Here is a 114,439-nt window from a genome sequence, read left to right on the forward strand (position 1 = left end):
TGATATAATAAGACAAGTAAGCCAATCACCTCCGGCTTACACAGAAATCGTGACAGGCTCCCTGCCAGACCGCCGGATACCGGTCCAGGAGCAGGACCGCGTCCTGGACCCGATGCTGAGCGGTGATCTCAGCCAACCGCAGTGCCGGCGCGAATTCGGACGCGCACCATTTCGCGGCCCGGGCCTGGGCTTCCATGACAGCGCCTGAATAAGTCGGAGCCTGGTCAATCGGCAACGGCGTCGCCGCGGCCACCCGCCGCCGCACCAACTCCGCAAACGACGCCTGCTGCTGCGCATCCACAAAAGCACGGATCCGCTCCCACTCCACCGCGACACCCACCAGCGCGTCCTCGTCCAGATCCGCCACCACGGGCACATCCTGGACGGACCACTGCAGCTGGTAACTCACAACACCCATCGTACACCTGTTCGAACACCGACTTTTCGTTGGGGTTGCTAACTAAAACAGCCCCAAAAACTCCATCAACAACTCCATGAATAATGCGCAATCACGATTCGACAAAGGAGTCGCTTGGTTGGCGCGCTACTTGACAGATCATGTCAAGTAGCGGCTAGGGTAGCGGCCGTGAGTACGACACGGATGCACGTGGAGTTGGTGGACGACCTCGTCGAGCGGGTGACCGTACGGCTGCTCGATCCGTTGGTGGTGTTGCTGCAGGACGACGAAGTCGTGGAGGCGTTGCGACAACGAGTCCGGATGGATGCCGAAATGTGGGCCGTGCAACTGCTCGGCCGGGATGAGCGGCTGGTCAACAGTGCCGCAGCGAGGCTGTTGGCCGCGCTTTATCCGAGCGACGAGGTCTTCGATCCGCCGCCGGCCTGGTGGGCGTCGCCGTTCGGGCGGGTGGTGTTGCGGCGGATGGGCCATCCGGCGCGAGAGCGGGTCACCTACGCCCAGGCGGGCGCGATGCTGGGCATCACCCGACAGGGCGTGCATGACCTGTTGGCGCGCGGCAAGTTGCGGCCGCACCCGGACGGCGGCGTCACCACTTCCTCGGTCCGTGATCGATCGGTCAGCCGTACGTCCAAAGGAGCGGAAAATGCTTGACCTCGTAGTGAAATCTGGCGAAGTGCCGATTGCCGTACGCGACTACGGCGGGTCAGGGCAAGCGATCCTGCTGCTGCATGGTGCCGGCGGCAACCTGGCGTCGTGGGATGTCGTGGGTCCGTTGCTGGCGGCCGATCACCACGCGGTGGCCGTGGATTTGCGTGGGCATGGCGAGTCCGGTGACGGGCCGTGGAGCTGGGCCGCGGTCATCGCGGATTTGGAGGCCGTGGTTGAAGAACTCGATCTGCGTCAGCCAGCTGTCGTGGGTCACTCGCTCGGCGGTGGATTGGCCGCCCGATGGGCCCGCCAGCACCCGGACTGCCCTGCGGTGGTGAACCTCGACGGTCACCGATCACCAGTCACCAGCCCGGAAAACCTTGACGCCGCTGCGGCCGGGGTTCCGTTGGAAAAGCTGTGCGAGGACATGGCGCGCCTCGACGCACAGTTCGATGCACAGATGGCCGCGATGGCAGTGCCTTTCAGTGACGAGCAGGTCGAGGCGATGCTGGCGGCTCGCCGCGCGGTCGCCGTGCAGTGCGGAACGGATCCAGATCGTTGGGAGGTTGTCGCCCGCCGCGGCCTCGCCCGCCGCGACGGCGCAACGTACCTTCGGCCTGATTTGGCGACCACCCAAGCGCTTCGGGGCAGCGTCCAGTCCGACAGCCTGCCGGTTTTCGCCGAGGTCGAAGTGCCGGTCTTGTTGGTGGTGGCCACCCGCAGCCTGCCCGAGGTGCCGCCGGACCTGGAGCCGCTGATGGTCGCCTTCCGGGCCGGCCTGCGCCGCGACCTGGCCGCGTTGGTGGCGACTCGGCCTCATGTCGAGGTCCGGGAGATCGACGCGTCCCACGGCGTACTGTTCGAAAAACCCCAAGAGGTCACCGAAATCATCACCGGCTACCTGGATTTGCCCAGTCGGGCAAGGTGATCTGCCCGGGACACCATGCCCTCCCTCGGTTGGCTGGCCGACAATGGTTTGTTCCAGGACGGGGGAAGAAATGCAGCCCAATGCCGCAGAAATCGTGCAGATCGTACGGGAAGTCACCGCCGGAATGGCCCCGCGGCTCGAAGCGCATCTGGTGGCCACGTACGGACCGAGTTGGCTGACTCGCGTCAACGCGCATCTCGGGGAGCAGGGGCTGCCGCCCGGCGGAGCTCTCGTGGAGCGTTTCTGTCTGGCCGTTTTCGGCCATGAACCAGCGACCCAGGGCTGGGCCGATGGGAATTTACGCCAGCAGGCGGTGGATCTCTTCCTGATGTCCGGTCCTGCGTACGAAGACCAGTCGATCGCGATGGTCGAGGTCGTCCGCGCCCGTGAGATCGCCGGTTCCTTCTCTCGGAATGACCAACCGTGCTACCCGCAACTGCCTGCTACCCCGGATCAGTTCGCCGCGATGATAGATAAGGCGGCTTTTCGCGGTCCGGCGCAGGGAATGCGAGGGTACGACGAGGGAGACGTCGACACTTTTCTGAACTGGGTGTCGAATCGGTGCCTCACGGGCGTCTTCGTGTTGCCCGCCGAGATCCAGAACGTCTCCTTCTCCAAACCGCAGCTTGGACGGCGGGGCTACGCCGAGCAGGAAGTAGATGAGTTCCTGGACTGGATGCAGGCCGCCGTGACAGCACTCCAGTCTCGGTGATTGTTTCGACGTCGTCTAGCTGATCAGCGCCCCCGCCTTGCCTTACCGGCCCATAATGGTCTGGTCTAAGTCAAGACGGGGGAAGAAAATGCTGGCGAACGCCACCGAAATCGTACAGATCGTACGCGAAGTCACCGCTGTGATGGGTCCGAAGCTCGAACGGTATTTGGCGGCCACGTACGGGCCGACCTGGCTGGAGATCGTCAACGGGCACCTGGCGCAGCAAGGGCTGTCACCCGGCGCTGCTCTCGTGGAGCGCTTCTGCCTCGCCGTTTGCGCGTACGATCCGGCGACCTTTGGCTGGGCCGGCGCGGATCGACGCCAGTTGGCGGAGGACCTTTTCGCCCTGGCCGGCCCGGCGTACGACGACCAGCCCATTCCGACGGCCGACGTGGTCCGGGCCCGCGAGATCGCCAGCGCCATACACGGGGGCAGCGGTTCGGATCACCAAGACCTCCCGGCCACGCCGAAGCAGTTCGCCGCGTTAATAGCGGAAGCAACCTTTCGCAAGCCGCCGCTGGGAAAGCGGGGCTATGCCGAGGACGAGGTCGACGGTTTCCTGGACTGGGTCTCGGAGCGCTGTGTCAGCGGGGCCTCCGTGTCGCCCGCCGACATCCAGCGCGCGGCCTTCCAAAAGCCTCCGCGAGGGCGGCGGGGCTACGACGAGCAGGACGTGGACGAGTTCCTGGAATGGATGAAAGCCACCTTGACGGCGTTCGAGTCTTAAAGGGTCAGGGCCAAATAGAAGTCCACCCGGTCGGGGAAGGACATCAGGTCGCGGCCGGTCAGTTCCTCGACCCGGCGGAGTCGATAGCGCAAAGTGTTGACGTGTACGTGCAAACGCTCTGCTGCCTGGTTCCAGGAGCCCGCGCATTCAAGGAAAACTCTCAGCGTCTCGACCAGCGAGGAGCGGTGTTCTTTGTCGTACGTGTAAACCGGCCCGAGCAGCCGGGTCCGGAACATCGTTCGCAGTTCCTCCGGCATAGCCGTCCTGAGCAACTGGTGCGAGGTCAGGTCTGTGCCGACGGCGACCGCGGCCGGCCCCGGCCGGTGGGCCGCGAGGCGGCAGGCGTCCGCGGCTTCGGTGGTGCCTGACCGGACCGCCGGCCAGCCGACCGGTGAAGACACGCCCACCGCCAGCCGGGCCGCACCGAGCCCCGGCTCCAGCACCCGTACGGCTTCGGTGATCTCACCGCCGGCCTGCGCGAGCGTACGGCCGCCGGTCGGCACGGACACGTACGCGATGCCGTCGTTCACTGTGACGCTGGGCGGCATCGCGCCGAGGTGCGCGCCAAGCTCGGCGAGTACGTCGACGGCGCCGTCTGGCCAACCGTTGAGCATCGTCGCGGCCAGGATGAACACAGTGTCGTCGGACGCCCCAGACGGGTCCGGAGCGGCCCGCCAAGCGGTCCATTCCGCCCGTACGAGCTCGACGAGCCGGTCGGTCAGCAGCCGCTGATCCGCCGACCAGCGTTCGCCGTCGCCCTCGACCGCGACGAACCAGCCGGCCAGCCGGTGGTCGCCGACCTGCGCGGGAAGCAGGGTGTGAGTGGCGATGCCGGGACCGTGCACGGCGGTGGGCAACTGGTCGGCGGACAGGTAGCGGCGGGCCAGCACCTGCCGGCGGGCGAGCGCCGGCGCCCGTCCGGTGCCGGCGATCATCCGGCCGGTCGGCGCCAACACCCAGCAACCGGCGGCCAGCTCGGCCGACACCGCCGCGAGGACCGTCGCCAGGTCGGCGGTGGCCGCCGGGAAAGGCAACCGGCGTTCGGCCGCGAGCGCCAGAACGACGTATTCGGTGATGACCGAGAACGACAGGTCGGCCGGGATTTCGAAGAGCGGCACGCCATGTCGCGCGCAGGCCGGCAGCAGGTCCGCGGGCAGCGAGTCGAGGCCCGCCGAACCCACCACCAGGCCGGCGACCCCGGACCGCGCGAGGGTGGCGAGGAACCGCTCGATGTCCGCCGGCCCCTGCCACCACATCAGCCCAGTCAGCACCAGCTCACCGCCGGACAGGAACCGGCCCGGGTCCAGCAGGTCGGTGGTGATGGTGCGGCGGACCTCCCGCTCCAGCCCGTCGGTTGCGGTGAGTAACCGCAACCGCAGGTCGGGTACGTCCAACAGGGCAGCGAGTCGCATGATTGGAGAAATCTACAAGAACAGTGCCCTCGGGCGCCGCTCATTTGGTGCTTTTGGTGACTGGCTGCCGGTCCTGCCAGCGGCTTTACTAACTGGTACGCCTACCGAGAGCGGGAGTAAATGCAGCAAGCCGCGGCCAGCGCTTCGCTGGCCACGTTCAACGCACTGCCCGCCGATGCCGCCGAAGAGCAGTTGCGGAGTTGCTGCGCCGCGCCGCTATGGATACACACAGTAGTCAGTCGGCGACCGTACGCGTCAGTGAACGAGGTGTTGACCGCTTCCGACGAGATCCTCGCCAGTGTCGGCTGGGCCGAGATCGAGCTCGCGCTGGCGGCGCACCCGCGGATCGGCCAGCGTGCCGCTGGGTCCGGTGCGGAGGCGAGGTGGTCTCGGCAGGAGCAGTCGGCGGCGGCGACCGACGACCAGCGGGTCGCCGCCGAGCTGGGCGACGGCAACGTCGCGTACGAGAGGCGTTTCGACCGGGTCTTCCTGATCTGCGCCACCGGGTTGAGCGCCGCCGAGATCCTCACCGCGCTGCGGGGCCGGCTGGAAAACGACGACGAAACCGAGGCCGCGGTGACCCGAGCGGAGTTGGCCAAGATCGTCCGGATCAGGTTGGAGCGGATCCTGTGAGCATTTCGACCCACATTCTGGACACCGCGACCGGCCGCCCGGCGGCGAATGTGGCCGTACGACTCGAAAAAGAGTCGGGAGCCGCGGTGGCTGAGGCGAGGACCAACGACGACGGCCGGATCCGGTGGGATTTTGAGGTGGAGCCGGGGATCTATCGGCTGGTCTTCGACACTGGCGGCTATCTTGGGCCGGACGCCTTCTATCCGGAGGCGTCGGTGACCTTCCGAGTGGCCGACCCGAGCGGTCATCTCCACGTTCCACTCCTGCTTGGGCCGTATTCGTACACCACCTATCGCGGCTCGTAAGGAAAAACATGGGCATCGTTCTGGGGGACAACTCGTACGGCAAGGCGGAAACGCGGCTGGTTTTCGTCGATCGGGCCGCGCCACAGCATCGGATCGTCGATTTCAATGTCACCACAGCGCTTTCAGGTGATCTGGCGGCGACCCACCTGACTGGCGACAACACCGATGTGCTGCCAACCGATTCACAGAAGAACACCGTTTTCGCCTTCGCCAGGGACGGCGTCGGCGAGCCGGAGGACTTCGCCGCCCGGCTGGCCCGGCATTTCGTGGAAAGCCAGCCGGCGATCCGATCGGCCACAGTGGACATCGAGTCGTACGGCTGGGATCGGATGACGGTGGGCGGCGCGCCGGCCCATCATTCGTTCGTACGCGCGGCGGGCACTCGTACGGCCAGCGTCACGTACGACGGGACGTTGTCGGTTTCGTCCGGCATCACGGACCTGGTCGTGCTGAACACCACCGGATCGGAGTTCTGGGGCTATCCCAAGGATCCGTACACGACCCTGGCCGAGACCAAGGACCGGGTGCTGGCGACCGCGGTGACCGCCCGGTGGCGGCACCGGGCCGGGTCTGACTGGGCCGTTTCGCACGCGGAGACTTTGCGGCTGCTGCTGGAAACCTTCGCCGAAGTGCACAGTCTTTCGTTGCAGCAGACCCTTTACGCGATGGGTCGGCGGGTACTCGAGGAGCGCGAGGAAGTGGCCGAGATTCGGTTGGAGTTGCCGAACAAGCATCACATCCCGGTCGACCTCAGCCCCTTCGGGCTCGACAATCCTGGCGTAGTCTTCCATGCCACAGATCGCCCGTACGGCCTGATTCAGGCCACCGTGACCAGGGACGACGCATGACCCATCCGGTTGACGAGGTGCCACCGGCCGGCAAGCTGCTGTCGCTGGGTTTGCAGCACGTGCTGGCGATGTACGCCGGCGCCGTCGCTGTCCCCTTGATCGTCGGCAGCGCGCTGCACCTGTCGAGCGCCGATTTGGCGTACCTGATCAGCGCGGACCTGCTGATCTCCGGAATAGCCACGCTGATCCAGTGCATCGGCGTGTGGCGGTTCGGGGTGCGGTTGCCGTTGATGCAGGGCTGCACTTTCGCCGCGGTTACCCCAATGGTGCTGATTGGTACGACCGGAGGCGGGATCAGGGCGGTTTACGGCGCTGTGATCGTGTCGGGTGTGGGCATGATCCTGTTGGCGCCGCTTTTCGGTCGGCTGCTGAGATTCTTCCCGCCGCTGGTGACCGGAACGGTGATCACGATCATCGGCCTGTCGCTGCTGCCGGTCGCGGCCAACTGGGCGGCCGGTGGGCAGGGCACGCCCGGATTCGGCAAACCGGCGAATCTGGCGCTGGCCCTCGGAGTTCTGGTGCTGATCCTGCTGATTCAGCGGTTCGCGCCGGGGTTCTGGAGCCGGATCGCGGTCCTGCTGGGCATTGTGATCGGTGCCGTGGTGGGCATCCCTCTCGGCTTCACGAATTTCTCGTCGGTGTCCGAAGTCGGGCTTTTCGGGGTGAGCACGCCGTTTCACTTCGGGCTGCCGACCTTTCAGCTGGCCGCGATCCTGTCCATGCTGGTCGTGATGCTGGTGACGATGACCGAGACGACCGGCGACATTCTCGCGGTGGGAGAGATCGCCCGGAAACCGGTCGATCGCCGGGTGCTCGCTGATGGGCTGCGCGCGGACGGACTGTCCACTGTGCTCGGTGGGATTTTCAACACCTTCCCGTACACGGCGTTCGCGCAGAATGTCGGCCTGGTCGGCTTGACCCGCGTTCGCAGTCGATACGTGGTGGCAGTCGGCGGCGGGTTTCTGGTGCTGTTGGGGCTGATCCGGCCGCTCGGCGAGACCGTCGCGGCCATTCCGGCGCCGGTGCTCGGCGGGGCCGGCGTCGTCATGTTCGGCACGGTTGCCGCGTACGGCATCAAAATGCTGGCCAAGGCCTCGTTGACCGGCAATAACCTCTTGTTGGTCGCGATATCGCTCGGCGTCGGCCTGGCGCCGACCGTCGTACCGACGCTCTACCAGCAGTTTCCGGGCTGGTTCCAGGTGATCGCCGGCTCCGGCATCAGCGCCGGCTGCGTGGTCGCCGTGCTGCTCAATCTGCTCTTCAACCATCTGCCGTCCGGTCGCGGTCGCGAACCGGAGCGGGAAATAACAGGAGACACCAGTGCGATTTCATCGCCCGCCCAGCCTGGCTGAGGCGCTGGCCATCAAGGCCGACAACCCGAAAGTGCTGCCGTTGGCCGGTGGCACCGACGTGATGGTGGCGGCGAACTTCGGCCGGCTGCCCGCCCGGGACGTCCTCGACCTGACCGACGTGCCAGAACTTTCCCAGTGGTGGCGGGAAGATGACCGCTACCTGATCGGCGGCACCGTGCCGTACGCGCGAATCATCGCGGAGCTGGCCGATGCGTTGCCGGGGCTCGCGATGGCCAGCCGTACGGTCGGCTCGCCGCAGATCCGCAACCGCGGCACCGTCGGCGGCAACCTCGGCACCGCGTCCCCGGCCGGCGACGCGCATCCGCCGCTGCTCGCCGGCCGCGCCGTCGTACGAGTGCAGTCCGTGCGAGGCGTGCGAAACATTCCGATCGACGACTATTTTGTCGGGCTGAAAAAGACTGCACTCGCGCCGGACGAGCTGGTGACCGCGATCGAGCTGGCGGCGGCGCCGGGACCGCAGCAGTTCGCCAAGGTCGGGACGCGTAACGCGATGGTGATCGCGGTGTGTTCTTTCGCGCTGGAACTGGATCCGGCCGCCAAACGGGTGGGGACCGGTCTCGGCTCGGCCGCGCCGACGCCCCGGCGCGCACCGGAAGCCGAGCGGTTCCTGGAAGACGAGCTTTCCGGTCGGTGGCTGGATCCGGGCCGGCCGCTGCCGCACGCGGTCGTACGGGAATTCGGGGAGCTGGTCGCGTCGGCGGCCGCGCCGATCGACGACGTGCGGTCGACCGCCGCGTACCGGCGGCACGCTCTTGGCGTGCTGGCCCGCCGGACGCTGGGCTGGACGTGGTTGGACTACCAGAAAGAAACCAGGCAATGCGCGTAAATCTGAGTGTCAACGGCCGCTCGCATGCGGCCGACAATGTCGGCGAGACCGAGAGCCTGCTTTTCCTGCTCCGCGAGCGGCTCGGGTATCCAGCCGCGAAAGGTGCTTGCGAGCAGGGCGAATGCGGCTCCTGTACGGTCCAGCTCAATGGCCGTCCAGTGTGTTCCTGCCTGGTCGCGGCCGGCCAGGCGGAGGGCGCCGAGGTCGGCACCGTGGAGGGCATGGCCCGCGGGGATGCCTTGCATCCGTTGCAGAAAGCGTTCTTGGACGCCGGCGCCGTCCAATGTGGATTCTGTACGCCCGGCCTGTTGGTCGCCGCTGACGACCTGCTGACCCGGGTGGCCGATCCCTCCGAAGCGCAGATTCGCGAGGCGTTGGCCGGCAACCTGTGCCGCTGCACGGGCTACGAAAAGATCATCGAGGCCGTACAAGCGGCGGCGAGGAAGTCATGACTCTCATCATCGACGGCGCCGCGGTGTCCACTGTGGACTCCGCAGGCACCGAGCACCCAACCGGTCACGTGGTCATCGCCGACGGCCGCATCCAGTCCGTCGCTTCAGGACGGGCGCCCAAAGGCCTGGATGGCGAGTACGTCGATGGCACCGGTTGCCTTTTGACGCCCGGCCTGGTCAACACCCATCACCATCTTTACCAGTGGGCGACCCGTGGGTACGCGCAGAACTCGATCCTTTTCGACTGGCTGACCGAGCTCTACCCCATTTGGGCGGGCTTGGACGCGGATATCGTGCACACCGCCGCGACCGCCGGCCTCACCCGACTGGCCCAGACCGGCTGCACGACCGCGGCCGACCATCACTATGTTTTTCCGTCCGGTGGCGGCGATGTCTTTGGCGCGCTGATCGGTGCCGGTGAACGGGTCGGCATTCGGTTGCACGCTGTCCGCGGCTCGATGGACCGCGGCGCCGCCGAGGGTGGGCTGCCGCCGGACAACCTGGTCGAGAAGACCGACGCGGCGCTGGCCGGAACCGCTGACGCCATCGCGAAATACCACGACCCGAGCCCGGACGCGATGGTGCGGGTAGCGGTCGGACCGTGCTCACCGTTCTCGGTGAGCGCCGAGTTGATGCGCGGTGCCGCCGAAATCGCCCGTGAAATGGGCGTCCGGATGCACACCCACCTGGCCGAGACGGTCGAGGAGGAACAGCAGTGCCGGGCCGAGTTCGGCTGCACTCCAGCCGAATACGCCGAGCGGTTGGGGTGGCTCGGTGACGACACCTGGCTGGCGCACGGCATCCATCTTTCCGACGTGGCCGTACAAAGGCTGGCGGCGACCGGCACCGGCGTCGCGCACTGCCCGAATTCCAACTCGCGGCTCGGCGCCGGAACAGCCCGCGTACGGGACCTCACGACTGCCGGCGCGCCAGTGGGGCTGGGGGTCGATGGGGCCGCCTCGCAAGAAGATGGCGGGCTCGTTCACGAGCTGCGGCAGGCGCTTTATCTCGCCAGGCAGCGCGGCGGCCCGTACGCCATGACCGTACGGGATGTGTTGCGGCTGGGGACGATGGGCGGCGCGCGTTGTCTTGGCCGGGAGAAAGAAATCGGCTCGATCGAACCGGGCAAGCTCGCCGATCTCGCGCTCTGGCGGCTGGATGGCTTCGAGCACGCCGGAATGACCGATCCAGTGGCCGCCATGGTGCTCGGGCCGGTGCCACCGCTGGCATTGTTGCTGGTGGGTGGGGAGCCGGTGGTGACTGACGGCAAGGTACGCGGAATGGACGAGCACGCGCTCGCGGTCGAGCTGCGGACCGCCAGCCAACAATTGGCCGCGCGATGACCAGAACAGCCCCGGACGTACGAATTGCCGGCGGGGTAGGAGAAAGTCCGCTGCGGCCGGACGGCGTGCCGAAAGTGCGCGGTGAATTCGCCTATTCCTCGGACCTTTTCGCGGACGACATGCTCTGGGGCGCGACATTGCGCAGCCCGCATCCGTACGCGCGAATCACCTCGATCGAGATCGCCGGCGCACTCGCGATTCCCGGAGTGCACGCGGTCCTCATCCACAGTGATGTGCCCGGCCCCAATCGGTACGGGCAGGAACATCAGGACCAGCCGGTGCTGGCCGAGGATATCGTTCGCTACCAAGGCGAAGCGGTGGCCGTAGTAGCCGCTGATCACCCGGAAACAGCTCGCCGCGCCGCCAAGGCCATCGCGGTCGAATACGAGGTTCTGACACCCATCGACGACGCGGTGAAGGCGATGGAACCTGGCTCGGCGCAACTTCACGAGCATGCGCCGAGAAATATCGTCCGGCACGTCCCGGTCCGGTTTGGTGACTCATCCGCGACCGCCCCGGTTGTGGTATCCGGCGACTATGAGGTCGGCATGCAGGACCAGGCCTTTTTGGGCCCGGAGTCCGGATTGGCGGTGCCGGCCGAGGATGGTGGGGTCGACCTCTACATCGCCACCCAGTGGCTGCACGTCGACCAGCGGCAGGTGACCGAGGCTCTTGGCCTGCCTACGGAGAAAGTGCGGCTCTCGCTGGCCGGTGTCGGGGGCGCTTTTGGCGGCCGCGAAGACCTGTCGATCCAGATCCACGCGTGCATGCTGGCTCTGCACACCGGACGCCCGGTGAAGATGGTCTACACCCGCGAGGAGTCGTTTTTCGGGCACGTCCACCGGCATCCGGCGGTGATGCATTACGAGCACGGCGCTGAGCTGGACGGAACGCTGGTCTACGTCAAGGCGCGGATCGTGCTGGACGGCGGTGCGTATGCGGCGACCACATCGGCGGTGACCGGTAACGCGGCGACGCTTGGTGTCGGCCCGTACGAGGTGCCCAATGTGGTGATGGACGCGTATGGGATGTACACGAACAACCCGCCGTGCGGCGCGATGCGCGGTTTTGGTGCTGTGCAGGCGTGTTTCGCGTACGAGACGCAGATGGACAAGCTGGCGGCCGAACTTGGCCTGGACCCGGTCGAACTCCGCATCCGCAATGCCGTCTCGGAGGGCTCGGTTTTGCCTACCGGACAGCGAATCGACGCGCCGGCGCCGGTCGCCCGCCTGCTGGAGCTGGTACGCGATCGGCCGCTGCCCGCGGTCTCGGTCGGCCCCGGCTCGATGCCGGGCGGCTATGCCAACACCACGCACGGCGAGTCGGTGGTGCGCGGGGTCGGTTATGGCATCGGGATCAAGAACGTCGGTTTTTCCGAGGGTTTTGACGATTATTCGACCGCGCGGGTACGGCTGCGGATCACCGCCGGTGAGCCGGTGGTCTCGGTGCACACGGCCGCCGCCGAGGTCGGGCAGGGACTTGTCACGCTGCAGGGGCAGATCGCGCGTACCGAGTTGGGCATCGAGCGGGTAGTGATCGAGCCGGCCGACACCAGCATCGGCAGCGCCGGGTCGAGCTCGGCTTCGCGGCAGAGTTATGTCACCGGCGGTGCCGTCCAGGCCGCCTGTCAGCAGCTGCGCGATGACCTGTTTTCGCTGGTACGCAAGCGGTTCGGCAGTGAGCTCAATGATCTGTCCATCTCTGGTGGGAAAGTTGTGTCGGCGCGTCGCGGCGGGCTGGTCGACCTGGTGGAACTGGTAGGGGATCGGACACTGGAAAAGGAGGTGCAGTGGCGGCACCGGCCGACCCAGCCGATCCACCCGAGGACCGGTCAGGGTTTCGCGCACGTCCAGTATTCTTTCGCGGCCCACCGGGCGGTCGTCGACGTGGACACCGAGTTGGGACTGGTGAAGGTTGTCGAGCTGGCCTGTGCGCAGGATGTCGGCAAGATCATGAATCCGACCGCGTTGCTTGGCCAGATCCACGGCGGATCCGCGCAGGGGCTCGGGCTCGCGGTGATGGAGGAAATCCAACTCGCGGGTGGAAAGCTCCTCAATCCGTCGTTCACCGACTATCTGATCCCTACCATCCTGGATATGCCGCCGATGAAAGTGGACGTCCTGGAATTAGCTGATCCGCATGCGCCCTACGGCCTGCGCGGGGTCGGGGAAGCGCCGACGATTTCGTCGACGCCGGCGATTGTCGCGGCGATCCGGGCCGCCACCGGCGTGGCGCTGACCCGAATCCCGGTACGACCCGAGCATCTCGCTTTCGCGCATGCCTGACCTTGACCTGGTGATCCGTGGCCGTGCCGTGGTCGGCGCTGAGCAGATTTCGTGTGGTGTCGGGGTAAAAGATGGTGTGATCGTCTCGTTGGATAATGGTTCGTACGCCGAAACGACGATCGAGCTCGCCGATGACGAGGTGTTGTTGCCGGGGTTGGTGGACAGTCATGTGCACGTCAACGATCCGGGCCGCGAGTCCTGGGAAGGGTTCGGCACCGCGACTCGGGCCGCCGCGGCCGGCGGCGTGACCACGATCGTCGACATGCCGCTGAACAGCATTCCGCCGACCATCGACGTTCCTTCGCTGCTAGTGAAGCAAAGGACGGCCGCCGACCGGATTCATGTGGATGTGGGTTTCTGGGGTGGCGCGGTGCCAGCCAGCCTCGGGAACTTGCTGCCACTGCATGAGGCCGGCGTCTTCGGTTTCAAGAGTTTCCTGCTCCACTCAGGCGTGGACGAGTTCCCCGCGCTGTCGCCAGCTCAATTCGCCTTGGCGATGACGGAACTGAGCGGGCCGGACGCGCTGATGATCGTTCATGCCGAGGACCGCGCGACGATCGACGCCGCGCCACCGCCGACCGGCGTCCACTACCGGGATTTCCTCGCTTCCAGGCCAGCCAACGCCGAGGATCTGGCGATTTCCGGGGTGATAGCGGCGGCCCGTCGGACCGGCGCACGCGTACACGTGCTGCATTTGGCCAGTGCGTCGGCGCTGGCCCTGATTGCCGCCGCGAAGGCGGATGGCGTGCGGATCACCGCGGAGACCTGCCCGCACTATCTGACGTTCTGCGCCGAGGAAATTCCGGATGGAGCCACACCGTACAAATGCTGCCCGCCGATTCGCGACGCGGCCAACCGGGAGTTGCTGTGGCGGGGGCTCGCCGACGGAATCATTGACTGCGTGGTGAGCGATCATTCGCCGTCCACACCTGATCTCAAGGATTTGGAACACGGGGACTTCGGTGTAGCCTGGGGCGGTATTTCCGGCCTCCAGTTGGGATTGTCGGCGGTGTGGACGCAGGCACGGGTTCGCGGCTTCACCCTCACGGACGTCGTACGATGGATGGCCGCCGGCCCTTCACAAGTGGCCGGCCTCGCCGGCAAGGGCGGGATCGCGGTCGGACGAGACGCGGATTTCTGTGTGTTCGCACCGGATGACGCGTACGTCGTGGATCCCAACCGGTTGTATCACCGGAATCCGGTCTCGGCGTACCAGGGCCGGGCACTGGCCGGAGTGGTCCGGCAGACGTGGTTGCGAGGTCACCGCGTCAGCGGCGAGAATCCTAGCGGAAGACTGTTGTCCAGAGGAGAACGATGACCGATCCGCAGTGGCTGCGGCTTCCCGACCTGGCCTCGCGAGCGCTCGGCGGCAGTGTCGTCTCAGCCAATGACGAGTTCTTCGCCGAGCGCGAGAATCTCATCAGATCCGAGGCTCCGGTGTTCAATCGGTACACTTTTGGCGCCAAGGGCCAGGTCTACGACGGCTGGGAGACTCGCCGCCGCCGCACCGAGGGTCATGACCACGCGGTGGTCCGGCTCGGAGTGCCCGGCGTGGTCCGCGGCGTCATCATCGACACTTCTTTCTTCACCGGAAACTTCCCGCCTTCCGCATCTGTCGAGGCATGCGGTGTCGAAGGATATCCGTCCCCGCTGGAACTGGAATCCGCGGACTGGCAACCGTTATTGCCGGCCAAGGCACTCACCGGCGACTCGGCGAACTTCTTCGCGATCGAGGATTCGCTTCGCTACACGCATGTACGCCTGTCGATCTATCCGGATGGGGGAGTGGCGCGGTTCCGGGTGCACGGTGAGCCGGTGCCGGACCCGCGGCTGCTCGATCTGTCCTCTGTGGACCTGGCGGCCCTGGAAAACGGCGGTCGGGTGACCGGCTGTAGCAACATGTTCTACGGTTCGCCGCAAAACCTGCTGCTGCCGGGGCTGGCCCGGGTGATGGGCGAGGGCTGGGAGACCTCCCGGCGGCGGGACGACGGCAACGACTGGGTGAGCATAAGGCTGGCGGCTCCGGGGGTGATCCGGTTGGCGGAGCTGGACACCTCGCATTTCAAGGGAAACGCACCTGGATTCGGCACCCTGCGCGGACTGATCGGCGGTTCGTGGGTGGAGTTGCTGCCTCGTACGCGCCTGCAGCCGGACACCCGGCACCGCTTCCGGCTGGCCGCGACCGACGTGGTCAGCGAGGTCCGGATGGATGTCTTCCCGGACGGCGGAATGGCCCGGCTTCGGCTTTTCGGTGCGGTTCCTGAGGAACTTCGCAAGCAGCTGGTGGCTGGTTGGTTCGACCGGCTGCCGGACGCGCAGGCCCGCGAGGTGCTGGCCACCGATCCGCATTTCGGGCGGCCGTAAAGCTACCGGGCCGGTATTCTCTTCTGCGTCCATCGGTTGACCACGTCGTTCGGAGACTCATGCGCGCCGCGATCATTCCCGCCTTCGGCCGGCCGCCCCAGGTGGGCGAGTGGCCTGATCCGAAACCGCTGCCCGGCCAGACGTTGATTCGCAACCGGGCGGCCGCGGTCAACCCGGTCGACCTGAAAATGGCCTCCGGCACGTACTACTTCGGTGCTCCTGAACCGCCTTACGTGGCCGGGGCCGAAGGCGTCGGCGAGGCGAACGGCGTTCGCTATTGGTATGAGACAGGCCAGCGGGGTGGCGCTTTCGCCGAGTTGACTGCGGTGGACAGCGACCACTTGGTCGCATTGCCGGACGGTCTCGAGAACGCGGTCGCCGCCACTCTCGGCGTCGCCGGCCTGGCTGCCTGGGATGCCCTGGCCCGCCGGGCCGCGCTGCGGAAAGGCGAAACCGTGCTCGTCCTGGGCGCCAGCGGTGCGGTCGGTGCTTTCGCCGTCCAGATCGCGCGCCTGCTCGGCGCTTGGAAGGTCGTCGCCGCAGCTCGGGACACCGGCACGCTCAGCCCTTCGGTGCGTACGGCCGCAGACACCGTCGTCGCCCTCGACGGCGACGACCTGGTCGCTAGACTGGGCGCCGCCGCACCGGCTGGCTACGATGTGATCATCGATCCGCTGTGGGGGCTGCCCGCTCAGGCCGCGCTGGCCTGCACGGCTGAAAACGCCCGGCTGGTGCAGCTGGGATCGGCCGCCGGCGAAACCGTCCCCATCGCCGGTGGAATAGTACGTAAATCCTCGACGAGCATTCTCGGCTACACGATTTACGCTATTCCGTGGGAAATCAAACGCGAGGCCTACCGTCAACTCGCTGCCCATGCCGCCGCCGGCCGTCTGGTCGTCGAATGGGAGTCACTGCCGTTGGCCGAGATCGCCGAAGCGTGGGAGCTGCAAGCCCACTCGCCCCACCGCAAACTGGTCCTGGAAATGTAGCGCCTCACCAGTCGGGAAGCTGATTTCGTTTCTGTGGATAAGAAACGGACCACCCTGAAATGCCTTGTGGAGAACTTCTATTTCAAAGCGCGCGCTCTGGCCCGATACTCGACCGTTTGTTTTCTACCCAGGCCGGTAATAATCACCGACCCTCTTCGCCGCCACCCAGCGAACAGCTACCGCACCGTCGGTCAGCGATCTTGTGGATGGGTGCCTGGGTGATACCCGCCGTCATCCATCCCGACGACGGGCTTCCACCGGCCTCCTGCTGTCAGTCGGGATTTCAGTCCGCACGCGGGGTCCCGTACCAGCGCCATTCTGTCAGCTTTGGCCGACCTGGCAGTTCCACTCGCCCGGTGGTCCAGAGCAGGACCTGCCACCGGTCACCGCCGGCCGGCGCGTCCGGGAAGAGCCGCGCCAGCACTCGATCGCAGAGGTCGGCCGGTGGGTCCCACGGCACCCCAAGACCGGCCGCGATGTCGTACGTATGCACCAAAGTCTCCACAACGCCCATCGCGGCGAAACCTTCCGGGTCCGCGGCGCCGAAAATGTGCCTGGAGCGAACCTCCGGCGAGGTCGTACGCACCATCGCCACCAGCAGCGCGGCGCAGGCCTCCAAAACCTCGAACAGTCCAGAAGGGCCAGCGGAACGGTCGACGAAAACGACGTTCGCGGGTCCTGCTGGCCGCTGCCGGATCCAGGCGAACGGCACCTCGCGCTCCAGCGACGGGGTCCTCGGGCCAAGCTGCGCCGCGTACGCGAACAAGTCGTCGGCGAGATGTTCGACGGTTTCCCAGCAGCCCCACTCCAGTGTGCCCGCGTTGCCCTCCCAAGCGTCCGGCGAAGCTTGCCGGAAGGCCGCGATCGCCAGCTGGACGGCGTCGTCGACATCGATCGCGGTGACGGGTTTTCGCACGAATCTCCTGTCAGAACCTCGACTGTCCACCGTTAGATGATCACAGGCCTGTCAATCGCATAAAGCACGAAAGGACTGCCGCGATGGACAATGTCCCGGAGGTGGTGCATGCCGATCCGCGCCATCACCGCCTGGGAGCGGATGTTTTCCTTTTCGGTGAAAGCCACGATCTGGTCGGCGGCGGGCAAGGTGAACCCGTACGCCAGACTTTCCCGGCCGATCTCACTGGCATAGCCGCGCCCCCAGAAATCACCGCGTAACGCCCAGCCGGTCTCCAACCGGCGCTCGCCGTCGACGTGTTTCCACGAGAGGCCGCCGCGGCCCACCACCTTGCCGGAGATTCGCTCGTACGCCAGCCATTTGTGGACGCTTCCGGACGCCCATGCGGCGCCATAAAGGGACGCTTCGCGACGAGCCATGTCCAACGTCCACTGGCCATACCAGTGGGCCACCGCCGGATCTTGGTGCACGGTCCAAAGATCGCCGGCGTGGTCACTGGTGATCGGTTCCAGCCGCAGCCGTTCGGTCGTACGCACCGGAACACGATAGCCAGTCGGCTGCCCGTTGAGGAATCCCTTTTGGGCCGGCGGCATTGCCGGGAACCGGATTCGGTGGCTTGTTTGTCATGTGATTGTCAAGACGGCAATCAGCTGGGAGGACGGGGCGTGCAGGACAGACCCGCGACAGCGCGTGAACGGCTGGATGAGATCTTCCGAGCCACTCATCCGCGCTTGGTGATGAACATGTTCGCCCTGACCGGGGACACGGCCGAGGCCGAGGATGTGGTGCAGGAGGCGTTCGTACGAGCGGTGGCCAACAGTCGGAAGGTGCTGGAGGCGGACAGCCCGGAGGCATGGTTGCGTACGGTCGCGCGCAATGTGGCGTTGAACCGATGGCGCCGCAAGGTTCGGCTCCGGCAGTTGATGCGCCAGAACGAGCCGCGGCCACCGGTGGTGCCGGAAATGTCGCCGGATCGGCTCGTTGTCTACGACGCGATTCGCCAGTTGCAGCCGCGATATCGCGAGGTGATCGCGCTGCACTATCTGGCGGACCTGTCGGTGGAACAGATCGCCCAGACCATCGGCGCCTCCACCGGAACCGTCAAGTCCCGGCTGCACCGCGGCCGGACCGCGCTCGGCCAGCTGCTCGGTTCGGACCGGTCCAGTTTCGTGGCCATGATGTCCGCTGATGGCCCGGTTCCGGCGATCGGAGAGATCTGATGACTACCTCGTTTTTTCAAGACCTGCGGGACAAAGTCGAGAGCGGTGCGTACACGCCCGACCTCGACGCGATCCACCGGGCCGGTGGCCACCGCCGGCGAGTACGCAACGTGGGCATCGTGGCGAGCGTCGTCGCCTTGGCTGTGCTGATTACTGGAACGTCGTTCGCGGTGTCCACCGCGAGATCTGACCGGGTGCCGCCGGCCAAAGCACCGGCCACTGGTACACCCGCCAAGGTGGTGCCGCTGACCGCCAGCATGAAAGTGGGCCGGATATACCCGATCGACACGAAACTGACGTACGCGCTGGTCGTCGCTTCGCCAGGGAAGTACGCGCTGGCCCGTACGACCGACGGTGGTGGGCATTGGCGGGCGTACGCGCTGCCAGCGGACGCCAATGCGGCCGCGGACCAGGCTCCCAAGAATGTCTGGGGACCGGATCCGGTGGTCTCGACGAACGACTTCCTGGTCTTTCTGAGTGCCACCGCCCTGACGGTCGGTGGCTACCTCACCCAGGACGGCGGCCAGAGTTGGCGGCGGATCGTGGGTGGACACCCTCTTAGCGGAGTGCCCAAAGGGCTGCCACCAACCATCGTCGGCGACGACATCAACAGTGTTCCGCGCGGATGGACTTTGGCCATGATGCAAAAGCGCATGGACGGATTCCAGTTGACCGCCGTCGATCCGGCCACCGGCGTCTGGCACGTCTTAGCTATCGCCCCGGGGACGGGTGTAGGCAGTGTGGAAGCGTCGCGTGATGGGACCATCTGGTGTACGTACACGCCGACCGCTGGGGGAAACGGGCTCGCTGTCAGCCACGATCAGGGCCGGACGTGGACAACACACGTACTGAAGTCGTCCGAAGGATCGGTTGGCACCTCGATCACCAGCCTCGATGGACGCCACGCCGCTATCAGTACGATTCGGCCGGTGCCGCAAAAGTCTGGACTGGGGCAGGGCGTGACCCTGGTCACTGACGATGGCGGCAGGACGTGGAACGAGGACCCTCAGTCGCACGGACTGCCATTCAGCGCTTGGCCTTTGGACGACGGCAGCATCGTGGGGACCGGAAACAACGACATTGGAAATCGGGACAACGTGGTGATCACTCGCGACAACGGCCGCACTTTCACCCCGGTGGCGCCAAACGGTCCCGTCAACTTCTTCGGTAAGACGGTGAACGGCCTCCTTGTTCGCGGTTACGTCGGTGGCACTGGGGCAACTGATTCGGTGTCGACCGACGGGGTGCACTGGACGAGCCCGCCGGTGCCGCCGCTGAAATAGCTCGTACGCAACGAAACAGCGGCTCTCGGGCCGCTGTTTCGTCGCGTCCGCAAGAAGAATCAGCGACCGTGGTAGACGCCGTCGCGGCGCTCCCGGAAGGCGGTCAGTGCCTCGGCCGAGTCTTCGGTGCTCTGCACCACCGCCATATGCGAGGAAATAAGATCCAATGCCGTACGCATGTCCGTACGCGCGGACTGATAGACCGCGCGTTTGATCATTCGTACGTTCACCGGGGGAGCGGCGGCGATCCGTTGCGCGAAATTGACCGCGCGGCCGGCGAATTCGGCGTCCGGGTAGACATGGTTGACCATGCCGATCTCCAGCGCCTCCTGGGCGCCGACGAAATCGCCCGTCCACAACAGTTCCAGGGCGCGGGCGCTGCCGATCAGCCGCGGCAGGAAGAAACAGCCGCCGTCGCCGGGCACCAGCCCGACCCGGATGTAACCCTCGGAAAACCGCGCCGAGGTGGCCGCGAGGCGCAGGTCGCACATCAGCGCCATGTCCATGCCGGCGCCTACCGCCACCCCGTTGACCGCCGCGATCACCGGTTTGTCCAGATCCTCCAAGGCGTACGCGACTCGATGGATCCGCTCCGCGAGGACGTTTTTGCGTGCCAGCGCGGAGGAATCGCCGGTGGCGAAGTCGTCCAGGTCGACGCCGGAGCAAAACGCGTCACCGGCGCCGGTCAGCAGGACTACCCGTACGTCCGGATTTGTCCGTGCATCAACCAGAAAACCGGCCCACGCGTCGATCATTTCCATGGTGAAAGCGTTCTTGCGCGCTGGCCGGTTCAGCGTGATCGTCCCGACGCCATCGGCGGTCGTGTACTCGATGTCGGCCATTGCCATCCTTTCGGGTGACCCGTTTGTCGTCCCACATCGTGTCATCCCGGGCGGTCGGCCCGTCGGCGGTCGGCGCGGGCGGCCTCCTCTGGACCGATACCTGGGCGGGATGCCCAACCAAGCACCTTGGAGGGACGCGGTGAGCGCTCGCGCGTTTGTACGGTTTGCTCACGGACCTAAGCGCAGAAGACCCTGACCGAGAGGCCGCAGCACCGTGAGCAGCACGATGGCAATGCAGAAGCGCCCGTTTCCCCGCCAGGTGGGCACGGACACCGCGTACAGCCTGGGCGGTTTTGTGGTGGCCGTGATCCGGTTCGTGCTTCTCGTCACGCTGTTCTCGGTGGGACTGGGCACCCTGGTGATCGGGATCGGCTTCCCCATCCTGGTGCTGGCGCTGTACGTGGCTCGCCGGTTCGCGGACATCGAGCGGCATTGGGTGGGCGCCGTACGAGGACGGCCGAGCGTGCGGCCGGCGTACCGGAGCCTGGAAGACCGGAGCGGCCTGAAGCGGCTGCTGACTCCGCTGGCCGAGGCCCAGAGTTGGCGGGACTTCCTCTACGGTGTCTTCGCCTTCATCCCGGCGACGATCGCTTTTGTGCTCGCCGTCACCTGGTGGGTGGCCGGTGTCGGCGGCACTTTGTACTTCCTGTGGGGATGGAGCCTGCCCACTGACGGCCACACTCTCGCGTACCTGCTCGGCCTCGGCTCATCGTACCGGGCGGATCTGATCCTGGAGACCACCATTGGCGTGCTGTTCCTGCTGACCGCGCCGCTGATGTCCCGATTGCTGGCGGTCACCAACACGGCCATCTCCCGGTCGATGCTGACCACCGACTGGATCGGCTAGCGCGCCCGGCGGGCGGCGCGTTTTGGCTTGATCGCTGGAGTCTGGGCCCGGGCCTCATCGGCAAGCGTCTGGAAAAGGCTGACGTAGCCGTTGACGCCCGGGCCGATGACCGCGGTGTCCACCCCGGTTTTGGGCCCCACTCCCGAGCGCAGGCTGCTGCCCGGGACCAGCCGCTCGATCGCGTCCTCCATATGGGCGTCCAGCAACGAAAGTACGAGTTCCTCGTCGCCACTGCGAATCGCGTCGATCAGCTTCCCGTGCTCGTCGGCGCGTTCTTCGACACCGCGATATGTCCGCTGCAGCGCGGAAAGACACATCCGGGTCTCCACCAACAAGGTACGGGCCATCCGGGCCAGTCGGTGGCTGCCGGCGGCCAGCACCAGCGACTCGTGGAACCGCAGGTCGGCGTCGCTGGCCGCGGCCGGGTCGTTGACCTGGGCGGCATACCGCAACAGTTCCTGGGCTTTTTCCAGGGAATCCGCCGCGGCGCGGTAGTCGCCGCGCATGATGCGTACGGCGGCGGCCCGCTCCACGGCCGTACGAGCGACGTAAATGTCATAGACGTCCGCGGGTTCGAGGTCGATGACGAACAGGCCACGGTGTCTTTCGCTGCGCAGCAAGCCTTCCTGGACCAGCCGCTGCATCGCTTCCCGCAGCGGCCCCCGGCTGACCTGGAACTGCCCGGCCAGCTCGGCCTCGCCCAGTTGGGTGCCCGGCGCGATCGCGCCGTTCATGATGGCCGTACGCAACTGCCTCGCGATGATCTCGGCGGTGGACTCCCGGCTGACCGGCAGTAAGCCCTCCGCGGTCATCGGCCCTGCCCCGCGCTCGCGGCCGCCCGGAACAGTGTTCCCAGTCCACTGTGGACCAAGGGTTCTCCGGACAGTCGCAGGGCTTCCCAGATGGTCACCTGGTTGGCCGTCAGCACCGGCTTGCCGATTCGCTTCTCGATCGTGTCGACGAGGGCGACCGTACGCATCGCGGTGTCCGGCACCAGCACCGCGTCCGCGTCCGGATGGTCGTTGCCAGCGGCCAGCTCCAGCACCGCGTCGACCGGCAGCGTGCCGACCTCGGCCGCGGTCTGGATGCCGTGGCTGGACATCCGGACGACCTCGATCCCGGCGGCGGCGAGGAAATCCACGAACCGGTCGGCGACTGGCTTCGGATAGCTCGCGGCCACCGCGACTTTTCGCGCACCGATCGCCTGGGTCGCTCGTACGAAGGCGAAAGACGTGCTCGACGCCGGCACTCCGGCCGCCTCGGCCAGTTTCGCCGCCTGTTCGGTGGCGCCTTCCCAGCCGTAGACGAAACTTCCGCTCGTACAAGCCCAGATGACCGCGGCGGGGGAGTACGCGGCCAAGCGGCCAGCGCCCTCGGCCAACCGGCTCGGATTCCCGAGATCGAGCAGCTCTTCGATGGCGTGCAGGTCCTCGCCGTACGTGTGCTCGACCCGCAGCGTGTGACCGCCGCCGAGCATCTTCTGCGCGGTGGGGTAGTCGTCTTCGGCGGCGTGCCCCGGGTAGAGAAAGCCGAGCGTGGTCACCGAGGCACCTCCGAGAGCTGGTACATATTGTCAACAATCCTACTTGAACCGGTCAATCGATCTCCCGCAGCCACTGCCCGGGCCCGACCACCGGCAGCTGCATCCGCCGCAGGCAGGCCCACATCGTCAGCTGGTTGGCGGTGAAGACGGGCTTGCCGAGCATCGTCTCCAGCGGCTCGATCAGGTCGTACGTGGGCAGGTTCGTGCAGCTGACGAAAATCGCCTCGGCGTCCGGACGGTCCGCTCGCAGCATGTGCTCGGCGACCGTGCGGTAGCTGACCTTCCAGATGCCGCCGCCCAGCCCGAGATGCTCGCTGGCGACGGTCTCCACGTTCAGCTCGCCGAGGAATTCGTGCAGTTTCGCCGTCAGGTCGGCATAGTACGGCGTGACCACCGAGATTTTGGTCAGTCCGAACGTTTTCAGCACCTCGGCGAGAGCGCCGGACGTGGTGACCGCGTCGGGTGCGCCGGAATCCCGAATCACTTTGCAGAGCCCGGATTCGGCGGCTACCCCGTTCACGAAGCTGCCCGAGGAACACAGATAGGCGACCACTTCGGGCTCGACGTGCAGCACGTCCCGGGTGGCGGCGGCCAGGTGGCGTACGTCGCTTACCAGCTGAGCCATCTCCATGCTGACCGGCACCGGCTCGTACGGCGTACGGGCCAGATGCAGCGAGACCTCGACCGGCACCCACCGCCACAGCTCCCGCTCCAGGGCGAGGTCGAAGGGCGCGATGATGCCGATGCCCCGTTGCGCCAATGGGCCTTCGAACATCGTGAAATCCACGGTTCACCTCCCGGTCAACGGCGACTCCGGGGCGCCCCGCGGATTGTTGACAATCATACGAACCGAACCTAGCGTGTCAATGTGGTCCGAACGGGTGATATTCCGGTGCTCGCTGTCCTCTGTGCGGACGACCGTCCGCCCCTGATGGCGGCCGTCGAAGCCGCGGCCGAGGTGCGCTACGCCGACGCCGCCGGTCTGCCGGCCGCACTGCGGGGAGCCGATTGCCTGCTGGTCTGGGATTTCCTGTCCAGAGCGGTGGAGCCGGCTTTCGCGGCCGCGGACCGGCTGGGCTGGCTGCACATCGCCAGCACCGGCGTGGACAACGTGCTTTTCCCGGCGATGCGGCAAAGTGACGTGCTACTGACCAACTCGTCGGGCATCTTCGATGGCGCGATCGCGGAGTACGTGCTGGGCTGTGTGTTGGCGTTCGCCAAGGATTTCCGTACGACCCTGACCGCGCAGCGGGAGAAACGCTGGTATCACCGGGAAACCGAGCGGATCGCCGGCCGGCGCGCGGTGGTGGTCGGCACCGGCCCGATCGGCCGGGCCATCGCCCGGCTGCTGGCCGCCGCCGGTCTCCAGGTGACCGGTGTCGGCCGTACGGCCCGCGTCGCTGACCCGGATTTCGTTGCCGTACAAGCATCTTCTGACCTGCATAAATGCCTGGGGGAGGCGGACTTCGTGGTCGCGGTGGCGCCGCTGACGGACGCTACCGCCGGGATGTTCGACAAGGCCGCCTTCGGCGCGATGAAGCCGACCGCCCGATTTATCAACGTTGGTCGCGGCGGGCTGGTGGTCACCGACGATCTTGTCGAGGCACTGCAAGGAAAAGTCATCGCCGGTGCCGCGCTCGACGTGTTCGAGATCGAGCCGCTGCCGGTACGTCATCCACTGTGGAGCCTGCCAAATGTTCTTATTTCACCCCATATGTCGGGAGACTTCGTCGGCTGGCTGCCCGCGCTTGCCGAGCTTTTCGTCGACAACTTCGGCAAGTGGCAAGCCGGAATGCCGTTGCGTAACGTCGTCGACAAACAGCTGGGTTACGTGCCAGCGCGATGAGGAGGATCGATGGCTGCCGATGAGACCCGGCTGACCGCGACCGAGTGGGTGGCCGCGTACTCGGCCGGCGAACGCTCGCCAGTGGAGGCGACCCGGCAGGCATTGGACCGGATCGAGAAATATGACCGGGAACTCAACGCGTACGTTCTCGTGGACGCCGAGGGCGCGATGGCGGCCGCCGAGGAGTCGGCGCAGCGGTGGGAGCAGGGCAACCCGATCGGGATGCTGGACGGCGTACCGGTGTCGATCAAGGACATGTTCCTCACCGCCGGGATGCCGACGGTCAAGGGATCGCGCGCCATCGACCCGGAGCAGGAGTGGACCGTCGACGCGCCGGTGTCCGCCCGGTTGCGCGAGCACGGCGCTGTCGTGCTGGGCAAGACCACCACGCCCGAGCTGGGCTGGAAGGGCGTCACCGACAGTCCGCTGTCCGGCGTCACCCGCAACCCGTGGAACCGCGAGCTGACCGCCGGCGGCTCCAGTGGCGGCAGCGCGGTCGCGGTGGCCACCGGGATGGGCGCGCTGTCGGTCGGTACGGACGGCGGCGGGTCGATCCGGATCCCGGCGTCCTTCTGCGGCATCGCTGGCCTCAAGCCGACGCATGGCCGGGTGCCGGTCTACCCGGCCAGCGCGTTCGGGCCGCTCTCGCACTCCGGCCCGATGGCGGTCTCGGTCGACGACCTGGCATTGCTGCTGGACGTGCTCGCGCAACCCGACCACCGGGACCCGACCTCACCGCCGCCGCCCGCCGGTTCGTACCGCGAGGCGGTCCGCCGAGACGTGCGCGGCCTGGTGGTGGCGTACAGCCCGAACTTGGGTTATGTCGATGTGGACCCGCAGGTCGACCTGATCGTCCGGGAGGCCGTCGAGGCGCTCGCCGACGCTGGCCTGCGGGTCGAGCTGGTCGATCCCGGGTTCGCCGATCCAGCGGACGCTTTCGAGGTGCTCTGGAGTACGGGTGCCGCGTACGCGCTGGACGGGCTCGAGCTGGAAGACCCGAGTGTGCTGGACCCGGGGCTCGCCGCGCTGTGGCAGCGCGGGCAGAAGCGGTCGGCCGGCGACTACCTGAACGCCACCGCGGTGCGTACGCAGCTGGGCATCGCGATGGGGGAGTTCCACCAGCGCTACGACCTGCTGTTGACCCCGACGATCCCGATCCTGCCCTTCGCCGCCGGCCACGATGTCCCGCCGGACAGCGACCATCTGGAGTGGCCGAGCTGGACGCCTTTCACGTACCCGTTCAACATGACCCAGCAACCGGCCGCGAGCGTGCCGGCCGGCTTCACCAGCGAGGGCCTGCCGGTTGGCCTGCAGGTGGTCGGGCCGCGGCACTCCGACGACCTGGTGCTGGCCGTCTGCCGGCTTTTCGAGACCGTGCGGCCCTGGGTGGACACCATCCACCAGTTGTGACCGGGTTTCCGGACGTGAAGTATTTTTCACGATCCGGAAACACCGCGGTGACGGCGGCTCAACCGGTTGGTTGCACGGTAACTACATGTCGAATTCGGGACAGATGCACACCGGCTCAAGGTAAGTCGGCCTTTCGATGGTCGAATCCGTACCGCTGACTGGTTTCGCCCTTGGCGTCGCCGCCGAGGCCGATCACGAGGTGCTGGTCACCGCGCTGTGTGACGCCGGTGCCGAGGTCTTCGCGGCCAGCGTCGCCGGCCCCGGCCGGGTGGCCGCTGACCGGCTGCTCGATCTCGTCACCTGCCGCCGCCTGGACGCCCTGGTCCTGACCGGCGCAGGCGCTGCCCAACGCCTCACCAATCGAGCCGCCCGGCGCGGCCTCGCCGCCGAACTCCACGCCGCGCTCTCACCCGAGGTCGTCGTCGCCTGCCTGGAACCGCTGGCCGAGGACGTACGCGCCATCGGCTGGGACGTACCGGTCAGCGCGCCCCACCTGGACAGCCTGATCCGCACTCTCGGCGCGTACTTGTGTTCCCGCGCACCCCAACTCGCGGTTTCCGGCCGTACGCTCGCCGTCCGCGGCCGGGCGGTGCTGGTCGACGGCGAGCCGAGGGAGATGCCACCGGCCGCGGTCGCCCTCCTTCGTGTCCTGATCCGCCGACCCGGACACGTCGTCAGCCGAGCCGAACTCCTGCGCGCTCTCCCCGGCGGCCGCCACAAACCGCACGCCGTCGACAGCGCGATATCCCGCCTCCGAGCCACCATCGGCGACCCGCGCCTCGTCCAAACCGTGGTCAAACGCGGTTACCGCCTCACCGCCGACGACTGACAATAATTCATCACGTGTTGATTTATTGTTCGTTTGCCCGTACCTTGACAGACGGGGTCGGAAGTCTGTGGGCCGGCCATCAGGGGAGGCGTAGGACATCATGACCGCACAAATGGCGCATATCGGCAACCCGGCAGGCACCGCGAAGCCGCTGGTACGGGCGTTGAAGGACACCGATGCGACCATGCTGGCGGAGGTCGGCGGCAAGGCGGCGAACCTCGGCGAGATGACCCAGGCGGGGCTCCCGGTGCCGGGCGGTTTCACGGTGACCACCGAGGCGTACGCGAGAGTGTCGCCGCGGCAGCTCGACTACGACGACCCGCAACTTCCGGCGAATGCACGGAAAATCCTGCTCGAGACTCCCGTCCCCGACGACGTCGAAGCGGAGATCCGGGCCGCGTACGGGCAGCTCGGCGCTGACGTGCCGGTGGCCGTACGCTCGTCGGCCACCGCCGAAGACCTGCCGTATGCGAGTTTCGCCGGCCAACAGGACACCTACCTGCACATCATCGGCGCCGACGCGGTGGTCGACGCGGTGCGCCGGTGCTGGGCCTCGCTGTGGACGGATCGAGCCGTCGCCTACCGGTCCAGCAACGACATCGACCACCGGTTGGTGCAGCTCGCCGTGGTCGTACAGCGAATGGTGGACGCGGAGATCGCCGGTGTGCTGCTGACCGCGAACCCACTCACCGGGCGCCGACGTGAGGCCGTGCTCGACGCCAGCCCCGGGCTCGGCGAGTCGGTGGTCTCCGGTTCGGTGAACCCGGACCATTTCGTCGTCGACACCCGTACGGGTGTCATCAAGGAGCGCCGGCTGGGGGACAAGCGGACCCTGATCCGATCATTGCCGGACGGCGGTACGGAGACGGTCAACCTGCCGGATGGTTCGGAGACCGCCTGCCTGACCGACGCCCAGATCGAGGATCTGGCGGCGCTGGGTGACCAGGTCGAGAAGCACTACGGGCGGCCGCAGGACATCGAGTGGGCGATCGAGCCGGGTGGCCGGCTGTGGCTGACCCAGGCGCGGCCGATCACCACCCTCTACCCGCTGCCGACGGACGCGCCGGACAGCCCGGACGAGCTCCGGGCGTACCTCAACGTCAACGTCGCGCAGGGCATGTTCCGCCCGTTCACGCCGATGGGCCTGGCGGCTTTCCGGCTGCTCGGTTCAGGCGTCGCGGACCTGCTGCACCACCCGGTGGCCGACGCTCGGCAGGGCCCGCCGATCCTGAAAGAGGCCGGCGGGCGGCTGTTCGTCGACGCGACCGCGATCATTCGCAGCAAGATCGGCCGCGACATCATGCCGCGAATGCTGGACGTGATGGAGGCTCGCTCGTCGGCGATCATGCGGTCGCTCTTCGACGAGCCGCGACTGTCGGTCATCCACAAGTCGCGGCGGCCGGTGCTCTCCGCGGTCGTACGCGTGGGCGTGCGGTTCGGCGCGCCTCAGCAGATCGGGCGCGCGTTCGCTCGCCCCGCGGCGGCTCGAGAGTACGTACGGAACCTCGAAAAGAGCCTGCACGAGGGGGTCGGGCAGCCCTCCGACGCGGCCGGCCACCTGCGGGCCGCCGAGTGGATCCTGAACAACCGGACGTCCCGCATCATCCCCAGCGTGATGCCGACGATGGCCGCCGGAACGCTCGCGTACGTGCTCGCCGGCCGGCTGATCCCGGACGCTGACCAGGACCTGCGGCGGGCCGTGCTGCGTGCGATGCCGTACAACGTGACCACCGAGATGGACCTGAGCCTCTGGCGGCTGGCGTCGCGGATCCGCACGGACGCGGAGGCAGCCGCCGAGCTGGCGGACACCTCGGCGGCTGACCTCGCGAAGCGCTACAAGGCTGGCTCGCTCACGGCCACGACCCAGCGTGGACTGGCCGCATTCCTGGAAAAGTACGGCCGGCGGGCGATCGCCGAGATCGATCTGGGCATGCCGCGCTGGTCCGACGACCCGACCCACATTCTTGGCGTGCTGGCCAACTACCTGCGGCTCGATGACGAGCGGCTGGCGCCGGACGCCCAATTCGCCCGCGGTGCCGTCGAGGCGCAGGACGCGATCGAGCAGCTGGTCGCGTACGCGCGGAGCCACGGCCGGCTGCGGGCCCGGCTGGTTGAGTTCGGCCTCCGGCGGTCCCGGGAGCTGATCGGCATCCGCGAGTCGCCGAAGTTCCTGCTGGTCACCGCGCTCGGCATGGCGCGCGAGCACCTCGCGGTGATTGGTCGCGAGCTGGTGGCGCGGCAGCTGCTGGACGACGCCGACGACGTGTTCTTCCTGGATTTCGGTGAGGTCGAGAAGGCGATCGCCGGGCAGGCGTACCAGCCGCTGGTCGCCGAGCGCCGGGAGGCGTACGAGCGGGAGGTCCGGCGCCGGAAGCTGCCTCGGCTGCTGCTGTCCGATGGCGCCGAGCCGGAGGTGACCACCAGCCGGGACGACCTGCCCGAAGGCGCACTCGGCGGCACCCCGGCGTCGTCCGGTACGGTCACCGGCGTCGCGCGGGTGGTGCTCGACCCGACCGGCGCCCACCTGGAACCCGGCGAGATCCTGGTCGCACCGTCCACTGACCCGGGCTGGACGCCGTTATTCCTGACCGCCGGCGGTCTGGTGATGGAGATGGGCGGCGCGAACTCGCATGGCGCGATGGTCGCCCGCGAGTACGGGATCCCCGCGGTCGTCGGCGTCCCGGACGCCACCCACGCCATCAAAACCGGCGACACCATCACCGTCGACGGCTCCACCGGCAGCGTCATCCAGCAAAGCGCTGCGGGCTGATAGGCGCTGCCCGTTTGGGCTGACGATACTTCGGCAGCAACCTTCTCGTCCGGATGAGGCGTCCTCTCGGCGTGCTTACCTCATTGGAAAGGCGCCCGAGTATGACTGTGGACGGCGATGACCAAGGCTTCGTGGCGTTCGTCTCGGATCGTTCGGCGAGCTTGCTGCGGACCGCGTATCTGCTGGTAGGAGACCAGAGCCGAGCCGAGGATCTGCTGCAGACGGCGTTGACGAAGACCTACCTGCGCTGGGGCCAGCTCCGGGATCCGGCGGCCGCCACCGCCTACGTCCGGCGCGTGCTGGCCAACACCGCCACGTCGTGGTGGCGACTGCGGTCCTTCTCGGAGCGACCGACGGACCGGCTGCCGGAAGTGCCCGGAGCCGACCAGATCGGTGCCCGCGAGGACCAGCTCGCGATGTGGCGGCACTTACAGGCATTGCCAGCGCGACAACGCACGGTGCTGGTGCTGCGCTACTACGAGGACCTGACCGAGCGGGAGACCGCGGCGGCCATGGGCATTTCGGTGGGCGGCGTGAAAAGCATGGCATCACGCGGACTGACCAGGCTTCGGGCCCTGATGGGCATCAGCGGCGACGTCATGGTGGCGGGAGAGGTGTTCTGATGACGAACGACGTGGAAACACTGTTGCGCAGGACGATGCGGGAACAGGGTGTACGGGTTGACGGCCCACCTGTCGGCGGCGAGGAGATCGTCCGGCGCGGCCAGCGGGTACGCCGTACTCGCCGCTGGGCCATGGTCGCCGGCGTGGTGGTCGTCGTCACCGGTTTGCTCGGTGGGGCGGTCGGGCTCGGATCTTTCCGTGACCACTCGTCCGTCGTACCGGCGACCGGTGCGGTGCCGACCGGACCGCCCAAGGTGGTGAGCGTCCAAAAGGACAAGTTGTCTTTGCCTGGAGGCAAAACCGTCGCGCTGCCGCGGTCGGGCCTGACTGGCGGGGCCTGGGTCATCACGCCGGTGGCCGGAGGATGGGTCGCCAACAGTTCGGTGGCGGCGGTGCTGGTGTCGCCGGCCGGGGTGGTCAGCAGCCTGGTCGAGGGAGCGCACACCGCCAACCTGAGCGTGGTCGCGTCGCCGGACGGCGAGCGAGTGGCTGTTACCCAGGCTGGTACGGCCGGCAACCTCGTGCAGGTTTACCAGGTGAGGACCAGGAAACTGATCGGCACCACTTCGCTCGTACGATCCGAGTCGGAGGTCGGGCCGCCGGAAAGCCACGTGCTCGGCTGGTATCGGGACTCGGTCGTGCTCGGAAGCGTGCCACCCAGCGGCCTGCCGCAGGTCGGCCTGTGGGATTTCGCGGCCGGGCCGTGGAACGGCAAGGTGAGCCAGCACGGGGTCGGGATCGTGCAGGGCGCCGCTGACGGTGACCGGTTGCTCGGCTACACGATGGATCCGAAGGGCCGGGTTTGCGTTGGGTTCGTCGACCCGGCTCGTGACTTCGCGATGTCCGGCCAGAGCTGCGACTTCCAGGTCAACCCAGGCGTTGGTCCGATCATTTCGGTGGCACCGGGCGGGAAGTCGATTGTGGTCACCGACCTGCTGACCAACGTGATCCGGGCCGCGACGGTCGAGGGTGACCATCTCGTCGCGGGGCCCAAGATGCGAGTCCCGTACCGGTTCCAGACCCTGAGCTTCGCCTGGGAGGACTCCGACACGGTGTTGGGGATCGGCAACCCGCCGTCCAACCCGGATGACACCATCCTGCGTTGCTCGGTGTCTTCCAACGCCTGCAGGGGAACCGGCTTCAAGGTTCCACGCACCATGGATCTCGGCCAGTTCAACGCCGCTGGCCTCACCCCGCAAAATCCCAGGTAACCCCTCGCGGTCAGGTCGTACGCAGGGTGATGGTGGTCCAGGCGCCGACGTGGATGCGGTCTCCGGCGGCGACTGGGCGTGGGACGTTGGGGGACAGGGCGGTGGGGTCGTCGTTGAGGGTCGTGCCGTTCGCCGAGCCGACATCGACGACGGCCCAGCCGCCGCCGGGTTGGGCGAGTAGGGCGGCGTGCAGGCGGGAGACGCCCGGGTCCTCTGGTGGGCCAGTCAGGTCGATGTCGGGCGCGATGCCCCGCGAAGTGCTCCGCCGGCCGATGCTGATTTCCTTGCTCCGCAAAGGAAAAGACCGCTCCGGGCAGTACGCCGGGAAGGCCACCGCGGCGGCGTCCGGGCCCTCGGCGGCTTGTACGACGTCGAAGTAGGCGCGGTCCGCGCTGATCACCGCGGTCCACTCGCTCGCCGCCGAGACGGCGAGGTCGATGGTCGGCAACGGCATCGGCAGCGGAGCCGTACGGGTAGCGGAGGCAACTGTTGGTGGGGGACCAGTGGGCGAGGCAGTGGCGGGTGACGCAGCAGTGGCGAGCGAGTCGGCGCCACAGGCCTCGCAGAACCGGCCGGCGAGCGGCGCTCCACAGGACCGGCACGGCTGGCCGTTGGGCCCGACCTCGGTCGACATGGCCTCGGTGGCGGCGGCGTCCGGGGAGACGATCGCGAGACCGCAGACGTCACAGAAGTCGTCTTCGGCGCTTTGGTGGCCAGCCGGGCAGGTGGGCATCAGCTGGGTCCCGGCTTCCCGACCCGCTTGGTGACCGTCGAGCGGGTGTCCAGTGTCATCTCGTCGACCGTCTCGACCTGGCGTTTGAGCCGTACGGTCCCGGTCACCGGGTCATCGATGTCGACCACCTTCGCGAGCAGCTTGGCGGTGTCCTCGTGGCCGGTCTCGGTGGCCAGCGCGACCGCCCGGCCGAGCTTGGCCGTGGCGGTCTCCACGTCGCCGGCCTTGCGGGCGGCCAGCCCCTCCTGGATCGCGGACGCCAGCTCGGCCTGCCCGGTGTAGTGCGCGACCTGCGGGTTGATCCGGGTGGACAGCGCGCTGTCATCCGTCCAGGTGGCGATGACCTGCGCTTTCCCCAGGATCTCGCCGTCCGGCAGGACCAGGCTGACCCGGCCGGCCAGCATCCGGTCGCCGACCCGGGCCGGACTGACCTGGACGCAGACGTGGTAGTCGCGGCTTTCGGTGCCCCAGGACGCCGTCGGATAGTCGCCGCTGCGCGGTACCGACTCGACCCGCCGGTCGGTGAGGTCCAGCAGCGACGGCTCGACCTGCTTCACGTACTTCACGGTCGCGCCCTGCGGGGTCCACAGCCGCAGCGCCACGTCGGCGACCTCCTTGCCCATCGCGGCGGCGGTCATCGACCGGAAGTCGGCGGCCAGCCCGGCCGGCTCGGCGATGATGTCGACGCTGCCGAGCATCCGGTTGGAGATCTTGCGCAGCTCGGCGACCTCCCAGTCGGTGCCGACCCCGCGGCAGTCGACCACATACTTGCCGGCCACCTGGCGCAGGATCGTGTCCAGCTTCTGCGGCGCCTCGTGTTCGTTGCGGCCGTCGGTGAGCAGGATGGCGTGCTTGATGGACGCCGGCTGGTCGGCGAACAGTCGATCGGCCAGCAGCAGCCACTCGCCGATCGCGGTGCCGCCGTCGGCGCGTACGCCCGCGAGCGCGCTCTTGGCCTCGGCGCGGGTACGGTCGTCGGCCGTCACCATCCGAGGGTGCCGCGGATAGATCATCTGAGCGATGTCCATGCCGTTGACCACCGCGAACTGGACCCCGTCGCGGAGCGTGTCGATCGCCACCGAGGTGGCCCGTTTGGCCTCCTCCAGCTTCCGGCGGGGCATCTCCATCGAGCCGGAGCAGTCCATGATGATCACTTCGGCCGCCGGTCCGGCCTGGGCCGTCGACGGGCCACCAGCGCCGCCAGTCGCGCTGACCGTGACGATCGCGTTGACCTCGGCGGCGCCTTCGGGCAGGTACTCGTTCTGGAAGACGGCCAGCTGGAACTGCGCGGTCATGCTTGTGGACTCCCAAGGTCTGTGATGGGGACTGGTACGACGACAACGGTGACGTTGTCGTGGCCGCCGGACTCCAGCGCGAGGGCGGTCAACGCCTGCGCGGTCTCGGCCGCCGGCCGGGTGCCGGCGGTGCCGGGTCCGGCGCGTACGGCCGTCGCCAGCCCGTCCAGTGCTGGCCGGTAGTTCCACAGCCCGTCGCTGCACAGCACCACCGCGCCCGGACCGTCCGGCTGGAACGTACGCACCTGCGGCTGGCGGTCCTCGGCGTCGGCGCCCACCCAGCGCGCCAACGCGTGTGCGTTCGGGTCGGCCATCGCCTGCTCGGCACTCACCCCCGCCGCCACCAGCAGCGATACGACGGTGTCGTCGACCGTCAGCTGCTGTTCGGTCAGGTCGTCGCCGATCCAGTACGCGCGACTGTCGCCCAGCCAGCCGACCGTCACCTCGCTCGCGGTGACGACCGCGGACACGTACGTGCACGAGGGCGCCTCGTGTGCGCGTACAAGCGCGTCCACCGCTTCGAAGGTGGCCGTCACCGCGTCGCCGGTCGCGTCCACCGCGTCGCTATGACTGAAGTCGTCGTTCTCCATAAGTGCCAACAAAAGCACGTCCGTGGCGGCATCGACGGCCGCTTGGGACGCCTCGTCGGCGCGCTCCGAGGACGCCACCCCGTCGCACACCACCGCGACCACGGCCCGGGTCTGGCCGGTACGACCGACCGCGCCGAAGGCCATCGAGTCCTCGTTGCGGGCCCGCCGTCGGCCCCGGTCGCTGACGCCGGCCACTGGGCCGAGGTCGCACTCCATCCGGTCCCGCCCGGCCGGCCGGCCGTGGCCGCAGTTCTCGCAGAAGCCATCGGGTCCGAAGGAGGCGTCGCCGCAGCTCCGGCAGGCGCTGGCGAGGCCGACTGGGCCGCCGACCGGGGTCCGGCGCAGCAGCTGGCTTTCGCCGCACTCCTCGCAGAACCGCTGCGCTGGCTCGACGGGTTGGCCGCAGTTCGGGCAGCTCATCGCGGCCATCACGTCCACGTCCTTGGCCGGATCGCGTTCGCGAGGTCCACCAGAGCGATCCGGTCGGTCCGATTGCCGGCCTGGCGAGCCAGCGTCCGATAGCAGCTCTCCAGGCCGACGCGCAGGTCCGGCTCGACCAGCCGGTGCCCTAAAATCACGCCTCTCGCGGTGCCGTTGGGTTGCGTACGCACCCAACTGAGCGCGACTTCCAGCAGCTCGCGGGTGGCCTGCGCGGTCCGCTCGGCGTCCAGTTTCAGGGCGGCCAGCTGGGTGCCGGCGGTGACCAGGTCCGGCTCGGTCAGGTCGGTCGGCCGCGGGGTGCCGGTACGAGCGCGGATCGCCGACAGCTGGGCGACCAGATAGTGGCTGGAGGTGTGCGGCACCGAGTTCAGCACGTCCACCGCCTCGATCCGGTCGCCGGTCGCGAGCAGCGCGCGGGCGAGGCCGAAGGCGGCGCTGACGTACGAGCGATCCGTCCGCCAGACGATCCGGTAGTAGCGCTCGGCGGTCCGCGCGTCCCCGGTCGCGGCGGCGGACACCGCGACCGCGAGTTTGGGCGCCGCCTCGCCCGGCAACATGTCGTAGACAGCGGTGAAGCGCTGCTGCGCGTCTTTCGGCAGGCCGTTGGCCAGCGCGACGAGCCCGCGATACCAGTCCAGCCGCCAGTCGTCCGGCTCGATGATGGTCAGCAGCTTGTCCAGCACCTTGGCGGCGCTGCCGGTCTCGCCGAGATCCAGATACGCGCGGGCGAGCCGCAGCCGGACCTCGACGCCCTCCACCTCGGCCGTGGACAGCTGGGTGACCAGCTCTTTCGGGTCTGTGGTGGTGACCGTGGCCAAGTACGCGATGCCAGAGTCGTCGGAGTCGGCCAGCGGCACCGGCAGGACGGCCGCGACCTCGGTCAGATCCGGCAGCTGGCCGAGCGAGCCGGGTACCCCGAAGGCCAGCCGTTCCGGGGTGAACTCCTTCGAGGCGCCGGGCCGCGGCTGGCCGTCCTTGGTCGCGAGCACCTCGCGTAGCACCCCGGTCAGCTGCTCGCGCATCTGTTCGGCGTCTCCGAACCGGCGAGCGGGATCCTTCGCCGTTGAGCGCAGCAGGAAGCGATAGTACGACTCGAACTCGGCCAGCAGCGGCACCTCGGCCGGCGTCGGCAGGGAGTGCCGGTAGGCGATCTGGAAGTCGAACGGGAAGCTCATCACCGCGAGGCTGCGACCGACTGTGTAGAGGTCGGAGGAGACCGACGGCCATGCCTCGCCGATCTCCGGCGCCTGGTAGCCGACGGTGCCGTAGATCGCCGACTTGTGGTCATCCGCGTGCCGGACCGCGCCGAGGTCGATCAGTTTCAGCTGCTCCTCGGTCTGGATCATGTTGTCCGGCTTGAAATCGCAGAAAAGCAGACCCGTGCTGTGCAGGAAGCCGAGCGCGGGCAGCATCTCCAGCGCGTACGCGATGGCCTGCTCCGGCGGCAGGCAGGCGCTCGGGTCGCCGGCCAGCCGGTTCGCCTTGATCAGGTCCTTCACCGACGTGCCGCCGATGTATTCCATGACGATGTAGCCGACCTCGGATTCAGCACCCGGATGCCGGTGGTTCACGAAGTTGTGGATCGGCACGATGCTCGGGTGCTCGACCTCGGCGAGGAAGCCGCGTTCGGCCATCGCGGCCGCCATCGCGTCCTCGTCACCGCTGTCCAGCAGGCCCTTCAGCACCACCCAGCGGTCCGCGACCGCGTGGTCCCTGGCCAGGTAGATCCAGCCGAGCCCGCCGTGCGCGAGGCAGCCGAGCACCTCGTACTGGTCGCGGACCAGGTCGCCGGCGGACAGCTTCGGGGTGAACGAGAAGTGGTTGCCGCAGTCCGGGCAGAAACCCTCCTCACGGCCTGGCTTCCCGTCCTTGCCGCGCCCCACCTTGATGCCGCACTTGCTGCAATAACGCTTGTTCTCCGGCACCTGCGGGTTGGCCATCACGGCGGTCGCCGGGTCGCGGGCCGGCACCCGCGGCACCTCGACCAGGCCGGCGCCGAGCAGCCCGCGGCTGGCCGTCCGACCGCTGGTCCGCCGGCTGCTCGAGCTGCTGGTCGACACGGTGGAGACCGTCGAGGTCGACGGCGTCCACGCGGCCGTACCACTGCTCGTGGTCGCGGCCGTTCTGGTCGACACAGCAGAGGCGCTGATGGCTTCAGCTTCGAGCCCGCAGCTGTCGCAGAAGCCGTCCTCGTCGAGGGTGCCGCCGTCGCAGCCAGGCTGGACACAGGCCGTCATGGTGACTCCTTCCCGTCTACCGCCCGACCGGTCGTCAACAGCGAGGTAGCGCTGGTCCGCTCGGTGATCGCCTGCCGGTAGCGGTTGACCGCCACGGTGGCCGCCGCCAGGTCACAGGGCGCCGTGAACAGCAGGTCGTGAGCGGTTCGATGCAATGCGGTGAGGTCCAGGTCCTCGGCGTAGCCGACCTGCCGGGCCTTGGCCTGGTACGCGTCGAGCCGGCCGCGCAGTTCGGCCCTGCGGTCCATAAGTCCGTTGTACGCATTCGTACTAGTGCGTACGGCCACGGCTGCGGCTTGCAAGTCCGTCTCCAGCTCCGCGGCCGTGCCAGCCAGCTGCTGCCAGCGACCGGTATGCCCGGAGGCACGCAGATCGTCGAGCCGCTCCGCAAGAGCGGTCGCCTGGTCCGGCAACGGTGACAGCCCGGGGTCCGCGATCTTCTCTCGTACCAGCGCGGCGGTCTGCGCGGCCACCTGCTGAGCGGTCGCGAGATCCGCCAGCCGCGAGGCCAGCTGGTCGAGCCGAGCCTGGAAGCTGTCCCGTACGGCCGCCAGCTCCTGCAGCTCGGCTCGTACCGCCGCGAGGTCCCCGGCGAGCCTGGTCAGCTCGTCGAACGAGGTGCCCAGCGGGTCGGCCAGCACGGCCTCGCGGACGGAGGTCAGCTCGGTGGCGATCCGCTCAACCCTGTTGCGGTTGGCGTTGAGAGACACCGCGAGCTTCCCGGAGGCGAGCAGCTGCGATTCCAGCGGGTCGAGTTGTGCGGCGATCCGGAACCAGGCCGTATCGACCGCGGTGAGCAGCTGGGTGATCTGCCGGTAGGTGGCGATCATCCGCTCCAGCAGCACCGGCAGGCTGATCCGGTCGGTCACCGCGGCCGGCACGGTCGCGCCACGCCGGTCGATTGGCATCCGCTCCGCGTCCAGTTCGACCACCGGGCCGGTGAGCAGCGCGCTCAGCTCGCCAACCTCGGCCGGCGTCGGCCGGGACCGCCGGTCGCGGACCTGCTGGGCCTGCTCGACCAGCCGGCGATGGACGCTGAACTGCGCCCACAACACCGACATGTCCTGCTTGGCCTGCGTCCAGCGGGTCAGGGTCACACCGGTCAGGACGGCATCCTTGAGCAACTGATGGCCGGGATGGGTGTCCATCTCCAACAGCGCGCCGGCCAGTCGGGCGTTCTCGTCCGTCTGTGCCTTGAGCGCCCGGTCCAGCTGCTCACGGGTCATCCCCGGTCTCGTCATCCCCGTTCGCTCCCGTCAGTCCCGGTAGCGGGGTTGCGGGGGAGCCGGCGCCGGGCCGAGCAGGCCCGCCAGCCACTTGTCGTACGACGCGGTCCACGAGCCGTTCGAGCGGATCTGGTCCAGCACGCCGTTGACGAACCGGACCATGTCGGTGTTCTGCTTCGGGATGGCGATGCCATACGGCTCGGCCGAGATCGGCGGCCCGACCAGCTGGGTGTAGCGGTCCTGCGCGGCCATGCCGGCCAGGATCGTGTCGTCGGTGGACACCGCGTCGACCTGGTCCTGCTGCAGCATCACCAGGCAGTCGGTCCAGTCGGTGACCGCCACCGCGGTCGGCTTGGAGGGGGCGTTGAGGATGGCCGGCAACGAGGTCGACCCACTGGTCGCGCAGACCTTCTTGCCGGCGAGGCTCGCCATCGAGGTGATCCCGGAGTTTTTCTTGGCCAGGACCCGCTGGTTGGCCACGTAGTAGACAGACGAGAAAGCGACCTGGAGCTCTCGGTCGCAGGTGATCGACATCGTCCGTACGACCATGTCGACATCACCGTTGACCAGCGCCGTGAGCCGTTGTGCGGAGGTGAGCGCGCGCAGTTGGATGCGGTTGGGGTCCCCGAAGATCGCCTTCGCGACATCGTGGGCCATGTCGATGTCGAAGCCCTCGATGGTGCCGGTAGCGGGATCGCGATAGCCCACTTTGTACGTGTTCTGGTCGACGCCAACGATCAATTTGCCGCGCTGTGCGATCCGCTGCATGGTTGTACCGGCCGGCATCTGCCCGGGCGCCGGCTGCGAGCTGGCTGGCCGCAGGCTCGCGGTCGGGTCGCCACAGGACGTGTTCTCCGGCTTCGGCGGCGAGGTCACCACCTGCGCACCGCCCGGCAGCGGAACGGTCGCCTTCACCTGCGTGTTGATGGGCGGTTGGCCGGCACAGCCGGCCAACGCCACCAGCGCGAGGGCCACTATCAGGGCGAACCTGCCCGAACGGGTGCTCATCGGTACTCCTTGAGCCGTTGCCAGCTGCCATAGGCGGACCCGGCGGCAGCGATCAGGGCGAGCAGGCTGGCGCCGACCGCGACGCCGCTCATCGCGCCCTGGCCGTCCGAGACCTCTGCGCCGAAGCTGCCCCTGGTGCGTACGATCGCGTCGCCCAGCTCGCCGTCCAGCCGGTCGAAAGCAGTCGCCGCGCTGTCCGTCCCGGAGCCGATGGTCAGCCCGACCGCGGTCGTGTAGTCGCCTGAGTCATCCGCGGTCCGGATCTTCTTATGTACCTTCAGCCAGGTCGCCGCATCGGTCATGGCGGCCGCGAGGTCGGACCGTACGCGATCGTCGGTCGCGGCCGTCCGGGCCGAGCCGAGCAGCCCACGGTCGTCGGCGAGCGTTTTTGTCAGCCGCACGTAATCCGACTCGTACGCCTGCCCAGCCCCGCGGGCCACCAGGGTCAGCGTCTCGTCCGCCCGAGCTTTCAGAATCGACACCCTGACCTGCGACAACGCGTCCGCCTGGGCGGATCCCTGATGGCGGCTGGCGGAAACCGTTTCGATGGCGATCACCGCCGACCCGAGAACCCAGAGCAGGGACAGCGCCGCCGCGCCGGTCGCGACCAGCAGGCCGGCGTTGAAGACCCGGTTCGTACGCCTCAGCAGGTAGCGCTGGGCGAAATAAAGCAGCGCCAGCAGCAGCAGGCCCAGGAGAACCTCCAGGACCGGCCAGGCGCCGGCCTGGTCCTGGTCGGCGGTGAGCTGCGCCGCTTCGCTCTGGTAGAGCCGCTGCGCGGCCGGCAGCAGCTGCGTACGCATCAGGTTCGACGCTTCCCGCTGGTAGGCGGCGCCGAGCGGCAGGCCCTGCCGGTTGTCGGTCCGTGCGGTCTCCACCAGGCCCGTGTACACCGGCAGCTGGGTCGACAGGATGACCAACGGATGATCCGGGCTGGCGAGGTCGGCCGGATCCCGGGCCGCCACCGCGGTGGCCAGCGCCCGGCTGGCCTGCGCGATGTCCAGCTCGTACCGCTGCCGGGTAGCCGCCGGCTCCAGCCCGCCGGACAGGAACGCGCCGGTCGCGGTCGCGTCCGCGTCCGACAGTGCCCGGAAGAGGTTCTGCGCGGCCGAACTCAGCGGGCCGCTGCTGGTGGTCAGCTGGTCCAGCGCCGTCGAACGGTTCTGGACGCCGGTCAGGTTCACCGCGCCGGTCAGCAGGCTGAGCACCACCGCTGCCAGCGCCAACACCGTCAACGTGACCGGCGTGGACCACCCCATCCGAGCCGGCTTCGGGGTTGGCCGCTGGGGTGCCGCAGTCACCGGTGGAACCGCGGTGGTCGCCGCCATCATCGGTCTCCTCAAGCGCTGGAAGGTGCTTCTCTCCGTACTACCTGCCAGAGCCCCTCTTTGTAGCCCTTTTGCGATACAGCTGCCCTTCAAGTGATCACCATGTTCCCCCATAGGAGCAAGGTCTGTTGGGCTAAACGCGACGTCTGTTCGCCGCCAGATATCGAGGGGGAACGCGGGCACGATCAGTACGTATGGAGTTGTCTACGAAGTCCCGTTCAGTGCCCATCGCCGTCCTGTTGGGCGGCATGTTCCTGTCCAATGTGGACATCGCGGTGGTGAACACCGCGACGCCGGCGATCCGGTCCGGGCTGGCCGCGAGCGCCGGCGAGGTCGAGCTGATCGTGTCCGCGTACACGCTGGCTTTCGCCGTGCTGCTGGTCTTCTGCGCTCGGCTGGGTGGGCTGTACGGTTTCGGTCGCGTCTACCGGGTGGGCCTCGCGGTCTTCGTGCTGGCGTCGCTTGCCTGCGGGCTCGCCACCGGCCCGTGGCTGTTGATCGTGGCCAGGGTGGTGCAGGGTGCCGGTGCCGCGCTGCTGGTGGCGCAGGTGCTGACCGGGATCCAGGTGATGAGTACGGGCCGGCAGCGTACTCGCGCGTTGGGCGCGTACACGATCGTGCTGGCCGGCAGCGCGGTCATCGGCCAGGTGCTGGGTGGCCTGATCGTGTCGGCGAACCTGTTCGGCACGTCGTGGCGACCGGTGTTCCTGCTCAACGTGCCGCTGGGCATCGCGCTTTTCGCGCTGTGCCGCACCCTTCCGGTCGGTCGTTCCACCACGGCCGCCGGTCGGCTGGACTATCCAGGCGCCGCGCTGCTGACGGTCGCGCTCGGCCTGCTGGTGTTTCCGCTGGTGCTGGGGCCGGGGGAGGGCTGGCCAGGGTGGACGTACGGCTGCCTGCTCGCCGCGGTGCCGGCGTTCGCGTTTTTCGTGGTGGTGGAACGGCGGACGGCCAGGCGTGGCGCCGCTGCGCTGGTCCGGTTGGAGCTGCTCGGTCGCCGGTCCATCAGTTGGACGCTGGCGGCGGCCGCGGTGACCGGGGCGATCTACTTCGGGATCCTGCTGGTGGTGGCGATTTACCTGCAGCAGGGCCGGGGTGCGTCGGCCGCCGAATCCGGCCTGGTGATGGTGCCGTGGGTCGCCGCTTTCGGGGTTGCCGGCCCGCTGCTCGGCCGGTTCAGCCCACGGCATCGGCAACTGGCTGGGCTCGCCGGCACCCTGCTGGTCGCCGCCGGCTTCGCGGTGGTCGCCCTGCTGGCGGCGTACGGACAACCGAGCAGCTGGGTGCTCGCGCTGGTGCTGGGCATTGCCGGGTTGGGCTACGGCGGCACGTTCGCCGGCACGATCGCCGTCCTCACCGACACGGTCGACACCCGCTACGCGGCCGACGTGAGCGGCCTCTTCAACACGATCGTCCGGGTGGGCGGCGTGTTCGGCGTGGCCGTCTTCACCACGACGTACACGGCCACCTCGTCCTTTGTCGTTGTCGCCGTGGTGATGGCGGCGAGCGCGCTGGTCGCCGCGGGGCTGGCCGCGGTCGGCCTGACCGGTCCGCGCCAAGCGGTGGCCGAGCCCGCGGCCGGGCGCCATGACAGGGTAGGCGCATGAGCTACACGCTGGCCTTTTTCGCGGTTCCATTAGCGGAGCTGACCGCGCGGCTGGCCGGCATCGATGCGTCAGCCGACGACCGAGCCCAGCGCACGTACGACGTGTTGCGCGTGCTGGGCCGGCCAATTGACTCGATCACCCACAGCTCGGCCGGCGGCGAGTGGTTCCGCGATCAGTTCGTCGCGACCGCGCTCGCCGGGATCATCGGGGCCGGACCCGCCGGCCACCTGCTCGACCGCCCACTGGCCGGGATGCAATGGTCGTACCAGCCGACTTTTGGCTGGCTGACGGGGATTGAGGTCGCCGACACGGCGGCCCGGCTGGAGGCGGCGGATCTTGATGACCCCGATGATCCGGAGTCTGCCGAGACTCTCGAGAGTCTCCTCGATATTTTGCGGATGGCCGTCTTGTTTGGCGACGACCTTGTGACCGTGTATCACTAACCTCGCGAGGATACCCCAGAGGTTGCTGGTTGAACCTAGCCTTTTAGGGCCCGGTCAAGGAAATCCAGGGCGTAAGCGGCGATGGTGTCGGCGTGAGTCTCAAGCGCGAAATGGCCGCTGTCGAGGAGGTGTATTTCGGCGTTGGGGAGGTCCTTTTGGTACGCCGTTGCGCCGGCGGCGATGAAGATCGGGTCGTTGGCGCCCCAGACGGCGAGCAATGGCACCTGGCTTTCCCGGAAATAGCGGTGAATCTCCGGGTAGATGGGGAGATTGTGGGGATAGTCAGTGAGCATCGCGACCTGGATGGCGTCGTTTCCGGGTCGATCCAGCAGAGTTTGGTCGTGCAGGAAGGCGTCTGGGTCGACGAGGGTCGGATCTGGTACGCCCGTTAGATACTGCCATTTGGTGGCGTCGAGGGTGAGTTGCGAGCGGGCGAAGACTTCCTGGCTGTCGCGGTCGTCGGACTGTAGGAACGCCAGGAATTCGGGCGCCAGGCCGTCGACGTAGGCGTTGCCGTTCTGGGTGATGATCGCGGTGACCCGCGCTGGCTGGCGGGAGGCGATCCGTAGGCCCACCGGGGCGCCGAAATCCTGAATATAGAGGGCAAAACTCTCAAGTTTCAGGGCGGCCAGGAAGTCGACCATCACGGCGGTGACCGACTCGAAGTCGTACGTGAATTCGCTCGGCTTCGGTGCGTCCGACCAGCCGTAGCCGGGGTAGTCCGGCGCCACCACGTGATAGCGGTCGGCCAGCTGGGGAATCAGGTTGCGATACATGAAAGAGCTGCTCGGGAACCCGTGCAGCAGCACGATCGTGGGCGCGTCCCGAGGGCCGGCCTCACGGTAGAAGATCTGGTGACCCTGCACGGTCACGTACCGGTGATGAACCTGGTGTGTCACGGGGTGTCCTCTCGAAAGCCGTCATCGACCCTCGAAGTCTAACGGATAACTGAGTAGATATCCATTAGGAGTGTGAGGATCGATAGTGCCGGGCGGCTCGGACTCGATCGCCGCAGGTGGTGGAACACCAGCGGCGGCGGGCGTGCTCGCGGAAGAAGACGCGTACGCAGCCGTGTGCTTCGCAGACGCGGATGGTGGCGGCTCGTTCCGTGCACAGCACGTCAATAGCGTCGCCGGCGATGGCGGCAAGCGCTTCGGCGAGCGTGCCGGGCCGAATGGTCGACCAGGTGCGTACCGGCCCGGTCGGCGGCCAGGCGACCGAAGAAGCTCCCGGGGTCGCCGCCGCCGCTTCGTTGACGGTGTCGACCGCGGCGGGATCTGCATCGCGTTCTTCCAAGAAAGCGAGGAAAAGTTCCCGTACGGCAGCACGCAGCTGGGCGAGTGAGGACACTTCCCTGAGGACCGTGTCGCTCTGCAGGAGGCCACGAGACCGCAGCCAGGAGGCGGCGGCCTCGGGGCTCGCCAGGTGGTCGATGTCGCCGTTCGGGCCGGCATGCAGCGAGTTCACCAGGGCGAGCGCGACCGAGGCCGTCTCGCCCGGGACGGTTATCCAGTCACTCATAGTCCGTCGAGCTTACCTCATGTTTAGCTGTCGATCTAAACGTTAGAGAACGAGCGAGTGGTGACTGTCGCGCCGGGCCGTCGAGTGAGGAGGTCGGTCAGCTCGGCGGTGGCGTCGGCGAGTGGCTCGTACGATGACTCGTCGGCCGCGTCGAGCAGAAAGAAGGCGTCGGTCGTCTGGTCGGTCAACGCCGTCCGCCGGCCCTGCCGCCAGTTCCACCGCCGGCACGTCACGCCCGCGTCGTCGGCCCAGACCGGCTCGCCGATGGCCGGCGCGGTCGGTCCGTCCGGCCGTTCCGGGATGTCGCAGGGCTCGTCGCCGGTGGCGAACCGCAGCACCAGCTCACCCTGCAGCGCACCGGCGTCCTCGCCGCCGGCCGGCAGCAGATGCCGCAGGCTAACCGCGTTGTACAGATCGACGAGCTCGTTGATGGACGGCACCTGGCCGCTCTGCGCGCGCCGCGCGAGCGCCTCGGCGGAACAGTAGAAGCGGCTCGGTTTTACCCCAAAAGACTGGTAAATCCGCCGCCAGGCAGCGAGTTGTGGGTGTTCGCCGGGCTTGCGTCCGTCGAGGGTCTTGACTGCGGTGGCGACCGCGTCCGCGAGGTAGTCGACGGTCTCCGGGCCGCTCGGGCCGTTGCGCAGGCCGTGCGCCAGCACGACAGTCGCGCGATAGGCGGGATACTGCGCGGTCACCTCTGGCGCGATGCTGATCTCGGTGTTCACCCGCCGATTGTCGCCGATGCCCGTACGGCCGGCGGCCTCGCCCGTACGAGTCGGGGTGGTTCGGGCAGCTTGACGAGGTAAATCCCTTTCGTCACCGAGGTGAACATGCTTCATGCGCTGGTCAGAGGCCGTTCATAAGCACGTCGCTCGCCGCTTCTAGGTTCACCTCGACAACCGAGCTTTGAGGAGCGGCGATGCCCGAGGCCAGCAAGCAAACCGTCACCCGACGCGGCGCGTTGGGGCTGCTTGGGGCGGTCGGTACGGGCGCGGCCGCGGCGCCGTTGCTCGGCGCCACCCCGGCGAGCGCCAGCCCGGCCTTCGTGCCCAGCGTCGGCAACGGCGCGACGCCCGTGCAGGGCCTGCACCTGACCTTCGGTGCGAACCCGGCCCGGCAGATGGTGGCGTCGTGGATCACCGAGGGCTCGGTCCGGCGACCGCGAGTGGTCTATGGCACGCTCGACGGCGGTTTCGGCTGCGTGGCGCAGGCGGACACGCGTACGTACGTCGACGGGACTTCGGGGCGTACGGTCTGGATCCACCATGCCGAGCTGGACCGGCTGCGGCCCGGCACCGACTACATCTACGCCGTGCAACACGACGGCGCGACGCCAGACGCCGGTACGTTCCGGACCGCGCCGGCCGGCCGGGCGCCCTTCACCTTCACCAGCTTTGGCGACCAGTCCGCGCCGCAGGTGACCTGGTTGGCCAACGGCACCGCCGGGCTGGACGCGAACTCGACGCCGGCCACCAAGGACATCGTCACCGGCATCGAGACCGTCGCGCCGCTTTTCCACCTGCTCAACGGAGATCTCTGCTACGCGAACCTGGACGTCGACCGGGTGCGGACGTGGAACAACTTCTTCACCAACAACACCCGCTCGGCTCGCTTCCGGCCGTGGATGCCGGCGGCCGGCAACCACGAGATCGAGAAAGCGAACGGTCCGATCGGTCTGGACGCCTTTCAGGCGTACTTCAAAGTTCCCTCGACCGAGACGGACGCCGAGCTGGCTGGGCTCTGGTACGCCTTCACCGTCGGGTCCGTGCGGGTGATTGTGTTGCAAAACGACGACAACTGCCTGCAGGACGGCGGAGATGTCTATATCAGCGGCTATTCCGGCGGCCGCCAGCTCGGCTGGCTGCGGCGTGAGCTCGCCGCCGCCCGATCGTCGCGGGACATCGACTGGGTCGTGGTGGCCATGCACCAGGTGATGATCAGCACGTCCGACGCGAACGGCGCCGACCTCGGGCTGCGGCAGAAATATGGGCCGCTGTTCGACCAATATGGCGTGGATTTGGTGCTCTGCGGGCACGAACACGACTACGAGCGGTCGCTGGCCGTACGAGGAGTGGTGGCCGGCAGCGAGACGCTCACCCCGAATCCGGTGTCCGCGGCCACCGACGTGATCGACTCGACTCACGGCACGGTCCACATGATTCTCGGCGGAGGCGGAGTTTCCGGCACAACCAACGGAAAATTCTTCGCCGACGGCACCGGAAAGGTGCTCACCGCGGTTTCCGCGACGGCCGATCCGGGCACTGGCAAGCGAACCGCCACCTACGTCAAGGAAAAGGCGGTGTGGAGCGCCGTACGAGATATCGAGCACCCGTACGGCTTCGCGGCCTTCACCGTCGATCCCGGCCGGCGGCCCGGCGACACCACGTCGATGCATGTCACGTACTACAACGTGAACAAACCCAGGGGTGAGCTGTCGGTCTTCGAGAAATTCACGCTGCACCGCCGCCGTTCAGACGGCTGAGTTTCTGATCCCAGTGCGCTGGCAGGCGGCGAAGCGTACGCAGAACGAGGTGGACGCGGCGCTCGGGCTCAGTGACCGGATCGGTCAGCCGTAACGTTGGTTGTCGCCTCAGCAGCCGGTCCAATCCGATGCGCGTTTCCAGTCGAGCCAGCGGCGCGCCGACGCAGAAATGAATTCCCTGTCCGAGCGCCAGGTGCCCGCTGGCCCGGTCCCGGGGAAAACCGAAGCGCTCGGGTTCGCTCCAGCGTGCCGGGTCTCGGTTCGCCGAACCGAACAACAGGAACACCCTGGATCCAGCTGGAATCCGTACGTGCGCGATCGTGGTGTCCTGTAAGGCCCGCCGGACGAAACCCAGGGCCGGCGTATCGTACCGCAAACCCTCCTCGACGGCCGCTTCCAAGAGGTCAGGATCAGTGACCAGCCGGTCCCAGTGGCCGGTCGAGAGCAACTGCCACAGGAGGTTCCCCAGCAAGTTCGCCGTCGTCTCGTGACCCGCGAAGATCAGCAACGGCAGCAGGTCCGCGACTTCCGGTCCGCTCAGCGGGGGATGGCCTTTCACTCGCGTTTTGAGCAGGCGGCTGATCAGGTCGTCGAGCGGCGCGTGTTGTCGCTGGCGGACAAGGTTGTCGCAGTAGTCGACGAAAGCCACCGAGGATTCAGCGGCTCGCAGCTGCTCGTCCTCGTTCAGCGTCTCGGCCGCGAAGTCCAATGTGGACTTGTCGCGACACCACCGCATACAACGATCCAGGTCATCCAGCGGCACGCCGATAACTCTCAGGATCACTATCAAGGGAAGCGGATAGCAATATTCGTTCAGCAGGTCCACCTCAGGACCGGCCAGGCGGTCCAAAAGATCGTCCGCGACCTCGCGAATGAGTGGCGCGTAGCCGGCGACCACCGTCGGCAGGAATGCCTGGTTCAGCACCTGCCGCAGGCGAGTATGGGCCGGCGGGTCGGTGTTGCCGAGATGCTTGGCGTGCCGCTTGGAGGCCATCACCGCGGCGACCCGCGGTGGCCATCGTTTTGGCTTTATGGAACGGTCTTCTGAGGAGAAGCCGGTTGGGTCGAGCAGCACTCGTACGACATGGTCATGGCGGGTGATGAACCAGAGGTCGAAGCGATGGCTGTAGAAGACCGGCTGTTCGACCCGAGCGCGCGCATAGAACTCATATGGATCGGGCCCGTGCGCGATGGTCTCGTCGAATTCGGCGCCGAGATGCGTGCTCACGGCCGGAAATCCGCATGCTGATAGAAGCCGTTGCCGAAGCGCAGAATTCGCTGCAGCCAGAGCGCGGGGCGGACTTGGGCGGTCACGAGTGGCCCGAGCAAGTCGTCGCATCGCGCGGTCGCGTCCTCGATGTATTTACCGATCTGGGCTGCTGTTGCCCCGAGTTTCACCGCGTTCAGGTCTGTCTGGTCTGCTTCTCGCTGATGGCTGGCGAGGTCATTGGTGAGCCGCGAGGCGATTTCGGCATGCCAGGCAGCGGTCAACAGCCGGTTCGCGTGATCCACGGCGGCGTGGTCACCACCAGCCAACCAGTCCGTTACCCGGATCAGGCGAAAGCCGCAGCTGTCCGAATTCGCGACATACTCGGCCATCTTCGGTCCGTGGCCGGTGGTCGCGAGCCGCTCGGCACCTGCCCACTCCTGGACCATACCTTGGTACGTATTCTCGAAAAGGTCACGCCAGCGCTCTCCAAAGACAGTCCAAAGTGGACTCGTCCGCAACCTCGCGAGGATATCCGCCAGTGCGACACTGGGAAGATCGGTTGGTTCTGGTTCGGCTCCGTGGGCGACAGTCACCCATCGCGAGACCAGAGTGTCCACTTCGGACCGCGTCTGTGCTCTGCTGTCCACCAGCTCGTCGGTGCCGAAAACCCACAGTTCGAAACGCAGGGCGAGGTCCATCTCGTCGCTGGTGAGCCATGGTGCGGCGTACGCGTATGCGCTGGTGACCGGCGCGACATAGCCGTCATTGATCCAACTGGCGTGTTGGGCCAACCACGGCCCCAGCCGCCGATGCGCCTGGAAAGCGCGTCCAGAGATCTGTCCCGCGACCCGCGCGTCGGGCAGCTCGGGCGGCATCACTGGCTGTTCGCCCATCGCAGTGCGGCGAGCACTTCCGCGGTGATGACTCGACGCGGCGCGTACAGATCCTTGTCGTGCCACAACGGCGGATGAACGGCACTTGACGAAACAATTCTCGCGAGCTGGTCGCGCAAAAAGATCGCGCCGCGGTCGATGGCCGGCTCGGTGAGCACCCCGGCGGCCCGGCCAGCGGCCAGGATTTGGACGGCATAGGCCGTTTCCTCGGCCGTGCCGCCCCATACTCCCCACGACCCATCGTCTCGCTGAGTATCCAGGACCCAGCGGCTGGCGCGGCGGATCGGCTCGTCCCGGTCGGCAGATTTCACCGCCCGTACGCAGACAGCAGTGGCGTAATAAGGCGACGCATGCCATTTGTCCAGCCAGGAACCATCGGCCTGCTGCTGGTCAACCAGCCAGTTCGCCAGCCGGTCGGCGACGGGGCGAAGGGGGTCGCCCTCGGATCCACGTCCCAGATACCCAGCGATCGCATGCAGGACATGTCCATTGGCACTGATTGATGGGTTGCGTTCGCCCTGCCAGCACTGGAAATGCTCGCCGGTGTCGAAACGCAGCAACACGTCGGGCCGGCGTGCGTCTCCCAACGTGGCCAGGGCTGTCAGCGTCGTCGCGGTGGTGTCCGCGTCGCAAAGGAGCCCGGCCCCTACCGCCACTCCTTCCCGGGTAAGGGCTGCCGTCATACGCTTTCGAATATCGTCGGGGACCGGCACTTGAATCCCGGCACCCAACAACGCGCTCACCGACCACGCGTGCTCGAACATCGTGATCGGCGTCACCCCGGCAACCGGGCCATCTCCGCGCCGTACGGCGTCCAGAAGATATGCCAAAGCGTCGGTCTGCGCACCTGGCGAGGCGTTCAGCCAGGCCGCGGTGGCAGCGGGGGAGCAGCCCAGGTTTGCGTTCGCTGGCTGGACATTGGCCAACCCGGCGGCTCCGCCCAACACCTCCAGGGTGTGCCGGAGTTTGCTGCCGGCCGCCGCCGGGTTCGCCCGGAGCTTGTCCAGCAGCCCGGGATCGGTGCCGACTGGCAGCGGCAACACCGTGCCGGCATAAGGCTCGAGCCCGGCTACTGGTTCTGCGGCCAGCGCCGACAACCGGGCGTTGAGCGCCTCGACCAGCGCCGGCACGATCAGCTCGGTGGCGATCATGTCCGCGGCCGCTGGTCCATCCGGGCCAAGCAAACCGACTAATGCCCAAAGCCCGCGGGACGCGGCCTTGGTGAGGCGTTGCAGGTGCGTTGTCGACATTCCTGTCGTACGGCCAGAACTCACCACCGCGAGCAGCGCGTCGACGGCGCTCAAGGTCGGCACAATGCCATAGCCACCGGGCCCGCCCCAGCTGCCGTCCGCATTCTGTTCGGCCGCGAGGAAGGCCAACCGCCGGGAGCAGTCAGGCAACCAGGGTGCCAAATCCAGGATGCGGCCAGTCTCATAAACCGACGGCGAGACAACGCCGGCTGGATCGGCTGCGATCTCAGCCAGCAATTGCGTCGCCAAGGTGGACAACTCGAAGGTCATCCCGACGCCCATGTTCGTTGCTCCCCGCCATTTCTCCCGACCGATCTCGGATTACACGCTGCCTGGCCCGCGTGGTCAAGAGTTTCCACCGAAATATGCGATTAACCTCGGGAAAGGGCGTGTCGAGATGACATGTGTCAAGAGAATTACTGACTTTCGAGCATTGTGCCGGACTGGGCTGTCCGATAGAACCGGTAACAGACGACTACGAACGAACGAAAGTCGCCAGGTATGCAACAGTCGGTCCGTGTCGCTCCTGTAGCTGGAAACCGCAGTCGTCGGCGTACGAGCGCAAACGACCGAACGGAATCCAGTGCCGATCGAAGAACTCGCCGACCACCAGCCGGCCCCCCGGTCGCAGCACCCGGTGGAACTCGGTCAGGGATTCCCGCGGCGCACCGATTTCGCCGAGTGTGGTGACCAGGTAAACGGCGTCGAACGTGCCGGCGTCGAAAGGCATGCAGGTGGCGTCGGCACGGGTACCGTGAATCGTGGAGATTTCCGCGTCGGCAGCGCGTTTTTGCACGTGATCCAGCATTTTTTGTTGGATGTCGACGATGTCCAACCGGCCTTGGCAACCCAGTTGAGGCGCCACGTGCAGGGACTGCAGGCCGGTCCCGGGCCCGATCTCCAGCATCCGCTCGCCGTCGGCCGGGTCGAGCGCGCGGTCGATGTCAGCGGCGCGCAGGAAGGGCAGTGGGAGATCCAGCAGTCGGCGTTTGTCGTACGGATAAGGGGCCGTGTCGGTGAACCACCAGACCGCGCCGGCCGCGGCGGCGAGTGCGGTGGCGCCGGCGGCCAGCGTGACCGTCTTCTTCTTCATATATGTGTCTGTCCTTCAGTTTCCATGACATTTGTCAGCCAAGCCAGGTGTTCTGGTTACAGTAACGTGGCGATAATCCCGGCCACATCAGACCAAAGTCGGCTACCCGTACGCCGGAAGTGTCGAGTGTGGCCGGGACTGGTCCCGAGACCGTTTCGTACCCTGCGCGGATGACATCGCCGGGGGTTGGTAGCAGAGTCGGTCGCGGCCTTATCGGCCTGGTCGTGGCGGCGGCGTTGGGATTGTTCGGGCAGTGGCCGGCCGCCTCGTTCGTACGCCAAGCTGCCGCCGCCCTGCCGCCGTACGGGACGGACGGTCGCGGCAACCCGCAGTCGACTGACTGCCAGTCGACGGTGACCGCCGGCCAGTCGATCGACGCCGCCATCGGCAAAGCCGCGGCCGGGGCGGTGGTATGCGTGAAAGCCGGCGACTACAGCGGCCAGACCGTGCACCTGAACCGGTCGAAGGTGACGGTCCGATCCAACGGGGTCGCCAAAATCAAGAACGCCGTCGTCACCGGCGCTGGTACGACACTGGACGGTTTCACCGTTGTCGGGGCAGCCTACCTGAACCCGGAAGCCGGCATCGATTTCGCCGGCAGCGACCAGAAAATCGTGCACAACCTGGTCAACGGGCGGCAGTTGGCCTACGGGATCCGCTGCGATCCGTGCCATCGGTCGACGGTGTCGCGTAACACCGTGACGAATCTGCAGAACTACGGGCTCTTTGTCGGCGCGGGGGCCGGCGCGCAGATCACCTGGAACAACGTCTACGACCTGCACGCCGACCGGGTCAACGATCTGGACGTGGACGGCGTGCGGTTCCTTGGCGCGCACACGATCCGGAACAACTACATCCACGACATCAACCAGTTCAAAAGCAAGCCGGACAGCACCGGCGACACCCCGCACACGGACTGCTTCCAGACGTACGACACCGGCAGGAAATTCTCCGGTACGGTGATCGAGGCCAATATCTGCGTGCGGGTGTCCCGGCAGTGCCTGATCGCCCAGAACGACACGGCGAAGACGTACGAGATCAGTGGCATCGTCTTTCGCGACAATATCTGCGAAACGTACGACAGTCAGGGTATCAACCTGGGTAGCCTCAAAGGTGTCCGGATCGAGAACAACCTGGTGCTCAGCGGTTTCCAATACCAGGTGGTGAGCCTGGAGGAACAGGACACCGGGCTCGCGAACACCGACACCACGATAATAAACAACATTCTGGTACGGGCGAAGTCCGACGCTTTCACGTACGAGCGGATTGGCAAGACGACCAACGAGAAGTTCCTGAACAACCTGGAAATGCTGGACACCTCCATCGTGCCGCGCGACGCCGCCTTCCAGCAGACCCGCGGCCCGTACGCGGCTTTCCGGACCTCGGATTTCACCTCCTACCGGGCGTATATCGCCCGGCTCGCGGTGCTGGACCGGGGTGTGCCCGGCAACACCTCGCCGACCGATCTCGCCGGCAGACCGCGGGTCGCCGGCCCGGCGACCGACCTCGGACCGTACGAGCTGGGTGCCTGTGGCCGGCAGTGCTGACAGACTGTCTCCCGTACCAACCAGGCGGGAGGAGCACGGACAGTGGCACCCAAGGCCCAGGCATTGACGCCGGCGAAGATCGCGGCTTTCGCCCTCGAGTTCGCCGAGACCACCGAGGAGAATCCGTTCGGCTTCGGCACGGACGTCTACAAAGTGGTCGGCAAGGTCTTCGTGATCCTCTCGCCGGAAAACGACCCGCCGAGGGTCTCGCTCAAATGTGACCCAGACCTCGCCCTGCATTTGCGCGAACAGTATGACGCGGTGACGCCCGGCTATCACCTGAACAAGCGGCACTGGAACACCGTGGCCCTGGATGGCAGCGTCCCGGCCGACGAGGTCCTGGAGATGGTCGAGCACTCGTACTGGCGGGTGGCCGCCGGCCTGCCCAAGGCGACCCGCGTCCGGCTCGGCGACGCTCCCTGACATTTGTCAGTAGGTTAGGCTAGCCTTCATTGTTGTTCCGGCTGGCTGGGGAGTCGATGTCCGAACGCGATGTCCTGGTCAGGGATCCTCGGTTTGCTTTCCAGGTGGGCGAGCGCAGTGGTCCGGACTGGCTCAGCCTGGCGGCGACAGCGGACCCGCTGGTTTGGTTGGGTAGCCGAACCAGCCCGAAAACCGAAGCCTTCCTACGCGCCGCCGCTGACGTGCTCAACGAGCCGGATCACCGGCCGGTCGGTGGCGTCGCGACCGGGTTCCGGGTGACGCCATCGGCGGAGACCGCGTAACTGGATTCACCGGCAGGTGTCGGAGCGGTGTCGCGCGCGGCGATATGACAGATTAAATAATTCCGGTAAATCGGGCTCCGGGTCGCCGACTTTGTCCGCAGTGGTCGCTCTTTCCTTTGGTTAGTAGCAAGATTTTCGCGAAACCCCCTTGTGATAACCGAGCCGGGGAGGCACTATTTGCCGCGCCCCTGTCCATCACAGAAGGAGAACCATGATGACCGCACCCGTCAACGAAAAAGCAACTGCCGAATTCGATCTGGTGATCGGTGACCTGGAGCTGGAGATCCCGGCGCTGGACGAGACCACCGCCAGCACGACCCACTTGGGCACCGGCGGCGGCAACTGTTTCGACTGCACCTGCGCCGGAATTTACTGCTCGTAGTCCAGGCCTGCCGCCGGACAGTGATTTCGCCGGACTTGTAATGAAAATGTCCGTCGAATGCGATCTGGCGATCGGTCTGTTCGCCGATTCCGGCAGTGGCGGTTGGCGGTCCGTCGGCCGTCAACCGCCGCTGTGATGACTACCGAAAGGGCCGCGGTGCGTCGAGGCGATGGTTGAGTTTCACTGGGAGATAAGCGACCCTGGCCCGTTGGATGGACCTGAGCCGCCGTCGGCGGTGAGCCGGCTGCTGGCCGCGGTACAGGCCGGCGAGGCCGGTGCGATGTTCCCGCAAGTGGTGAGCGCGGGCCCGGAGGGCACCCTCGCGATCGAGCGTCACCTCGGCGGTGCGGCGGACGCTCGGGCCCTGCGTCGTACGTTCGCCCAGCCGCGGTTTGACCCCCTGACAGCCGCTCTCGAACGACTGCAGGCCTGGTGCGAGGCGACCATCCCAGAGTATTCCGACATTCTCGCATCCGACCTGCTGACCAGCACGAACGCCGACCTCTTCGGGGCGTTCGTACGGGAGGCCTTCGTCGCCTGCGCCGCCGATATCCCGGACCTTACGGCTGTGGTGGGGCGCCGGTGTGCCCAGTTTTTGGGGCTCCTGGACGTGTTCCTCGACCGGCTGCGCCGGGACCTGCGGACCGGCTGGCCGGACAGAGCCGATCTGCGCGGGCCGGTCACCCATTTGTGGGCGCACGACGAGGAAACGCACAACGGCGGGCAGCGGGTGCTGCGGGTGGATCTCGCGGGCGGCGGCCGGATCGCGTACAAACCCCGGCCGGCGTCCGGCGAGCTGTTGTTCCTCAACGAAAACGCGATTTTCGCGCGGCTCAACGAGCTGCCACCGGTGTCTGGGGACGTACGGCTGCCGGTGCTGTCCAGCTGGCGGGGAAGCGGCCCGGATCGGCATGGCTACTCCTGGCAGGAATGGGTGGAACGGCCGCCGGAGTGGGGGATCCTGCGTCGCCAGGGCCAGCACGTGCTGTCTGGTACCCAGCTGACGCCTGCTCAGGCGGGTCCGTTCTGGCGTCGCGCCGGCGCGCTGGCCGCGGCCTGTTTTGCCTTTGGCATCACCGATTTGCACGGCAGCAATGTGCTGGCCGGTGCGCGCGCGGACGACGAGCCAATGCTGTATCCGGTCGACCTCGAGGTCTTTTTCGCCGACGCGAAGCGACTGGCTCACACCACGCTGGTGTACGCGCCAACCACCTCGATGACGCACCACGTGGGACTGGAGAACGAGGCCCGCTGGTGCGATGTCGACGCCCAGCCGGTGTGCTGGACGGCCGGCGAGGACGGCGTGTTGTCGTTGGGAACCCGAAGCCGCTCGGTCACTCGGACAGTTACCCGGTCGGTGGTCGGCGACACCACTGGGCGGATCGGTTATGGCCCGTACGTTTCGGCCCTGTTGCGGGGAATGTTCGACACCTGGACGCTCATTTGCCGGCATCGCGACGACCTCCTCGGGCAGGTCGAGCGGGACGGCGCCGACGGGTACGCACGAGTGGTCCGCCGGGCCACCTCGATTTACGTCGGCGCCCTCAACGGCGACCCGGTCGACCCGGCGGTGGTCTTCGACGCGGCCGAGCGGGAACAGCTCGACCGCGGCGACGTGCCGTACTTCTTCCGATCGGTCCTGGGCGGCCCGCTGTGCAGCCTGGACCCGTCGCTCGCAGCTTTTCAGCCGCGGCCGGTGCCGAATCCGGAGCCGGTGCCACCGGTGACCCCGCGACCGCTCGCCGACGTCGCTGCCCGGCTGACCTTGGCCACCCTCGGCCCGGCGCTGCGGGACGCGGTGGAGCACGTCTTCGACGACATTCCCGACCATGCTTTCACCGACGATGAACTCGGCGTACGCGTGCGTCTGCATGGTCCGGAAGAGGGTGAGGTCAGCTTCGACTGGCCACAGGTTGGCCGCCGGATCACGTATCGCTGGGATGAGTCCAAAGCCCGGGTAGCCATCGATCCGATCGACGCCGAGCCAGTTCCGGACCCGCTGCCGGCCGGCGTCGAGATCCGGCGCCGGCTGCTGCGGATGGACCGCGTCGATGCCCGCCTGCGGGTGCCATGGGCGCGCGGTGGGTTCACCGACGAGTCGTCGCATCGCCGGCTGACGGCGCTGGTCGGCAGCGGTGCGAGGTGGCTGGGGGAGGTCTTTGACCAGTACGGCTGGCCGGGGCAGTCGATGGTGGGCCTCGCCGCGACCAAGGCGGCCAGCCGGCTGGTCCAGCATCTGGAGGACGACCTCCCGCTGCAGCGGCGGGCCTTGGAGCTGATGACGGTGGCGGCCGACGCCGGCGACTTCCCTCGCCGGGAGATCGCGTACGTGACGGATTCCGTCCGGCTGGCCGAAGGGCGGCCGCAGGTCTACGGCACCAAGTTCGACCGGGTGGACGGTGAGTTGGTGCCTTGCCCACTGGAGGATCCCGAGCAGGTTGATGAGCGCAGGAGGGCGATGGGCTTGGTGCCCCTACACGAATACGCGAATGAACTGCGGGAACGCTTCCCGCTGACGGGAACCGAGCCGACATGACCGGCTGGCGGGAAGTCGCCCAGCAGTGGGGGCGGGCGCCAGCGGTGCTGCCGGATCCGGCGCCGGTGGATCTCGCCGCCGGCTACCGCGCGATGGTCGCCGCAAGCGCGCCTTTTCGCGCTGGCACTCGGTATCAGGCGCTGCCGGACGTACGGTTCCGGGCCGACGACGGGGTGATTCGAGCGCCTGGCGGGCTGCTGCCAGGTGAGCATGACCGGACGCTCGACGGCTATTTCGACCGGCTGGAAACCGACCTCGGCCAGGGTTGCCTGCTGACCGTCGAGCAGCCGTTGATGACCGATTTCGCCCTGTGGTCGGTGGTCCGGGACTGGCTCGCCAGACTGTGGCGGGAGGTCGGCTGGCCGAGTCTGCCGGTGGTCTCGGAGCTCGCGGTCGGTGACCGGATCACCGACCGTGGCGGGCTCGCGGGCGAACCCACTCACGACGTGTTGACCTGGGTGCTGCACGGGACTTTGCGGGTCGCGCTCCAGGACGGCACGGCCGGCCCCCAGCCGACCTTGACCGTACCGGCGGGACAGCTCGCCTATTGGCCGGGCACGCACTCGTACGCGGACACATACGCTGATCGCTGCATGCTGTTGCGGCTGCGCGTACCAACCGACCCTCGCCTTGCTTTCGGTGCTGTCAAAGACCTTCTGGCCGAGACGATGCAGGCGCAACGCGACGGCGACGAGGTGCCCTACCTGCCGATTTCAGCCGGGACAGTCGCGGAGCCGATCGCCGCCATCGCCCAGCAGCTCGGCGAGCAGGTCCAGGCTCCTGAACTGACGAGGGCGCTGCGCGTACAGCTTGGGAAGCGGCGCTCGGCCGCGGGCCTGGAGCCGGTGCCGGCGCCACGATGGCCAGTCGAGCTCACCGCGAGTGACTGGATCCGGCGGACCGCCGAAGTGCTACCGGTGCCGGACCCGCCCGACCGGACAGTGTGGGCGGTGAACGGGTACGGCTTGCCGCTGGCCGGCGCGGTCACTGACCGGATTCTGGCCGAGCTGCCGCTCGGTCGCCCGGTGCGGGTCGGCGAGCTGTGCGCGGCGATCGGTGCGGGGGATCAGTCCGCCAGGGTGATCACGCTGCTGCGCGCGTTGCATCGCCTCTACGTCGTCGAGCTGGAGGCGCGTGGTGTCTGAGCTGTTCGTCATGGAAACCCTGGACTGGGACGTCTTCGTACGCGACTGCTGGGATCGCCGTCCGGTCCTGGTCCGGCACGTACCGCGGCCGCCGTTCCAGGAGAACGAGGTCTTCCAAGCGGCGACCGTGGCTGGTCGGTCCGAGCGGCCGGGCGTCCTCCCGCCGAACGCGCAGTTCACCGTCGAGCGCCGGCAACAGGTGGTGGCCGGCGACTTCCTTCCCGAACCGGACGACGGCTCCCTCGCCGGCTACCAAAAGCGGCTGGCCGAGCGTCTGGGTGGCCGCCGCTATGCGCTCATCCTGCACGGCTTCCACGGCATGGCCTATCCGCAGTGGGCACGCGAGCGCGACTTCTACGCGGGCCTGTGGGAGCGGGTCGGGATCCCGCTGAGCGGCGCTATCACGACGCTGTTCCACGGCACGTACGAACACAGCCCGGTCGGCGTGCACAAGGACCGTTTCGCCACCTTCATGTTTGGCCTGGCCGGACGCAAGCGGATGCGGTTCTGGCCGAGCCGGCCCTGGTCCGATCCGGTGAGTACGGTGCTGGACTACGAGCCGTACAAGGCCGAGTCGTTCGCGGTCGAGATCGGACCCGGCGAGCTACTCTACTGGCCGTCCAGCTTCTACCACGTTGGCGAAAGCGCCGGCGACGAGCCGGCCACCAGCGTCAACGTGGGCGTGCCGCGGGAAGGCCACCGGGCCGCGTACGACCTGGACGACCTTTTGCTGAGTGTCGATCCGGCACTGCTCGCCGACCCGGGCCGGTCGTTCGGGCAGTATCCGCGCTCGTCAAGCCCGTTGTTGGGGACCGTGGATGGTTCGCTTCCGCCGGCGTTTGAGCAAGCGCTGGCATATTTCCGCGACTTCGCCGCCGATGGGCTGGCCGAGCGGGCGGTCGATCGCTCGCTACGGATCCGGACGGCAGGTGGCTTGCGGCCGGTGCCGCCGCCGGACGAGCGGCGTGCCCTGCCCGACACCGCAGTGGTTCGCCGTACGGCAGAGATCGTCGTCGCCGGCGATCTGTGTGCCGCCAACGGTCACGTCACCCGCTTTGAGGCGGGGTCGGAGATGGCTCAGTTGCTGGCGAATCAGCCGGTGCGAGTGGGCGAGACCGGGCCGGCCGCGCGGCACCTGTTGGAGACACTGGAGTCGTTCCATGCCGTGGAGCGCGATGAATCAGGGTGACGACATCCGTCAGCGGGCCACTCAGGTGGTCGCGGACCTCGCGGCCCGGCTGGCCGATCCGGCCACGGTGGCCGCGGTCACCGATGCGCCCGGCAACGTGCTTGAGGCGGGACCGCTGACGGTTCCGATCTGGCGGCCGGAGACGCTCGGCGACGGCTATCCCGGCGTTGGCCTGCTGTTCGCCGAACTCGCGGCGGCCGACCCGAGGTGGCGTGCCGCCGCCCACGCCCACCTGACCGCGGCGGCCGGCACCGCGCTCGGCGGCCGGTCGAGACTGTTCAGCGGTGCGGCCGCAGTCGCCTTCGTAGGGCAGGCAGCGGCCTGCGCCTATGGCGGCTATTCGGAGCTGCTGGAACAGCTCGACCGGCACCTCTGCCGGTCCGCCACACACCTCGCCCGGCAGGGTCTCGCGACCGTACGAGCCGGCCAGCCGATCGGCGACGACACCCTTTACGACGTGCTTAGTGGCATCACTGGTCTCGGCCGCTACCTGCTGGCTCGCCGCGATGCCAGCGACCTCGCCGACGCGACGCTGACCGAAGTCCTGCGATGCCTGGTCGCGATCGCGGTTGCCGGGGACGTACGGGTGGACGGCGTGCAGGTGCCCGCTTGGTGGGGCGCGAGCGGCTCGCGGGACTGTCTCAACGTCGGCCTCGCTCACGGGGTGCCCGGCCCGCTGGCGCTGCTCGCGCTCTGCTGGCTCGCCGGCATCCGGATCGAGGGACAGGACGCGGCGATCGCCCACATCGTGGCGTTGCTTGACCGATGGCGGAGAACCGATGACAACGGCCCGTACTGGCCGTTGTGGGTGACCCTGGACGACCACCGTGGACAGCCCAGTTGGAGCCGTCGCCGCGACGCCTGGTGCTATGGGGCCGCCGGAGTCGGCTGGGCGCTGGACCTGGCCGGCATCGCGCTGGACCGGGCCGATTGGCGAGCTGAGGCGGCGGCCGCCCTGCGCGGCTCGCTGGCCACGGCGAACGACGAGACGATCGACAATCCCGGCCTCTGCCACGGCTGGGCCGGGCTGCTCCACATCGCGCGTCGGATGGCCATCGGGACCGTCGATGTCGTCGCCGAGCGGGTGCTGGACGCGTACGCACCGGACAGCGCGTTCGGTTTCCGCTACTACCAGACCGAAGGCACTTGGTACGCGGAGCGGCCCGGCTTCCTCGACGGCGTCGCCGGGGTGGCGCTCGCACTGCACTCGTACGCGACCGGTGAGATGCCCCGTACCGGCTGGGACGCGGCCCTGTTGTTGAGCTGAACCCGCTCCCGGCGGGCCTTGTCCCGGAGCGCTCGCGCTCGCCGACGGTTGTGCATGATGGGCGGGTGGGGATGTCGAGCGATGGCCGGGACGGGCAGTCTTCCGAGAACACGTACGTCGTGACAGTCGAGGCGCCGGGTTCCGGACGGACGGGGCATTTCGCGTCCATTGGCGAGGCGCTGACGGCCGGCTCCGCGCGGTCGCGGCCGATCCGGGTGGTGATCGGGCCGGGCACCTATCGCGAGGCCGTGAAGCTGCGGGGGCAGGTGGAGCTGGTGTCCGCCGGCGAAGGTCCGGTGGAGCTGGCGTGGACGGCTGGGACGGCCGTGGAGGTCCTGGGGTCGGTACGGGTCACCGGGATCACCATCGCCGGAGCGGCCATCAAGAACCTGCCGACGGTCCTGGTGTCGGCGGGGACGCTCGCGCTCGACCACGTCAAGCTGCGCCGCGACGAGGCCCCGGCCAGCAAGGACCCCGATGCCGAGACCGAAGTCGTCAACCTGGCGTCGGCGCGGTCGGGGTCGTCGATGGACCTGCGGGATTGCCACGTCTCGGGCGCTCGGGTGACCTACGGCGAGAACACAACGGGCGTAGTCGAGCGGTGCGTCCTCACCCAAGCCGCCTACGGCGGGTTCGCGGCGATGGACGGCGCGAACGTACGGATCCTGGACACCACGATCTCCGCGGTCAGCACCGTCGGCATGTGGATCAAGCACGCCACGGTGGCTGTAGAGCGTACGACGATCGACGGCTGCGGGCAGAACGGCGTGTGGGCCGAAGCGCAGGCGCAGGTGACCCTGTCCGACAGCACGATCCGTAAATGTCGTTATCCCAGCACGATTTCCACCGATCGGGCCAACCTGTCGATCGTCGACTGCGCGATCTCGGAAGGGGCCGAGGAGGGCGCGCTGGTACGCACCGGCGGGCGGATCACGTTGCGACGAACCACCATCGACCGGCCGGGCAACCATGGGGTCTATGCCGAGACGATGGGCGTGGTAACGATCGAGGACTCAGCGATCAGCCAGGCCGGGGCGACTGGGATCACGGTTAAGCCAACCGGCACCGTCGCCGCCACCAACACGCGTGTCGACGGCGCCACCGCGGGTGCGATGGTCAACGGCGGGACCGGAACCTTCACCGGGCTGACCGTCACCGACGTGGTCGAGGCCGGTGTCGGGGTCGAGGGCGGTGGCCAGGTGACGTTCGTCGGCGGCACGGTGCGGCGATGCGCGGGCGGCATAGCCGCCACGGATGAGGGCAGCCAGGTGGTCGTACGAGATGCCACGGTGGCTGACGCGCAGGTCGCCGCCATGGCCGTGGACTCCGGCGCCCGGCTGTCCGTGCGGCACAGCACCGTGGAGCGAGGCGTGCTCGGGTTGGTCGCCGGTGGTTCAGGCAAGCTGACCGTAAGCGACTGCACGGTGACCGGGACCGCGCGCAGCGGGGTGTTCGTGTCCGACGAGGCACTGCTGACCGCGCAACGGCTGAGCGTACGGTCCAGCGGCGGCGCCGGTTTGCAGGCCACCGACAGTGCACGGCTGGAGGTGCTGGACAGCGAGTTCGTCGATGGCTCGGCGGAGGGCCTGCGGGTCGACGCCGGCTGCACCGGCCGGCTGCTGCGTTGCCGGGTGGCCGGCAATGCCGACGAGCCGGTGCTGCGCAGCCGGCAGGTCCGCATCGAGGAACCGGTCGAGACCGCGCCCGACCAGATTCAGGTGCCGGCCGGCGCTGGTGCGGACGTACGACCGTCCACTGTGGACAGGGTGCGGCCGGCGCCGAGTGCCATGCTCGACAACATGGACGAGCTGGACGGGCTGGCCGAGTTGACCCAGCTGGTCGGGCTGGAGCCGGTGAAGGCGCAGGTCCGTACCCAGATCAACCTGGTCCGCAACGCGAAGCAACGGGAGGCCGTCGGTCTGCCGGTGCCGCCGCTCAGCCGGCACCTGGTGTTCTCCGGCCCAGCCGGCACCGGCAAGACCACCGTCGCCCGCTTGTACGGCCGGCTGCTCGCCGCGCTCGGCGCACTGGCCACCGGTGAGGTCATCGAGGCCGGCCGCAGTGACCTCGTTGGCCAGTATCTTGGCGCCACCGCCCTGAAAACCAAGGCCGTGGTGGAGTCGGCGCTGGGTGGCGTGCTGTTCATCGACGAGGCGTACACGCTGGCCCGTACGTTCGGTGCCAACTCCGACCTCGGCCTGGAAGCCATCGACGAGCTGGTCCGCCTGATGGAGAACCATCGCGACGACCTCGTTGTGATCGTCGCCGGCTACACCACCGAAATGACCGAGTTCATGGACATCAACCCGGGCCTGCGATCCCGATTCTCCCGCACCATCGAATTCCCCGCGTACAACGCCGACGACCTCGCGAAAATCATCGAGCTGCAAGCGAAAAACCATCACTACCAATGGTCCGACGAGGCGCTCGCCGCGATCACCCAGCGGTTCCACCGCGAGCAGGACGCCGGCACCCTCGGCAACGCCCGCGACGCTCGTACGTTGTTCGAGCAGGCCATCGAACGACAGGCCGCCCGCCTGGCCAACCACCCGAGCCCCACGTCTGCCCAGCTCATCGAACTCACCGTCGCCGACCTGTCCTAAGGCAAGACGACAAGCTTTCCGGTGGCTTCGTTGTTTTCCATATATTGGTGGGCTTTGACGATGTCGTCCAGGTCAAAGACGCGGTCGACGTTGGGCCGGTAGACGCCACCCTCGACCTCGCGTACGACCCGCTGCAACACGGTCGTGCCCACGCTGCCCTTGAAGTTGTCGCTGTGGAATGACGTGAGTTTGGTTCCGTACGGGATCATCGCGATCGGCTCGAAGTCCGGGATCAGCCAGCCGCTGAGCGAGCCGGCGACGCACACCGTCCCGCCGCGACGGACCAACCGCAGCGAGTCCACGGCCGTACGCGCACCGACCAGGTCCAGCACCAAGTCCGGACCGTCGGGCCAGATCGTGCGCAGGCTCGCCGCGAGCGATTTACCATCGTCGACGAGTACGTGGTCGACGCCAGCCGTCTTCACCGCGTCGGCTTTGCTTTGCCGCCGAGTCGTGGCGGCGGTTTCCAGGCCGTAGCCGGACGCGATCGACGCGGCCGCCATCCCGACTGACGAGGTCCCCCCACGAATCAGCAACCGCCGCCGGTCACCCGGCATGACACCCAACGCGTCCAACGAGCCCTGCGCGGTCAGGTACGTCTCGGGCAGTGCGGCCAGGATCTCCCAAGGCAAGGTGGTCGTGATCGGCATCAGCAGCGCATTCGGCAACAACGCGTATTCCGCGTAGCCACCGTCGAATTCCCGGCCCATCTCGCCCATGACGGCCGCGACAGTGGTCCCCTCCGGCAAGCTGGGGTCGGTCGAGGCCGCCACGGTTCCCACACACTCGATTCCCAGCACACGCGGGAAAATCACGCTGGGGGAGTGGCCCTGACGGGTCCGCAGCTCGGACCGGTTCAGGCCGGCGCCCTCAACCCGTACCAGGCTCCAGCCGTCCCGGACCGCTGGTAGAGGCACCTCCCGAATCTCCAGCACTTCTGGGCCACCGGCCCTGACGCAAACCGCCGCACGCATCGTCTGTTGGCTATTGAGCATGCGTCCACTGTCGCTAATGAGCAGTGCGGCCTGCCACCGATAGAATGCCAACTTATGCCCATCGGCCGCCAACCTCGGATGTCCCAGTTGTGGGCGTCGGGCGGTTTGCATCTGTGGTCATCGGGCGGCACGAGTTCAGCACATTCGCACCCGCGTGGCCACCTTGTCTACGCGGCTCGCGGTGTCCTGTCGGTGCACACCGAACGCGGCACCTCGATCGTGCCGGCCAATCGAGCCGCCTGGATCCCCGCTGGGTTCACGCACTACCACCGAGCCCACGGTGAGACCGATATGCGGATCCAGTTCCTGCCGCCGTCGCTGACCCGGCTCGTACCAGCCCATCCGGCCGTGTTCACGGCCTCTGACCTGGCCCGCGAAATCCTGCTCACCCTCACCGGCCCACGCAACTACGAAGGCGCGGCACAGGCCTGGGACCGCGCCGCCCAGGCTCGTCTTCGCCGGGTCCTCGTGGACGAGCTTCACCAAGCGGATGAGCAGCCATTACAGCTGCCGGAACCACACGACGACCGGCTGCGGGCGATAGCCCAACTGCTGTACGAGGAGCCCGCGAACACCACCTCGCTGGCCGAGCTCGGGCAGCGCGTCGGGGCCAGCGGCCGTACGCTCAGCCGGCTCTTCCACGACGAACTCGGCATGACTTTCTATGAGTGGCGCACCCAATTACGCATCTATCACGCCCTCGTGTTGCTCGGCGACGGCCACGACACCACGTACGTCGCGCATGCCTGCGGATGGGCGAACCCCAGCGGCTTCATCACGGCCTTCACCAGCATCATCGGCACCACACCGGGGCGACACCGATCTGCCCGCTGAGCTCGCGGCACGGCTGAGAGCGCGAAAAGTCGTCGCACCGGCGTGCCAGACTCGGGCCTATGAAGTACGTGTTGCTGATCTGCGATGACGAGTCCGCCTCACCGAGCAACGAGGAACTCGACGCCGACCCCGTGCACCAGGCGTGGGAGGCGGACCTGGAGCGGCGCGGCGCCAAGGTGTTCGGCGCGCGGTTACGGCCGGTGGTCGACGCGACGACGGTCCAGGTCCGCAATGGCGAGACGCTGGTCTCGGACGGGCCGTTCGCCGAGACGAAGGACTTCGTCGGCGGCTTCGTGGTGCTGGACTGCGCCGATCTGGACGAGGCGATCGCCATCGCCGCCGGCCATCCCTACGCGCGGTGGGGCGGCATTGAGGTCCGCCCGGTCTGGGAATGACCAGGCCCGACGCCGTAAGAGCAGCGGTCGACGCGGCCTACCGGGACGTGTGGGGCCAATTGGTCGCCACCTTGATCGGCCAGACCCGGGACTGGGACCTCGCCGAGGACTGCGCCCAGGATGCCTTCGCGGCCGCGCTCGTGACCTGGCAGCGCGACGGCATTCCGAACCGTCCGGGCGCGTGGCTGACCACCACCGCGCGTCATCGTGCGATCGACCGGCTCCGGCGCGACACCGCCGGTCGTACGAAGCTGCGTGAGCTCGCTATGCTGGCCCGCGAGCCGCAAGAGTCGTCGGTGCAGGAGATCCCGGACGAGCGGCTGCGGCTGATCTTCACCTGCTGTCACCCGGCGCTGCCGTTCGAGGCCAGGGTCGCGCTCACGCTTCGTACGCTCGCGGGCCTCAGCACGGCCGAGATCGCCAAGGCGTTCCTGACCGCCGAACCGACGATGGCGCAACGGCTGGTACGCGCCAAGCGCAAGATCGCCGAGGCGGGCATTCCCTACCGCGTCCCGCCCGCCGAGCTGCTGGGGCAGCGGCTGGGCGCGGTCCTCGCGGTGCTCTACCTGATCTTCAACGAAGGTTATGACGAGCAGGACAGCCGTCGCGCGTTGACCGCCGAGGCGATCTACCTCGCCGGCGTCCTGGCCCGGTTGATGCCCACCGAACCCGAGCCACGGGGTTTGCTGGCGCTGATGCTGTTGCACGAAGCCCGGCGTGCGACGCGTACGGACGACGGCGAGCTGGTCCCGCTGGAACTCCAGGACCGGTCCAGGTGGGACCAGGCGTTGATCACCGAAGGCGTCGCCGTCCTTGACGAGGCGTTGGCCCTGCGCCGCCCCGGGCCGTATCAGCTGCAGGCCGCGATCGCCGCCTGCCACGCGACGGCACCGGACACCGCGACCACCGACTGGCCGCAAATCGCCGCCCTGTACGCGGAGCTGGCGCGCCTCGCGCCGTCGGCGGTCGTCGAGCTCAACCGCGCCGTCGCGGTCGCCATGTCCGACGGCATTCCCGCTGGCCTCGCGCTGGTTGACGAGTTGGCGGCGGCCGGCCGTCTGGACGGATATCACCTGCTGCCGGCCACCCGGGCCGATCTGCTGCGCCGCGCCGGCCGGGTGGCCGAGGCGAGGCTCGCGTACGAGCAGGCCCTCGACCTGGCGCCGACCGAGGCCGAGCGCCGCTACCTGACCCGCCGCCTTCGAGAGCTCTGACAAAGTTTCTCTCAGGTATGTCGATTTCTCATCGGGTACTTCGTCAGTGGGACGAAAAGGCAATCAAAACAGAGGAGACAGTCATGGCTGAGTCAGCCAGCCCGAGCCTGCCCAACGTTGTCGAGCGGGCCACCTTCCAGGGCGAACTCGACACCCTGCGAGAACGGGAGAAGGCGCACACCCGGGAAGGTTCCGCGATCGCCGCGGCCCGTCGGCGGCTGCCGATGGTCGAAGTCGACGCGACGCTCAGGTTGACGGGGCCGGATGGTTCGGTCACGCTGCTCGACGCGTTCGAAGGCCGCCGGCAGCTCATTGCGTACTACTTCATGTGGCATCACGACCACGGCGCCGCCGAGCAGTGCGAAGGCTGCACTTTCTATACCAACCAGGTCACCGAGCTGGCCTACCTCCAGTCGCGGGACATCACGTACGCGGTCCTGTGCCAGGGCCCGTACGAGCAAAGCCGCCGCTATCGGGACTTCATGGGCTGGACCATGCCGTGGTATTCGGCGCAGGACTCGGCCAAGGACCTGCTCGCCGGGCGCCAGGTCGGCATGTTCCACGTGGTCTGCTACGTACGCGACGGTGACCGTGTTTTCGAGACGTACTGGACGACCGGCCGTGGCGTGGAGGCGATGGACAACAACTACGCGCTTATGGACCTCACCGTCTATGGACGTCAGGAAACATGGGAAGACTCGCCGAATGGCTGGCCCCAGCAGTGGCCGGTCGACAGCGCCAACCTCCGCGTCGACGGCCGCCCGACCTCGCAGTGGTCGCGGCTCACCGCCGGCCGCTCCGACGACCTCGACGCCAAGCCCTGAGACGTCCAACCTGCCGTCCTTCGTGGAACCGCGCGAAAGGCGATGAGTTTGGCGGCCTCCCCGCGTCTAGCGAGGGAGGAGAGGAGGTGCAACCGATGAGATATGTCGAGAGATTTGGCGATCCCGCGGACCCGCCGGTGCTGCTGATCGGCAACTCGATGCTGACCTGGCCGGACGAGTTCTGTGAGCGGCTCGCGGCGGGGCTGGATCGCTCAACTGCTGGCCCTGGACTATCCCGACAAGGTCGCCACCCTGACACTGATCTCGACCCGTCCGACCGCGCCTGGGCCTAACGATCCGGACCTGCCCGAGCACGCGCCCGCGATCATGGCGCATTTCATGTCCGCGTCAGAACCGGACTGGTCGGACCGGACATCCGTGATCGAAGGTGCGGTTCAGGTCGGGAAGCTGCTGGCCGGGACGCGCGGCTTCGTGCCCGCTGACGTACGCGAGAATGCCGCGCGGATCTTCGATCGGGTCAGTCCGGATCCCGCTGTCCAACGGTCGAATCACCTGGCCACGGCCTTCGCGGCGTTGGACTGCACGCCCCGGTGGCGCGAACGACTCAGCCAGGTCACCGCACCCACGCTGGTCATGCACGGCGCCGAGGATCCCTTCTTCCCAGTTGGCAACGCCGAAGCGCTCGCCAGCGAAATCCCTGGCGCGCGGCTGCGGGTGTTGCACGGGATTGGCCAGGCGATGGTCCGTCCCGCGTGGCCGGACCTACTCGACGGGATTCTCACGCTGTCGGTCACCGGCGCGCCCCGTCAGGAAGTCACCAACGACCGCACGGTAGTGGTCGCGTGCTTCCCGGCGAATGCTGTGCCCGACTCCGCCGATGTGTACGGGCGTGAGTGGACCGCCGGCCGTACGTTCGCATGCGGCGCCGAACTCCGGGCTGACCAGGCTGCCGCGTTCGGTGTCCCCGTGCAGCAACAAAATCGGGCAGCTCACCGCGGCGAGGACCTCGGTCAGAGGAGGGACCGGCTTGGTCAGGCTGCTGAAAAAATCCGGGTTGATCTCATGCTTTGACGTTGCCCACGGCGGAAATTCGTCGGCTGACCAGCGGGGGTTGTCCGCGCGACCCCGATCGAGAGTGTCCTGTGGGTCGAGCGCGCGCAGGTCAGTCAGCCAGTCCGGCACCGGGCAACCCGCCGGCAACAGCTCGCGGCCGAACACTGGAGGATCCTCGAGAACGGCCGCACTGACCAGGTCCGGGCGGATCCGGCCCAGCTGTGCGGCCGTCGTCGCCCCCATCGAGTGCCCGACGACCAGCACGGGGCCGGCTGCGAGGTCATCCAGCACCATGGCCGCGTCTGCCGCTAGCACGGCCTCGCTGACGGGTTCCGCGGGCAGCCCGGATCGGCCGTGCCCGCGCGCGTCGGTCGCGAGCACGCCGCCGTACGAGGTGAAGAACGGGATCAACGGGTCCCAGCACGCGGCCGAGTCGGTCATCCCATGCAGCAGCAGAATCTCTGGCTTCTCGCCGAAAAGCTGCCAGGCGACATGGCCAGCCCGACTCCGCATACCCGCTATCGTAAGGCCTGCCCCAATTCTGATCCCACCGATTATTGAGACAGGCGCTACGACACCAACGCCAGTGTGCGTCAGGCGTAGTTGAACAATGGTGGGAAGGCAAGGACCACGACCCATGCCCACGCGGCGTAAACAGGCAGGTAGCCGGTCTGCCAGCGTTCGAGTTTCGCGAACCGCGTACGCCGGAGGGCGAACGCGAGCAGCAGCCAGGCCGACCAGGCGAGGTTCACCAGCAGAATGACGTTCTCGCCGAGCGCCACCGCTCGGTTCGGGGTCGTCCCGTACCCGCTGATACGCCCGGTGATCTCGAAGAGCACCAGCACGTCGATGGCCAGTGCGCTGACCACCAGGGCGAGTTGCAGCTTGTCGAACAGGCCGGGCGGGGCCAGCGGATCGCGGGCTGAGATCGAGTAGAGCAGCAGTCCCAGCACCACGACCAGCAGCAGGTCGAACAGGATCAGCGCTTGGCGCTCCACGTCGATACCGGCGCTGGACCAGACGACGGCGATGAGAAATGCGAGCAGGACCGCGGTGAACAGCGGAGTGAACAACCGGGTGAGCACCGGGGCGATGTTCTCGACCACGCTTTGTTTGGCCTCGACGAGCCAGCCGGCCACGATGATCGCGCCCATGACGCCGCAGGGAATCAGCCACCGGATGACAAACGTCTCCGGGTTGACCCCGATGGCGTTGAAGGTGCCGAACATGAATGCGACGAGCACCCCGCCGCCGAGGGCGATGAGCACCAGGTAGACGAACCATTCGCCGGTGAAGCGGATGAAGTCCATCCTTCGACGCGACGAGCGCCAGTCCCGCGCCACGTACGCCAGACCCACCACGAACCACAGGGCGATGGGGAGGTGGATGCTGGTGATGACCACCATCTGGGAGCTGCCGGTCGGATGGTACGCGTTGGCAGCCACCGCTCCGAGCGCGAACAGTGCCACCGGGATCCCGATCAGCGGCCCCCGGATCTGACGCCGCCAGCCGAGGTAGGCGGCCAGCCAGGGCAGCCCGAACAGGCTGAAGTTCGCCGCGTAGAACGGGGTGCTCTGTTCCCACGCGACCCCGAACAGCTCGGGCACCTTGATCGAGATCGCCGCGCCCACCGCACAGCCGATCATCACCCACAGGTCCCACCGAGCGCGCTTGTCCGGCACTGAGCCGCCGATGCCGTCAGTCTCGCCAGTGAGCACCAGCTGCTTCCACAGCCGTTCGGAATGCTCCCGGGCGAACTCACGGGACAGCTCGTCCAGGCTGCCCATTCGCTTGACCGCGACCAGAAACGCCTCGTCGGCGCTCAGACCGGCCACCACAAGTTCGTCGACGCAACCGCGGAGGTGGTCTTCCAGTTCGTCGGCGTCGGACTTCTGCAGTTCGGGACGGCGCTGTACGTATTGCCGCCACTGGGCGAACTGCGCCGCCAACTCCTCTTCCTGGCTTTCGTGCACTGTCACGCCTTGCCCTCCAGCGGGATCACCGTCATAGCCCCGCGATCGGCGAGGCCCTGACCGAGTTTCTTGAGCGCGTCCACGACCGTGTCCCACTGCCGGCGCTGCTCGGCCAGCTCAGTCCGGCCCTGGTCGGTGATGCGGTAGTACTTGCGTCGCCGCTCGCCCTTCGCCGCCTGCCAACTCGCCTCCACGTACCCGAGGCGTTCCAGCCGGTGCAGCAGCGGGTAGAGCAGCCCTTCGGTCCAATCCAGCTCGCCACCGGAAAGCTCGTTGATTCGCCGGAGAATGGCGTAGCCGTAGCTCTCGCCCTCGGCGAGGATCCCCAGCACCATGGGCGTCGCCGAGGCGGCGACCAGATCCTTCGTGACTTTCACCAAACCTCACCTCCGTACCTAGCAGCATGATGCATAGTACTTCTAGGTATTTGACCTCGCAACGGGCCCCGACGCGTAACTCCCGGGAGCTGGGCTCGGCTTTGTTTCGCCTGGCTTTTTGTCGAGTGCGGGGTTTTGTTCCGCACTCGACAGGTGCGGCGCCGTGGAGCGGTCTCTACTGGAGCGGGTAATGCTGGCCGCGCCGCTGGAGAGTGACACGCGCTCTATGCGACAAACAGGGCCTCTGACTGGTGCCCCCGGTGCGATTCGAACGCACACTGGACGGGTTTTGAATCCGTTGCCTCTGCCGTTGGGCTACGGGGGCCTGACCGACGCACAGACTATCCCGATAGGCTGCGGGTCCGAACGACTAGGGTGTCCGGGAAGGCCCGGCGGGTCCCGCTCAGCGGGTTTCGTATCGTTGAGCCTTCAAGCTCTGCCCGTCCCAGCTGTCTAGGAGTCACCGTGACCGACGCTTCCCCACGCCGTGTGTTGATCGCGGAGGATGAAGCGCTGATTCGCCTGGATCTTTCCGAGATGCTCACCGAGGAAGGGTTCGAGGTCGTCGGCGCCGTCGGAGACGGCGAGCAGGCGGTTCAGCAGGCCGAGCAGTTGCGGCCGGACCTGGTGATCCTGGACGTGAAGATGCCGGTTCTGGACGGCATCGCGGCGGCCGAGCGGATCGCCGGCGCCCGGATAGCGCCAGTGGTCATCCTGACCGCCTTCAGCCAGCGCGACCTGGTCGAGCGGGCTCGTACGGCCGGCGCGATGGCGTATTTGGTGAAGCCCTTCCAGAAGAAGGACCTGTTGCCGGCCATCGACATGGCCACCGCCCGGTTCGCCGAGATCGTCACGCTGGAGGCCGAGGTCTCCGACCTCACCCAGCGGCTGGAGACCCGCAAGGTGGTCGAGCGGGCCAAGGGCGTCCTGATGGACGAGCACGGGATGACCGAGCCAGAGGCGTTCCGGTGGATCCAGCGGGCCGCGATGAACCGGCGCACCTCGATGCGTACGGTCGCGGCGGCGGTTCTTAAGGGACTCGCCGAGCAGCCGTAGGGCGATGGCGGGTCGCGGTGACCGTCTGACCAGATGGCGAGTACGCTGCGCGGACATGCCGGCCGACAAGTCGGGCAAGGTCCCGCAACACCGTATTTTGGTGATGCGGCGGGACGTTTCCTCCCGGTGGTTTGCGGGGCTGGTGGTCAGCGCTACGGTGGGAGCCGGTCGGGGGACCCATCGTTCGATCGAGGCATGTCTCGGGGAATCAATCCCGGGGTGTGGGTGCTAGGGGGTCCCGTTGGTTCAGCGGTTCAGGATTCGCCGCGCTGGCGTCGCTGACTTGGAGATTGTCCTCCGTTTCGCCGCCATCGCGTCCGACGTGGCGATCGCCCGCCGGCCGCTGAGCCGAGCGGCGGTCGGCCGGCCACTGCCGGCGCACCGCAGCCGGTACGAGGCGCTGCTGCGGGATCCGGACCGGCACGTGGTCATCGTCGAGGACGACGCTGGGGACCCCGCCGGTATGGGCGTGCTGGCCGAGGATCGTACGGGCCCGTTGCACGACCTGCCGGCCGCCCGCCTGTCGCACGTGGTGGTCGAGCGGCACCGCCGGGGCCAGGGCGCCGGCCGCAGCCTGATTGGCGCCGCCGCCGCCTTCGCCGAGCAGATCGGCGCCGAACATGTGGTCGCCGGCGTGGTGCCGGCCTCCCGCGAGGGCAATCGGTTCTTCGCGCGGCTCGGATTCGTCCCGCTGGCCATCCATCGGGTGGCTTCCTTGTCCTTGCTGCGGCGCAATCTCGCGGTCCCCGAGATGACGATCGACTTCAAGGTCGGCGAACACCGCGAACCCGACGCGGGCGTCGCCTAGTTATTCGGCTGAGCTGGCGAAAGACGACTTGATCAGCTGGCAGGTCAGTCTGGCCGAGCAGACCAGCCGGCCGGACTCGTCGCTGATGGCCACCGCGTAGGTGGTGACGCTGCCGCCCTCGTACAACGGCGTACAGACGCCCGTGACAGTGCCCGAGCGGGCCGCCCTGTGGTGGGTGGCGTTGATGTCGACACCGACCGCGACCCGGCCGCGCCGCTGGCCGTGGATGGCGGCGGCGGTGGAGCCCAGGGTCTCGGCGAAAACGCACGAAGCGCCGCCGTGCAGCAGACCGAGCGGTTGCCGGTTGCCCTCCACCGGCATGGTGGCGACCAGCCGATCCGGACCGATCTCGGTGAAGCGGATGCCCATCCGGCTCGGCAGTTCGCCGAGGTGCGCGTTGATGACCTCCAGTACGGCCTGCTGGGCCGCCGGGTCGGTGAGGTCGACCGTGAGCCGCTCGGTGAGGCCGGTGGATTCGGTGCTGGTCAAACTGATCTCCCTGGATGTGCTCACGAGCTGCTCGAAGGCCGCCGAGGCAGTGCCCACGGAGCTCACTGTCGTAGCCGAAGACTAGGCTCTCGATGGTGAGCGACCAGCCTTCCCGTGATGGATCTAACCCGCCCCGCCTGCTGCTTCTGGACGGGCACTCGTTGGCATACCGGGCCTTCTTCGCGTTGCCGGTGGAGAATTTCTCCACCACCACCGGCCAGGTGACCAACGCTGTCTACGGCTTCACCTCGATGCTGATCAACGTGCTGCGGGACGAGCAGCCCACCCACCTCGGGGTGGCGTTCGACCTGGCCCGCAAGTCGTTCCGCACCGAGCAGTATGCGGAATACAAGGCGAACCGTTCGGAGAGCCCGGCCGACTTCAAGGGCCAGGTCAGCCTGATCCAGGAGATCCTGGACGCGCTCAAGATTCCGTACGTGACGAAGGAGAACTACGAGGCCGACGACATCCTCGCCACCCTGGTCACCCAGGCCGAGGCCGAAGGCATGCAGGTGCTCGTCTGTTCCGGCGACCGGGACGCCTTCCAGCTGGTCACCGAGAACGTCACGGTGCTCTACCCGCGCAAGGGCGTGTCCGATCTGGCTCGGATGACGCCGACGGCCGTCACCGAGAAATATGGCGTGTCGCCGCAGCGCTATCCGGACCTGGCCGCCATCGTCGGGGAGACCAGCGACAACCTGCCGGGCGTGCCGGGCGTCGGGCCGGGCTTCGCGTCCAAGTGGATCCAGCAATATGGCGACCTTGACGGCGTCATCCAGCACGCCGACGAGATCAAGGGCAAGAAGGGTGAGGCGCTGCGCGAGCACCTCGCCGAGGTGATCCGGAACCGGCAGCTCAACGGCCTGCTGCGCGACCTGCCGCTGCCGCTCTCGGTCGCTGACCTGGCCCGCAAGACCTGGGACCGGGATGCCGTGCACCAGGTCTTCGACGCGCTGGAGTTCCGAGTGCTCCGGGACCGGCTGTATGCGACGGTCGAGACCGCCAAGCCCGAAGCCGAGTCCGGTTTTGACCTGGAGATGGTCCGCCCGGGCCCGGGGGAGCTGGCCGGTTGGCTCCAGACGTACGCGGAAGGCTCGGAGCCGATCGGCGTGGCGGTTGGCGGCAGCTGGGCCCGCGGCGCCGGTGAGGTGACGGCCATCGCGCTGTCCACTGTGACTGGTGTGACCGATGGCACCGCTGGGCACGCGGCCTGGATCGACCCGGCCGCCTTGGACCTGGAGGACGAGCAGGTGCTGGCCTCGTGGCTGGCCGACCCGGCCAAGCCGAAGGTGCTGCACGATGCCAAGGGGCCGCTGCTGGCGCTCGCCTCGCGCGGCCTGAAGGTGGACGGCATCGCTTCGGACACCGCGCTGGCCGCTTATCTCGTAAGACCAGATCAGCGCACGTACGACCTGGCCGACCTGGTTTTGCGCCAGCTGCACCGGGAGCTGCGGTCCGAGGAGCCGGACGACGGGCAACTGTCCTTCGACGACACCGAAAGCGACAACGCGGCCGAGGCGCTGATGCTGCGCGCCGCCGCCACCGTCGACCTCTCCGCCGCACTGCGTGGCGAGCTGGAGGCGAGCGGCGGCACGGCCCTGCTCGCGGACGTCGAACTGCCGCTGGTCGCTGTCCTGGCCCGGATGGAGCAGGCCGGCATCGCCGCCGACAGTGAATACTTGGCCGAGCTGCAGTCGCAGTTCGCTGGCGGGGTGAAAGAGGCCGCCGAGAACGCGTATGGCGTGCTGGGCCGCGAGTTCAACCTGGGATCGCCTAAGCAACTGCAGGGCATCCTTTTCGACGAGTTGCAGCTGCCCAAGACCAAGCGGATCAAGACCGGCTACACCACCGACGCGGACGCGTTGGCGAGTTTGTACGGCCAGACCCAGCATCCGCTGCTGGAGCACCTGCTGCGGCACCGGGACGTGGCCCGGCTGAAGTCCACTGTGGACGGTCTGATCAAGACAGTCTCGGACGACGGCCGCATCCACACCACGTACAACCAGATGATCGCCGCCACCGGCCGGCTCTCGTCCACCGACCCGAACCTGCAGAACATCCCGATCCGGACCGACGAGGGCCGGCTGATCCGCCGCGCCTTCGTCGTGGGCAAGAACTACGAGACCCTGCTGACCGCGGACTACAGCCAGATCGAGATGCGGATCATGGCGCACCTGTCCGAGGACGAGGCGCTGATCGAGGCGTTCAACTCCGGCTTCGACTTCCACGCGGCGACCGCCGCCACCGTGTTCGCGGTGCAGCCGGAGTCGGTCAACACCGAGCAGCGGGCCAAGATCAAGGCGATGAACTACGGCCTCGCATATGGGCTGTCCGCGTACGGGCTGTGCCAGCAGCTGAGCATCTCGGTCGAGGAAGCCCGCGGCCTGATGGACGGCTATTTCGAGCGCTTTGGTGGCGTCCGCGACTACCTTCGCTCGCTGGTGCTGCAGGCCGGTCGCGAGGGCTACACCGAGACCGTGCTCGGGCGCCGGCGGTATTTGCCGGACCTGACCAGCGACAACCGGCAGCGCCGCGAGATGGCCGAGCGGATGGCGCTGAACGCGCCGATCCAGGGCTCGGCGGCGGACATCATCAAGGTCGCGATGCTCGGCGTCGACGCCGCCCTGACTACCTCGGGCCTGCGTTCCCGGCTGCTGCTCCAGGTGCACGACGAGCTGGTTTTCGAGGTCGCGCCAGGGGAGCGGGACGCGGTCGAGGAGCTGGCCCGTCGCGAGATGGGCGCCGCGTACCAGCTGTCCGTCCCGCTGGACGTGTCCGTTGGCGTCGGCTGCGACTGGCACGAGGCTGGTCACTAAATGCGCTTCCTGGACCTGCCGGCCGCACAGGGTCGGCAGGTCGATCGCTTCGACAGCGTCGGCGTTACCGCCCTCGGACTGGTACGTACGACGTATTCCGTCACCACCTTGCGGGTGCAGGCCGGCGGCCTGATCGGCCGGCACGCGGCGACTCAGCCCCAGCTACTAGTCATCATCGCCGGTCGTGGCTGGACGTCTGGCGACGACGGCGCCCGGGTCGCTATCGAGGCTGGTCAGGCCGTGTTTTTCGAGGCCGGTGAGGAACACGAGACCGGCTCCGACACCGGTCTCACCGCGCTAGCCCTGGAGTCAGACGACCTCCCTGTACGTGACCTCTGACTTCCCGTTCCGCCCGCAACGCCTCGCGCTTCACACCAAGCAGCGGGGCGTTGCCGTCGTCTGCCCGGAGCTATCCATTCGGACTGGAGTCCGGTAATCTCGCGAGAGTAATCGGACTGCGGTCCGAATGGATCGAGCGAAGGGTAGTGGCATGGGCAAGGTGTTCGTACGGCTCGTGGTGGCCGTGTTTTCGTTGGTGCTGCTCGGTGGCACCGCCGCCGCGGCCGCAACGGGTCCGCAAGGGGATCCTGTGGTGTTTCACAGTGCCCGGCATGAGCACTGGATGCCGTGTGAGGGGCTTGCGGGTTGTACGCAGCTGCCGTCGCGGACGAATCCGGTGACCGGCGGCAGTGAGTCGATGTTCCGGCTGAAGGCGGGCACGGTTTTCACCAAACATTGGCACACCAGCCCTGAGCACGTGGTCGGGGTCAGCGGCACGATGATCTACCACCTGGACACCGGCCGGACGTATCGGCTGGGTGCCGGGGACTTCCTTTACTACCCTGGAAAAACAGTGCACTGGGGTCAGTGCGCCCGGGGTGCCGACTGCATCTACTACGTCTACGACGACCTGCCGTACGACTTCCATCCGGTCCCGTAGGACGGGTCAGTGGCTGGCGCGGGCACGGATCAGCGCGAGCAACTCGTCCCGTACCTCCGCGATAGGCCGGGGCGTACGGGACAGCCGGTTGTCGAGGGCGACGACCAGGGCGGAGCCGAAGAGGGCGCTGGCGGCGAGGCCGGTGTCACGCAGGTCGGGGGACGCGACACCGGCTCGTACGGCCGAGTCCAAGCCGTCGGCGAGCAGGCCGATCACCCGTTCGCGGACGAGCCTGAGTGTCTCGTCCCACTGCCGTTTGGTTAGCCACATCTCGGCGACCAGCAGCTGGCCGTAGCCGTGGTGGGTGTCCACGAACTCCAGTACCACGCCGACCATCGCGGTCATCGCGTCGAGCGGGTCCTTGCCCTGCCTGGCCGCCGACATCGCTTCGGTAAGCCCATCGACGCCGTACGTCAGCAGCGCCTCGATCAGCCCGGATTTGCTGCCGAAGTTGTAGAAAACCGTGCCCTTGGCGACTCCCGCGGCCGCCGCCACGTCGTCGATGGACATCTCCACCGCGCCGCGCTCGGCGATGAGTTCCAGCGTGGCCTGGAAAATCCGGACTTTCGTCGCACCCGCGCGGGCATTGCGACCGTCCTCTTTGGACTGTCCGGGCCGCGACCGCGGCACCCTGCTCATATCACGAGTTCCGGGTGCAGCCGGGACAGCGACCAGGTCCGTTTGCGCCAGGCAGCGTACGTGGTGATGCCGAGCGCCCCGACGCCGAAGGCGAGCAGCACCAACGTGCTTCGGACAATGTCGCCACCGCCGTCGCCGGCGATCAGGTGCCGCAGGGCCGTGACGACATACGACATCGGCAGCAGCGGATGCAGGAACCGCAGGACCGGGGGAGTCGTCTCCCACGGATACGTGCCGCCCGCGCTGACCAGCTGGATCATCAGCGCCACCAGGCCGAGCAGCCGGCCCGGTGTACCGAAGCAGGCCAGGAACATCTGCACCAAGGCGGTGAAAACAAGCGCGGTCAGCACCAGGAAGGCGACCATGCCGACCGGATTCCCGATGTGCAACCCGAGGCCGAAAGCCACCACGGCGATCAACAGAAGTCCTTGCAGGGCACCGATAATCGCGGCCGGCAGCCAGCCGGCGAGTGCGGTGGACAGTGCCGGCGCACGCGCGGCCAGGGCGCGCTCGGACAGTGGCCGCAGCAGCATGTAAAGCACCACCGCGCCGACCCAGAGGGCGAGCGGCAGGAAGTACGGGGCAAAACCGGTGCCGTAGTTAGGCACCTTGTTGTTCGCGACCGTCTGCACCGCCACTGGGTCGCCCATGGTGGTGGCCGTACGGCCGCGGGTGCTCGCGTCCGGATGCGGGATCTGTGCCGCGCCGGAGCTGAGCTTGCTGGCGAGCGTGTGCGCTCCGGTGGCGAGCTTGGTGGCGCCGGTCCGCGCCTGCTGGATGCCGCTGGAGAGCTGGCCGGCTCCGCTGTCGAGCTGGTCGGCGCCAGTGGCCGCCTTATGGATGCCGTTGTGCAGTGCGGGAGCGGCGGCGGCCAGTTGGGCGTTGCCGGCCGCGACCTGGCTGGCACCGGAGGCCAGCTGGTTCAGTTGGGCGGCCTTGCCGGCGACCACGGTCGAGGCAGTCGCAAGCCGTCCGGTGGCCCGGTCGTACTCGGCCATCACCTGCGCGATCTGGCTGTCCGTCAGGCCTTGCTGGCGAAGGCGCTGTTCGACCGCCGTACGGTCCGATTTCAACGTACTGACGGCGGTGCTGAGCGCGGTGTTGGCCTGGTTGCCCAGCGCCGCGATCTTCTTGTCGCCACTGGCCACCTGAGCCGAGCCGGCGGCGAGCTTTTGGGTGGCGGCGGGCAAACCGCTGGTAGAGCTGTCGAGTTGGTGTAGCCCACCGGACAGCTGTCCGGTGCCGCTTTGCAAAGTCCCCGCGCCGGTCGCCAGCTGGCTGAGCCCGGCGGTCAGCTGGTCCGCGCCGCCGGCCAGCTGCGAGCTGCCGTCCGCGGCCTGCAGCGTGGAGGAGTGCAGCTGGGTGAAGCCGATCAGCATGGCGTCGGCGTACTTGGCGCCGGCCTGGCTGGCGACCGCCTGCCGGACCTCGGAGAAGACCTGCTTGCCGATGGTGCCGGCGAGGTAGTTGTTCGCGTCGTTGGTGGTCACGTCCAGCTGCGCCTGCTCAGGGTCGCTGGTGGACGGCGACGCCAGCCGGGACGAGAAGTCGGCCGGGATGGTCAGGGAGAGGTAGTAGCTGCCATCGGCGACACCCTTGGCGGCGTCGGCGGCGGTGGTCGTCTTCCAGCCGAACGCGGCTTTGGAATTGGCCAGCGTCTTGCCGAGGTCGCGGCCGGCGTTACTGTATTTGCCGTCGGTGGTGACACCGCGGTCGTTCACCACCAGCGCCGCCGGGGCGTTGGGCAGCCGGCCGTACGGATCCCAGAAGGCGTAGAGGTAGAGCGCTCCATAGAGCAGCGGCAGCATGAGCACCGCGGCGAGCGCGAGCTTGGGCAGCTTGCCGGTGGTGAACCGGCGCAGTTCGGTGCCGGCGAGGCGGAGCGTACGCATCAGGCCTGTCCTTCGGCTTCTACCGGCGCTGACACGTCGGCGGTGACGAGTGAGATATATGAGTCGGGGGCGAGCGGCAGCCGGCCGGCGTCGCCGTCGTGGCAGTGCACGGCGATGGCCGTGCCGGCCTCGGTGATGTCGCGCAGCGCCGCCCAGCACTGCTCGGCGTCGGCACCTTTGCCGAGGCCGTTCGGGGCGTCGATGACGACCGCTTTCACGCCTGGGCACTGGGCGGCGATGCGGGTCAGCAGGGCCGTACGTTGGCCGGCCGGCACCGCGTCGGTCCGTGCGTTCCGGTAGTCGCTCAGGCCGCTGCCGACCAGCCACCCGCGGACCGCCGCGCGGTTCGCCGGAAGGCCGCTGAGCTGCAGCGCCTCGGCCACCGTGACACTGAACGGCAGGGCGCCGTCGGGTCCGAAAGGCGCGGCATCGCTGACGATCCGGACCGCTTTGGCGAGCTCGCGCTGATCGGTGCTGCCGTCCAGCCGGACCTGCCCCTGGGTGGGCCGCAGCCGGCCGGCGAGCACCAGGCTCAGCACGGTGTGACCGCTGCCGGCCGGCCCGGTGAGCGCGACCAGGTCGCCGTCGCCGAGCGTCAGGGAGACCGGCGCGAGCGCAGTGCCGCGTTTGGTGCGTACGCCCACCGCGTCCGCTTCGATCTTCATCGATCCTCCGCGAGATATTTGAACTGACCGGCCAGTGCAAATTTATGCCCAGCGGGTACGCCGGGCAACTCCGAACGCGGGTGAGGCTCGCCACGACGACCACGTCACAGCTCCCTCAGTACGCGCCCTTCATCGCCGTACGCACCTGTGCGAGGGTCGCGTTGGCTATGTCGATGGCTCGCTCGTTGCCTGTCCTCAGGATCTGGTGGAGCTGAGCCCGATCCTTTGCGTACTCGGCTCGGCGGGCCCGGATGGGAGCAAGGTATTCGTTGACTGACTCGGTGACCGTCTTTTTCAGCGCGGCCGCGCCGGCCGCGCCGATCTCGGCGGCCACCCGTTCGGGGGTGCGTTGTTGGCCTGATTCCTGTTGCTGGCATAGCGCTGCCAGCAACAGGAGTGAGGCGACTTCGGGGCGCGCGATCGGGTCGTATGCGATGTGCCGCTCGGAGTCGGTCTTGGCCCCCTTGAGCAGCCGGGCGGTCTCGTCGGCAGTGGCGGCCAGCGCGATCGAGTTTCCCCGGCTCTTGCTCATTTTGGTGCCGTCCGTACCCAGCAGCAGCGGTGCGTTGGACAGCAGCGCGTCGGGCTGTGGGAACACCGTGCCGTACCGGTCGTTGAAGCGCCGGGCGATGGTGCGGGTCAGCTCGAGGTGGGGGAGTTGGTCCTGCCCGACTGGGACCAGGTTGGCCTTGCAGAACAGGATGTCGGCGGCCTGATGCGCTGGGTACGTGAACATCAGCCCGCTGACAGCGGCCTGTCGAGAGTGGGCGATCTCGTCCTTGACGGTGGGATTGCGGTTGAGTTCGGCGACCGAGACCAGGCTGAGGAACGGCAGCAGCAGCTGGTTGAGGGCCGGTACGGCGCTGTGCGTGAAGATCGTGCTGCGTGCCGGGTCGACGCCGATGGCGAGGTAGTCCAGCGTCAGATCCTCGACGTGCTCGGCCAGGTTGTCGGCGATGTCGCGATCGGTGAGCACCTGGTAGTCGGCGATCAGGACGAACAAGTCCACGCCGAGGTTCTGTAGGCGTACGCGGTTGTGGAGGGTGCCGAAGTAGTGGCCCAGATGCAGCCGCCCGGTGGGCCGGTCGCCGGTCAGCACCCGGAACTGTGTCGGGTCCTGGCTGATCAGCTCTTCGAGCTTCGCGCTGCGTACCTGGGCGGCTGACAAACCGAGTGTCTGAAGGGTGGTGGTCATGAGTGTCTCCTCGGGTTGGTGGCCGTCAGGACGACTCGAGCCGCTCCGGGAAACGCGAAAGGGCCGTTCGTCCGAACGGCCCTTTGTCATGGGTGAGAGGTGGCCGCTCCTAGGAGGAGCGCCACCAGCTCAGGCATGACGAACGATGCATGTCCACATCGTAACCTCAGCAGCGACTCGCGAGAAGGTCGACACCGTCGCCGTCGAGATCGGCACAGAATGCCTTGCGTCCGGTCATGGCCATGATCAGCGCGATCGTGGGGCCGCTGATCTGCGCGCCGACGCCGGTCGCGAAGGAACCGTCGGTCGCGGTCAAGCGCAGCCCCACGATCCGCCCTTTGGCGAGTACGACCTGGTCAGAGCCCTGGTAGTAGTCGGCGAGCCGGGTGAGCATCTCGATCGGGTACGCCCGCCGGATGCCCAACGGGCGGCGGATGTCCTCGGCGTGGACGACGGATTCGCCCAGCACCGCCATGATCGGCAGCGGTGGTTTGGTGGTGCTGTCGACCACGTCGCGGAACCGCTGGAGGGTCTCGGTCGGGCTGTCGCCGAGTTGTTCGGCCAACCGCATGGACACCTGCTTGTCGAAGTCGAAGCGGCACTTGATGACGCCGGCCAGCCAGTGCACCGCGTTGAGCCGCGCCGACGAGCTCAGATGCGCGAGCACGTCGCGTACGGACAGGCCGTCGCACAGGGACGGGGTCATCCACAGCTCGTCGGTGAGACTCGCCAGATCGGCCGCGAGGGCCGCGCGCTCGGCGTGGACCAGGGACCAGAGGGTGTTCGGCATGTGCACTCGCTCCTGTTGGTTCGGGTTTGGAGGAGGTGACTGCCGGCGTACGGCAGAATCGTCGGTCGTGGGCAATATTGGTGCAGTGGACGATCTGGCACTCGCACAGGGCGGGGACGGCGCGGCCTTCGACCGGCTGATCGCGCCGTTGCGCGGGGAACTGCGGGCACACTGCTATCGGATGCTGGGGTCGATCCACGATGCCGACGACGCCTTGCAGGACGCGTTGCTGCGGGCGTGGCGTGGGTTGGCCCGTTTTGAAGGGCGAAGCTCGCTGCGTGGATGGCTCTACACGGTGTCGACCCGTACGTGCCTGGATCTGGTGAAGTCCCGTGGGCGGCGGGCGTTGCCGATGGACCTCGGCCCGTCCAGCAAGCGCGCGGTTCTGGACTCCAGGCCGCTGACCGAGGTCAGCTGGCTCAGCCCGTACCCAGACGCCGGTCACGAGCGGCGCGAAGCCGTCGAGCTGGCTTTCGTGGCCGCGTTGCAGCACCTGTCCGGCAACCAGCGGGCGGCGCTGCTGCTGTTCGAGGTGCTCGGATTCTCCGCCGCCGAGATCGCCACCATGATGGACACGTCCACCACCGCGGTGAACTCCGCACTCGCGAGGGCCCGACAGCGGATGCCGGCGGCGGACGGACCGGCAGTGCAAGGATGGGCAGTCGGCAACGCGAAGGCGCGGGAGCTCGCCGCCGGCTTCGCCACCGCCCTGCAACGCGGCGACGCCGACGCGTTGATCGCTCTACTCACCGAGGACGTCACCTGGTCCATGCCACCCTTGCCGCACTGGTACGCGGGCATCGCGGCGGTCACCGACTTCGCGGTCGAGGTGCCGCTGACCAGGTGCCCCAGCTGGCGATCTGTGCTCACGAGCGCGAACGGTCAACCCGCCGTCGCCTGCTACCTGGGCGAGGACGCCGACGGGCCGCATCGTCCATGGTCGATCAACGTACTCACCTTGCGCGCCGACCGGATCTGTGCAATCACGTCCTTTCTGGACACCGACCATTTCCCGCTGTTCGAACTGCCGAGTCAGCTCTGATCGAGCCAACCTGTACCCGGAAAAGGGCACCGCGCTCGGCAGGGAGCGCGGTGCCCTTTCTGGGTGGAGAGTCGTCAGCCGGTGACGAGGGTGGCGCCGAGGGCCTGCAGTGCCGGGTTGATGGGCTGGAAATACGTGGTAGTGCTGTCGCCGCCGGACAGGATGCCCTGGGCCTGGGTGCCGGCCACCAGCGAGCCGCCGGAGTCGCCAGGCTCGGAGTGCACGTCCGTCTGCAGCATGCCGGTCACGGTGCCTTCTTCGTACTGCACCGACTGGTCCTTCGCGCTCAACGTGCCGCAGGTCCACTGGGTGGTGGAGCCGGACTTGCAGACCGCCGCGCCGATCTCTGCCTCGGTGGAACCGGCCACCGTGAGCGTGCCGCTGTCGTTGACCACCAGAGGTTTCGGGGTCCAGGCGGACGTGACCTTCGCCAGCGAGTAGTCGTGGCCGGGGAACTGGTGGGCGCTGAAGGTGCCCAGCGCGGTGCTCTGGTCGGCGGCCTTCAGGTCGCTGCCGATGGCCGCGCAGTGGCCGGCCGAGACGAAGCCGCCCTGTACGGAGAAGCCGATCGAGCAGCGGGCCTGGTCGGCGATGAAGTACGCGTCGCCGCCGCGTACGTCCGCGAAGGTGCGTGGCTGCTGGGCCCGCTCGACGATCTTGACCGTGGAGTTGTCGACGCCGGCGGCCGCGATGAAGCTGCGTGCCTGTGCGGTGGCGCCATTGAGGACAGTCATCGTCACGGTGTTGCCGACAGTGTCCTCACCCCAGGTCGCGATCGACTTGGACGCCTTCGCGCGGGCCGCGTTGAGCTTGGCGACCGTGGTCGACAGCTGCTTTTCCGAACGCTTGGCCAGTTTCGCGTCGGCGCCGGCCGTACGAGCCTGGCTGAGGCCGGCCGCGGTGGTCGCCAGCACGACGAGCCGGTTGCTGGTGGCGTCGAAGTACGAGCCGGCGAAGCTGTCGCCAAGCTGGTGGGTCAGTCGCTGCCCGAGGGTGGCCGCGGTGGCCTGGTTGGCCATCCGGGCGATCGCCTGCGGCTGGCTGAGGCCGAGGTCGCGTTGCAGCGCCTGCACCATCGCGGCCGGCGGTGCGGTGGCGTCGGCCGGGGCGGTGATGCCGGCCAGCGCCGCGGTGGCGACGATGGCCACACCAGCGGCGGCGGCGATGCGGGGTATCCGCATAGGTGTCTCCCTTTGTCCGGTTGAACCCATGGTGGTCGGAGCCCACTCTGCGTTCGGCGGACGAGGCAAACAATCCGTGAGGTACCGGGTATGACTACCGAACAAATACCCAAACTATGAGTTTCTGGGGCGAGACAGACTCCCAGCACACTTACCCCGAAACCACTGACCTCAAACGGGTTTGTCGCAGACGAAAATCGCGGTGCCGGGAAAGATCTTGCCGCGCAGCGGGCTCCACTGTCCCCACAGCCGGGCGTGCCCGTCCGGCCATTCCGGCTCCAGCAAGTCGGTGAGAGTGAACCCCGCGCCGACGATTTCCCGGATCCGGTCGCCGAGCGTGCGGTGGTGTTCGGCGTACGTGGCCGAGCCCCGCTCGTCGATCTCCACGTACGGCGTGCGGTCGAAATACGAGCTCTGCGCGACCAGGCCGTCCTCGCCCGGGTCGTCGGGGAAGATCCACCGCATCGGATGGGTGACCGAGAAAACCCACCGGCCGCCCGGTCGCAGCACCCGGAACACCTCGGCCATCAGCCGGTCCGAGTCAGCCACGAACGGCACCGCGCCGAACGCCGAGCAGGCCAGGTCGAAACTCGCGGCGGCGAACGGGAGCGCGGTCGCGGTGGCCTGCACCAGCGGCGGGCGAACACCGGTCGCGTCGGCGCTGACGCGGGCGTGCCGCAGCATGCCGGCGGACAGGTCGGTGCCGACCGCGTACGCCCCCTGCGTGGTCAGCCAGCGTGAACACGGGGCCGTACCGCAGCCGACCTCCAACACCCGGCGACCGGCGACCGCGCCCAGCAGCTGGGCGTCGGCCTCGGTCACGCCCTCCGGGCACCAGACGAAGCTGGCCTCGCCGAGGAAATCGCCGTGCTCGGCCACGTAGTCGTCCGCGTCCGCGTCCCACCACAGCCGGTTGGCGGCGATGCTCTCGGCCGCCGAGACGGGTTTGTGGGCCACCCCGACCGTGCCGAGCCGTACGGTGGCCGAGACGTGTGGGTCGGTGGCGGGCATGCGCCGATCGTACGGGCGCCCTCAGATGGGAGTGTCGCCCGGCGTTTTCGGTGGGATTCTGGGGGAATCGCACTGAATGCGAACCCACCGCCTGAGCTGTGAAGATAGTGCCGGGGGACGTTGGACCTGTCAACCAGGGGCGCGGTACGCTCGAGCGTGCGCCGTGGATTCTGTGTGCCTCAGCAGGGAGCAGGTCCGCGTTCGTCGGTTCGTCCGCGTTTCTAGAGGGACAGCCCGGCATCGCTCCCACCGGTCAAACGGTGGGGCGGATCCGGAAAGTTCCCCCCGTTCGCTGCCCGTTCCGCCGGAAGAGTTCGCGGCAATGGACCAATTCCATAAACCACCCACCGGAGCAACCCCCCAGATGACGAGCAGCACCCAGGCACCCCCGAAGACTCCGCAGGTAGCGGTCAACGACATCGGGTCGGAGGAGGCGTTCCTCGCCGCCATCGACGAGACAATCAAGTATTTCAACGACGGAGACATCGTCGAAGGCACGATCGTCAAGGTCGACCGGGACGAGGTGCTGCTGGACATCGGTTACAAGACCGAGGGCGTCATCCCGTCCCGCGAGCTGTCGATCAAGCACGATGTCGACCCGTCCGAGGTTGTCTCCGTTGGCGACCACGTCGAAGCCCTGGTTCTCCAGAAGGAGGACAAGGAAGGTCGACTGATCCTGTCCAAGAAGCGCGCGCAGTACGAGCGCGCCTGGGGCACGATCGAGCAGATCAAGGAAGCCGACGGTGTGGTCACCGGTACGGTCATCGAGGTCGTCAAGGGCGGCCTGATCCTGGACATCGGGCTGCGCGGCTTCCTGCCCGCGTCGCTGGTCGAGATGCGTCGGGTCCGCGACCTCCAGCCGTATGTCGGCCGTGAGCTCGAGGCCAAGATCATCGAGCTGGACAAGAACCGCAACAACGTGGTGCTGTCCCGCCGCCAGTGGCTGGAGCAGACCCAGTCCGAGGTGCGCAGCGAGTTCCTCAACAAGCTCGCCAAGGGCCAGGTCCGCAAGGGTGTCGTCTCCAGCATCGTCAACTTCGGTGCGTTCGTGGACCTGGGCGGTGTCGACGGTCTCGTGCACGTCTCGGAGCTGTCCTGGAAGCACATCGACCACCCGTCCGAGGTCGTCGAGGTCGGCCAGGAGGTCGAGGTCGAGGTTCTGGACGTCGATCTGGATCGGGAGCGCGTGTCGCTGTCGCTCAAGGCGACCCAGGAAGACCCGTGGCGCCAGTTCGCCCGTACTCACGCGATCGCCCAGGTCGTGCCGGGTCGGGTCACCAAGCTGGTGCCGTTCGGCGCGTTCGTCCGTGTCGACGAGGGCATCGAGGGCCTGGTGCACATCTCCGAGCTGGCCGAGCGGCACGTGGAGATCCCGGAGCAGGTCGTCAACGTGGGCGACGAGATCCTGGTCAAGGTCATCGACATCGACCTGGAGCGCCGCCGGATCTCGCTGTCGCTGAAGCAGGCCAACGAGGGCGGAACGGTCGAGCCGGCCGAGTTCGACCCGGCGCAGTACGGCATGGCCGCTCAGTACGACGACTCGGGCAACTACATCTACCCCGAGGGCTTCGACCCCGAGACCAACGACTGGCTCGACGGCTTCGACAAGCAGCGGGAGGAGTGGGAGCGGCAGTACGCCGAGGCCCAGTCCCGGTTCGACGCGCACCAGAAGCAGATCGCGGCGGCCCAGAAGGCCGACGCGGAGGCCAGTGCCACCGGCGGCACGGGTGGCGGCGGCGGCAGCGCCCCGTCCTCGTACTCTTCGGACACCGACGCCTCCACCGGCGGGACGCTGGCCACCGACGAGGCGCTGGCGGCCCTGCGCGCCAAGCTCTCCGGCGGCAACTAGTAGTCAGCTAACGAACCAGGCCCCGACCGCTCGCCGGTCGGGGCCTGGTTTGTTTTTGTTCGGCAACTCAGGAGTTGACGGTGAGGGCGGTGGCGAGGCGGTTCCATTGCGGCGCGGTCAGGGTGGAGATCGGGGTCGGCGGGTCGATGCCGGTCGAGGTCAGTAGCCGATGCGCGCGTCTGCGTGGGTGGATCTCACCGACGGCCGCCGCGATCGGCAGCCGGGGCTCGGCGAAACCCCGACGGATCAGGTCACGGACCGGTCTGGACAGTGTGGTCGTACGCCGAATGACGAGATGGGCGGCGTCGACGCGGGGTGCGGGGGAGAAGCTCGCCGCTGGTACGCGGGCCGCCACCCTGATCGCGTACGACGCGGCCCAGCCGGCCTCCTCGGCGGTGCGCGGGCAGCTCCGGGCCAGCCGGACCGCGAAGCCCCACTCGACCAGCAGGTCGGCGCCGGTCATCGGGCTGGTCGGGTGCAACAGTCGCCGTACGAGTGCAGTCGACACGGCAAAGGGGACGTTCGCAACTACCGCGTACGGGCGCCTGGGCAGCGGCACGTCCCGCAGGTCTGCGTGCACGACCCGCACCTGACCGGCGAACCGGCGTTCCAGCCGGCGGACGAAGGCCGGATCTCGCTCGATCGCGAGAATCCGCGCACCGGTACGGGAAAGAGGCGCAGTGAGCGCGCCCTGCCCCGGGCCGAATTCCACGATCAGGTCGCCCGCCGCCGGCCGGGCTGATCGCAGCATGGCGTGAACAACTCGTTTGTCGGTCAGGAAATGTATGCCATGGGACATGGGAGTGTCCTCCAGTGAGTACGTCTGGGGAAATGACGAAAGCCACGCTCAGCCGCTGGCTAAGCGTGGCAACCGACGACGTACTTCACTGACCCGTCAGGGGATCAGGGCGTCGCCGGCCTCACCGCACGCGCAGCCGCATGAACGCGGTCACGCCGAAAGTGGTTACTCCCATGGCGGTGACACTAGTGCAGCAGTGCCCCGCACTCCACCGCTTATTGCTACCCCCAAAAATGCCGCCCCCGAATCGAGTCTTCGCGCCGGGTCTGACAGTTTCGGCTCGTAAGAATGTAGGTAACTGACCCCGGTGGGGGTCGGGATGTTGACTGTGGGACTTTGGCCCGCTCCCGGTGTCGAGTGTGGGATTTTGTTCCGCACTCGAGGATCCAGTAGGTGCGCCGCGAAACTGTCGTACGCGCCGAGAACCCTCGATTCGGGGGCGGCATTTTTCGAGTGGGCCGCGAAACCGTCAGACTGGCGGCCGTACGACGAGGTCGCCCGGGACATCAGCGGGCGACGCGGAGCCGGCCAGCGCGAGCGCGTGTGCCAGCTCGGCGGTGAGGTCGGTGAGCAGCCGCTGGACGCCGGCGGCGCCGTCGACCGCGAGGGCATAGAGGACCGGTCGGCCGACGAAGACGGCCCGAGCGCCCAGTGCGAGCGCGGAAAGCACGTGCTCGCCGCGGCGGATGCCGCCGTCGACGTAGACCTCGGCGTCCGTTCCGCTCACGGCATTCGCCACCTCGGGCAGCGCGTACGCGGTCGAGACCGCGCCGTCCAGCTGCCGGCCGCCGTGGTTGGACACCATGATCGCGGACGCGCCGGCCGAGACCGCGTCCCGGGCATCGTCGCCGCGCAGCACGCCCTTCAGGACCACCGGCAACCCGCTGACCTCGCGTAGCCATCCGAGGTCGTCGAGGCTCAGGTCGTCGGCGCGGTCCGGAGAATGGGAGCCCCAGTTCGCCATCGTGCTGCCGGCCGGTACGACGCCCCAGACATCCGGAATCTCGGTCGGCGGTGGCGTCCCGACCACAGGCACGTCGGCGGTCAGCACCACCGCCCGCGCGCCGGCCTCCCGGGCGCGTACCAGCATGTCCCGGCACAGCCCGCGATCACGCAGCAAATACGCCTGCACCCACCATGGCGTGCCGGTCTCGCCGACCTTCGCGAACGGCACTCCGGTGTTGCTGGTGACGCACATCAGCGAGCCGGCGGCGCCCACTCCGGTCGCGGTCGCCGCCTCACCGCAGGGGTCGCACATGACCTGCAAGGTCGAAGGCGAGACCAGGATGGGCGTACGAATCTCAGTGCCGAGCACGGTCGTCGCGGTCGAAACCGCTGAGACGTTCCGCAACATGTGCGGCCGCAAGCGCAGCTGGTCCCAAGCGTCCACGGCCTCCGCCGCGGTCCGCTCGCCGGACGCACCGCGGCGGAAATACTGGTAGACCGAGGGGGAGAGTCTGGTGGCCGCGAGGTCGGCCAGTCCGTCTGTCCAGCGCATGATCCTCATCTTGCCGAACATGGGACGTCAGGTCACCAGGGCCTCGCCCATACCCGCGACGATCGCGTCGACGGTCTCGGCGGGCGACTGCGCGGAGGTGTCCAGCCAGAGGCCGCGGCGAGCCGTTCCGGTCCGAAGCACAGCGTCCATATGAGCAGGTGTCCAGTCGCCGCCATAGCCGGTTTTCGCTCGTACGACCTCGCGTTCGGCCAACGCTCGCGCTGTTCTCCGATCGTGCCGCAAGGCACGGATTGGTGGTCCCTGGTTGACGGTACGGTCCTGTCGAATAATGGACGACGTGGACAGACCGCAGTTGGCCGACTTTCTCCGACATCGCCGGGAGGCGTTGCAACCCGAGGATGTCGGGCTGCCCAAAGGGCCGCGCAGGCGCACGGCCGGGCTGCGTCGCGAGGAGGTCGCCGGACTGACCGGCATGTCCACCGACTACTACTGCCGGCTGGACCAGCAGCGCGGTCCGCGGCCGTCCGAGCAGATGCTGACCGCGTTGGCCCGCGGCCTGCGACTGACCGTGGACGAGCGCGACCACCTGTTCCGGCTGGCCGGGCATGGCACCCCCGCCCGGGCACGACGCAGCGACCACGTCAGCCCGGCACTGATGCGCGTACTCGACCGGCTTGACGACACGCCCGCCGCCGTCATCTCCGACCTGGCCGAGACACTCGCGCAGAACCGGCTGGCGGTGGCCCTTCTTGGCGACCGGCTTCGGTTCACCGGGCTGGCGCGCAGCGGCGCCTATCGCTGGTTCACCGATCCCACCGAGCGGCTGAGCTTTCCGTCGTCCGACCACGCCAACCACAGCCGGTTCGTGGTGGCCAACCTGCGGTCGGCGCTCAGCCGCGGCCCGGACGACCGCGTTGTCGAGCTGGTCGACCGGCTGCGTACGGACAGTCGTGAGTTCGCCGAGCTGTGGGAGCAGCACGAGGTCGCGTTTCGTTCCGAGCGGCACAAACGGATCATTCATCCGGAGCTCGGCATGATCGAACTCGACTGCCAGGTCCTGTTCACCGAGGGCCGTGATCAGGCGCTGCTGGTCTTCACCGCTTCACCAGGCACCGACGGCTACCAGAAACTCCAGCTGCTGTCCGTTATCGGTTCGCAGCGCCTCAACCCGGCCCGCTGACGGGCTACCAGTGCGCCGGCCGTTGAATACCTTCACGCGGGGACATTCGCCATAACAGGCGCAATTGTCATGACTTGGACGGCGATCTGTCACATTTGACCAACATCGAAGCAATGGCGTACGCGACTCCACGACCGGCTCCGTCGACGCGGAGTCGGTCTGGTCGACATGCGACCTGTGCTGTGCTACCGCCCGAGAATGTCTGCGAGGGCGGTGGATCCGGTGGCCAGCCATCCGCCGACCACCGCGGCGCTGGCCGCCGCGGCTACCCCGAAAACGAGCGCCGGCCGGATCCGCCATCGGGCGGGCTCGGTCGCGTGCTGGTTTCGGGACGTGGTCGGTTCGAGCCGGGCAAGGACCTCCGGGATCTCGCGGCAGTAGCGCAGGCCAGGCTGGCCAAGCCGGTGCCGGCCGACACGCTGCGCATTCATCCGAGCCTCCTGGTCACGATCTGGACGTCTGTGACGATAAGCCGGCCCAGGCTGTGCGTACGGGAGGCGCGCGGCGTGTCACCTGCATAAATGCTGTCTCGGAGAGGGCGGTAACGGTGCGTAACTCGCATCGGAAGCCACGGTGACGGCGGGATTGTCGGACACTCTGCGCAACAATCATCGACAAATCCGGCAAATCGCCCACTCGTCACACGTGCCACTCCATGATCACACGCCCCGGAGTGTTAAGAGCCGGAGCGCCGGCCGGAAACCGGTGATCACCGTCTGCGACACTCCTTCGATGCTTCGGATCGGGCTCACCGGCGGCATCGGCGCCGGCAAATCGTCGGTGTCGGCTCGGTTGGCGGCCCGCGGCGCGGTGGTGATCGACGCGGACCGGCTCGCCCGCGAGGTGGTCGAGCCGGGCACCTCCGGCCTCGCCGCGGTCGTGGAGGCGTTCGGGCCGGACGTGCTGACCGCCGAGGGCGCGCTCGACCGGCCAGCGCTCGCTGCCGTCGTCTTCGCCGATCCCACGGCCCGGCAGACGCTGAACGCGATCGTCCACCCGCTGGTCGGCGCCCGGACGTACGAGCGGATGCGGCAGGCCGGCGAGGACGCGATGGTGGTGCACGACGTGCCGCTGCTGGTGGAGAACGGTCTCGGCCCCTCCTACCACCTCGTCGTCGTGGTGCACGCGGACGAGGACGTACGGGTCGACCGGTTGCGGCGAGATCGCGCCATGCCGGCCGAGCAGGCGCGGGCCCGGATCGATGCGCAGGCCACCGACGAGCAGCGCCGGGCCGCCGCGGACGTGTGGCTCGACAACGGCGGATCGCTGCGGACACTGGAAAACGCCGTCAATCAACTGTGGGACGATCGGCTGCTGCCGTACCAGGAAAACCTGCGCGCCCGGCGACCCGCGACCAGGTCCGGGCAGGCCGAGATCGTGCCGTCGGATCCGACCTGGCCCGCCCAGGCAGAGCGGGTTCTGGGAAAACTGCGGGCGGCGCTGGGGGAGACAGCCGTGCGCGTTGACCACATCGGTTCCACCTCGGTGCCGGGACTGGCCGCCAAGGACATCCTCGACCTCCAGGTGTCAGTACGGGCGATCGCTGACGCAGACGCCGCCGCGAACACTTTCGCGGACGCTGGTTTTCCAGCTGTTCAACGGATCCGCTCAGACGAGCCGAAGCCGATCGAGCCCGATCCGGCACGTTGGGCCAAGCGCTACCACAACAACGCCGATCCGGGCCGTCAGGTCAACCTGCATGTCCGGGTGGTCGGCTGGCCGAATTGGCGCTATGCCTTGCTTTTTCGCGATTGGCTGCGCGCCGATGCGGACGCGCGCGGAGCGTACGAGCGACACAAACTCGCGCTCGCCGCGGATTTTCCGGACTATGCCGGATATGCCGAGGCGAAAGAGCCGTGGTTTGACCAGGCGCTGCCAAAAGCCGAGGAATGGGCTGCCCGTACGGGCTGGTCTGCTTAAGGCGCGTGTGTTATTGAGTCTGAAGGCAGAGGACGTAGCTGTCGGAGTCGTCGACCTTGCTCGTGAACGCATAGCTGGCGTTGGAGCCGCTGCCCTGGCATTTGGTCACGTCGGTGGTGCCGGTGAAGCGGGCCATCACTTTCAGAGCGCCCGCGCTGGAGCAGTCGGTCTGGTCGACGAAGCTGTTGTCCGCGGCCACCTTGCGAACCTTCACGCACTGGCCGATCGGCACCGTCAGGCCGTCACCCTCACCGGTCGGGGTGGCGCTGGGCTGGTCGCTGGGGGAGTCCGATGGCGCCGGGGTAGGCGAATCGGCCGGGCTGGGACTGTCGCTCGGCGCGGCGGTCGGGGTCGGCGCGGCGGCGGCGGTGGGGGTCGCCGGCCGCAGGAACGCGAAGCCGCCAACGAAGGTGACGACACCGCCGCACAACACCAGCAGCACCACGGCACCGATCACGATCCCGGTGATGGCGAGCCCGGACAGGCCCTTCTTCTTCGACGGCTCGGGCGGGTTGCCGTACGCCGGCGGGACGCCCGGGTCGGTCGGCTGCCCGTACGGCCCGCCAGCATAGGAGTTCGGGTCAGGCTGCCCGTAAGGCGGTGGACCACCGCTGTAGGGGACAGCGGAGTTCGGTTGGCCGTAGGTGGGCGGGCCGCCGGTGTACGGGACCGCCGAGTTCGGGTTCGGCGGATAGCCTGGGGCTTCCTCGTACGGGTCGACGAAACCGCCTGGCGGACCGTACTCGCTCATTCCGCACCCCCTGTGTGGCCCGCGGCTGTCCTCATGGACGCACTCCAGCGGGCATCCCAGTCTGTGTCGTCCCAAGCCGGGACGTAACGGCCTGCCGGGCAACCGGCGGGGCAGGCGTGCGGGCCAGACGACATCTCGTCACGCTCGGGCGACTTCGCGGTTCGGTCGTACGGACGCGGGTACGTCGGCGCCTTCGGTGTAGGTCGCGGCAAAGGTCCCGTGATAGCCGAACAACGGGCCGAACCGACGGTTGGCCACCGTGACCGAGATCCGGAACCGGCCGAGGTCGTCGTCGAACGACTCCCGTACCGTCGCGATGCCGCTGACCAGCAGCGGAATCCCCAAGGTGAGCGGACCCTGGTGCCAGCGCTGCGCGCCGGATCGGATGATCAGGCCGCCCGCGTCGTCGACGGACGCGCGCAGGTCCACCGCCACGTGCTGGTGGGTGCCGAGGTAGTCGACGATCGTGCCGCGGCGCGGGCTGTAGACCATCGTCGCGTCCCAGCGGCGCGGCTGGTCGAAATCGAAGGTGCGTACGAACGTCAGCGTTTCCCGGCCGTACGAGTCGCGGTAGGCGTAGTTCTGGATGGTGAAAGGCACGTCCTGCCCGGTGGCCGGCAGCAGGATGTGCCGCTTGGCGCCGAGGGCGAGGAACGGCTTGGTGAAGCCGCCGCCGCTCCAGATCTTGTCCATCACGCCGGTGCCAACACAGGCCTGCCCGGACGAGAAGCCGAACCGGCGCCGCAGTTGCGGGTGCAGGCGATCGAAGTCGGCGCCGAGGGCACGTTGGAAGATGGAAGACATGTCAGGGCTCCAGGGTGGATGCGATGGCCGGTACGCTGGCGGACTGCCGGTCGGGCGGACGGCGCTGGCAGCGCCGGGCCGCCGGGCTGGACGGCAGCGGCGGGATCAGCAGTGCGGCGGCGACGATCGCCGCCGCCAGATAGGGCGGCAGAAGCCACCACACGCCAACGCACAGAAAGATCCGAAGACCGGCGTCCATAAGTCCGTGGCGCAACGACCGTTCCGGTGGCGTCCCGTGCTCCAGCCACAGCCGGAGCCGATCGAATGACCAGGCCGTTCCCCAGCCCATCAACGGGCGGAACAGTCGGTCGGCGAGCCGGCCGAGCCGGCCCCAACCGGGTTCGTAGTCGTAGCCGGTGATGAACCGAACGCCGTCCGGAGTGGGCACATAACGCCAGTAGCCGGCGCCCGACCGGATCAGTGAGAGTGGATGTCCGGAGTCGAACCGCAACGCGGACGTACGGGCGCCGTCGGCCCTCGTACGTTCACCCGCGGTGACGCCAGTCCCAGCGATGACCACGCCAGGCAGCACCCGTACGGCGTACCGGAACCGCTGCGGTTCCGCTGGGTCCGGCCGGGCCAGGTAGTCGATCTCGGTGAACCGCAGGTCCCAGCGTTGATGCTGGCGTGGCTGCTGGGTCAACTGCCAGAGCTCTTCTGCGTCACATCGGATCGTCGTCTCCACATAAAGCCTGCTCAACTGCCACCTCCCGAGGATTTAAGCGATCGCTCAAGATGGAGGATAGCAACTTTAAGCAATTGCTCAAGTGGTCGAAAGGGCACAGCGGGGCCGGCGTCACCGCGAATGGTGGCGCCGGCCTCGTACTGCTGTGAGTCAGCTCAGGTCAGTGATGACCGTCTTGGTCTCCATGTAGTTGTTGAAGACCGCGTGGCCCATCTCGCGGCCCCACCCGGACTCCTTGTAGCCGCCGAACGGCAGCGTGGCGTCGAAGACGTTCCACGTGTTCACCCACACCGTGCCGGCGCGCAGCCGGCGGGCGGTCCGGAAGGCCTTGGAGATGTCGCGGGTGAAGACGCCGGCGCCGAGGCCGTAGTTGGTGTTGTTCGCGACCGGCAGGATGTCCTTCTCGGCGTTGAACGGCGCGGCCGCCACGACCGGGCCGAAGATCTCCTCCTGGACGGCCTTCATATCCTCCTTGGTGCCGGTCAGGATGGTCGGCGCGACGAAGTAGCCCCGGTCGCCGACCCGATCGCCGCCGATGACGCCGGCGCCGTCGTCCTTACCAGAGCCGATGTATCCGGTCACCCGATCGAACTGCTCCTGCGACACCAGCGGCCCCATCGTCGTGTTCGGGTCGAGCCCGTTGCCGACCTGGATGGTTCGGGCCTGCTCCGCGACGCCCTCGACGACCTGGTCGTAGATCGACTCCTCGACATAGAGCCGGGAGCCGGCCACGCAGCATTCGCCCTGGTTGAAGAAGATCGCGTGGGCCGAGCCGGCGATCGCCTTGTCGACGTCGGCGTCCGCGTACACCACGTTCGGCGACTTGCCGCCGAGCTCCAGGGTGACCTTCTTGAGGTTGCCAGCGGCTGCTTTGACGATCTCCCGGCCGACCTCGGTCGACCCGGTGAAGGCCACCTTGTCCACGTCGGGGTGCGACGCGAGCGCGGCGCCGGCGTCGCCGAAACCGGTGACGATGTTGAAGACGCCCGCCGGTACGCCCGCCCGCATCGCGAGTTCGCCCAGTAACAGAGCCGAAAGTGGCGTTTGCTCGGCCGGCTTGAGGACGACCGTGCAGCCGGCGGCCAGCGCGGGTCCGACCTTCCACGCGGCCATCAGCAGCGGGAAGTTCCACGGAATGATCTGAGCGGCGACGCCAGTGGGCTCGCGCAGGGTGAATGCCAAGTACGCGTCCGGGTCCCACGCGGAGACCGGGATCGTGTTGCCTTCGATCTTGGTGGTCCAGCCGGACATGTAGTGGAACAGGTCGGCGGCCAGCGGTACGTCGGCGGCCTTGGCCACCGCGTACGGCTTGCCGTTGTCGAGCGACTCGAGCAGCGCGAACTCCTCGAGGTGCTCAAGGATCAGGTCGCCCAGCTTGTGCAGGACCTTGCCGCGCTGGCCGTGCGGCATCTTGCGCCACGGGGAGCCCTCTTCGAAGGCCTCGCGAGCGGCCCGTACGGCCCGGTCGGCGTCTTCGGCCTCACCATGCGCGACGGACGCGAGGACTTCTTCGGTAGCCGGGTTGATGGAGTCGAACGTCTTGCCCGACGCCGCGTCCACCCATTCTCCGTTGATCAGCATCTTGCGGCTCAGTGCACCCACGACTTCCTGGATGCGCGGTTCGTCGAACGCCAGTGTCATGATCGACCTCCTCGGCCGGATAACGGCTTTCGCTATTGCGGTCCAGGTCACATCGAAGCACCGCATAAGCAGCTCACAACAGGGCACAGCTGCCGCATCTGCGCTTTCGGAGAGGCAACCGCGCCCGGTGGGAGAGGTTGCAACGCCGTTGCAGAGCTGTACAAGCCCGGTCGGCCGTACGGGACTGTCATACGTCCGGCGTACCGTTGTGGGTATGAGGCCCAAGCTCGACATCATCCGCCGTGAGGGCAAGTTCGAGGTGGTCAGCGACTACCAGCCGTCCGGTGACCAGCCGGCCGCGATCAAGGAGATCTGCGCGCGGATCCGCGCCGACCAGAGCAACGTCGTGCTGCTCGGCGCGACCGGCACCGGCAAGTCCGCGACCACCGCCTGGGTGGTCGAGGAACTGCAGCGGCCGACCCTGGTGATGGCGCCGAACAAGACGCTGGCCGCCCAGTTGGCGAACGAGTTCCGCGAGCTGTTCCCGCACAATGCGGTCGAGTATTTCGTTTCGTACTATGACTATTACCAGCCCGAGGCCTATGTGCCGCAGACCGACACCTACATCGAGAAGGACTCGTCGGTCAACGACGAGGTCGAGCGGCTCCGGCACTCCACCACCCGCAGCCTGCTCACTCGCCGGGACACCATCGTGGTCGCGTCGGTGTCCTGCATCTACGGGTTGGGCACCCCGCAGGAATACCTGGACCGGTGCGTGCGGCTGAATGTCGGCGACGAGATTGACCGGGACAAGCTGCTCCGCCAGTTCGTCGACGTGCAGTACACGCGCAATGACGTCGCCTTCCAGCGCGGCACTTTCCGGGTCCGCGGCGACACCGTCGAGGTCTTCCCCGCGTACGAGGAACTCGCGGTCCGGATCGAGATGTTCGGCGACGAGATCGAGCGGCTGTATTACCTGCATCCGTTGACCGGCGAGGTGATCAACGAGAGCGACGCGGTGATGGTCTTCCCGGCCACCCACTACGTCGCCGGTCCGGAGCGGATGGAGCGGGCGATCCGTGGCATCGAGGCGGAGCTGGAGGAGCGGCTCGCCGAGATGGACCGGCAGAACAAGCTGCTGGAGGCGCAGCGGCTGCGGATGCGTACGACCTATGACATCGAGATGATGCGTCAGGTCGGCTTCTGCTCCGGCATCGAGAACTACTCGCGGCACATCGACGACCGCGCGGCCGGCACCGCACCGCACTGCCTGCTGGACTTCTTCCCGGAGGATTTCCTGCTGGTCATTGACGAGTCGCACGTGACGGTGCCGCAGATCGGCAGCATGTATGAGGGTGACATGTCCCGCAAGCGGACCCTGGTGGAGCACGGGTTCCGGCTGCCGTCGGCGATGGACAACCGGCCGCTGAAGTGGGAGGAGTTCCTGGACCGGATTGGCCAGACTCTCTATTTGTCAGCTACCCCGGGAAAGTATGAGCTGGGCCGGACCAAGAACGACGTCGTCGAGCAGGTGATCCGGCCGACCGGGCTGGTCGACCCGGAGGTGATCGTCAAGCCGACCAAGGGCCAGATCGACGACCTGGTCGAGCAGATCCGGCTCCGGGCAGACCGGAACGAGCGAGTTCTGGTCACCACGCTCACCAAGAAGATGTCGGAGGACCTCACCGACTATCTGCTGGAGCTCGACATCAAGGTGCGATATCTGCATTCCGAGGTCGACACGCTGCGCCGGATCGAGTTGCTGCGCGAGCTGCGCAAGGGCACTTTCGACGTGCTCGTCGGCATCAACCTGTTGCGCGAGGGTCTCGACCTGCCGGAGGTCTCGCTGGTGTCCATTCTGGACGCCGACAAGGAAGGCTTCCTGCGCTCGGGCACCTCACTGATCCAGACCATCGGGCGGGCCGCTCGAAACGTGTCCGGCCAGGTGCATATGTACGCGGACAACATCACGCCGTCGATGGAGAAGGCGATTGATGAGACCAACCGTCGGCGAGCGAAGCAAGTCGCGTACAACAAGGCGAACGGCGTCGACCCGACCCCGCTGCGCAAGAAGATCGTCGACATCCTGGACGTGATCTATGCCGAGGCCGAGGACACCGAAGGCGAGCTGATCGGCGGTTCCGGCCGCCAGCAGTCCCGCGGTAAGGCTCCCGTGCCAGGCCTGTCATCCAAGGGCGGTGCCGGGCCGGTGAAGACCGAGGGAATGGCCCGTGCCGAGCTGGCCGACCTGATCCACCAGCTCAACGACCAGATGCTGGCCGCCGCCCGAGAGCTGCAGTTCGAGCTGGCAGCCCGGCTCCGGGACGAGATTTCCGAGCTCAAGAAGGAAGTCCGGCAAATGGACCGGGCCGGCGCCGGCCGCTGACCGTACGGCCGCTCCCGTGACGGCAATTACACCATTTGGGGTAGCCACCTACCATGGCAATGAACATCAAAGATCCGGAAGCCGAGCAACTGGCGGCCGAACTGGCAACACTCACCGGCGAGACCAAGACCGCCGCGGTGAGGGCAGCACTCCGCGAACGCTTGGAGCGACTGCGTCAACCTGATGTTCGTAAGCAGCGGCATGAGCGGATGATGCGTGTCCTGGAGGAGGAGATCTGGCCGCAGATCCCGCCCGAGGTCCGCGGCAAGTCCATAACGAAGCAGGAGCGGGAAGAGATCCTCGGGTTCGGGCCGGAGGACGTGTGATCGTCGATACCTCAGCGGTGATCGAGATCTAGTGTCCTGCGGTCCGGCCGAGGGATGGGTTGGCGGTGTAGTCGGTGAAACCGATGATGTTGCCGGCCGCGTCGGCGACCTCGACGATCCAGCCGGTGGCGACCGAGAACGGGTCGGACAGTGGCTCGACGCCGCGAGTACGGAGAGTCTCGGCGGCTTCGCGGGCGTCTGGCACCTCGAGCCAGAGCCTGGCAGCGGTTGAGGGTGCGGGGGAGGCGACGGTGCCGCGACGCAGCAGAAGGCCGGGGGCTTCCGGGCCGAGCTTGAACAGTGCGATGCCCGGTTCGTCGAGCCGGAAGACGAGTGGCAGGCCGAGGCGATCGGCGTAGAACTCGATGGCGTCGTCGAGATTGGCGACCGCGAAGAGAATGTTGTCGACGCCGAGTACGCGAATTGCGGAATTCATGGCTTTTATCCTTTTTGTGAAGTTCGATCTGGCTGGTAGTTCTCCAGTCCGAAGAGGACGATGGCGTCCTCGAATGCGGCCGCCAGCCTTTGGAGTCTTGCTGGATCGGCTTTCGCATATCGCAGGCGGATCGGGCCGGCCAGTGGTGCATTCCTGATCAGTCGGCGCCCTTTTGTGGTCAGCCGTACGATCCGGCGCCGTCGATCGTCCGGATCGGCGGCCAATGCCACCCACTCGCGGCTGGCCAGTCGGTCGACCAACTGCCCGAGAGTGGCTGGGTGCATGACCAGTCGGTCCCGCATTTCCTGCAGCGACAACGCTTCGCCCCACTCGTCGAGCATGCGAAGAATGGCCAACTGGGCACCGGTTACCTGGTGGTGACGTTGCAACTCGCGGTTCAGACCGGCGAATGCCTGGTCCAGTCGGGTCCAAGCGTGGATCGCGGCCAGGGTTTGCGCAGCTGGTGGTGTCGACACTCTTATTATGTATCACATACTAATTTGGTCAGCAAGGAGTTGTGACGAGAGTGAGTGTTTTCGGTTCGCCGGACTAAGGAAAACAACAAGACACCCGGTGTGCTCCGGGTGAAATGTGGATTGCTTGCAACGAAAGAGAAAATGACGCTGACCAGGAATGGGCGCGGCCGGAGGTGACCTTACCGGACTGCCGCTGACGAGTGAAACCGCCCTCCTGTTTCCCCAGTGACAGTCAGGACAGAAGAAATTAGCAGACCGTGGCGACCTTTTGGTGAACACCTTGTTTCGGATCGATCGGAGTGGTTTCCTGACCGAATAACCGAGGCTGTGTGTGAACGTGTCATCGCTGTCCGTCGATTTTCGGGAGGAGATTCGCAAAGTCGGAATACGTCACAATGCCCGGCGCTTGTCCCATCGTTCGTTCTTGGGATAGTTTGCTGCCTCTAGTCCATTCAGGTGGCCGGTGTCGGGAAAGCGATGCCCTGTCCGCCGTACGCGCCGACCCGGTTCGTGGATGGGCTCATCACGCCTGCTCGGCCAATGGAGGCACGGTGGCATTGGAATCGGTGGCCCTGGATGTGGCTGGCCGGCTGCTCACGCTCGGGATCAGTCCGTGCGGCGAGTCGGACGCCACCCTGGTCGCGGCCGTCTGTCGGGCCGGTGGCCTCGGCATTCTCGATCTTGGTAGCACTGCCTCGGTCGCTCGCAATGCCCTTGCGATGGCAGCGAAAACGGTGACCGGTGCCTTCGGCGTCCGGGTCGCCGCCGGCTGTGACATCGGTTTCGAAGTAATTCTTGCAGACACTGCACTGTCCGCAGTGGACACCGTGGTGCTGGGCCGGAATGCGCCATGGTCGATTGCCGACGTTGTCGAACACCGCACTGTTCTGGTGGAGGTCACCCACCTCGATGAGGCCCTTGTCGCGGTGGCCGCCGGCGCGTACGGCGTCATCGCCCGCGGCAACGAAGCCGGCGGTGAGGTCGGCGAGCTCAGCTCTTTCGTTCTGCTGCAACAGCTTCTGGCCGATCCGCGGATCACCTGCCCAGTGTGGGTGGCCGGTGGGATCGGGCCGCGGACAGCGGTGGCCGCGGTGGTGGGCGGGGCGGCCGGCGTCGTACTGGAAAACCAGCTTGCGCTGATGCCGGAATCGGAGCTGCCCGACGATGTGCGATCGCTTCTTCACGGTACGGACGGATCGGAGTCCGTCCTGGTAGACGGGCGGCGGATGATGGCGCCCCGCGGCGGGCCCGGACGCGCTCTGCCGATCGGCCAGGACGGCTTTTTGGCGCAGGTCTTCGCCCGCCGGTATGGCAGCACGGCTCGGGCCGTACGAGCGATCCGGGCGGCAATTTTCGAGGCACTGGAAGAGAATTCCATTGGTGCGCGGGCGTTGCGGCCCGATTCGGTGCTGGGTCGGGCGGTGGGTACGGCGCTGCCGATCGCGCAGGGTCCGATGACCCGCGTTTCCGACCAGGCCAGTTTTGCCGCCTCGGTGGCCCATCATGGCGCGCTGCCGTTTGTCGCGTTGGCGCTCAGCGGGCCGGACCAGAGTCGGGCTCTGCTGACCGAGACGAAGCAGGTCGTCGGCGACCGGCCCTGGGGTGTCGGGGTGCTGGGTTTCGCGCCGGAAGAGGTGCGTAGGGCTCAGTGGGAAGTCATCCACGAGTTGCGGCCATCGGCCGTCATCGTGGCCGGCGGCCGGCCGGGGCAGGCGCAGGCATTGGAAGCGGCCGGCATCCAAGCATTCCTGCATGTGCCGTCGCCGGGCCTGCTGCGGCAGTTCTTGGACGCAGGGTCCCGAAAGTTCGTCTTCGAAGGCGCCGAATGCGGCGGGCACGTCGGCCCGCGGGCCAGTTTTCCGCTCTGGGAAGCCCAGATCGGCGTGTTGCTGGAATACCTCCAGGAGCGCTCCGCGGACGTGGACCTCGGCGCCGCTCTGCGGATCTATTTCGCCGGCGGCATTCACGACGCCCGGTCTGCCGCGATGGTCGCGGCGGCGGCGGCACCGCTGGCCGCCCGCGGTGCCGGGATCGGCGTACTCATGGGCAGCGCATACCTTTTCACCTCGGAGGCAGTGACCGACGGCGCGGTGGGCCAGGTTTTCCAGCGCCAGGTGCTGGCCGCGCATCGTACCGACCTGCTGGAGACCGCCCCCGGTCATGTGACCCGCTGCGTCGCCAGCCCGTTCACCGCCGAGTTTGCCAGCGTACGGGCCGAACTGCGGGACAGCGGAGTGCCAGACCGGGACGCGTGGACCGAGCTGGAGCGGCTCAATGTCGGCCGACTGCGGGTAGCCAGCAAGGGACTTCGGCGCGACGGACCGGATCTGGTGACTGTCGACGAGCCCGAACAGCTGGCGGACGGCCTCTTCATGGCCGGCCAGGTCGCCGTTTTACGGTCGGACGTCACGACAATCGAGCGGCTGCACCAGTCGGTCACCGTCGATGCCGTTGACTTCCTTGAAGAACGTGTGCGTGAGCTGCGAGACCGCCTCGGCATCGAGCCCGTGGAAGCGCCGGCGCCGGCGCCGCTGGATGTGGCGATCGTCGGGATGGCCTGCGTTTTCCCTGGGGCGCAGGACCTGTCCGCGTTCTGGTCCAATGTGGTCGGTGGCGTCGACTCGGTGACCGAGGTTCCGGCGCAGCGTTGGGATTCGTCGCTTTATCACGAGCCGCCGGGCGGGCACGCCCCAGGTGAGCGCACCCCATCGAAATGGGGTGGCTTCCTACCCCGGATTCCGTTCGATCCGCTGCGCTATGGTATTCCGCCGACCGCGCTGGCCAGCATCGAACCCGTGCAGCTGCTCGCCCTGCAGGTAGCGGACCAGGCGCTGGCGGACGCCGGCTATGCCGACAGTGGCTGGGATCGGTCGCGTACGAGCGTGGTTTTCGGTGCTGAGGCCGGAAGTGACCTGTCCAACGCGATGGTCCTGCGTACGGTGCTGCCCAGCTATTTCGGCAAGGTGCCGGACGGCCTCGACGATCAGTTGCCCCGATTGACCGAGGATTCCTTTCCGGGCTCGCTGGCCAATGTGATCGCCGGTCGGATCGCGAACCGGCTGGACCTGGGTGGCGCCAACTACACGGTCGACGCGGCCTGCGCGTCTTCGCTGGCCGCCGTCGACGTGGCCTGTAAGGAACTGGTCAGCGGAACCAGTGATCTGGTGTTGTGTGGTGGCGCGGATCTGCACAACGGCATCAACGATTACCTGATGTTTTCCTCTGTCCAGGCGCTTTCTCCGACTGGCCGGTGTCGTACGTTCGACGAGACCGGCGACGGGATCGCGCTCGGTGAAGGAGTTGGCTGTGTCGCGCTGAAGCGGCTCGCTGATGCCGAACGGGACGGCGACCGGATTTACGCGGTCATCAAAGGCGTGGGCAGCGCCAGCGATGGAAAGTCGCTGGGCCTGACCGCACCTCGACCGGAAGGGCAACGCTCAGCTTTGCAGCGGGCGTACCGAAACGCCGGCATCTCGCCGTCTCAGGTCGGGCTGGTGGAGGCGCATGGCACCGGCACGGTGGTCGGCGACCGTACCGAGTTGACCACCCTCAGCGAGGTTTTCGCCGAAGCTGGAGCCCAGCCGGGCAGGTGTGCGATCGGGTCGGTGAAGTCGCAGATCGGGCACACCAAATGCGCCGCCGGGCTGGCCGGCTTGATCAAGACCGCGATGGCGCTGCACACCGGCACGTTGCCGCCGACTTTGCACGTCACCGCGCCGAATCCGGCCTGGCAGCCGGACACCAACCCGTTTGCGTTCGGGGCCGGCTCGCGGCCGTGGACCGCACCGGTCGCCGACCGGGTCGCCGGCGTGAGCGCCTTTGGCTTTGGTGGCACGAATTTCCACGTCGTCCTGGGTGGGTACGACGCTGGTCCGGCACCTCGGCATGGGCTGCGAGAGTGGCCGGTGGAGCTGTTCACATTCCGCGGTGTCGATGATCAGGCCGCGGCCCGCGACGTCGAATGGTTGCTGGATCTGCTTCGCCAGGCCGAAACCGCAGGTTCGCCAGTGCGGTTGCGCGACCTCGCCGCCACCGCGTCCCAGCGGGCGCAACGGCGGGCGGATCCGGTGCGGATCGCGATCGTGGCCGCTGACCTGGATGCTCTTTCCGAGCTCTTGCGGCGCGCGGCGGCTGGTGAGAGTGATCCCGATCGTGGTTTGTTCCGGTGTCCACAGTGGACGGACGGGCCTACCAAACTGGCTATGCTGTTCCCTGGACAGGGCAGTCAGCGGCCCGGCATGCTCGCCGATCTTTTCGTGGCTTTCCCGGAGATCCAGCAGTTTCTCCGGCTGGACGAACGGCACGCCGGACCTCTCTTCCCGCCGACGGCGTACGGGCCGGATGCGGTGGCAGCGCAGGAAGGCCGGCTGCGGGACACCCGCGCCGCCCAGCCCGCGCTGGGCATTGCCGGCCTCGCCACTCACCACCTTTTGTCCCGGGTGGGCGTCGAGGCGGACATGCTGGCCGGGCACAGCTATGGCGAGCTCGTCGCGCTGTCGGCGGCCGGCGCTTTTGACGCGCGTACGCTGTTAACTCTGTCATCTGCTCGGGCTGACGCGATACTTTCCGCCGCTGGCAGCGATCCCGGCACCATGGCCGCGGTGGCCGCCGGCGCGGACGAGGTGCGGGACGTGCTGTCCGCGGCAGGGCTGGCCGACCAGGTCGTGGTGGCCAACCACAACGGGCCCCGGCAGGTGGTCATCTCCGGGCCGACCGAGCTGGTCGATCGCGCCATTGTTGACCTGCGGACGGCCGGCCTGGCCGGAAAGAAGATCCCAGTCGCGTGTGCTTTCCACAGCCCGCTGATCGCCTCCGCGGTGCGGACGTTCGGCGAAGAAGTGGCGTCACACCGTGTTCGCCCGCTGGAAAGGGAAGTGTGGTCCAACCGTACGGCCGACCGCTACCCCGTCGCGGCGGCGGCGGTTGCCGATGGACTCGCCGGCCAGGTCGGCGCGCCAGTAAAGTTCGTCGCCCAGATCGAGGCGATGTACGCGGCCGGCGCCCGGATTTTCGTGGAGGCGGGGCCTGGACGAGTGCTCAGCCGACTGGTTGACGCCATTCTCGCCGACCGTCCACATGAGACGGTCGCGATCGAGGGCAAGGGCAGTGGACTGCCCGGATTTCTGACCGCGTTGGCTCGGCTCGCGGTGGCCGGTGTTCGGATCCGTACCGACTGGCTTTTGCGCGGCCGGGACGCGCGGCAGCTCACCGGCACCACCCTGCCCGCCCAGCCACGCTGGACTGTCGACGGTCAGGTCGTACGCACGGCGGATGGCGCGCCGCTTTCTGGCGGGCTTCGGCCGGCCCAACGGATCCAGGAGAAGACGATGAGCCAGTCGGTGCCGCCCCAGCAGAACTCGGGCACCGAGCAGTTGATCCGCGAGTTCCTGTTGACCAGCAGGGAAATGGTCGCGGCCCAGCGGGATGTGCTGCTGAGCCACCTCGGGAAGGCGCCGGTGCTGGCTGCCGCGCCTGCCCCTGTCGCGCTTGCGATAGCGGCTCCCGAGCTCGTTGTGGTCCCGCCAGCACCGGTCGCCGCTCCCGAACCGTCCACAGTGGACGTCATGGGTACGGTTCTGACGCTGATCGGTGAGCGCACCGGCTATCCGCTGGAGATGATTGAGCCGGACGTGGACCTGGAGGCCGACCTCAGCGTCGACTCGATCAAGCGGGCCGAGATTTCCGGTGAACTGCTGGCCACTTTCGCCAGCCCGGACCTGCGGTTCGCCGACGCGGATGTCGATGAGTTGGCCAAGCGGCGCACCGCGCGGGCGATGGTCGAGTGGATTTCGGTGCGTACGAGCAGCAAACCCAGCGTCAGGGAACAGCCGCCGAAGGTGCACTCCACACCGGAGTTGCCGGCCGGATCGCCCCCGCAGCGGTTTGTGCTGGAGCCCGTGCGGATCTCGCCGTCCACAATGGACAGTCCGTCGATGTTGAATGGGCTGCGGTTGGCGATCGTGGGTGACACGGACGGCGTGCTGGCGGCCGCGGTCGCGACCGCCTTGGCTGCCTGTGGCGCCGAGCCGTTGGTGGGTGTGGAGCAGGAAAACCTGGCTGGCTGCGCCGGCATTATCGACCTTGGCCCGCTGCTCAGCCCGGTCGTCGAGATCGATCGGGTGGCGTTGGACGGCATTGAGTGGGCACTTCCGGCGGGACTGCCCGCGCTGAAGAAAGCGCTGGCTGGTTCGCCGCGCTGGCTGCTCACGGTGACTGCCCGTACGACTGGCGGCGCGGTCTCGCGGCACGCCGGCTTGCGCGGACTTTTCCGTTCGGTGGCGCGGGAATATCCGGACGTCACGACGAGGCTGGTCGAGGTCGACCCGGCGCAGCCCACTGATCTGCTCGCCACCGTCATTGTCACCGAACTGTTGGCAGCGGACTCTGCCCCGGTGGTGGTGGCCGACGGTGGCGAGCGGCGCGCTTGGGAAATGGTCCAGGCTCCGCTCGGTGCTTTGGCCGGGGTGGGCGCGGGCCCTGCCGGTGAGGGCGCGGCGGAGGCCGCCGCGATCGGGTTGGGGCCGGACTCGGTCGTCCTGCTGGTCGGCGGAGCACGCGGAATTGCCGCTAGATTTGCCGAAACGCTGCAGGCCGCCAGTGGCTGCCGGATCGAGTTGATCGGACGTACGGCGTTGCCGGTCGGCCCTGAAGACGCGGCGACCGCCGGCGCGGGCGAGCTGGCGGGCCTCCGGGCGGCATTGGTCGCGCAGGGTCATCGCAGTGCCGCGGAGGTCGACCGGATGGCCCGGCGCATTCTTGCCGAGCGTGAGGTGGCCCAGACCGTGGACGAACTTTTGGGTAAGGGCGCCACAGTTCGCTACCACTGCGCGGACGTACGGGACGAGGACGCGATTCGGCGGATCGTGAAGGACATTCACGCCGAATACGGCAGGCTCGACGGGGTCATCTACGCGGCGGGTGTGATCGAGGACCGGCTGCTGGCTGACAAAGACCAGGAGTCGTTCCGCCGAGTCTTCGAGACCAAAGTGGACGGTGCTCTCGCGCTGCTGCGAGCGCTGCGAGAAGGCCCGGCGCAGCCTGGATTCCTGGTGTCGTTCGGCAGTATTGCGGCCGCTCTCGGCAACCGCGGCCAGGCTGATTACGCGGCGGCCAATGATGCGATGGAGTCGATGGGTGCGGCCTGGGCCGCCCACACCGGCGGCCGGGTGCTGACTGTTCATTGGGGACCGTGGGCGCCGGCCGGCCGGCACGGCGGCATGGTGTCGGCCGAACTCGGCCGGGACTACGCGCAGCGCGGTATCGACCTGATTGACCCCGAAGAAGGCGTTTTGAGCCTGCTGCGGGAACTTGCCTGGGGCGAGCCGGCGGTCCGTTCAGTCGTCTACACGGCTTCGGGCTGGTAGCCGATGACAACGGCCACGCCCGTCGCGATCGTCGGAATGGCGGTTCTGCTGCCCGGTGCACCGGACCTGTCGACCTACTGGCAGAATCTGGTGGCCGGAGTGGACGCCATCACCGAGGTGCCGGCGGACCGCTGGGACCCGAGTTTCTACCAACCGGGCGAAAAGAACGCAGCAGACAGGCTTTCTTGCCGGCGTGGCGGGTTTGTGGACGAGTTGGCCGAGGTCGAGGTCACCCAGTTTGGGATTATGCCGGCGTCGGTGGCCGACGCCGAGCCCGACCAGTTGATCGCGCTGCGGGTCGCGGCGGCCGCGATCGCTGACGCCGGCGGCGAAAGTCAGCTGCCTGATCGTGACCGGGTCGGCATTATTCTCGGCCGCGGTGGGTATATTGGGCCGGGTCTCGCGCGGCTGGACCAGCGAGTAAAAACCGCCCAGCAGTTGGTGCGTACGCTCGCCGAACTGGTGCCCGCCCTGGATGCCAGCGAGCTAGCGAAAATTCGCTCCGCTTTCACCGATGCGATAGGCCCGACCCATCCGGACGGGGCCATTGGCCTGGTGCCCAACCTGGCCGCTTCGCGGGTAGCGAACCGGCTGGATTTGCGCGGTCCGGCGTACACAGTGGACGCTGCCTGCGCCTCCTCGCTGGTCGCGGTCGATCAGGCGATGGGTGAGCTGGCGACCGGGCGCTGTGACGTGATGTTGGCCGGTGGGGTCCACCACTGCCACGACATCACTTTCTGGAGTGTTTTCAGCCAGCTCGGCGCGTTGTCGGCGGCCGAACAAATCCGGCCGTTCGACAGCCGCGCCGATGGCATCCTGATCGGTGAGGGCACCGGGGTGGTGGTGCTGAAAAGGCTGGCCGACGCCGAGCGCGACGGCGACCGGGTTTACGCGGTGATCCGCGGCTGCGCGGTGGCCAGCGATGGCAGGGCGGCGAGCCTTTCCAGCCCGGATCCGGGTGGTCAGATTCGAGCCGTAAGACAGGCCTGGCGAGCCGCCGGACTGGATCCGCTGGCGCCCGGTTCGGTGGGCCTGATCGAGGCACATGGCACCGCCACCCGGGCCGGCGACCAGGCCGAGTTGACGACCCTGCGGGAGGTTTTCGGACCACCGACCGAAACCGGTCCGGCGGTGATCGGTACGGTGAAGTCGATGATCGGCCACACCATGCCGGCGGCTGGGGTGGCCGGACTGGTGAAGGCGGCTCTCGCGCTTTTCCATCAGACCCTGCCGCCGACTTTGCATTGTGAGCAGCCGAACCCAGAGCTCGTACGGACGCGGTTCGCGCCCATCGAAACCGCGCGCCCGTGGTCCACTGTGGATGGTCAGCCGCGCAGGGCCGGGGTGAACGCCTTCGGGTTCGGTGGCATCAACGCTCACGTGGTGCTGGAAGAAGGCTCGCCGGCGCGGTCCGGCAGGCCAGTCGCTGTCGCCGAGCCGGACCGGGTGTTGTTGCTGTCAGGAGAAAACCCAGCCGCACTGGCCGCTGCGCTGGACCGACCGGACGCGAACGTACGAGCGCTGCCCGCACCGACCGGTGGCCGGTGCCGGCTGGCGATTGTCGAACCGACCACGAAACGGCTCGCGGTGGCCCGGAAAGTGGTGGCTCGGCAGGCCGGCTGGCGTGGCCGCAACGACATCTGGTTCAGCCCACACCCTCTCCTGGCAGACCCCACGGCTCGTACGGCCTTCATCTTTCCTGGTCTGGAAGCGGAATTCGCTCCCAACGTCGGGGATATCGCCGCGCATTTCGGCCTGCCAGCGGCGAATCTGACCAGCGACAGCCTCGGTCAGCACAGCATCAGCGTGATCCGGGTCGGCCGATTGCTGGATGCGGTGCTCCGCCGGTTGCGAATGGCGCCGGATGCCGTCGCCGGGCACAGCGTCGGCGAGTGGACCGCGATGATCGCCGCGGGTGTGTACGGCGCGGCGGCCTCGGACGAGATGCTGGACCGGGTCGACCCGGATTCGCTGCGGGTGCCTGGCGTGGAGTTCGCTGTCCTTGGATGTGCGTATGAGCGGGTCGTCGAGGCGCTGGTCAAGTGGCCCGATGTGGTGGTGTCACACGAGAACTCCCCGAACCAGACGATTGTCTGCGGCCCCGCCGGTGCGATTGCCGAGGTTGTCGCCGACTTCCGCGCGCGGCGGGTGATCTGCCAGGTGCTGCCGTTCCGGTCTGGTTTCCACACACCGATGCTCGCGCCTTACCTCGACCAGTTTCGCGGGTTTGTCCAGGACATGGTGATCCATCCACCAGCAGTGCCGGTGTGGTCGGCCACCACGGCGTCGGTCTTTCCCGTAGGGGCAAGAGAAGTCCGTGAGCTCTATGTGCGGCACCTGGTCGAGCCGGTGCGGTTCCGTTCGCTGATCAGGAACATGTACGCGGCCGGCTTCCGGGTTTTCGTGCAGATCGGCCCCGGTCAGCTCGGCTCGTTGATCGACGACACTCTCGGCGACGACGACCATCTGACCGTGCCGGCGAACTCTTCCCAGCGGTCTGGGCTGGACCAGCTCCGGCGGGTCGCCGCCGCGGTGTGGGTGGAGGGCGGATCGCCGGACTTTGGCGCACTGTCAACCATAGTGCCGCCCGTACGCACCAGAAGTCCGATCAAACTGAACCTGTCCGGTGGTTCGGTGAGCCTCGGTGCGGCGGCTCGCGGGTTGGTCCCATCGCGGGACACCACCCGGTCCACTTTGGACGACTACACCGCCGATTTCCCGCTCGCGGCCGAGTTGGACGCGATGTTGCGGGAAACCGAGCGAACCGCGGTGGCGGTGTTGCGGGCCGCTAGCCCGCGACCGGCCGTACCAAGGACTTTGCGAGTTTCCACCGAAACCATGCCCTATTTGCTGGACCACTGTTTCGCCGAGCAGCGGGAGGGCTGGCCGGACGAGATCGACCGGCGGCCGGTGGTGCCGGCGACCACGATCGTCCGGTTGATGATGGACGCTGCCGAAAAAGAGGTGCCGGGCCGGACCGCGGTGGGAGTTTCGGACGTACGGCTGAACCGTTGGCTGGTGGCCGCGCCGGCGGTGGATGTTCCGCTGGCTGTCACTCCCACCGCGCCGGACCGGGTCGAAGTCGGGTTGGGTGAGTACGCCCATGGAATTGTCCAGCTGGGTAGCCACTATCCGCCGGCGGTTCCACCGTGGCCAGCACCTACTGCCGCCGAGCGGGTGCCGACCATCACCGCCGAGCGTTTTTACACCGAACGCTGGATGTTTCACGGGCCGCGCTATCAGGGCGTCACCGAACTGCTGGCGGTCGGCGAAAAGCATGCGCGGGCGGTGTTCACCGTGCCGACCGCGCCGGGTGGACTGCTGGACAATGTCGGGCAGTTGCTGGGGCTGTGGATCGTGGAAACGCAGACCACTCGCCGAGTGGTTTTCCCGGTCTCCATCGCGAAGATCGACTTCTACGCTGACGAGCCGGCGCCCGGCAGCGAGGTCGGATGCACGCTGGTGGTGCGGTCGATCACGGATCGGGCGTACGAGTTCGACGCGCAGCTGACCAGCGGTGGCCGGGTTTTCGCGGAAATCAGCGGCTGGCAGGACTATCGCTTCGACAGCCACCTGGCCATCGAGTGGGCCTACCGGATGCCGCAGCGAAACCTGCTCTCCGAGCCGCAGGCCGGCGGGTGGATGCTCACCCCGGAGCGGTGGCCACGAGAGGCCTCGCGGGATCTTTATCTGCGCAAGTATCTGAATACCAGCGAGCAGGCCGAATACGCCGCGCTACCAGCCACATCGCAGCGCCGGTGGCTGCTCGGCCGGATAGCGGTCAAGGACGCGGTCCGTGGCTGGTTGTGGGAGCAAGGCTGGGATGCCTTGTTCCCAGCCGAAATCGCGGTCGGCAACGATCCGTCCGGTCGCCCGTACGTCACCGGCCGGCACCGCGACGACTTGCCGGCCTTCAGTGTCTCGCTGGCACATTGCGCGCAAGTCGGGGTAGCGCTGGCTCGGCCAGGCGCGTCGGTACGGGTCGGCATCGACGTCGAACAAGTCGTCGAGCGACCGGCCAGTACGATGGCGTTCGCGCTTTCCGAGCCAGAGCAACGATTGCTGGCCGACTCGGTGACGGCGACCGGGGAGCCGACGCAGCTGTGGTTTGCCAGATTCTGGACAGCGAAAGAGGCGGTGGCCAAAGCGGAAGGCACCGGCCTCGGTGGCCAGCCGAGGCATTTCGTGGTGACCGAGGTGGTCGGTGACGAGCTGGTCGTGTCCGTACGAGCGCGGACCCACCGGTTGCGATCGGCGACCGTTCGCAATCCGGCCGACCTTCCGGACCGGGTGTATGTCGTGACGTGGACGATTGATGAGGAGAGCGGGCAATGACTGCGGTTGGCGGCATCACCACTGCGGAGATTCTGGTGGAGATCAGCGGAATGCTTCGCGGCATCCTCGATGACTACGGGCTTGACGGCGTCGAGATCACCATGCGGACCACCTTCCACGAAGAGCTGGAACTGGAAAGCATTGACCTGGTCACGGTCGCGGGACGCATTCAGGAGCGCTATGGCGAGCGAGTGAACCTGGCTGAGTTCCTCGCCGAAAAGGACCTGGACGACGTGATCGGGTTGCGGGTCGGCGAACTGGTGGACTATGTGGCTGACTGTGTTGGCGCCGGCGAAGGGGAGTGCTGAGGCGTGGGCATCGACGTGATCAACGGCAACCGGATGCATTTCGAGGTGATGCCGGCAAAAAATGCCGGTCGGGGGCCCGCGCCCAAGGCGGTCTTCATCCACGGCCTCGGAACTGACAGCCTGGCGAGTTTCTACCTGACGCTGGCCGCGCCGGTCTCGGCGGCCGGCGTCGACGTGATCGCGTACGACCTGCGCGGCCATGGCCGGAGCGAGTTGCCGGAGTCCGGCTACCAGGTAGCGGACTTCGTGGCCGACCTCGCAGGTCTGCTTGACGAGCTGGAAGTGTCCGAACCCGTTCACCTGATTGGAAACAGCTTCGGCGGCACCATCGCCTTCAGCTATGCCGCGGCTTTCCCGGAACGGGTCGCGAGCATTGTCTCCATCGAGGCGGAACCGGCCACCGAGCCGTGGGCGGCCAAGATGACCGAGACGCTGGAAAACATCATGCGGGAGATCCGCCGCGAGGAGTTCTTTCACTGGCTGGAGGCCACCTTCGGCAGCCATCACACCCGGTTGACCAGGGCCGCCGCGAAAAGACTGCTCACCACTACGATGGCCGTCGACGTGCCGCAAGGCCCGCTGCTCGATTTGGAAGCCCTGCAGGAAATCCGCTGCCCGGTGTTGTCCATTGTGGGCAGTGAGGGCTTCCAGAAGGACGACCTGACCGCGCTCGGCGAGGCGCTGCCGTACTGCCGGACGGAGGTCCTGGACGGGCAGGACCACTCCGTGTTGGTGCAGTCCCACCGGGTGGTCCGGGAATTGTTGCTACGCTGGATTTCCGAGCACGACCCGGTCCCGGCATGAGCCGTTTTCTCTTTGTGGTGCCACCTTTCGCCGGCCACATCAACCCGACCGTTGGGGTGGCCGCCGAGTTGGTGGGCCGCGGGCATCAGGTGGCTTGGGCGGGCCCGTCGGCGGTCGTCGAGCGGTTTGTCGCGGGTGTGGTTTACGACTGCGCGATGCCGCCGGAGTCCGCGTTGAACCGGCCGGCCGACCTGCGAGGATTCGCCGCGCTGCAGTTCCTCTGGGCGGACGTGCTCGGCCCGCTGGCCGATGCGATGGTGCCCGGTGTGACGGCCGCGGTCGAGGATTTCGGACCGGACGTGTTGGTGGTTGACCAGCAAGCGATCGCCGGTGCGGTGGTCGCGAACGTGCAGGGGTTGCCCTGGGCGACTTCAGCGACCACCTCGGCCGGGCTGCTCGATCCGCTGGCTGGCCTGCCCAAGGTGGCGCAGTGGCTGGCTGGGCTGCTCGACGACCTGCAGCGCCGGCACGGCGATCCGTACGTCGGCGAGGATCCGCGCACCTCCCGCGATTTGGTGCTGGCGTTCAGTACGCCCGAACTGGTCGGCATCGAAAGGGGGGAACTGCTCCCGCACGTACGTTTCGTCGGCCCTTCCATCATCGACCGGCCGGACCCGATCGCGTTCGGCTGGCAGCTGTTGGATCCGACGAAACCGCTGGTCCTGGTCACTTTGGGCACTGTCAGCGCGGATGCCGGCCAAGGGTTCCTGGCGGCCGCGTTCGACGCTTTGAAAGCGCGCGCCGACCGCATGCAGGCCGTGATCGTGGACCCGTTGGGTACGCTGCCGGCCGACTCCGCGGACGTGATCGTCCGCGGCCGGGTGCCGCAGGTCGCGTTGCTCGAGCGAGCAGCCGCGGTGGTCTGCCATGCCGGTCACAACACGGTTTGCGAAGCGTTGAATCAGGGCATTCCGCTGGTCGTGGCACCGATCCGGGACGACCAGCCGATAGTCGCCGACCAGGTCGTACGAGCCGGGGCAGGCCGGCGGCTGCGGTTCGGCAGAGCCACCGATCAGCACATCGGAGCGGCCGTCGACGCGGTTCTGGACGACCCGACATACCGGGAAAACGCTGACAGGATAAGGAAATCCTTCCGCGATGCCGGCGGCGCCGGCGCTGCCGTCGACCACCTGGAAATCCTGGCGAAGCTCAGACGGCCGGCGCGCGGGTGAATTCCCGGACGGCCTGAGGCAGCAGCGCCGGTTGGTCGGGTCGGGTCCTTATGGCCGAAGGCCAGTGATCCCGAGGCCGGGCGCGGCGGCGAGCCGCAGGTCCGGTCCTTCGTACGACGGGCCGCCGGTCACCGGGGAGTGTTTCAGCCACCAGGCCGCGTCGAGGTCGACGGCGTAAGGGGTCCTGGTCACCGCGGCGAGGCTGGCGGCGGCGCCGATGCCGACGTGGCTCTCCATCATCGAGCCGACCATCACCTGCACCCCGCTGGCCTCCGCGACCGCGACCAGGCCGCGCGCCGGCCGTAGCCCACCGGACTTGGCGAGCTTGATGTTGACCACGTCGGCGGCCCGCCGCCGGACGATCTCCACCAGGTCGGCCGGTGACCACACGGTCTCGTCGGCGGCCACTGGGGTCGACACCCGGGCGCTGACGAAGGCGAGTCCGTCCAGGTCACCGGCTGGTACGGGCTGCTCGACCAGCTCGATGCCGAGGTCGGCGTCCTCCAGTTGGGACACGATCCGTACCGCCTCGCGGGCCGTCCAGCCCTGGTTGGCGTCCAGCCGGATCACCGTGCCCGGCCCGGCCGCCTTGCGGATCGCCACCAGCCGGTGCAGGTCTTCGACCGGGTCACCGCCGACCTTCACCTTCAGCACGCGAAAGCCTTCGGCGACCCGCTGACCAGCGGCTTCGGCCATCTCGGCGACCGGGCCAAGGGCGAGGGTCACGTCGGTGGGCATGAGTCGTGGGGCGGCGCCGAGCAGCTGGCTGAGCGGGACGCCCAGGCGTACGGCAGCGAGGTCGTGCAGGGCACAGTCCACGGCGGCTTTCGCGGCGGTGTTGCCGACAACCGCGGTCCCCACCGCGCGGCAGAGGTCGTCCAGGTCGGCGGGATCGCGGCCGGTCACCGCCTCGGCCAGCGGTCCAGCAACGGCGGCGGCCATCCCGGGCAGCGAGTCGCCGGTGATCTTCCAGGTCGCGACTCCCTCGCCCCAGCCGGACCGGCCGTCCGCGTCGACGATCTCGACCAGCAGGCTTTCGACGACTTCGGTACGCCGCACGGCCGTCACCCACGGCGTGTGCAGCGGGACGGAAACCTGATGGACACGAACCTCTGTGATCGTCACACCGGCTACTTTAGCGAGCGGCCGGAGCCGGTCAGCGAATATGACGATTAGGTATCAGAAAGCACCAAATCGACTGTGATCTGTGTCGGTCCTTCTGAATTGGCTCCCGAAACGGGAAGATCAGCGCTGCCTGGCGCGATCTAATGCCGCGAAAGAGCACTGTGGACTGGCGAGG

General features: G+C 67.6%; 101 protein-coding genes, 1 tRNA gene and 2 pseudogenes. 58 read left to right on the plus strand and 46 right to left on the minus strand.

The genetic code is table 11. The annotated features are described in order from the left end of the window. Positions 1–25: 25 nt before the first annotated feature. Positions 26–409 carry a hypothetical protein gene (locus ABD301_RS34120; protein WP_344314324.1) on the minus strand — a complete coding sequence of 128 codons (384 nt, stop codon included), beginning with the start codon at positions 407–409 and terminating at the stop codon, positions 26–28. A 177-nt stretch (positions 410–586) separates the two neighbouring features. Between ABD301_RS34120 and ABD301_RS34125 the strand changes: the two genes are divergently transcribed. The 4 genes from ABD301_RS34125 to ABD301_RS34140 all read left to right on the plus strand — a co-directional run bounded on the left by ABD301_RS34125 (position 587) and on the right by ABD301_RS34140 (position 3,433). Then, positions 587–1,069 (plus strand): hypothetical protein, encoded by a 483-nt coding sequence (locus ABD301_RS34125; RefSeq protein ID WP_344314325.1) that lies wholly within the window; start codon positions 587–589, stop codon positions 1,067–1,069. Further along, complete coding sequence (locus tag ABD301_RS34130; protein ID WP_344314326.1) at positions 1,062–1,994, plus strand: alpha/beta hydrolase; 933 nt, start codon at positions 1,062–1,064, stop codon at positions 1,992–1,994. The genes ABD301_RS34125 and ABD301_RS34130 overlap by 8 nt, the downstream gene beginning before the upstream one ends. A 70-nt stretch (positions 1,995–2,064) precedes the next feature. Beyond that, positions 2,065–2,706 (plus strand): DivIVA domain-containing protein, encoded by a 642-nt coding sequence (locus ABD301_RS34135; RefSeq protein ID WP_344314327.1) that lies wholly within the window; start codon positions 2,065–2,067, stop codon positions 2,704–2,706. Positions 2,707–2,794: 88 nt separating this feature from the next. Continuing rightward, positions 2,795–3,433, plus strand: coding sequence for a DivIVA domain-containing protein (locus ABD301_RS34140; protein ID WP_344314328.1), 639 nt, complete (start codon positions 2,795–2,797; stop codon positions 3,431–3,433). Here ABD301_RS34140 and ABD301_RS34145 read toward each other — a convergent pair. Next, a complete protein-coding gene (locus tag ABD301_RS34145) occupies positions 3,430–4,845 on the minus strand; it encodes a PucR family transcriptional regulator (RefSeq protein ID WP_344314329.1) in 1,416 nt (471 codons plus the stop codon). The two genes, ABD301_RS34140 and ABD301_RS34145, sit on opposite strands and share 4 nt — an antisense overlap. 120 nt (positions 4,846–4,965) lie before the next feature. On the opposite strand from ABD301_RS34145, the gene uraD reads away from it, so the two are divergent. Genes uraD through ABD301_RS34200 form a run of 11 tightly spaced genes read left to right on the plus strand, consistent with a single transcriptional unit; the run spans position 4,966 to position 16,263 of the window. Further along, positions 4,966–5,478, plus strand: coding sequence for a 2-oxo-4-hydroxy-4-carboxy-5-ureidoimidazoline decarboxylase (uraD, locus tag ABD301_RS34150; protein ID WP_344314330.1), 513 nt, complete (start codon positions 4,966–4,968; stop codon positions 5,476–5,478). Beyond that, complete coding sequence (uraH, locus tag ABD301_RS34155) at positions 5,475–5,783, plus strand: hydroxyisourate hydrolase (RefSeq protein WP_344314331.1); 309 nt, start codon at positions 5,475–5,477, stop codon at positions 5,781–5,783. The genes uraD and uraH overlap by 4 nt, the downstream gene beginning before the upstream one ends. 8 nt (positions 5,784–5,791) lie before the next feature. After that, on the plus strand, positions 5,792–6,631 hold the full coding sequence (pucL, locus tag ABD301_RS34160) for a factor-independent urate hydroxylase (RefSeq protein WP_344314332.1): 840 nt from the start codon (positions 5,792–5,794) through the stop codon (positions 6,629–6,631). After that, positions 6,628–7,983: a nucleobase:cation symporter-2 family protein gene (locus ABD301_RS34165; RefSeq protein ID WP_344314333.1), complete on the plus strand. Its 1,356-nt coding sequence runs from the start codon at positions 6,628–6,630 to the stop codon at positions 7,981–7,983. The genes pucL and ABD301_RS34165 overlap by 4 nt, the downstream gene beginning before the upstream one ends. Continuing rightward, positions 7,952–8,830, plus strand: coding sequence for an FAD binding domain-containing protein (locus ABD301_RS34170; RefSeq protein WP_344314334.1), 879 nt, complete (start codon positions 7,952–7,954; stop codon positions 8,828–8,830). The genes ABD301_RS34165 and ABD301_RS34170 overlap by 32 nt, the downstream gene beginning before the upstream one ends. Beyond that, positions 8,821–9,282, plus strand: coding sequence for a (2Fe-2S)-binding protein (locus tag ABD301_RS34175; RefSeq protein ID WP_344314335.1), 462 nt, complete (start codon positions 8,821–8,823; stop codon positions 9,280–9,282). Before ABD301_RS34170 ends, ABD301_RS34175 begins: the two co-directional genes overlap by 10 nt. Beyond that, positions 9,279–10,625 (plus strand): 8-oxoguanine deaminase, encoded by a 1,347-nt coding sequence (locus ABD301_RS34180; RefSeq protein ID WP_344314336.1) that lies wholly within the window; start codon positions 9,279–9,281, stop codon positions 10,623–10,625. The genes ABD301_RS34175 and ABD301_RS34180 overlap by 4 nt, the downstream gene beginning before the upstream one ends. Continuing rightward, a complete protein-coding gene (pucD, locus tag ABD301_RS34185; RefSeq protein ID WP_344314337.1) occupies positions 10,622–12,910 on the plus strand; it encodes a xanthine dehydrogenase subunit D in 2,289 nt (762 codons plus the stop codon). The genes ABD301_RS34180 and pucD overlap by 4 nt, the downstream gene beginning before the upstream one ends. Continuing rightward, entirely contained in the window at positions 12,903–14,228 is a 1,326-nt protein-coding gene (gene allB / locus ABD301_RS34190; protein WP_344314338.1) for an allantoinase AllB, read from the plus strand. Before pucD ends, allB begins: the two co-directional genes overlap by 8 nt. After that, positions 14,225–15,274: an allantoicase gene (gene alc / locus ABD301_RS34195; RefSeq protein ID WP_344314339.1), complete on the plus strand. Its 1,050-nt coding sequence runs from the start codon at positions 14,225–14,227 to the stop codon at positions 15,272–15,274. Before allB ends, alc begins: the two co-directional genes overlap by 4 nt. A 59-nt stretch (positions 15,275–15,333) precedes the next feature. Beyond that, positions 15,334–16,263, plus strand: a complete 930-nt coding sequence (locus tag ABD301_RS34200) for a quinone oxidoreductase family protein (RefSeq protein WP_344314340.1) — start codon at positions 15,334–15,336, stop codon at positions 16,261–16,263. 283 nt (positions 16,264–16,546) lie between these two features. Here the strand turns inward: ABD301_RS34200 and ABD301_RS34205 are convergent, their stop codons facing one another. Then, entirely contained in the window at positions 16,547–17,179 is a 633-nt protein-coding gene (locus tag ABD301_RS34205) for a DinB family protein (RefSeq protein WP_344314341.1), read from the minus strand. Between the two features lie 32 nt (positions 17,180–17,211). Further along, the gene (locus ABD301_RS34210) at positions 17,212–17,715 is read right to left on the minus strand and encodes a GNAT family N-acetyltransferase (RefSeq protein ID WP_344314342.1); all 504 of its coding nucleotides are present in this window, start codon (positions 17,713–17,715) and stop codon (positions 17,212–17,214) included. A gap of 129 nt (positions 17,716–17,844) precedes the next feature. On the opposite strand from ABD301_RS34210, the gene ABD301_RS34215 reads away from it, so the two are divergent. Both ABD301_RS34215 and ABD301_RS34220 read left to right on the plus strand, forming a co-directional pair. Next, positions 17,845–18,399: a SigE family RNA polymerase sigma factor gene (locus ABD301_RS34215; RefSeq protein WP_344314343.1), complete on the plus strand. Its 555-nt coding sequence runs from the start codon at positions 17,845–17,847 to the stop codon at positions 18,397–18,399. Beyond that, complete coding sequence (locus tag ABD301_RS34220; protein WP_344314344.1) at positions 18,399–19,682, plus strand: WD40/YVTN/BNR-like repeat-containing protein; 1,284 nt, start codon at positions 18,399–18,401, stop codon at positions 19,680–19,682. Before ABD301_RS34215 ends, ABD301_RS34220 begins: the two co-directional genes overlap by 1 nt. 59 nt (positions 19,683–19,741) lie before the next feature. Here the strand turns inward: ABD301_RS34220 and ABD301_RS34225 are convergent, their stop codons facing one another. Continuing rightward, complete coding sequence (locus ABD301_RS34225; protein ID WP_344314345.1) at positions 19,742–20,524, minus strand: enoyl-CoA hydratase/isomerase family protein; 783 nt, start codon at positions 20,522–20,524, stop codon at positions 19,742–19,744. Positions 20,525–20,750: 226 nt separating this feature from the next. On the opposite strand from ABD301_RS34225, the gene ABD301_RS34230 reads away from it, so the two are divergent. Next, positions 20,751–21,371: a sensor domain-containing protein gene (locus ABD301_RS34230; RefSeq protein WP_344314346.1), complete on the plus strand. Its 621-nt coding sequence runs from the start codon at positions 20,751–20,753 to the stop codon at positions 21,369–21,371. Between the two features lie 155 nt (positions 21,372–21,526). On the opposite strand, the pseudogene ABD301_RS34235 reads toward ABD301_RS34230, so the two are convergent. The 3 genes and pseudogenes from ABD301_RS34235 to ABD301_RS34245 all read right to left on the minus strand — a co-directional run. Beyond that, positions 21,527–22,183 (minus strand): annotated as a pseudogene (locus ABD301_RS34235) (GntR family transcriptional regulator); the annotation flags it as partial. Continuing rightward, positions 22,180–22,848: a maleate cis-trans isomerase family protein gene (locus tag ABD301_RS34240; protein WP_344314468.1), complete on the minus strand. Its 669-nt coding sequence runs from the start codon at positions 22,846–22,848 to the stop codon at positions 22,180–22,182. The pseudogene ABD301_RS34235 and the gene ABD301_RS34240, both read right to left, overlap by 4 nt. 118 nt (positions 22,849–22,966) lie before the next feature. Further along, a complete protein-coding gene (locus tag ABD301_RS34245) occupies positions 22,967–23,689 on the minus strand; it encodes a maleate cis-trans isomerase family protein (RefSeq protein ID WP_344314469.1) in 723 nt (240 codons plus the stop codon). A 156-nt stretch (positions 23,690–23,845) separates the two neighbouring features. Between ABD301_RS34245 and ABD301_RS34250 the strand changes: the two genes are divergently transcribed. The 6 genes from ABD301_RS34250 (at position 23,846) to ABD301_RS34275 (ending at position 31,603) form a co-directional block, all read left to right on the plus strand. Continuing rightward, entirely contained in the window at positions 23,846–24,760 is a 915-nt protein-coding gene (locus ABD301_RS34250) for a D-2-hydroxyacid dehydrogenase (protein WP_344314470.1), read from the plus strand. Positions 24,761–24,769: 9 nt separating this feature from the next. Beyond that, on the plus strand, positions 24,770–26,170 hold the full coding sequence (locus ABD301_RS34255; RefSeq protein WP_344314347.1) for an amidase: 1,401 nt from the start codon (positions 24,770–24,772) through the stop codon (positions 26,168–26,170). A 136-nt stretch (positions 26,171–26,306) separates the two neighbouring features. Then, positions 26,307–26,999, plus strand: coding sequence for a winged helix-turn-helix domain-containing protein (locus ABD301_RS34260; protein ID WP_344314348.1), 693 nt, complete (start codon positions 26,307–26,309; stop codon positions 26,997–26,999). A 100-nt stretch (positions 27,000–27,099) separates the two neighbouring features. Further along, the gene (locus tag ABD301_RS34265) at positions 27,100–29,769 is read left to right on the plus strand and encodes a PEP/pyruvate-binding domain-containing protein (RefSeq protein WP_344314349.1); all 2,670 of its coding nucleotides are present in this window, start codon (positions 27,100–27,102) and stop codon (positions 29,767–29,769) included. A 101-nt stretch (positions 29,770–29,870) separates the two neighbouring features. Then, on the plus strand, positions 29,871–30,392 hold the full coding sequence (locus tag ABD301_RS34270; protein WP_163567248.1) for a SigE family RNA polymerase sigma factor: 522 nt from the start codon (positions 29,871–29,873) through the stop codon (positions 30,390–30,392). Beyond that, entirely contained in the window at positions 30,392–31,603 is a 1,212-nt protein-coding gene (locus tag ABD301_RS34275; RefSeq protein ID WP_344314351.1) for a hypothetical protein, read from the plus strand. The genes ABD301_RS34270 and ABD301_RS34275 overlap by 1 nt, the downstream gene beginning before the upstream one ends. A gap of 10 nt (positions 31,604–31,613) precedes the next feature. Here the strand turns inward: ABD301_RS34275 and ABD301_RS34280 are convergent, their stop codons facing one another. Genes ABD301_RS34280 through ABD301_RS34310 form a run of 7 tightly spaced genes read right to left on the minus strand, consistent with a single transcriptional unit; the run spans position 31,614 to position 40,461 of the window. Beyond that, complete coding sequence (locus ABD301_RS34280; protein WP_344314352.1) at positions 31,614–32,336, minus strand: FHA domain-containing protein; 723 nt, start codon at positions 32,334–32,336, stop codon at positions 31,614–31,616. Continuing rightward, positions 32,336–33,631 (minus strand): vWA domain-containing protein, encoded by a 1,296-nt coding sequence (locus ABD301_RS34285; protein ID WP_344314353.1) that lies wholly within the window; start codon positions 33,629–33,631, stop codon positions 32,336–32,338. Before ABD301_RS34285 ends, ABD301_RS34280 begins: the two co-directional genes overlap by 1 nt. Further along, positions 33,628–34,650 carry a protein phosphatase 2C domain-containing protein gene (locus ABD301_RS34290; RefSeq protein ID WP_344314471.1) on the minus strand — a complete coding sequence of 341 codons (1,023 nt, stop codon included), beginning with the start codon at positions 34,648–34,650 and terminating at the stop codon, positions 33,628–33,630. The genes ABD301_RS34285 and ABD301_RS34290 overlap by 4 nt, the downstream gene beginning before the upstream one ends. Beyond that, positions 34,650–36,899: a serine/threonine-protein kinase gene (locus ABD301_RS34295; RefSeq protein WP_344314354.1), complete on the minus strand. Its 2,250-nt coding sequence runs from the start codon at positions 36,897–36,899 to the stop codon at positions 34,650–34,652. The genes ABD301_RS34290 and ABD301_RS34295 overlap by 1 nt, the downstream gene beginning before the upstream one ends. Further along, the gene (locus ABD301_RS34300) at positions 36,896–38,125 is read right to left on the minus strand and encodes a hypothetical protein (RefSeq protein WP_344314355.1); all 1,230 of its coding nucleotides are present in this window, start codon (positions 38,123–38,125) and stop codon (positions 36,896–36,898) included. Before ABD301_RS34300 ends, ABD301_RS34295 begins: the two co-directional genes overlap by 4 nt. A 30-nt stretch (positions 38,126–38,155) precedes the next feature. Beyond that, positions 38,156–39,133, minus strand: coding sequence for a glutamate ABC transporter substrate-binding protein (locus ABD301_RS34305; RefSeq protein WP_163567244.1), 978 nt, complete (start codon positions 39,131–39,133; stop codon positions 38,156–38,158). Further along, entirely contained in the window at positions 39,130–40,461 is a 1,332-nt protein-coding gene (locus ABD301_RS34310; protein ID WP_344314356.1) for a hypothetical protein, read from the minus strand. Before ABD301_RS34310 ends, ABD301_RS34305 begins: the two co-directional genes overlap by 4 nt. 194 nt (positions 40,462–40,655) lie before the next feature. On the opposite strand from ABD301_RS34310, the gene ABD301_RS34315 reads away from it, so the two are divergent. Further along, complete coding sequence (locus ABD301_RS34315) at positions 40,656–42,068, plus strand: MFS transporter (protein ID WP_344314357.1); 1,413 nt, start codon at positions 40,656–40,658, stop codon at positions 42,066–42,068. Then, a complete protein-coding gene (locus ABD301_RS34320; protein ID WP_163567239.1) occupies positions 42,065–42,511 on the plus strand; it encodes a hypothetical protein in 447 nt (148 codons plus the stop codon). The genes ABD301_RS34315 and ABD301_RS34320 overlap by 4 nt, the downstream gene beginning before the upstream one ends. A 35-nt stretch (positions 42,512–42,546) precedes the next feature. On the opposite strand, the gene ABD301_RS34325 is transcribed toward ABD301_RS34320, so the two are convergent. The 3 genes from ABD301_RS34325 to ABD301_RS34335 form a co-directional block, all read right to left on the minus strand. Further along, a complete protein-coding gene (locus ABD301_RS34325; protein WP_163567238.1) occupies positions 42,547–43,410 on the minus strand; it encodes an alpha/beta fold hydrolase in 864 nt (287 codons plus the stop codon). Positions 43,411–43,474: 64 nt separating this feature from the next. After that, entirely contained in the window at positions 43,475–44,032 is a 558-nt protein-coding gene (locus ABD301_RS34330) for a CGNR zinc finger domain-containing protein (protein ID WP_163567237.1), read from the minus strand. A 35-nt stretch (positions 44,033–44,067) separates the two neighbouring features. Continuing rightward, the gene (locus tag ABD301_RS34335) at positions 44,068–44,871 is read right to left on the minus strand and encodes a B3/B4 domain-containing protein (RefSeq protein WP_344314358.1); all 804 of its coding nucleotides are present in this window, start codon (positions 44,869–44,871) and stop codon (positions 44,068–44,070) included. An 80-nt stretch (positions 44,872–44,951) separates the two neighbouring features. On the opposite strand from ABD301_RS34335, the gene ABD301_RS34340 reads away from it, so the two are divergent. Next, positions 44,952–46,514: a purple acid phosphatase family protein gene (locus ABD301_RS34340; RefSeq protein ID WP_344314360.1), complete on the plus strand. Its 1,563-nt coding sequence runs from the start codon at positions 44,952–44,954 to the stop codon at positions 46,512–46,514. On the opposite strand, the gene ABD301_RS34345 is transcribed toward ABD301_RS34340, so the two are convergent. The 4 genes from ABD301_RS34345 to ABD301_RS34360 form a co-directional block, all read right to left on the minus strand. Continuing rightward, on the minus strand, positions 46,483–47,742 hold the full coding sequence (locus tag ABD301_RS34345; protein WP_163567235.1) for a cytochrome P450: 1,260 nt from the start codon (positions 47,740–47,742) through the stop codon (positions 46,483–46,485). The genes ABD301_RS34340 and ABD301_RS34345 overlap by 32 nt on opposite strands. Then, positions 47,739–48,617, minus strand: coding sequence for a terpene synthase family protein (locus ABD301_RS34350; RefSeq protein WP_344314361.1), 879 nt, complete (start codon positions 48,615–48,617; stop codon positions 47,739–47,741). The genes ABD301_RS34345 and ABD301_RS34350 overlap by 4 nt, the downstream gene beginning before the upstream one ends. Continuing rightward, entirely contained in the window at positions 48,599–50,149 is a 1,551-nt protein-coding gene (locus ABD301_RS34355) for a prenyltransferase/squalene oxidase repeat-containing protein (RefSeq protein ID WP_344314362.1), read from the minus strand. The genes ABD301_RS34350 and ABD301_RS34355 overlap by 19 nt, the downstream gene beginning before the upstream one ends. A gap of 193 nt (positions 50,150–50,342) precedes the next feature. Further along, positions 50,343–50,960, minus strand: a complete 618-nt coding sequence (locus tag ABD301_RS34360) for a class I SAM-dependent methyltransferase (protein ID WP_163567233.1) — start codon at positions 50,958–50,960, stop codon at positions 50,343–50,345. Between the two features lie 170 nt (positions 50,961–51,130). Here ABD301_RS34360 and ABD301_RS34365 point away from each other — a divergent pair, with 170 nt between their 5' ends. The 9 genes from ABD301_RS34365 (at position 51,131) to ABD301_RS34405 (ending at position 62,354) form a co-directional block, all read left to right on the plus strand. After that, complete coding sequence (locus tag ABD301_RS34365) at positions 51,131–52,507, plus strand: NosD domain-containing protein (protein WP_344314363.1); 1,377 nt, start codon at positions 51,131–51,133, stop codon at positions 52,505–52,507. 42 nt (positions 52,508–52,549) lie between these two features. Further along, entirely contained in the window at positions 52,550–52,930 is a 381-nt protein-coding gene (locus ABD301_RS34370; RefSeq protein ID WP_279579426.1) for an MmcQ/YjbR family DNA-binding protein, read from the plus strand. Positions 52,931–52,962: 32 nt separating this feature from the next. After that, positions 52,963–53,232, plus strand: a complete 270-nt coding sequence (locus ABD301_RS34375; protein ID WP_344314364.1) for a hypothetical protein — start codon at positions 52,963–52,965, stop codon at positions 53,230–53,232. Between the two features lie 214 nt (positions 53,233–53,446). After that, entirely contained in the window at positions 53,447–53,614 is a 168-nt protein-coding gene (locus tag ABD301_RS34380; RefSeq protein ID WP_279579425.1) for a hypothetical protein, read from the plus strand. 208 nt (positions 53,615–53,822) lie between these two features. Continuing rightward, the gene (locus tag ABD301_RS34385; protein ID WP_344314366.1) at positions 53,823–56,150 is read left to right on the plus strand and encodes a DUF4135 domain-containing protein; all 2,328 of its coding nucleotides are present in this window, start codon (positions 53,823–53,825) and stop codon (positions 56,148–56,150) included. Further along, positions 56,147–57,295 (plus strand): hypothetical protein, encoded by a 1,149-nt coding sequence (locus ABD301_RS34390; protein ID WP_344314367.1) that lies wholly within the window; start codon positions 56,147–56,149, stop codon positions 57,293–57,295. Before ABD301_RS34385 ends, ABD301_RS34390 begins: the two co-directional genes overlap by 4 nt. After that, entirely contained in the window at positions 57,288–58,484 is a 1,197-nt protein-coding gene (locus ABD301_RS34395; RefSeq protein ID WP_279579423.1) for a hypothetical protein, read from the plus strand. The genes ABD301_RS34390 and ABD301_RS34395 overlap by 8 nt, the downstream gene beginning before the upstream one ends. After that, the gene (locus tag ABD301_RS34400) at positions 58,471–59,751 is read left to right on the plus strand and encodes a lanthionine synthetase C family protein (protein WP_344314368.1); all 1,281 of its coding nucleotides are present in this window, start codon (positions 58,471–58,473) and stop codon (positions 59,749–59,751) included. Before ABD301_RS34395 ends, ABD301_RS34400 begins: the two co-directional genes overlap by 14 nt. A gap of 71 nt (positions 59,752–59,822) precedes the next feature. After that, complete coding sequence (locus ABD301_RS34405; RefSeq protein WP_344314472.1) at positions 59,823–62,354, plus strand: right-handed parallel beta-helix repeat-containing protein; 2,532 nt, start codon at positions 59,823–59,825, stop codon at positions 62,352–62,354. Here ABD301_RS34405 and ABD301_RS34410 read toward each other — a convergent pair. Continuing rightward, complete coding sequence (locus tag ABD301_RS34410; protein ID WP_344314369.1) at positions 62,351–63,349, minus strand: zinc-binding dehydrogenase; 999 nt, start codon at positions 63,347–63,349, stop codon at positions 62,351–62,353. The two genes, ABD301_RS34405 and ABD301_RS34410, sit on opposite strands and share 4 nt — an antisense overlap. Before the next feature lie 54 nt (positions 63,350–63,403). Here ABD301_RS34410 and ABD301_RS34415 point away from each other — a divergent pair, with 54 nt between their 5' ends. From ABD301_RS34415 to ABD301_RS34440, 6 genes and pseudogenes are all read left to right on the plus strand, one after another. After that, positions 63,404–64,183: an AraC family transcriptional regulator gene (locus ABD301_RS34415; protein WP_344314370.1), complete on the plus strand. Its 780-nt coding sequence runs from the start codon at positions 63,404–63,406 to the stop codon at positions 64,181–64,183. 59 nt (positions 64,184–64,242) lie between these two features. Further along, entirely contained in the window at positions 64,243–64,578 is a 336-nt protein-coding gene (locus tag ABD301_RS34420) for a YciI family protein (RefSeq protein ID WP_163567219.1), read from the plus strand. Continuing rightward, positions 64,575–65,792, plus strand: coding sequence for an RNA polymerase sigma factor (locus ABD301_RS34425; RefSeq protein ID WP_344314371.1), 1,218 nt, complete (start codon positions 64,575–64,577; stop codon positions 65,790–65,792). Before ABD301_RS34420 ends, ABD301_RS34425 begins: the two co-directional genes overlap by 4 nt. 83 nt (positions 65,793–65,875) lie before the next feature. Beyond that, positions 65,876–66,616, plus strand: a complete 741-nt coding sequence (locus ABD301_RS34430) for a DUF899 family protein (RefSeq protein ID WP_279579418.1) — start codon at positions 65,876–65,878, stop codon at positions 66,614–66,616. A gap of 95 nt (positions 66,617–66,711) precedes the next feature. Next, positions 66,712–66,909 carry a hypothetical protein gene (locus tag ABD301_RS34435; RefSeq protein ID WP_344314477.1) on the plus strand — a complete coding sequence of 66 codons (198 nt, stop codon included), beginning with the start codon at positions 66,712–66,714 and terminating at the stop codon, positions 66,907–66,909. Further along, a pseudogene (locus tag ABD301_RS34440) lies at positions 66,878–67,237 on the plus strand (alpha/beta fold hydrolase); the annotation flags it as partial. The gene ABD301_RS34435 and the pseudogene ABD301_RS34440, both read left to right, overlap by 32 nt. A gap of 102 nt (positions 67,238–67,339) precedes the next feature. Here ABD301_RS34440 and ABD301_RS34445 read toward each other — a convergent pair. The 4 genes from ABD301_RS34445 to ABD301_RS34460 form a co-directional block, all read right to left on the minus strand. After that, positions 67,340–68,143, minus strand: coding sequence for an alpha/beta fold hydrolase (locus tag ABD301_RS34445; RefSeq protein ID WP_344314372.1), 804 nt, complete (start codon positions 68,141–68,143; stop codon positions 67,340–67,342). Positions 68,144–68,223: 80 nt separating this feature from the next. After that, a complete protein-coding gene (locus ABD301_RS34450; protein ID WP_163567216.1) occupies positions 68,224–69,609 on the minus strand; it encodes a permease prefix domain 1-containing protein in 1,386 nt (461 codons plus the stop codon). Next, complete coding sequence (locus tag ABD301_RS34455; protein WP_163567215.1) at positions 69,606–69,980, minus strand: PadR family transcriptional regulator; 375 nt, start codon at positions 69,978–69,980, stop codon at positions 69,606–69,608. The genes ABD301_RS34450 and ABD301_RS34455 overlap by 4 nt, the downstream gene beginning before the upstream one ends. 249 nt (positions 69,981–70,229) lie before the next feature. Then, positions 70,230–70,305: transfer RNA gene (locus ABD301_RS34460), tRNA-Leu, on the minus strand. A 140-nt stretch (positions 70,306–70,445) separates the two neighbouring features. Here ABD301_RS34460 and ABD301_RS34465 point away from each other — a divergent pair. Together ABD301_RS34465 and ABD301_RS34470 are read left to right on the plus strand one after the other, a co-directional pair. Beyond that, complete coding sequence (locus ABD301_RS34465; RefSeq protein WP_279579416.1) at positions 70,446–71,036, plus strand: ANTAR domain-containing response regulator; 591 nt, start codon at positions 70,446–70,448, stop codon at positions 71,034–71,036. Between the two features lie 283 nt (positions 71,037–71,319). After that, positions 71,320–71,844 (plus strand): GNAT family N-acetyltransferase, encoded by a 525-nt coding sequence (locus ABD301_RS34470; protein WP_163567214.1) that lies wholly within the window; start codon positions 71,320–71,322, stop codon positions 71,842–71,844. Here the strand turns inward: ABD301_RS34470 and ABD301_RS34475 are convergent, their stop codons facing one another. Beyond that, the gene (locus ABD301_RS34475; RefSeq protein ID WP_344314375.1) at positions 71,845–72,333 is read right to left on the minus strand and encodes a hotdog fold thioesterase; all 489 of its coding nucleotides are present in this window, start codon (positions 72,331–72,333) and stop codon (positions 71,845–71,847) included. 92 nt (positions 72,334–72,425) lie between these two features. On the opposite strand from ABD301_RS34475, the gene polA reads away from it, so the two are divergent. The 3 genes from polA to ABD301_RS34490 all read left to right on the plus strand — a co-directional run bounded on the left by polA (position 72,426) and on the right by ABD301_RS34490 (position 76,089). Further along, entirely contained in the window at positions 72,426–75,149 is a 2,724-nt protein-coding gene (gene polA, locus ABD301_RS34480) for a DNA polymerase I (protein WP_425552009.1), read from the plus strand. Next, positions 75,150–75,488 carry a cupin domain-containing protein gene (locus tag ABD301_RS34485; protein WP_344314377.1) on the plus strand — a complete coding sequence of 113 codons (339 nt, stop codon included), beginning with the start codon at positions 75,150–75,152 and terminating at the stop codon, positions 75,486–75,488. 151 nt (positions 75,489–75,639) lie between these two features. Then, positions 75,640–76,089: a cupin domain-containing protein gene (locus ABD301_RS34490; protein ID WP_163567212.1), complete on the plus strand. Its 450-nt coding sequence runs from the start codon at positions 75,640–75,642 to the stop codon at positions 76,087–76,089. A 6-nt stretch (positions 76,090–76,095) separates the two neighbouring features. Here the strand turns inward: ABD301_RS34490 and ABD301_RS34495 are convergent, their stop codons facing one another. From ABD301_RS34495 to ABD301_RS34515, 5 genes are all read right to left on the minus strand, one after another. Then, complete coding sequence (locus ABD301_RS34495; RefSeq protein WP_344314378.1) at positions 76,096–76,728, minus strand: TetR/AcrR family transcriptional regulator; 633 nt, start codon at positions 76,726–76,728, stop codon at positions 76,096–76,098. Next, a complete protein-coding gene (locus tag ABD301_RS34500; RefSeq protein ID WP_344314379.1) occupies positions 76,725–78,620 on the minus strand; it encodes a YhgE/Pip family protein in 1,896 nt (631 codons plus the stop codon). The genes ABD301_RS34495 and ABD301_RS34500 overlap by 4 nt, the downstream gene beginning before the upstream one ends. Beyond that, complete coding sequence (locus ABD301_RS34505) at positions 78,620–79,285, minus strand: ATP-binding cassette domain-containing protein (protein ID WP_344314380.1); 666 nt, start codon at positions 79,283–79,285, stop codon at positions 78,620–78,622. The genes ABD301_RS34500 and ABD301_RS34505 overlap by 1 nt, the downstream gene beginning before the upstream one ends. 115 nt (positions 79,286–79,400) lie before the next feature. Beyond that, a complete protein-coding gene (gene trpS, locus ABD301_RS34510) occupies positions 79,401–80,480 on the minus strand; it encodes a tryptophan--tRNA ligase (RefSeq protein WP_344314382.1) in 1,080 nt (359 codons plus the stop codon). A 166-nt stretch (positions 80,481–80,646) separates the two neighbouring features. Beyond that, positions 80,647–81,270, minus strand: coding sequence for a maleylpyruvate isomerase family mycothiol-dependent enzyme (locus ABD301_RS34515; RefSeq protein ID WP_163567208.1), 624 nt, complete (start codon positions 81,268–81,270; stop codon positions 80,647–80,649). An 85-nt stretch (positions 81,271–81,355) separates the two neighbouring features. Here ABD301_RS34515 and ABD301_RS34520 point away from each other — a divergent pair, with 85 nt between their 5' ends. Continuing rightward, positions 81,356–82,312 carry a sigma-70 family RNA polymerase sigma factor gene (locus ABD301_RS34520; RefSeq protein WP_279579413.1) on the plus strand — a complete coding sequence of 319 codons (957 nt, stop codon included), beginning with the start codon at positions 81,356–81,358 and terminating at the stop codon, positions 82,310–82,312. A gap of 74 nt (positions 82,313–82,386) precedes the next feature. On the opposite strand, the gene ABD301_RS34525 is transcribed toward ABD301_RS34520, so the two are convergent. Both ABD301_RS34525 and ABD301_RS34530 read right to left on the minus strand, forming a co-directional pair. Further along, positions 82,387–83,493: a S1 family peptidase gene (locus ABD301_RS34525; protein ID WP_163567206.1), complete on the minus strand. Its 1,107-nt coding sequence runs from the start codon at positions 83,491–83,493 to the stop codon at positions 82,387–82,389. A gap of 171 nt (positions 83,494–83,664) precedes the next feature. Further along, a complete protein-coding gene (locus ABD301_RS34530) occupies positions 83,665–84,504 on the minus strand; it encodes a class I SAM-dependent methyltransferase (protein ID WP_344314383.1) in 840 nt (279 codons plus the stop codon). Positions 84,505–84,868: 364 nt separating this feature from the next. Between ABD301_RS34530 and rpsA the strand changes: the two genes are divergently transcribed. Next, entirely contained in the window at positions 84,869–86,353 is a 1,485-nt protein-coding gene (gene rpsA, locus ABD301_RS34535) for a 30S ribosomal protein S1 (RefSeq protein WP_344314384.1), read from the plus strand. A gap of 67 nt (positions 86,354–86,420) precedes the next feature. On the opposite strand, the gene ABD301_RS34540 is transcribed toward rpsA, so the two are convergent. From ABD301_RS34540 to ABD301_RS34550, 3 genes are all read right to left on the minus strand, one after another. Next, positions 86,421–87,152: a ribosomal RNA small subunit methyltransferase A gene (locus tag ABD301_RS34540; protein WP_344314386.1), complete on the minus strand. Its 732-nt coding sequence runs from the start codon at positions 87,150–87,152 to the stop codon at positions 86,421–86,423. A 469-nt stretch (positions 87,153–87,621) separates the two neighbouring features. Continuing rightward, the gene (locus ABD301_RS34545) at positions 87,622–88,650 is read right to left on the minus strand and encodes an alpha-hydroxy acid oxidase (protein ID WP_344314387.1); all 1,029 of its coding nucleotides are present in this window, start codon (positions 88,648–88,650) and stop codon (positions 87,622–87,624) included. A gap of 27 nt (positions 88,651–88,677) precedes the next feature. Further along, the gene (locus ABD301_RS34550) at positions 88,678–88,863 is read right to left on the minus strand and encodes a hypothetical protein (protein ID WP_163567203.1); all 186 of its coding nucleotides are present in this window, start codon (positions 88,861–88,863) and stop codon (positions 88,678–88,680) included. 76 nt (positions 88,864–88,939) lie between these two features. Here ABD301_RS34550 and ABD301_RS34555 point away from each other — a divergent pair, with 76 nt between their 5' ends. Then, positions 88,940–89,791, plus strand: coding sequence for a helix-turn-helix transcriptional regulator (locus tag ABD301_RS34555; protein ID WP_344314388.1), 852 nt, complete (start codon positions 88,940–88,942; stop codon positions 89,789–89,791). Positions 89,792–89,976: 185 nt separating this feature from the next. Here the strand turns inward: ABD301_RS34555 and ABD301_RS34560 are convergent, their stop codons facing one another. Next, positions 89,977–90,222 carry a hypothetical protein gene (locus tag ABD301_RS34560; protein ID WP_163567202.1) on the minus strand — a complete coding sequence of 82 codons (246 nt, stop codon included), beginning with the start codon at positions 90,220–90,222 and terminating at the stop codon, positions 89,977–89,979. Between the two features lie 301 nt (positions 90,223–90,523). Between ABD301_RS34560 and coaE the strand changes: the two genes are divergently transcribed. Then, positions 90,524–91,711 carry a dephospho-CoA kinase gene (gene coaE / locus ABD301_RS34565; protein ID WP_344314389.1) on the plus strand — a complete coding sequence of 396 codons (1,188 nt, stop codon included), beginning with the start codon at positions 90,524–90,526 and terminating at the stop codon, positions 91,709–91,711. A 10-nt stretch (positions 91,712–91,721) separates the two neighbouring features. Here coaE and ABD301_RS34570 read toward each other — a convergent pair whose 3' ends face one another. From ABD301_RS34570 to ABD301_RS34585, 4 genes are all read right to left on the minus strand, one after another. Continuing rightward, a complete protein-coding gene (locus ABD301_RS34570) occupies positions 91,722–92,462 on the minus strand; it encodes an LppU/SCO3897 family protein (RefSeq protein WP_163567201.1) in 741 nt (246 codons plus the stop codon). Between the two features lie 138 nt (positions 92,463–92,600). Further along, positions 92,601–93,266 (minus strand): DUF4166 domain-containing protein, encoded by a 666-nt coding sequence (locus ABD301_RS34575; RefSeq protein WP_344314391.1) that lies wholly within the window; start codon positions 93,264–93,266, stop codon positions 92,601–92,603. 1 nt (position 93,267) lies between these two features. After that, on the minus strand, positions 93,268–93,966 hold the full coding sequence (locus ABD301_RS34580; protein WP_163567199.1) for an SRPBCC family protein: 699 nt from the start codon (positions 93,964–93,966) through the stop codon (positions 93,268–93,270). 135 nt (positions 93,967–94,101) lie between these two features. Then, positions 94,102–95,592, minus strand: coding sequence for an aldehyde dehydrogenase family protein (locus ABD301_RS34585; protein WP_344314392.1), 1,491 nt, complete (start codon positions 95,590–95,592; stop codon positions 94,102–94,104). Positions 95,593–95,806: 214 nt separating this feature from the next. Between ABD301_RS34585 and uvrB the strand changes: the two genes are divergently transcribed. Beyond that, positions 95,807–97,918 (plus strand): excinuclease ABC subunit UvrB, encoded by a 2,112-nt coding sequence (gene uvrB / locus ABD301_RS34590; protein WP_344314393.1) that lies wholly within the window; start codon positions 95,807–95,809, stop codon positions 97,916–97,918. 53 nt (positions 97,919–97,971) lie between these two features. Next, on the plus strand, positions 97,972–98,244 hold the full coding sequence (locus tag ABD301_RS34595) for a type II toxin-antitoxin system VapB family antitoxin (RefSeq protein ID WP_163567197.1): 273 nt from the start codon (positions 97,972–97,974) through the stop codon (positions 98,242–98,244). A 28-nt stretch (positions 98,245–98,272) separates the two neighbouring features. Here the strand turns inward: ABD301_RS34595 and ABD301_RS34600 are convergent, their stop codons facing one another. Together ABD301_RS34600 and ABD301_RS34605 are read right to left on the minus strand one after the other, a co-directional pair. Then, positions 98,273–98,680 carry a VOC family protein gene (locus ABD301_RS34600; RefSeq protein WP_344314394.1) on the minus strand — a complete coding sequence of 136 codons (408 nt, stop codon included), beginning with the start codon at positions 98,678–98,680 and terminating at the stop codon, positions 98,273–98,275. A 5-nt stretch (positions 98,681–98,685) separates the two neighbouring features. Next, positions 98,686–99,156: a MarR family winged helix-turn-helix transcriptional regulator gene (locus ABD301_RS34605; RefSeq protein WP_163567196.1), complete on the minus strand. Its 471-nt coding sequence runs from the start codon at positions 99,154–99,156 to the stop codon at positions 98,686–98,688. Positions 99,157–99,707: 551 nt separating this feature from the next. Between ABD301_RS34605 and ABD301_RS34610 the strand changes: the two genes are divergently transcribed. The 5 genes from ABD301_RS34610 to ABD301_RS34630 are packed head-to-tail and all read left to right on the plus strand — an operon-like array spanning position 99,708 to position 113,139. Further along, on the plus strand, positions 99,708–106,520 hold the full coding sequence (locus ABD301_RS34610) for an SDR family NAD(P)-dependent oxidoreductase (protein WP_344314395.1): 6,813 nt from the start codon (positions 99,708–99,710) through the stop codon (positions 106,518–106,520). A gap of 3 nt (positions 106,521–106,523) precedes the next feature. Continuing rightward, on the plus strand, positions 106,524–110,855 hold the full coding sequence (locus ABD301_RS34615; protein ID WP_344314396.1) for a beta-ketoacyl synthase N-terminal-like domain-containing protein: 4,332 nt from the start codon (positions 106,524–106,526) through the stop codon (positions 110,853–110,855). Next, a complete protein-coding gene (locus ABD301_RS34620) occupies positions 110,852–111,163 on the plus strand; it encodes a phosphopantetheine-binding protein (protein WP_163567195.1) in 312 nt (103 codons plus the stop codon). The genes ABD301_RS34615 and ABD301_RS34620 overlap by 4 nt, the downstream gene beginning before the upstream one ends. Before the next feature lie 3 nt (positions 111,164–111,166). Continuing rightward, positions 111,167–111,967, plus strand: a complete 801-nt coding sequence (locus tag ABD301_RS34625) for an alpha/beta fold hydrolase (protein WP_344314397.1) — start codon at positions 111,167–111,169, stop codon at positions 111,965–111,967. Next, positions 111,964–113,139 (plus strand): glycosyltransferase, encoded by a 1,176-nt coding sequence (locus ABD301_RS34630; protein WP_344314398.1) that lies wholly within the window; start codon positions 111,964–111,966, stop codon positions 113,137–113,139. Before ABD301_RS34625 ends, ABD301_RS34630 begins: the two co-directional genes overlap by 4 nt. A 48-nt stretch (positions 113,140–113,187) precedes the next feature. Here the strand turns inward: ABD301_RS34630 and ABD301_RS34635 are convergent, their stop codons facing one another. Beyond that, a complete protein-coding gene (locus ABD301_RS34635) occupies positions 113,188–114,264 on the minus strand; it encodes a mandelate racemase/muconate lactonizing enzyme family protein (RefSeq protein WP_163567194.1) in 1,077 nt (358 codons plus the stop codon). Positions 114,265–114,439: the final 175 nt, after the last annotated feature.

Source organism: Fodinicola feengrottensis, assembly GCF_039530045.1.
Taxonomy (GTDB): domain Bacteria; phylum Actinomycetota; class Actinomycetes; order Mycobacteriales; family HKI-0501; genus Fodinicola; species Fodinicola feengrottensis.

Bases quoted from the DNA above. Each gene is read 5' to 3' on its own strand.
- ABD301_RS34130 (WP_344314326.1), top strand. From the start codon at position 1,062: ATGCTTGACCTCGTAGTGAAATCTGGCGAAGTGCCGATTGCCGTACGC.
- ABD301_RS34135 (WP_344314327.1), top strand. From the start codon at position 2,065: ATGCAGCCCAATGCCGCAGAAATCGTGCAGATCGTACGGGAAGTCACC.
- ABD301_RS34140 (WP_344314328.1), top strand. From the start codon at position 2,795: ATGCTGGCGAACGCCACCGAAATCGTACAGATCGTACGCGAAGTCACC.
- ABD301_RS34145 (WP_344314329.1), bottom strand. From the start codon at position 4,845: ATGCGACTCGCTGCCCTGTTGGACGTACCCGACCTGCGGTTGCGGTTA.
- uraD (WP_344314330.1), top strand. From the start codon at position 4,966: ATGCAGCAAGCCGCGGCCAGCGCTTCGCTGGCCACGTTCAACGCACTG.
- pucL (WP_344314332.1), top strand. From the start codon at position 5,792: ATGGGCATCGTTCTGGGGGACAACTCGTACGGCAAGGCGGAAACGCGG.
- ABD301_RS34165 (WP_344314333.1), top strand. From the start codon at position 6,628: ATGACCCATCCGGTTGACGAGGTGCCACCGGCCGGCAAGCTGCTGTCG.
- ABD301_RS34175 (WP_344314335.1), top strand. From the start codon at position 8,821: ATGCGCGTAAATCTGAGTGTCAACGGCCGCTCGCATGCGGCCGACAAT.
- ABD301_RS34180 (WP_344314336.1), top strand. From the start codon at position 9,279: ATGACTCTCATCATCGACGGCGCCGCGGTGTCCACTGTGGACTCCGCA.
- pucD (WP_344314337.1), top strand. From the start codon at position 10,622: ATGACCAGAACAGCCCCGGACGTACGAATTGCCGGCGGGGTAGGAGAA.
- allB (WP_344314338.1), top strand. From the start codon at position 12,903: ATGCCTGACCTTGACCTGGTGATCCGTGGCCGTGCCGTGGTCGGCGCT.
- alc (WP_344314339.1), top strand. From the start codon at position 14,225: ATGACCGATCCGCAGTGGCTGCGGCTTCCCGACCTGGCCTCGCGAGCG.
- ABD301_RS34200 (WP_344314340.1), top strand. From the start codon at position 15,334: ATGCGCGCCGCGATCATTCCCGCCTTCGGCCGGCCGCCCCAGGTGGGC.
- ABD301_RS34220 (WP_344314344.1), top strand. From the start codon at position 18,399: ATGACTACCTCGTTTTTTCAAGACCTGCGGGACAAAGTCGAGAGCGGT.
- ABD301_RS34225 (WP_344314345.1), bottom strand. From the start codon at position 20,524: ATGGCCGACATCGAGTACACGACCGCCGATGGCGTCGGGACGATCACG.
- ABD301_RS34230 (WP_344314346.1), top strand. From the start codon at position 20,751: ATGGCAATGCAGAAGCGCCCGTTTCCCCGCCAGGTGGGCACGGACACC.
- ABD301_RS34240 (WP_344314468.1), bottom strand. From the start codon at position 22,848: ATGCTCGGCGGCGGTCACACGCTGCGGGTCGAGCACACGTACGGCGAG.
- ABD301_RS34245 (WP_344314469.1), bottom strand. From the start codon at position 23,689: ATGTTCGAAGGCCCATTGGCGCAACGGGGCATCGGCATCATCGCGCCC.
- ABD301_RS34250 (WP_344314470.1), top strand. From the start codon at position 23,846: ATGGCGGCCGTCGAAGCCGCGGCCGAGGTGCGCTACGCCGACGCCGCC.
- ABD301_RS34255 (WP_344314347.1), top strand. From the start codon at position 24,770: ATGGCTGCCGATGAGACCCGGCTGACCGCGACCGAGTGGGTGGCCGCG.
- ABD301_RS34260 (WP_344314348.1), top strand. From the start codon at position 26,307: ATGGTCGAATCCGTACCGCTGACTGGTTTCGCCCTTGGCGTCGCCGCC.
- ABD301_RS34265 (WP_344314349.1), top strand. From the start codon at position 27,100: ATGACCGCACAAATGGCGCATATCGGCAACCCGGCAGGCACCGCGAAG.
- ABD301_RS34270 (WP_163567248.1), top strand. From the start codon at position 29,871: ATGACTGTGGACGGCGATGACCAAGGCTTCGTGGCGTTCGTCTCGGAT.
- ABD301_RS34275 (WP_344314351.1), top strand. From the start codon at position 30,392: ATGACGAACGACGTGGAAACACTGTTGCGCAGGACGATGCGGGAACAG.
- ABD301_RS34280 (WP_344314352.1), bottom strand. From the start codon at position 32,336: ATGCCCACCTGCCCGGCTGGCCACCAAAGCGCCGAAGACGACTTCTGT.
- ABD301_RS34285 (WP_344314353.1), bottom strand. From the start codon at position 33,631: ATGACCGCGCAGTTCCAGCTGGCCGTCTTCCAGAACGAGTACCTGCCC.
- ABD301_RS34290 (WP_344314471.1), bottom strand. From the start codon at position 34,650: ATGGCCGCGATGAGCTGCCCGAACTGCGGCCAACCCGTCGAGCCAGCG.
- ABD301_RS34295 (WP_344314354.1), bottom strand. From the start codon at position 36,899: ATGACGGCCTGTGTCCAGCCTGGCTGCGACGGCGGCACCCTCGACGAG.
- ABD301_RS34300 (WP_344314355.1), bottom strand. From the start codon at position 38,125: ATGACCCGTGAGCAGCTGGACCGGGCGCTCAAGGCACAGACGGACGAG.
- ABD301_RS34305 (WP_163567244.1), bottom strand. From the start codon at position 39,133: ATGAGCACCCGTTCGGGCAGGTTCGCCCTGATAGTGGCCCTCGCGCTG.
- ABD301_RS34310 (WP_344314356.1), bottom strand. From the start codon at position 40,461: ATGGCGGCGACCACCGCGGTTCCACCGGTGACTGCGGCACCCCAGCGG.
- ABD301_RS34315 (WP_344314357.1), top strand. From the start codon at position 40,656: ATGGAGTTGTCTACGAAGTCCCGTTCAGTGCCCATCGCCGTCCTGTTG.
- ABD301_RS34320 (WP_163567239.1), top strand. From the start codon at position 42,065: ATGAGCTACACGCTGGCCTTTTTCGCGGTTCCATTAGCGGAGCTGACC.
- ABD301_RS34330 (WP_163567237.1), bottom strand. From the start codon at position 44,032: ATGAGTGACTGGATAACCGTCCCGGGCGAGACGGCCTCGGTCGCGCTC.
- ABD301_RS34335 (WP_344314358.1), bottom strand. From the start codon at position 44,871: ATGAAGCATGTTCACCTCGGTGACGAAAGGGATTTACCTCGTCAAGCT.
- ABD301_RS34340 (WP_344314360.1), top strand. From the start codon at position 44,952: ATGCCCGAGGCCAGCAAGCAAACCGTCACCCGACGCGGCGCGTTGGGG.
- ABD301_RS34350 (WP_344314361.1), bottom strand. From the start codon at position 48,617: ATGGGCGAACAGCCAGTGATGCCGCCCGAGCTGCCCGACGCGCGGGTC.
- ABD301_RS34355 (WP_344314362.1), bottom strand. From the start codon at position 50,149: ATGGGCGTCGGGATGACCTTCGAGTTGTCCACCTTGGCGACGCAATTG.
- ABD301_RS34360 (WP_163567233.1), bottom strand. From the start codon at position 50,960: ATGAAGAAGAAGACGGTCACGCTGGCCGCCGGCGCCACCGCACTCGCC.
- ABD301_RS34365 (WP_344314363.1), top strand. From the start codon at position 51,131: ATGACATCGCCGGGGGTTGGTAGCAGAGTCGGTCGCGGCCTTATCGGC.
- ABD301_RS34380 (WP_279579425.1), top strand. From the start codon at position 53,447: ATGACCGCACCCGTCAACGAAAAAGCAACTGCCGAATTCGATCTGGTG.
- ABD301_RS34390 (WP_344314367.1), top strand. From the start codon at position 56,147: ATGACCGGCTGGCGGGAAGTCGCCCAGCAGTGGGGGCGGGCGCCAGCG.
- ABD301_RS34400 (WP_344314368.1), top strand. From the start codon at position 58,471: ATGAATCAGGGTGACGACATCCGTCAGCGGGCCACTCAGGTGGTCGCG.
- ABD301_RS34405 (WP_344314472.1), top strand. From the start codon at position 59,823: ATGTCGAGCGATGGCCGGGACGGGCAGTCTTCCGAGAACACGTACGTC.
- ABD301_RS34410 (WP_344314369.1), bottom strand. From the start codon at position 63,349: ATGCTCAATAGCCAACAGACGATGCGTGCGGCGGTTTGCGTCAGGGCC.
- ABD301_RS34415 (WP_344314370.1), top strand. From the start codon at position 63,404: ATGCCCATCGGCCGCCAACCTCGGATGTCCCAGTTGTGGGCGTCGGGC.
- ABD301_RS34420 (WP_163567219.1), top strand. From the start codon at position 64,243: ATGAAGTACGTGTTGCTGATCTGCGATGACGAGTCCGCCTCACCGAGC.
- ABD301_RS34425 (WP_344314371.1), top strand. From the start codon at position 64,575: ATGACCAGGCCCGACGCCGTAAGAGCAGCGGTCGACGCGGCCTACCGG.
- ABD301_RS34430 (WP_279579418.1), top strand. From the start codon at position 65,876: ATGGCTGAGTCAGCCAGCCCGAGCCTGCCCAACGTTGTCGAGCGGGCC.
- ABD301_RS34435 (WP_344314477.1), top strand. From the start codon at position 66,712: ATGAGATATGTCGAGAGATTTGGCGATCCCGCGGACCCGCCGGTGCTG.
- ABD301_RS34445 (WP_344314372.1), bottom strand. From the start codon at position 68,143: ATGCGGAGTCGGGCTGGCCATGTCGCCTGGCAGCTTTTCGGCGAGAAG.
- polA (WP_425552009.1), top strand. From the start codon at position 72,426: ATGGTGAGCGACCAGCCTTCCCGTGATGGATCTAACCCGCCCCGCCTG.
- ABD301_RS34485 (WP_344314377.1), top strand. From the start codon at position 75,150: ATGCGCTTCCTGGACCTGCCGGCCGCACAGGGTCGGCAGGTCGATCGC.
- ABD301_RS34490 (WP_163567212.1), top strand. From the start codon at position 75,640: ATGGGCAAGGTGTTCGTACGGCTCGTGGTGGCCGTGTTTTCGTTGGTG.
- ABD301_RS34495 (WP_344314378.1), bottom strand. From the start codon at position 76,728: ATGAGCAGGGTGCCGCGGTCGCGGCCCGGACAGTCCAAAGAGGACGGT.
- ABD301_RS34500 (WP_344314379.1), bottom strand. From the start codon at position 78,620: ATGCGTACGCTCCGCCTCGCCGGCACCGAACTGCGCCGGTTCACCACC.
- ABD301_RS34505 (WP_344314380.1), bottom strand. From the start codon at position 79,285: ATGAAGATCGAAGCGGACGCGGTGGGCGTACGCACCAAACGCGGCACT.
- trpS (WP_344314382.1), bottom strand. From the start codon at position 80,480: ATGACCACCACCCTTCAGACACTCGGTTTGTCAGCCGCCCAGGTACGC.
- ABD301_RS34515 (WP_163567208.1), bottom strand. From the start codon at position 81,270: ATGCCGAACACCCTCTGGTCCCTGGTCCACGCCGAGCGCGCGGCCCTC.
- ABD301_RS34525 (WP_163567206.1), bottom strand. From the start codon at position 83,493: ATGCGGATACCCCGCATCGCCGCCGCCGCTGGTGTGGCCATCGTCGCC.
- ABD301_RS34530 (WP_344314383.1), bottom strand. From the start codon at position 84,504: ATGCCCGCCACCGACCCACACGTCTCGGCCACCGTACGGCTCGGCACG.
- rpsA (WP_344314384.1), top strand. From the start codon at position 84,869: ATGACGAGCAGCACCCAGGCACCCCCGAAGACTCCGCAGGTAGCGGTC.
- ABD301_RS34540 (WP_344314386.1), bottom strand. From the start codon at position 87,152: ATGTCCCATGGCATACATTTCCTGACCGACAAACGAGTTGTTCACGCC.
- ABD301_RS34545 (WP_344314387.1), bottom strand. From the start codon at position 88,650: ATGCGCTGGACAGACGGACTGGCCGACCTCGCGGCCACCAGACTCTCC.
- ABD301_RS34555 (WP_344314388.1), top strand. From the start codon at position 88,940: ATGGACGACGTGGACAGACCGCAGTTGGCCGACTTTCTCCGACATCGC.
- ABD301_RS34560 (WP_163567202.1), bottom strand. From the start codon at position 90,222: ATGAATGCGCAGCGTGTCGGCCGGCACCGGCTTGGCCAGCCTGGCCTG.
- coaE (WP_344314389.1), top strand. From the start codon at position 90,524: ATGCTTCGGATCGGGCTCACCGGCGGCATCGGCGCCGGCAAATCGTCG.
- ABD301_RS34570 (WP_163567201.1), bottom strand. From the start codon at position 92,462: ATGAGCGAGTACGGTCCGCCAGGCGGTTTCGTCGACCCGTACGAGGAA.
- ABD301_RS34575 (WP_344314391.1), bottom strand. From the start codon at position 93,266: ATGTCTTCCATCTTCCAACGTGCCCTCGGCGCCGACTTCGATCGCCTG.
- ABD301_RS34585 (WP_344314392.1), bottom strand. From the start codon at position 95,592: ATGACACTGGCGTTCGACGAACCGCGCATCCAGGAAGTCGTGGGTGCA.
- uvrB (WP_344314393.1), top strand. From the start codon at position 95,807: ATGAGGCCCAAGCTCGACATCATCCGCCGTGAGGGCAAGTTCGAGGTG.
- ABD301_RS34595 (WP_163567197.1), top strand. From the start codon at position 97,972: ATGGCAATGAACATCAAAGATCCGGAAGCCGAGCAACTGGCGGCCGAA.
- ABD301_RS34600 (WP_344314394.1), bottom strand. From the start codon at position 98,680: ATGAATTCCGCAATTCGCGTACTCGGCGTCGACAACATTCTCTTCGCG.
- ABD301_RS34615 (WP_344314396.1), top strand. From the start codon at position 106,524: ATGACAACGGCCACGCCCGTCGCGATCGTCGGAATGGCGGTTCTGCTG.
- ABD301_RS34620 (WP_163567195.1), top strand. From the start codon at position 110,852: ATGACTGCGGTTGGCGGCATCACCACTGCGGAGATTCTGGTGGAGATC.
- ABD301_RS34630 (WP_344314398.1), top strand. From the start codon at position 111,964: ATGAGCCGTTTTCTCTTTGTGGTGCCACCTTTCGCCGGCCACATCAAC.